Consider the following 115,343-nt stretch of genomic DNA (forward strand, 5'->3'; position numbering starts at 1 on the left):
GAAAGTAGTTTATGATATAAATGTTTTCAAATGTTTTGTCAGTTTCTTTTTAAATATTTTTAATAATTATTCATAATATTTTGTAATATATAGGATTTTTAAGTGCAAAAGTTATTTTATTTTTTTAATATTAAATTTTTAATATGAGTTTTTAGATTATAGTTATTTTTTAATAATTCATTATTACTACAATTATATTTTTGCTAATTTTTTATTAATAGACCATAATTCGTTTTTTTCACATTTTTTTAATCCCATTTTTCTTTCTTTGGCTATGAGTTTGTTTTTTTTATCTTCTAGTATTTTGTTATGGATATTAGATAATGAATCTAAAAATACTTGTTGTATTTTGTTTGTAGCGATCATATGATTCCATTTAGCTAACTCATTTAATTTTTCAAATATTTTTGTATTTCTGTATGTTTCTAATATTTGACCAGTATTGCAATTAGGAAATTCAATACATGTTTTTACTAGATTTACAAATACGGGTAATCCGGTTATATGACAATCATTAAAGTGTTTTGTTGATGGAATCACTAATGCTAATTTTGGATTTTGTATTAAAAGTCCAATAAGAATTCGTATAGTAGTTTGTGCTATTGTTTTTTTTTCTTTATTTTTTTTTAAAATTTTATGTGTATGTACAACAATTAATTGTTTTAATATTTCTTGATCTGGAACACCAATTCTATTTCCTAGTTCTTTGAGTAGATACATTTTCATGATTTTTCCAGGAATTTTGTTAATGAGATTAATAACGTTTAAACCCCAATAAGATCGTTCATTGATAGAATTTAAATCTATATTTTCAAGTAATTGGTTAAACAAAAAATCTGATAAATTTTCTGCATTGTTAATACGATGTTCAAACATTTTTTTTCCTTCCTTCCTAATTATGGTATCAGGATCTTCTCCATGAGGTAAAAATATAAATTTTATATGTTTTCCATCAAAAATATAAGGTAAAGTTATGTTTAAAGTGCGCCAAGCAGCTTTTTTTCCTGCAACGTCGCCATCATAACAATATATAATAGTATTAGTAATACGAAATAATAGCTGTATTTGATAAGTAGTTATGGATGTTCCTAATGAAGCAATGGAATAATGAATGTTAAATTGAAATAATGTTATAACGTCAAAATATCCTTCTACTACTAATAATTTTTCAGGTTTTGGATTATGTTTCAAAGATTCAAATAAACCATATAAGTTTCTACTTTTTTGAAATATATGTGTTTCAGGAGAATTAATATATTTAGGAACAGTATTATTGAGTGATCTTCCTCCAAATCCAACTATTTTTCCAATTTTATTATGAATGGGGAAAGTTATTCTTCCACGTAAACGGTCGTATTTACACCCTTTATCGTTTATAATTAACATTCCAACGTCGATTAGTTCTTTAAAATTGCTAGTTTGAATTTTTTTTCCTATATTATTCCAATTTGTGCAAGAAAAACCAATTTTAAAGTATTGAATCATGAGTTTATTTATTCCACGATCCATCAAATATTTATATGCATGTTTTATGTTAAATATGTTTTCATGATATATATGAGATAATTTTTCTGTTAATAAGTACAAATTATTGCGTTTTTCATAGTCAAATTTTTGACAAAGATATCTTTTTTGATATGGTATTTTAAAACCATTAATAGTTGCTAGTTCTTCTATACTTTCTATAAATGTTAGTTTTTCATAATTTATTAAAAAATCAATAACGTTACCATGTGAATTACATCCAAAACAATAATAAAATTGTTTTTCGTAACTTACCGTGAATGATGGTGTATTTTCTTGGTGGAATGGGCAATGTGCATTATAATTTTTTCCACTTTTTTTAAGTGGTATTCGTGTTTTAATTATATCAACGATATTAGTATGATTTAATAGTTCATTGATAAAGTTTTTTGGAATTATTCCTTTCATATTAGTGAATTGTTTTATATATATTGACCGAACTTAAAATACAGATCGGTCAGTTGATTGTTTTAATAGGTGATAAGATTAATACATTCTGATTCGTTTTGCATTCTCTCTAGAAAGTTTTTTAGCTAAACGTTTTGTTGCAGATGCTTTTGCACGTTTTCGTTCAGTAGTAGGTTTTTCGTAAAATTCTCTTCTTCGAATTTCTGCTAAAATTCCAGCTTTTTCGCAAGATCGTTTAAATCTTCTTAGAGCTACATCAAAAGGTTCGTTTTCACGAACTTTAATTATTGGCATATATTTCCTTAATGATATTAAAAATAAATTTTATATGTTTCAAATTGTTGAAGTATGGTAATAGTTTTTGTTTTCACAAATATTAGTCTTTTACGTAAGATACTTATAGGTATTAACTTGTAACATTTATATTATAGAAACAATTTTTTTATTTGATAGTTAACTAGTATATATGTTATGTTTAGTTTTTTTATATAATTATATTGCAATATAATATAAAGATATTAGATATATTTATAAATTGTTATTATAGTGATAAATATTTATGCGTATATTAGGTATTGAAACTTCTTGTGATGATACTGGTATTGCGATATATGATGATGCTATGGGTATTCTATCTGATAAATTATATAATCAATCACATTTCCATAATTTTTATGGTGGAGTTGTTCCGGAGTTAGCGTCTCGAAAGCATATTGAAGTATTAGCAACATTAATTGAAACTATGTTTCAAGAATTTAATATTGATAAAAGTTCTATCGATGCTATTGCTTATACTGCAGGGCCCGGATTAGTAGGATCTTTATTAGTTGGTGCAACTTTAGCTACTTCGTTGGCTTTTTCTTTAAATATACCTACTATTTTGGTAAATCACATGGAAGGTCATTTATTAACTCCTATGTTGGAGTGTACAAGGATAAAATTTCCATTTGTAGGGTTATTAGCATCTGGTGGTCATACTCAATTGATTAATGCATATGATATTGGGAAATACGAGTTATTAGGTGAATCATTAGATGATGCTGTTGGTGAAGCTTTTGATAAAATAGCTAAATTATTAGGCCTAAATTACCCTGGAGGACCAAGCTTATCTAAATTAGCGCAATCAGGTATACCTGGATATTTCAAATTTCCAAGGCCTATAATACATCGAAAAGATTTAAATTTTAGTTTTTCTGGATTAAAAACATTTGTTTCAAATGTTATAAGGAAAGAAAAACTGAATTTTCAAATGCGGGCAAATATTGCAAAAGAATTTGAAAATGCAGTCACAGATGTTTTAGTTACAAAAAGTAAACAAGCTTTGAAAAAATTGAACTATACTACTTTAGTCGTGTCTGGAGGAGTCAGCGCAAATATAATATTACGACAGAAATTAAATAGTATGACTAAGTTGTTTCATAAAAAAGTTTTTTTTTCAAAACCAGAGTGGTGTACTGATAATGGTGTGATGATAGCATATGTAGGTATGTTACGATTTAAGAAATTTAAAAATTTTGATTTAAACATTGCTGTTTTTCCTAAATGGTCTCTTACTGACTTAAGAGTGGTATAAATATTTAAAATAATAATAAGGCAGAATAGATGTTTTATTTAGTTTGACTTTTTTTTTGTTTCTTGTATTAGTTATTAAAATTTTTATATATATTGTTATTTAGTCTTTTTATTATACTTGAGTTGTAATATATTTTTTTAAATCTTGAATAGTTAATATTGGAATATTATGTAATTTCGAAAATTGGATAATTTCAGACAATTTTGACATAGATCCATCTTTATTAGTTAATTCGCATAGTATTCCAGCAGGTTTAAATCCTGCTAAGGTGACTAATTCTATAGAAGCTTCTGTGTGCCCGGATCGTCCAAATATGCCATTTTTGTGTGCTTGCAATGGAAATACGTGTCCAGGTCGATTCAGATCCTGTGGTTTAGCATAGTCATTAATTGCTGCTCGAATAGTTGTTATTCTGTCTTTAGCAGATACCCCAGTTGACACTCCTTGAGCAGCTTCTATAGTAATAGTAAAATTAGTACCAAACTTGCTAGTGTTGTTTTTAACCATAAAAGGTAATTCTAGTTGTTTTCGTTTGGATTCTGTAATGCACAAACACACAATTCCACTTCCATAGCGAATAGTTAATGCCATTTGTTCTATAGTCATTGTTTCTGCTGGAAAGACTAAATCTCCTTCGTTTTCACGGTCAATATCATCTAGAATAATTACTCCATGTCCTAATTTAAGGGATTGAATTGCGTTTTTAACACGTTTGTATGGAGTGATAGAAAATAAAGATCTGTATGTTTCCATTTTTAACCTTTTTATATTAAAAATATTAGTATGAGTTAAAGTTAATCTATATTAAAATTTAATTAAGAACTGTATTATCGTGTATAGTAATATACTATGATATTTATTTAAAATAAATATTTCTAATATTTTTTGTTACAGAATCATTATAAATGATGATTAAGGAAAATATGATATTTTATACTGATATAATTTGTTGATGCGTATAAGGAATATTTTTATGAAAATATATTTAGTTGGAGGAGCTATTCGAAATAAATTACTACGAATTCCTGTTAAAGATAGAGATTGGGTGGTAATTGGAGCTACACCTGAAACATTATTAAATTTAAATTTTAAAAAAGTAGGAAAAGATTTTCCAGTATTTTTACATCCAGATAGTAAAGAAGAATATTCTTTAGCAAGAATAGACAAAAAATTCGGTTTAGGATATACAGGATTTAAAAGTAATTATTCTCAAACAGTAACTTTAAAAGAAGATTTAATACGAAGAGATTTAACAATTAATGCTATAGCTCAAGATCAAAATGGTAATTATATCGATTTTTTTAGTGGTTTACAAGATTTAAAAAATAGGATATTACGGCATGTATCATCTTCTTTTTGTGAAGATCCTCTGAGAATTCTCAGAGTAGCAAGATTTTCTGCAGCACTTAATCATTTTGGTTTTTGTATTGCACAAGAAACTATGCAGTTAATGATCGATATGGTAAAAAATAAAGAGTTATTATATTTGACTAAAGACAGAATTTGGAAAGAAACAGAAAAAGCTCTGATGACAAAAAATCCTCATGTTTATTTTCAAATTTTATATAATTGTAATGCTTTATCTATTGTATTTCCTGAAATTAATTTAGCATGCCAGTATGAATTATACAGAATTAATACATGTGGTCGACAAATTTATTTTAAATCTGATTTTTTTTTAGAACTTGCAAAAATTTCGAATTTGAATCATAAGATAGAAATTCAATTTGCTTATTTATGTAATATTATCTGTCAACTTACAGTATTTAATGTTAATCTATTTTCTATTCAAATTTGTGATGAAATTTCTAAAAATTTTATAAAAATTTTGTGTCAACGCTTTCGTATTCCATCTCATATAAGAAACTTGTCTATCGTTTTCTCTGGTTTTTTTAAATTTTTAAGTACTATTCAATTTCAATCTTCGAAAAAAATTATTTTATTTTTTAATAAAATAGATGCATGGAGAAAACCTGATAGGATAAAACAATTGTCTATATTACTTAATTTATATATATATAACACACATAACGAAAGAATACATGCATATTCAAGTGATTTTTTAGAAAGCGTTTTTGGTATTTCTAAAAAAATTTCAATTAAACCTATTCTAAATTCAGGTTTTTTAGGTATCGCAATAAAAAATGAATTGGTTCGTTTAAGAGTGATTGCTGTTGATACATGGAGAAAAAGTTTAGGAAAAGATTTTAGTGGTAAAAAAATACATAAATTATAATAGATAACATGAACCGATAAATGATAAATGGTATAAAAGAACCAGTACTGACTATTTTTAAACATTTTCGTATACACAGTTTAGATGTAATAAAAGCAGATAAAAAACCTATTATTAAAAGACACATATTACAATGAGATATAGTTGAAACGTCATGAATTATGTCTAATATCATTGCTCCGAAAAAAATAGGAACAGATATAATAAAAGAAAAATATGTAGCTACGCGTTGATTAAGACCTATTAAAATTCCTATAGAAATAGTAGAACAAGATCTAGAAAATCCAGGAAATAATGCTAAACATTGAAAACATCCTATAGTAAATGATTTAATTAAGTTTATATGTGTGTTTTTATTTTTAATTCTGGTTTTGAGTATTTCGGATAACATTAACAATGTGGAACCACATATTATAGATAATAATATATTTTTAGGATTAAATATAAATTGCATATATTTATGAGAATATAGTCCTAGCAATGCAATTGGAAATATGCTAAGCAGTATATGGTAATATGATAGATGATTATTATAAGTATATTTTTTTTTAATTTTTAATAGAGAGTAGAGTAATGTAATAAATGTGTTTTTGAAATGTAATAATATAGATAATGATGTACCTAATTGCATAAACAAATTTAATGTTTTTGCTTCATTAGCTTCTATTTTAAATATTTTAGAAAAAATCATAATGTGACAAGTAGATGAAATAGGAAAGAATTCTGTAATACCTTCAATAATTCCTAATATTATAGTTATAATAATGTAATACATGTTAAACATATGTACATTCATGTTGTGATATAGAATAAAATTTTGATGAAAGTTAATTAATTAAAATAGGCAAAACGGATGGATGATATACCGTTTTACCTATAAAAATTATTTTTTTATAGAAAAAATTATGTCCTTACCTGCAATAACTTGACCTGATTTTTTGTTTATTTCGTTAAAATTTTCTATGTTAGATATAACTATAGGTGTTATTATAGATTTTGCTGTTTTTTTTAATAAAAATAAATCAAGACCAATAATTGGATCGCCTATTTTTACAGTTTGGTTTTCTTGAGCAAGTTTTTTGAATCCAACACCATTTAATTGAATTGTATCTATTCCGAAATGTACAAATAGTTCAACGTCGTTTTCATTTGATTTGATTGAAAAAGCATGTAATGTTTTGAATATTTTTCCAATAATTCCATTAATAGGGGATAATATAATGCTACTATTCGGTGCAATAGCTATTCCATCTCCTACTATTTTTTTTGAAAATACGACATCTGGAACTTTTTCAAGACTAACTATATCTCCTGATAATGGAGCAAAAATATTTATTTTATTATTTGATATAATATTTTTACTTTTAAAAAAATTGGAAAATAAATTCATATTTTGTCCTGTTAATAATTTTTATTAACTATTTTTAATAAATTCGTTAATAATATTTATTATTTCTTCTGACGTTGGTTTAGATAGAACGTTTTTTGCTAGATGTATAGCTTCTGAAAAATTTGTTGTTCGAATTATTTTTTTCACTCTTGGAATAGTTGGTGCACTCATGCTAAATTCATCTAAACCCATTCCGAGTAATAGTGCAGTAGCTTTCTCATCTCCAGCCAGTTCTCCACACATACCTGTCCATTTTCCAGCATCTCGGGAAGCATTGATAACTTTTTGAATTAAGTTTAATACAGAAGGACTCATTGGATTATATAGATTAGAAATCAAGTCATTACCTCTATCTACAGCTAGCGTATACTGCGTTAAATCGTTACTTCCAATACTAAAAAAATCTACTTCTTTTGCTAAGTGATGAGCTATTATAGCAGATGCTGGAGTTTCTATCATAATTCCTATTTCTATTTTTGAATTAAATTGTATTTTTTTATTTTTTAATATGATTTTTAATTTTTTTAGTTCTTCTTTTAAACTTCGTACTTCTTCTACAGAAATGATCATAGGAAACATTATTTTTAATTTTCCGAAAGCAGAAGCTCGTAATATTGCAGTTAACTGAGCGTGTAAGATTTCTTTTTTATCCATTGCTATTCGAATAGCTCTCCAACCTAAAAAAGGATTGTCTTCTTTAGGAACCTTCATATATGACAGATTTTTATCACCTCCTATATCCATTGTTCTAATTATTACGGATTTTCCTTTCATTTTTTCTGCTACTATTTTATATGCTCTGAATTGTTCTTCTTCGGTAGGGAAAGAATTGCGATTCATAAATAAAAATTCTGTTCGGTATAGCCCGATACATTCAGCACCGTATTTCTGGGCATTAACTACATCATTAATAGTTCCTATATTTGCTCCAATTTTTATTTTATGTCCATCTATTGTAGTTGCACATAAATATTTTAATTGTGTTAAATTATTTTTTTCTAGTTCGTATTTTTTTTTTAATTTTTTGATTTTTTGTATTTGAGATGGTTTTGGATTGATAAATATAGCATTATTTATGCCATCTAATATTAAGAAATCGTTATTATTTACTTTTTTGGTTATGTTTCCAGTTCCAACTATTGCAGGTATTTCTAGAGAACGAGCCATAATAGAAGTATGTGATGTTTGTCCACCTAAGTCTGTAATAAATCCTAATACTTTATTTAATTTTATTTGAGCAGTTTCTGAGGGAGTTAAATCTTTGGCTATTAAAATAACTGGATTTTTAATATGATCGAGATCGATAATATTTAAATTAAGTATATTTCTAATTAATCTGTTTCCGATATCTCTAATGTCGATTGCTCTATTTCGTAAATATTCATCGTTTAATTGCTCTAATATTTTAGCTTGTTTTTCTATAACAGTTTGAGTTGCATATTCTGCTGATAATCGTTTTTTTTGAATGAGAAATAATATGTTTTCTTCCAATTCTTCATCTTCTACCAACATAATATGTCCTTCAAAAATATCTTCTTTACCATTTTTAAAATTTTTAGCTACTTGTAGTTTTATAATTTGAAGTTGATCAATAGTTTTAGATTTACCATGGATGAATTTTTTAATTTCTTGTTTTACTTCATCATGTTGAATTGCATTTTGATTAATAATAATTTTTTCTTCTACGAGTAGTAATGCATTTCCAAAAGCAATACCTGGAGATACTAAAATACCTGAAATCATAATATTACCCTTAACATCACAATATGTTATATTTTTATGATAGTAATTTGTTGGTCTCAGGTAACATTATATTAATTAGTATATATTATCCGGAAGTAACGTTATACTTCCGGTAAAATTGTACTTTGAATAATATTTAATATTTTAAGACACAAATTTTTTTATTTAAGTGTTTTTATAAATTTTTCTAAATTTTCTACTGCTATTTTTTCATCCTTACCATTGGCAGAAATAGTTATTAAACTGTTTTTTACTAAACCGAGTGTTTGGAGTTTAAATAAACTTTTTGCATTTACAGATTTTCCATTAGAAATGATATTAATTTCTGAAACAAATTTTTTTGCTTCTTTTACTAAAAGTGCAGCAGGACGAGTATGTAATCCATGAGGATTAGTAATAACAATTTCTTTTTGAAACATTGTTGTTCTCCCTAATTTTATTTTAAATTACTTAAATAAAATTAGTATATAATATTCTAAAATATTTATGACTTTAATTTAATTAAAGTTAGTGTAATACATTATAAAAGTAGTATTATTTTTAAATTTATATTTAATATGTAATATTAAGTTTGTTGATAAGTCACTTATTATATGAATTTTAATTAATATGCAATAAGTATGTGTTTTTACAGTAATGTAGTTTTAAACAAAAAAATTATTTTTTGCAATGAAATTTTATTAATGTGATTTAGAGATTTGAAGATAGTGTCTTTTTTAATATTTTTCCCAAAAAAAAAGAGAATAAAAACTATGTATTTTTTGGAAGAATTTGTTTTTAGTAATTTTGATGCACAATAGTGCTATTTTAGATAATATTCTTACTTAACTTACTTTCTTTTTTGTCTTTTTGTGTAGTCAATATAGATTTTTAATTAAATATAGTAATTATTATATTAATTACGTTTAAATAAAAGTATTTGGATATAAATGTATATATTATTTTTTATATTTTATAAATTTTATAGTGATATTTTTAAGCATTGGATGGTTATTACAGTACGTTTATTTATAATAAGTGTTAATAAATGTAAATGTGTTTTTATTTTTTGTAAATTAAAAATTTTTTATAATAGTTGATATATTTAATATTTAATATATATATTTTAGTTTTTTTTAATCTTTATACTATTAGTTGTATGCATTTCAAATTTTTAGGATTATCAAATTATTTATCCAATATATACTTTTCAAGCATTTTACATTATATATTATTCCGATATATTGATTTTTTATTTCTTTGAATATCGTTTTTAATTTTATAGTAAATTCTACAATTTTAAGAGATATCTGATGTTTAATGGATTTCGATATTTAAGATTATTGATAATTTTATTTTTTTAATTATAGTGGTTAATGATAAAGAGATTTTTTATATTTTTTATTTTTTGTAATTTTAGTATTATTAATATTTTTATTTTAAGGATGATAGTTTGTATATTAATGTCATCGTTACATGATATGTAATTTTATTGTTAATGTGATTAAATTAGTTTTACATTAATAAAGTCAATATTAAATGTTTATTTTGAGTTAAATTATTTAGACATGTATGTAATGATATGTAAAAATTTCTTAAAAATAATCATTTTTTTGATTTAATGTATAAATTTTGCTTTTAAAAGTTATTTTGTGTAATAAAGTTAGTTTTAAATGGTTTTTTGATTCAATAAATTGGTATTGTATGATATTTATAAAAAATTATATATTAAAGTTGCAAGAAAAAATTCGTTATTATGAATACTTGTATCATTCTCTTGGTTCTCCAGAAATTTCTGATAATAGATATGATTTTTTAATCAAAAAATTGCATTATTTAGAAAATAAATATAAGCATCTTTTAACTGCAAATAGTTCTCCCACGCAGATGATAGGATCTCCTGGAATCATCGGATTTAAAAAACACAAACATATTACTCCTATGCTATCGTTAAATCATGTGTTTAACTATAGTGATTTTTTAAACTTTTATAAAAACATTAAAATTTCTTTAAAAGAAAAAAAAGTTTTTTTTTGTTGTGAACTAAAAATTGATGGTTTAGCTTTAAATTTAGTATATAGGAAAGGAATATTAATACAAGCTATGACTAGAGGTGATGGTATTGCAGGAGAAGATGTTACTGATAATGTTCGTGTAATTTCTTCTATTCCTAATAAGTTAAATGGAATAAACATACCTAAAAAATTAGAAGTTAGGGGAGAAATTTTTATGTTAAAAAATGATTTAATGCGATTAAATGGTAGTGTAATGAATAATTGCAAAAAAATATTTTCTAACACTAGGAATGCCGCTTCTGGGTTGTTACGTCAAAAAAATTTAAATAATGTTGCAATGCAAAATTTGATGTTCTGTTGTTATGGATATGGTTATTATCCTAGGTATACTAATCTTTTTAGTCATTATGATAGATTAAAACAATTGAATCTTTGGGGATTACCTATTAGTGGATATAATTCTATACTTCATTCTAGCTATGATATTTTATGTTTTTATAAAAAAATTAATAGTATGCGACAATTTTTAAATTTTAATATTGATGGAATAGTTATAAAAGTAAATTCTATTATTTTGCAAAATAAATTAGGTTGTACTAATAAAGCTCCTAGATGGGCTATGGCATTTAAGTTTGTTGATCAGGAGAAGTTGTCTAAAGTTATAGGAATCATGTATTGCGTAGGCAGAACGGGAGCTATCACTCCAGTTGCTAAGATTAATCCTATTTTTATTTCTGGTGTAACTATAAAGAAAGTTTCTTTATATAATTTTAATGAAATTAAAAAATTAGATTTACATATAGGTGATATTGTTACAATAAAACGTTCTGGAGATGTAATTCCTAAGATAATTAGTGTTGTTAAAGATTATCGTTCTAAAAATATAAAAAAAATAGTATTTCCACATTTATGTCCAGTATGCAAGTCTATTCTTAAATTAAATACAAAGTATACTAAAGTATATTGCACAGGAGGTTTAAAATGTAAAGGAAGACTTAAAAAATTATTATATTATTTTTGTTCTAAAAATGGATTAAATATTCATGGACTAGGTTATAAAATTATTAGTCAATTAGTGGATAGAAATTATATAAAAAATTTTTTTGATTTTTTTAACCTTGATTTTGATTTATTATCTAGTTTAGAAGATATTGGAAAAAAAACTACAATTAACATTATTAATTCTATTAATCAATCTAAGAATGTTATTCTATCTAAATTTTTATGTGCTTTAGGGATTAAAGAAATAGGATCAATTAAATCTAATATTATTGCTAAACATTTTTTATCCTTGGAAAATTTAATGAATACTACGTTACAAGAATTAGTTTTATTAAAAGGTATTGGATTTAGTTCTGCATGTAGTCTATTTGATTTTATCAATATAAAATATAATCAGGATATTATTTTTAACTTATCGAATAGTTTAAATATATCTTCAAATCATGTTCAATATAATAATACGGTAAAGAAATTAAATCCATTTTTTAAGAAAAAAATTGTTATTAGTGGTACATTGAATAAGTTCTCGCGTATTGAAATTAAAGGTATTATAAGTCAGTTAGAAGGACGTGTTATGTCTGACGTGTCAAAAAATACAGATTATATTGTAGTCGGAAAAAATCCAGGATACAAATTTGTTAAGTCTAAAATATTAAAAATAAAAGTTATATTAGAACAGGATTTCTTAAAAATAATTCAAGATTTTTTGTGAAGTTAAGTTATATTTTGGGTCGTGCAGGATTTGAACCTGCGACCAATTGATTAAAAGTCAACTGCTCTACCAACTGAGCTAACGACCCTGTATTTTAATAAATGGGTGATGACGGAATCGAACCGCCGACCTCCTCCGTGTAAAGGAGATGCTCTACCAACTGAGCTAATCACCCTTTATTTCTATTGTAAAGAATAGAAATATAGAGTCAATCTTTTTTTTATAAAAATTTGTTATTTATTTTTTTTGCTAAAATATTTGAATTAAAATTGAGGATAATATGTTAGTTACGACAAGATTTGCTCCAAGTCCTACAGGTTGTTTGCATATTGGAGGTGTTCGTACTGCATTATATGCATGGTTATTTGCTAAAAGTAAACAAGGTAAGTTTATATTACGAATTGAAGATACAGATTTTAAACGTTTTAAAAAAGATTCAATTTTAGAAATTATAAATAACTTGAAATGGTTAGGTTTGCATTGGGATGAAGGACCTTATTTTCAAAGTGATAAAATTGAATATTATAAAGATATTGTTAATTCTATGATTCAATTAGGATTAGCCTATAAATGTTATTGTACCAGTGATAGATTAATTGCTTTAAGAAAAAGTCAACTGTTAATTGGTAAAAAGCCTAAATACGATCGTAAATGTAGGAATCTTATTAATAATGGTAAGAATGGTGTTAGTTATGTAGTGCGATTTCGAAATCCTATACATGGTAAAGTATCGTTTATTGATGTAATTAGAGGGAATATATTGTTCGACAACAATGAACTAGATGATGTAATTATTCAAAGAACTAATGGTTTTCCTACATATAATTTTTGTTCAGTAATAGATGATCGTGATATGAATATTACTCATGTGATCAGAGGAGAGGATCATATTAATAACACTCCACGTCAGATTAACATCTTAAAAGCATTAGGTGCACGCATTCCTATCTATGCTCATACATCAATGATATTAGACGTGAATGGGAATAAGCTTTCAAAAAGAAATGAAGTAGCAAGTATATCGGAATATAGATTACAGGGCTATTTGCCGGAAGCGTTATTGAATTATATAGTACGATTAGGATGGTCGCATGGAAATCAAGAAATATTTAGTGTGAATGACATGATAAAATTATTTACCTTAAGCAGAATTAATAAATCTCCTAGTCGTGTTGATGTAAATAAATTATTGTGGTTAAATCGATTTTATATAAAAAATTTGCCTGGAAGTTCTATTGAAAAACATCTCCAATATCAATTTAAAAGAAAAAACATCAACTATTTAAATGGTCCAAATTTAATTACATTAATCGAATTAGTTGGTTCTCGTTATAATACTTTACAAGACATGGTTACTTTTTCTCATTATTTTTATAGTAATTATGTTATGTTTAATATTGATGCAGCTAAAAAGTATTTAGTAAAGACCTCTATTGTTATTTTAGAACATATATATAAAAAAATTTTAAATCTTAAAATGTGGAACTTAAAAGAATTATCAATTATTATGAATTCATCAGCGTTGGAATTAAAAATGACTTCTAAAATAGTTTCTATGCCTGTTCGTATCGCTATAACTGGTGATACTATTTCACCTAGTGTACACGTTGTTATATATGGAGTAGGAAAATTAAGATCATTATTAAGAATTAAAGCTGCGTTATCATATATTAGTAATAATTAGTATAGAGGAGTTGATTTTTTTTGAAAATGAATCTTATAAGATATTTTATATAATATAATTTAAGGTTTGTTATTATGTAATTTTAGAGTGAATTGTAACATGTTATTATTATTTTGAAGTAATAGTATGTTCTAAGTTATATGTTTGTTTGTATTGTATAAAGGGGTTATAGCTTAATTGGGAGAGCGTTTGCATGGCATGCAAAAAATAGCGGTTCGATTCCGCTTAACTCCACAATATAATGCATTTTTTATTTTTTAAATTTTTTTATTAATTAAATTTTATAAAATATTTTTTGAATTATTATTCAGTTTTAATAATTTATATAGTAATGAAAATTTTAAAGAGATAATTATTAGTAATGTTATAAAATAAAAAGTGTTTTTTTTGTTACAAAACTATACAATGCTTTTTGTTATAATATTATATAATTTTTTTTTTGAATAATATAGTTTTGAATTTTATACTATTTAAACAATTTATGATATGCGTATATATTACAATGGTGCTAAAGTGCTAATATTTATTATTGGAATTATTTACTGCTAATATATTAAATGTTAGGTTTTAAAACATTTAATATATTAGTGACATTTAATAATAATTAAATACTAAACTGGTAAATTCATGATGTCTTGATAACTAGATATTAGTTTATCTCGAACTTGAATTATTGTTTCTGTTGATATTAAATTTTTTTGAAAATTAATTAAAACATCGTTTAAAGTCATAGGTTGATCTTTATTTAGTTCGATATTTTTAGACTGATTATCTGTTTCTTTGTGATTAAAATTAAGTAAATCCCATGCATTTTTCATTTGGTCTGTAAATTGTTGAGATATTTTATCTTTAGCTTCATTTAAATCCATTAAAGTTCCAAGTGAATTTAATATATTAATACTGCTTTGTATAGTATCAGTAAACATGTTATTTTCTCAAAAAGTAATAAAAATATAATAAATATTACCACAAGTTTAGATAGGAGAAAATGTTTTACTGCGCTTTTTATTCATTTTTTTATAAAAGTAATATTATTAGCAATTATTTTGTGCAATAAGTATATGGTGTCAATACTATAACTATAAATTATATATAATTTTTTAAAGGAATAGTTTATGAATTTTGGTTTTAAAAATAATTCTCATTTAAAAGATAAAAATAAACGGTATTATTTTCCTTTTTTTTCATTAAATTTTCGTGTTACTTTCATATTATTATTAACATTATTAATAATAATATTTTTTACATTTTTTTTTAGATCTTCGAATTATCATGTACTTTATAATAATTTATCTAATGAAGATGAGCGATCAATTGTTTCTCAATTGATACATATGAATGTTCCATTTAAGTTTAATGATAATCATAGTGCATTATTAGTTCCAGAGAATAGTTTGCAAGAAGTTCGAATTAATTTGTCTGAACAAGGATTGCCTAAAAAAAACAATGTAGGATTTGAGTTACTAGATCAAGAAAAATTTGGTATTAGTCAATTCAATGAACAAATAAATTATCAAAGGGCGTTAGAAGGAGAGTTATCTAGAACTATACAACAACTGAATAATATTAAGACAGCTAGGGTACATATAGCTTTACCAAAACCTTCTTTGTTTATTCAAGATAAAAAATCCCCGTCTGCTTCCGTCATTTTAGAAATTAAGGAAGATTCAAATATTAGTTCCAATCAAATTAATGCAATTTTACATATGGTATCTGGAAGTATATCTGGACTGTCTATTGATAATATTACTATTATTGATCAAAAAGGAAGATTGTTAAACAATCATGATTTTTTTGATAATAATATTGATGATGTTAAATTAAAATATTCTGATGTAGTTGAGGAGCACTATAAGCAAAGAATAGAAAATATTTTAATTCCTTTGGTAGGTTTAAATAATGTGCATGCTCAAGTTACAGCTCAAATAAATTTTGACAAAAGGGATAGAACGGAAGAAAAATATAAACCAAATTATAACAATAATAGTAAATCTATTCGATCCCATCAAAACGATAGTAATGTAGAATTAAATGAAAAATACGTGAATGACTCTGTTTCTCCTAATTCTTCTTTAAATAAATCGTCTTCTAATTTTGATAGTACGCGTGGTTTTTCATCTAAAGAAACGTCATTGAATAATTTAGTTAACAAACGTATTAATAATTCGTCAGAATTACCAAAATCTAGTACTAATCAAAATTATGTTATTAATTATGAATTAGATCGTACTATCTTGCATAGTAAATTACAAATAGGTGATGTGACACGATTATCAGCTGCTGTTGTAATAAATTATATTCGTGATAAAAATGGAGATTTAGTGTCTTTAAGTCCTTATCAAATAAATAAAATTGAGAATTTAATTCGAGCAGCAATCGGTTTTTCTTCAGAAAGAGGAGATGCTATTTCTGTAGTAAGTTCTTTATTTATCAAACCTCCAGTTCATATATATCAAGATATTTCTTTTTGGAATAGGCCTTTATTTCTTAATGAGATATTTCAATATGGTATTATTGTAGTTTTATTGATAGTTTTATATTGTTTGTATAAAGTTTTTTTTACTAAAAAAATATTGCAAAAAAATAAATTCAAAGATGATTTTTCACAATCTACATCAAAAAATAGTGATGTGAAAAGACAAAATATGACTACAACACATTTACAAAATGTGTCTTCAGAAATAGGTTTCAGTAATTTATCTAAAAGTGATTCACATGTGGTAGCTATGATTATTCGAAAATGGATGAATAGTGGTGATGAAAATGACTAATTTAGATGGTGTTAAAAAAAGTGCTATTTTATTAATTACAATTGGTTTAGATCAAGCTACTAAGGTATTACAGGAGTTATCATTTTCAGAGATTCAGGATCTTATCAAATGTATGTTAAATTTAAAAAAAGTTCCTCGTACTATTGTTGATCAGGTAATATCTGATTTCAATAGTAATTTTTCCACAAATGATTTTTCTACGGTTAATACAAACTATATTATTGCTTTATCTAAAAAAGTGTTAGGTGATAAAGATGCAAAAATTTTATTAAGTGAAATTAAAGATAAAGAAAATATTATGTATAGTATTCAACAATTGAATATCATGCGTCCTTCAAATATTGCTAATTTAATAAAACGTGAACATCCGCAAATTATTACGACAATATTGGTTTATCTTAATCCAAATCAAGCAGCAGCTATTTTATCTTGTTTAGAAGAGAAATTAAGTTTAGACGTAATTTTAAGAATTTCTCAGTTTACTGGTTTAAAAAAATCAGGAGAAAATGAATTTATCAAAATTATTAATTATATATTAGAAGAAAACAAAAAAATTATATCTAATAAAGATGGAATTGCTACTATTATAGAATTATTGAGGTCTATGACGTATGATCAAGAACAGAAAATTATAAGTAAAATTGAAAAATCTAATCAAAAATTAGCAAATATTATTAAGTTAAAAATGTTTGTTTTTGAAGATATTATACATCTGGATGATCTTCAAATTCAACGTATGATTCAAGAAACTACACTAGATGAATTGTCAATTGCTATAGTGACGTCCAGTGAATTATTAAAAGAAAAAATTTTAAAAAATATGTCTAAAGATGATTCTGATTATTTAAGAACTTATTTTATTGAAAAACCCTCTGTGTCAATAGATATTATTAAAGAAAAGCAAACTAATTTGTTAAATATTGTAACAAAGTTCTTTAAATGATATTGAGTTAACTTTTAGTTATAATATAGGAATATTTATGTATCGATTTGTATCAAAAATGACTTGGAAAAAATGGTATCCAGAAGAAATAGAAAAAAACGATGGTAATAAATTAGACAGTGCACGTATAATGTCTGAAAAGCGCGATAAACTAACAAAAGAAATACATGATAAAAATAGTTATTCTGTTGTTAATAAAGACACAAACATTTGTATAAATGATGGAAACGAACATAACTATGAAACAGGATTTTGTAAAGGAGAAAAAGAAGGGTTTTCTGTAGGATTTGATAAAGCATTATTAGAATTTAATAAAAAAAGTGATTGTATATTAGTTCAAATGAATACATTTTTATCAAATTTTGAACAGTCATTAATAGCATTAGATGATGTTATATCTTCTCGTTTAGTATATTTAGTATTGAATATTTCCAAAAAAGTTATAGAAAATACTTTATTTTCAGATGATAAACAACTACTAAAAAAAATTAAGATGATACTTAAAAACGAACAAATGGTTTTTAAAAAACCGAAAATATTGATTAATCCTCAGGATAAAAAAATAGTTGAAAATCATTTTGGAGAAGTTTTTTTAAAGTATGGATGGACAGTGTTATTGGACAAAAAAATATCTAGAGGAGGATGCACAGTATTTTTAGGAGATACTATTTTGGATTCCACTGTTGTTGGACGTTGGAGTGAATTATGTAGATTAATTTTAAAAAAGGAAGGGTGATGATTTTACGAACAGAAAAATGGATTCAAAAATTATTAGTTCTTGAACAAGAAATAATTAATTTTCCAAGTATAATTAATTATGGACGTTTGGTAGGATTCAATGGATCAATTTTAGAAGTAAGTGGATTACAATTGTCTGTTGGATCTATTTGTTATATAGGAAAAACTCTAGAAGTTAACAGTATAGACGAAATAGAAGCTGAAGTAGTTGGATTTAAAAATGGGATACTATTTTTAATGCCATTAAGCAATATAGATAGTGTTGTTCCAGGTTCTCGAGTAAGACCAAAAATGTCGAATGGGATGTATTATGTTGTTAACAAATTACCGATTTGTGAAGAACTTTTAGGTCGAGTTCTAGATAGTACTGGAAAACCGTTGGATGATTTAAAAGAAATTAATAAAAAATATCAAAAAACATTATCTTATTCTGTTATTAATCCTTTACATCGACATCCTATTACAGATGTATTAGATACTGGAATTCGTACAATTAATGCATTATTAACGATTGGAAGAGGACAAAGAATTGGATTATTTTCTAGTTCTGGATTAGGAAAAAGTGTATTGTTGGGAATGATGACTAAATACACTGGAGCTGATGTAGTTATATTAGGATTAATAGGAGAACGTGGTCGAGAAGTAAAAGAATTCATTGAAACTATTTTGACTAAAGAAGCATTGAAAAAATCGGTAATTATTGCATCTCCTGCTGAGTTTTCTCCTTTATTACAGGTACAAGGAGCTAACTATGCCGTTCGTATTGCTGAATATTTTCGAGATAAAAATTATCATGTATTATTGATAATGGATTCTTTAACTCGTTATGCTATGGCTCATCGAGAAATAGCTTTGTCTATAGGAGAATTACCAGCTACAAAAGGTTACCCTCCATCTGTATTTTCTAAAATATCTTCTTTGATAGAGAGAGCAGGAAATGGAAGAAAAAAAAGTAGTTCTATTACAGCTTTTTACACAGTATTAACAGAAGAAGAAGATGCATACGATCCTATTTCAAATTCTGCTAGGTCTATTTTAGATGGACATATTATATTATCTCGAGAATATGCTGAATCTGGTCATTATCCTGCTATTGACATTGAAGCTTCTATTAGTAGAGTTATGTCGAATATTGTGGATACTATACATGATTCTAAAGCTCGTCATTTTAAAAAATTAATATCTTGTTATCAACGTAATCAAGATCTAATTAATGTAGGAGCGTACGTTGCAGGCACTAATTCAGAATTAGATATGGCATTGGATTTATTACCTAAATTAAAAAAATTTTTACAACAAGGTATGCATGAAAAAAGTACTTTTATTGAATCTAAAAAAGATTTGTATGCGCTTTTTAATTAAATGAAAATTGTGAGAATATATGTTTAAAAATAAAAAATCTATTAGTTTATTAGAAACACTTGATAAAAAAAAAATCAACAACTATCACTAATTTTAAAAACAATTATTTTAAATAAACATAAGATTCAAGAACAAATTGATTTATTGTTAAAATATCAAAATGAATATTTGGTGAAATTAAATAGCCAAATTACTTGTGGAATTTTTGGTTTTGAATTAAAAAATTATGATTTTTTTATTTCTTCTTTAATAAAAGGAGTTAGAAAACAAAAAAGAGCTATGATTCAATATGAACAACAATATCACAAATATTTTACTTTATGGGAAAAACATCAATATAAATTAAAAATGTGGAAAACTATTGTTTTAAAATTATTAAAGCATGATCTTCGAATGATGAAATTAGAAGAACAAATACAGACTGATGAATATGTTCAAAAATCCTTTTTAACAAAAAAGTAAACTATGTTTTGATTATTTAAAAAATTATATTTTTTGTGATGTTAGATTTATGATATAAAAATGAACATGATCTTCGATAATTAAATTTTAAACATATTTCGAGCTTTATTTCTAAAAATATTCAATGAAACTTTTTTTATGAAAATTATGTAAAAATATATCGTAAAGAATAAAAATACGACTAATATTTGTATTATCATATTAATAAGTAAAATTAAATATAGATTAAGCAGTTTTAGGTATTAATAATATATTTTTTAGTGATGTTTATTTTTAGTTTTTTTATTTTTATAAAGATAATTTATAATATTTTAAGCATATAGAATGATGCATTTCATTAGAAGAATTATTTACTAACTTATAAATTCTAAGCGGAAATATTAAAAGATATATTAATTATTTGTATAATAAGATAAGAAAATTGAGATATAATATATATTAACTATAATTAATTTTGTTGGTTTTATTATTTGTTTTAAAAATTTAAACGTTATGTATTTTAGTTATTTTTTGTATTTAAAAAATATGTTACAAAAAAGATATTAATATCATGATTAATTCTATTTAGAAAATCTATGCGTATAACTTTTTTTATAAATTTATATTGTATAAGTTATATTGCAATGAAAAAATTGTTTTTCTTTACGATCAAGATATGATCTGAATTTAAAAAATTGAACCAAATATATTTATAAAGAATTATTACTGTTTTTTAAGAACAAAAATGATAGTCTTTTTTAAATTTAAAATATTTTTAAGTTTTTTATATTTATATGATTAACGATTAGTAATGATAATATTACTACAGTTAAATTTAATTTCTAATAATAGTATTTTAAGAAAAATTTTGAAATTTGCAAGCTCTAATTTACGAAGTTCTGTCTGTAGATTTAAAATTAAATTTGAAGATATTATTATTCGAAATTTGAATTTAAAAAAAATTATTAATATTTATATTTAATAAATATAGTATTGTAAAATTTGTCTTTTGAACTAGCTTATTTTTAGTACTACATGTAATAGTCTTTTTTAGTTTAAGATCAAATTGATACTTTATAATGATAATATATTTTTTAAATTAGTATTTATTCCTTAGGGTATATTAATGATAAATAATGTTATTTTAAAAGTTAAAAAAGATGATATAAGTAATGAAATCCAAAAGATCAAAAAAATTTGTATTTACAATTCAAATATAGATTATTATACAATGCATCAAACTAAGAAATCATTAATAATCATTTTTGATCTTTTTTCTAAGCAAGTGTCTTCAGCTTTATTTGATGTTATTAATATTGAATGTAGTCTTGAGTTAGATAATATTCGATTAGAGAGATACAATGAATGTAAAAATAATTTTTTAAGTTCTAGGTTTTCAAGTTATTTTCAAATTTTTCCATCTTTGGAAACAGGAATGATTAGTTTATCTAATAACATCATACCATCAATTATAGATATTGTATTTGGAGGTCAAAATATAGATGAAACGTTTAGAAATGATACTGATCAATTAACTATGTCTGAAATAAACATTATGAATAAAATGTTACATATGATTGAAACTATATACAGTGTTTCCTGGAAAAATAAGTATAATATAGATCTTAAGTTCTCTAATTTTCAATTAATTAAAAAATCTAGTTTTAAACATATATGTGATAATAATGATATTTTTTTATTTACTATTTTTAAATTACATTTTGGTAGTATATTAGGATATTTAAATATTTGTTTTCCGTTTGCTATAATTAAGAAATATAAAGAAAAATTAGTAAATACATATAAAAAAAATCATGTAACAAAAAAAAAAATAGATCAGATATCATTGCCAATGTTATATGATATGGAAATACATTTAGATGTTAAATTAGTTAATTTTTCATTGTTATTATCTCATATTTTGAAACTTAAGATTGGTGATATTATTCCTATAAATACTCCAGAAGATATTATGGCGTGTTCTTATGATGTTCCTATATTAGTAGGAAAATATAAAATGTATAAAAAAAAACATGCTTTTTTTGTAAAAGATTTTTTAAATTTAAAATAAAATAATTAGGATATCATTAATGAATGACATAAAAAATGTAGTTGAAAATAAAAATAGTGATAGCATAGATAAATTTAAAACAAACTTAGATAAAAAAAAAATAAAAAAAGATGACAGGATAATTTCTTCCAAGCCATTCATACAAGAATCAAATAATATAAATTTTGTTATAGATATTCCAGTTAATGTTACAGTTGAATTAGGAAATATTAAACTAAAAGTTAGAGATATTTTGAACTTAAATAAAGATTCTATATTAACTCTAGATAAATATTCAGGTGAACCATTAAACATATTAGCAAATCAATTTGTTATTGCAAAAGGAGAATTAGTAATTGTAGAAGAAAAATATGGTATTAGAATTACTGATATAATTGATACTTCAAATAATTTAAATAATGTGAATTAATTATTAAAATTATGAAATAAAGTTTGTAGGTACTGTTTGTACTTGGTTTAATAGAAATAATATATTTAAAAATTGTAATGCCATTTTTCAAAGTGATTAGTATTTCTATTTCTAATTTGAATATTTAAAAAAATACTTATCATAAAAATAATGGTGAATAATTTATTAATAGATATTATAAGAAATATCAATTGTATTTCATGAAAGCACTATTGTTTTAGATTTAAAAGAAACTATATTGGATGGAAATTACCTCAAACAATATTTCTCTCTTTTTTTTTTTTTTTTTTTTTTTTTTCGTTTATTTTTAAGTATTTTATCTTTTTAACAAGATCAATAATTAAAAAAATAAATATTGTATTTAATTATGTAAATTATTGATATTTGATGAAAATATTTAATCATTGATATTAGTCAATTGAGGATTTCTATGTTCAAAAAATATTTTTTTTTTTTTTTTTTTTTTTTTTTTTTTTGGGAATTATTACCTATTTAAAAAGATAAACAACTATTATATAAAACCACTACTATTTGTTAATAATACAATAAAGAGGTTGACTAAACGTTTTTGGAATAAAAAATATGATGTATAAAACAATATCATTATTTTTACTGTTATTATTGTGTCCTATGGTATATTCAGAAACCTCTACTTTATCTAGTTATTCGTTGTTGCATGGAAAGGAAAATTGGTCTTTATCGTTGCAAACATTGGTATTTATTACATCTTTAACGTTTATTTCACCTGTGTTATTAATGATGACTAGTTTTTCTAGAATTATTATTGTATTTAGTTTATTACGCAATGCTTTAGGAACGCCTTATTCACCTCCAAATCAAATTTTATTAGGCTTATCTCTTTTTTTAACTTTTTTTATTATGGCTCCTGTATTTGATAAAATTTATCAAGATGCATATTTACCATTTAGTGAAGACAAAATTAATATAGATACAGCTATTACACAAGGTATGAAACCATTACATCAGTTCATGATTCAGCAAACTCGTGAAAATGATTTAATTTTTTTTTCAAAATTAGCTAATATTTCTCATTTTGCTACAAAAGAAGAAGTACCAATGCGAATTTTATTGCCATCGTTTGTTATTAGCGAATTAAAAACAGCTTTTCAAATTGGATTTACTATTTTTATACCATTTTTGATAATTGACTTAGTAGTGGCAAGTGTTCTTATGGCTTTAGGAATGATGATGGTTCCTCCTTCAACAATATCGTTACCTTTTAAGTTAATGTTATTTGTATTGGTTGATGGTTGGCAGTTATTAATTACTTCTTTAACTCATAGTTTTTTTATTAATTAATAATTTAATTGTGTTACTGATGTGTTTAGTATTTTTAAAATTTTAAAATTATTATATAAGTTAGGAATAAATATGACAGTAGAATCTGTAATGACGCTTTTTCATGAAGCAATGAAAGTTGCTTTAATGCTTGCTTCACCTTTGTTATTATCTGCATTATTTAGTGGTTTAGTTATCAGTATTATACAAGCTGCTACACAAATTAATGAGCAAACGTTATCATTTATTCCTAAAATTATTGCAGTATTATTATCAATTGTTATTTTTGGGCCGTGGATGTTAACTCTAATTTTAGATTATACTCGGTCTTTGTTCAGTAATTTATCTCTGATATCTAATTAATGATTACTTTTAATATAGATGATGTAATTTCAATGTTTTACAGTTTTTTATTTCTGGTATTTCGAATTTTATCATTTGTGATCACTGCTCCATTATTAGGAGATCAATCTATTCCAAAAAAAATAAAACTTTTTATTTCTTTGGTTATAAGTTGGTGTTTTATGTTACTGCTACCTCCAATGAAAATTGATTTTTTTTCTATTGATGAATTTTTGATATTAATTGAACAAATAGTAATTGGTATATCTTTAGGATTTTCTATGCAGTTAACGTTTTCTACTATTAAAATAGCTGGAGAAATTATAAGTTTTCAAATGGGATTATCATTTGCATCTTTATTAGATTGGAATACTCGTTCTAGTATTTCTATTTTGTCTCGATTTTTGTATATATTTTTATTATTGTTATTTTTAGAATTTAATGGTCATATTTGGATGATATCAGTATTATTTGATACTTTTCAACAAGTTCCTATAAAGAAAATTGGATTAGATGCGCATATATTTTTTAATATTGTTACATTTGCCAAGTTCATTTTTCTTGATGGTTTTATGTTGATGTTACCAATTATTATAATTCAATTAATGCTTAATATTTCTATAGGAGTGTTAAATAGAATAACTTCTCAAATTTCTATTTTTTCTGTAGGATTTACTTTAACGTTGATAGTAGGAATATATACTTTATATTTGTTTATTCCTAGAATCCCTTATTTTTATAGTAATATATTTGATCGTTTGATTTTTTTGTTATCTGTTTTTTCAAAAGAATAAATATTTATTTTTATTTTTTCATGGAATTAATGCAATTCTGTATCATGTTTATTATTAGTAGTTACTATGCCAAAATATAAATTTTTTTTTAAATATACTTTAAATTCTATAAAATGCTAATCTATACTACTTATAGTAGTATGTTTAGCATTTTTATATTTTTAAAGCAGGTTTATATTAATGATTTTAAAAAGAAACAATTATTTAATTTTTCCTTCTTTATATAATACATGTTTTCGAATAATTGGATCATATTTCTTTAGTTCTAATTTTTGATTTTTGTTCTTTTGATTTTTAGTTGTAGTATAGTAATGTTTGCTTCCTGAAGAAGAAATTAATTTTATTTTATTTCTAGCGCTTTTTGCCATATTTGAATTCTCTTTTTTTCAACAATAGTTGTTTTTCTAGAATTTGATTTAATCCAATTTTATCCATGCATCGCATTCCTTTTGCAGATACTTTTAATGATATAAATTTGTTTGTTTTTATATTCCAAAATTTGTGTAAATGTAAATTTGGAAGAAATCGCCTTTTAGTGGCATTCATAGCATGAGATCTATAATTTCCTGTAATGGGCTTTTTTTTAGTTATTTGGCATATTTTTGACATAATTAATGTTTACCTATTTTATTTTTAATACTAAATTTTTTTGAATTTTATTTTTGAACATATTTTAATGTTATGAGTAATTATTTGTTTAACTGAAAGTTTTTTTTTGTATTACGTTTTATACGTTGTTTAAATTTTTTAAAATTATAGATTAAATTTTATTGATAGGATGGATTCGAATGAATTTTTTTAGACAATTACTTATATCTATAATTTTATTGTGTGTATTTTGTATCTTTAGTTTAGTATTTTTGTTTTATAGTCATTTTGGACTAAATATGTTTTGTTGTTTAGTTCATCATTATATACCAGAACTAGAAATAAAAAAATCAATAGGTACATTAAATAATTGTATATTGCGCAACATTAAATATTACTCTCATAATAGAAAATTTTTTATTAAAGAATTGCATATAAAGATGCATGTGGAATTTATTAGGAATTTTTGTATTTTTGTGGATAAAATTTTATTTGAGAAATGTCATATATACATTAGTCATCCTAATGTAGTTCAAAATGGGAGCGAAAAAATCCCTTTAAATATAACATTAATGTCTTTTTTTAAAGTACCTATTTTTTTTAGCAACATACAATTTAATGATCTTTCTTTTTCTACGCAAAATGTATTATTTTCTATAGATCATTATTTTAGTAAGTGTTATTGGAAAGGTTTAACATTAAAGTGTTTATATAATAAAATTGAAACTATTTATATTAAATGTAAAAAAATAACAAAAAATAATAATAAAAGAAAAATAGTTAATATAAACAAAATTGTGGTGTTTAACAAACTATTAAATTATGTTTTAAATTATCTTAAAAAATGTAGTGTTAATGTTCCTATAGATTTAGATATAGGATCTTTTTATATTAAAGATATTTATTTTTGTAACGAAGAAAATTTTAATATCTCTCGATGTTTTTTTAGTTTAAAAATAGTTAATAATAAAATGAGTGTAAGAAAAATACATTTTTGTAATTATAATTTCATAATTAATATGTATGGAACTGTTGATTTTAATAGAAATTTTTTGACCAATATAATTATTAATTGCGTTAATTGTAATCGTTTCGCAGAAAATGAGAATGTTAATGTAATTATAATTGGATGTTTATTGCAAAATTTAGAAATACATTTTAATTGTTTTGGTTTGATAAACACGACTATGTACATAAAATTACAGTTTAAACAGCATAATTCAATGTTCAGTTTAAATTTATTTGTTCCGTTTCTTAGTTTTATCAAAAGTAATAAAAATTATTTTATTTTATATAAAACAAAAGTTGAAATTATAGGAAAATTATCTCATTATTCTTTTGTCTTCAATAGTATTATTAATACGCATATTTTTGGATCGATACAGTTATGTTTTTCTGGAATTGGCAATTATTCGATTATATTTTTTAAAAATACCTATTTGAATATTATTAATAAAAATACTACGTTTAACGTTTTTTTTAGCTTAAAAAATATTTTCAATCAATGAAATTAAATAAAAATGATAATAATAATTATGAAAAATATAATAAACAATGCAGTATATAAATGTATATGTTGTAAAAAATGTTAAAGTATATTATTAAATGTGAATATTTTACTTAGAAATTGTTATATTAAAAAATAATTTTTTAGGTTAAGTTCTTGTGTTTATTTTCGAATTTATAGAATATGCATAAAGTTCATTTAGTAAATAACATACTTAGAAATATCAATGTTTTTTATATGACTTTAAAAAAGACATTTATATTAATATTATTTTTTAAACTCAGTTAGCTACATGATTTATTTCCATATTGTATATAATTTTAAAAAATAAAATTGTATTTTTTTTATTTAATAGGTAGTAATAAGTTATTAATAAAATGTATGAAATATGATTTAAGGTGAAGATTTTTTTGAACGTATACGTTTAATGTTTTTGTAGTTTTTGAAAAGTACAATAAAAATTTAATTAAATAATATTATTATTTCAGTACATTGCTATTTTAATGTATATGTTTTTTATTTTTTTAAATTAAATTATTTTGAGTAAAATTATAACTTGTATTTAAATATATTAGATAAATTGTTTGTTTTTAATTGGAATTTTAATGAAAAATTAGGTATTTTTTAAAGATTTGAATTGAAGAAATAGATAAAAAATGTATTAATGACATAGCGTGATGCAAAATATTAAAAAATATTTATTATATTTAATGATTATAAGATAATAGATAATTTTTTAATAAATACGTTACTAATATTTTTTCATAATAAAATCAGTAGTATTATAGTAATATTGAAAATAATATTAGTTTGTTTGTTTTCTACATTAAAAATTTATATATTTTGGTGAATTATTAATATTTGGAATTAATGTCAGTTGTAATTACATTTTTTGACAATAAATTTGGATGTTAAAAATGGAATTATAAAAATTATAAAAAGTATGAACATTGAAAAGTGTTGTTAAGATCTATAAACGTTAGAGAAATAAATAAAATATTTTATTTTTTGGATATTATATATTTAAAAGAATGTATCAATATTTTATATTAGATTATTTAAAATTAAATATTAAAATTGCTATATAAAAATGAAACGTGATATTTTAAGAAAATATATAGTTTAAAATTACTAGAAAACGTTAATTAATAATTTTCATAAATAATTTTTATGTAGATAATTTTTATTGTAATAATATAAATTTATTTTTTAATTGTAATAATATTTTATTTATAAGTTGGATTGCAATGCAAACGTTTTTTAAAATTAAATTTAAACTAAATTTGTTTCATTGTACACATTAGCGTTTATTCTTAATACTTTAGCGGCATTATTGTATTTAATATTTTATGTAATTTATAATTATGTCAGTAAGTTTTTCATACTGACATAAATTAAAATGACCATTTTTATTGTAAAGAAGATAATATTGTTTTATAAGCAACATCTTTGTTTGCCCATTCAATGATTTTTACCCATTTATTTTTTTCTAAATCTTTATAATGTTGAAAAAAGTGTACAATTTGCGTTTTTAATGTATTTGAAAAATGATTGATATTTGTTATATTCGAGTATTCTTGACAAACGTCATCGTTAGGAACAGCTAAAATTTTATTATCTTCTCCAGATTCATCTAACATACGTAATATTCCTATTGGTCTACATGGTATTACTGAATTTGGGATAATAGGATATGGAGAATGTACTAATACATCCATAGGATCTCCATCACACGATAAAGTTTTATTAATAAATCCGTAATTACAAGGATAAAACATGGGAGTAGGTATAAATCTATCTACAAATAAAACTCCTAAATTTTTGTTCATTTCATATTTTACTGGATGAGAATATGATGAAATTTCAATAATTACATTTATGTTATATGGAACGTTTTTTCCTGGAGAAATATTTTTAAAGCTCATTTTTTTCCCTTACTTTTTTAACTAAGTTTTTGTTTTTTAATCTTTTTCTGTATAGATACAGTTTTATTTTAATTTTTTTCAGTGTACTATAACAATAATTTAATGTTTTGATAAGATGTAATATGAAAGTAGAAAATGATTTTATATTAAAAGAAAAAAAATTTAAAAATGTCATTGAATATATACTTGATGTAGTGAAAACTTTTTCAGCTACTTCTGAAGTCTTAATTTTGCATAATTCAGGAATTAATGTTGGAGTAAGAAATAGAAAAATTGATTACGTTAAATTTAATAATAATAATTTTTTAACAATGACTGTTTATAAAAATCAAAAAAAAAGTACAGTATTTTCTACTGATTTTAGCATTTCTTCAGTAAACAAAATAATAAATTTGGCAATGGATATTATAAATTATGTTTCTGAGGATATATCATCTAGTTTACCTGATGCAAATTTATTAGCTATTGGAAATTTAAAAAATCTTGATTTATATCATTATTGGAATTGGGACGTAAGACATGCTATTAATTTAGCATTAATAGCAGAGCAAGAAGCTTTTAAAATAGATAAAAGAATTGTTAATACAGAGGGATCTAATTTTGATGGTTGTATAAGTATGAAAGTTTTTGGAAATAGTCATGGTATGTTAGAAAGTTATTATACTACTCTATATTCTATGTCTAGTTGCATGATTGCTAAAGAAAATGGTGATATGCAAAGAGATGTGTCATATACCATTTCTAGAGATATAAATGATTTACTTTCTCCGCAATGTGTAGGTGCAGCTAGTTCTAGAAAAGCTTTATCTAGATTAGGTTCTAAAAAAATTTCTTCTAAAAAAAGTTCAGTGATCTTTTCCTCAGAATTATCTTTAGAATTTTTTTCTTATTTAGCTAAAGCTATAAATGGTAATAATGTGTATAAAAAGTCAACGTTTTTATTGAATAGTTTAGGAAAACAAATTTTTCCTAGTTGGCTTAGTATTCAAGAGAATCCTCATATAAATAAAGGTTTAGGATCAAAATGTTTCGATTTAGAAGGTGTTCGTACATCATCAAAGATGATAATAAAAAATGGTATATTACAAACATGGTTATTAGACAATCATTCGGCTAAGAAAATGAATTTAATAAGTACAGCTAATTGTGGTGGAATCCATAATTGGTTGATATTAGGTGCTTCAAATATGGATTTAAATGGATTATTAGTATTAATGAACAAAGGTATACTAATAACAGAATTATTAGGTAATGGCGTGAATTTAATTACAGGAGATTATTCATGTGGAGCTGTAGGACATTTGATAGAACATGGAGCAATTAAATGTTCTGTGAGTGAAATTACAATTTCTGGTAATTTAAAAGACATGTTTAAAAATATTATATCTATAGGCAATGATATTGATACGAGACATAAAATATTATCAGGATCAATTTTATTGTCTTCTATTCAAATTTCTGGTTTATAAAGTTTATTTTGTTAAATAAAATATTGAATGTAGATATTGCGTAATGTATAGAATATTGTTTTTAAATATTATTTTTTATAAATACGTTCTTAAAAGTTAATCTATAAGCCGGGTTCTGTATTAGACAGTCATTCATCTAGGATAATAATCATTTATTATCTCAAGCAACCTACCCGAGTATTATTTGTAAGGGCAAAATACATAAATACTCCTATTTGGTTTTGCTCCAGGTGGAGTTTACCTCAGCCATACTAGTTACCTAGTATGCGGTGAGCTTTTACCTCGCCTTTTCACCCTTTCCTTTGAATTATCAATTACAAAGGTGGTTTTTTTCTGTTGCACTAGTCGTAAGTTTGCACTTCCCAGATGTTATCTGGCACCTTTTACCCTTTGGAGCCCGGACTTTCCTCTTCTATTGTTTAAAAAATAGAAGCGACTGTCTGATTAACTTTTATAAAATTTTCTAAACAATATTCTATTTTATCAATGTATAATTATATAATAAATTTTTTGATATATTATATAATTTTGCTGTTATTTTTATAGCTTCTTTTAATGGTAAATGTAGTTTTAGTGTTTGTAAAGTTTTTAACGCGATTTTAGGTAAAAAAAGGGATTTTTTAATCTTAATACTTGATACGATTATTATCATTTCTCCTTTTATTTTAAAGCTATTGTTTTTCAATCGCGATAATATATTTGATGACGTATCTCTATATATTGATTCCCATGTTTTAGTTAGTTCTTTTGCTAGCATTATATATCGATTAGGTCCTAGTTCCTTTACTATGTCATTTATGCTTGAAATTATTCGGTGAGGAGTTTCATAAAATATAATGGTTCGTGTTTCTTCTTTTAAATCATGTAATAATTTACGTCTTGTTATGCTTTTAGATGGAAGAAAACCCTCATAACAAAATTTTTTAGTTTGAAATCCTGAAACGCTTAGAGCTGTAATAGCTGCACATGGACCTGGAAGAGGAATTATTTTTATTTTAAATTGATAACAATAATTGATTAAAAAATATCCGGGATCATTAATTGTTGGTGTTCCAGCATTGGATACTAACGCAATATTTTTCCCATTTTTCAGTTCTATAATAAGTTTTTTGCTTTTATTTTTTTCATTGTGTTTATTAATAGAGGTAATTTTTGTGAGAATTTTGTAAGTTTTGGTTAATATTTTAGTATGGTTTATATTTTCTGCTGCAATTATGTCTACCGTTTTTAATATTGATAATGCTCGATAAGTAATGTCGGTTAAATTTCCAATAGGAGTAGGTACAATGTATAACGTACCTTTTTTTGTAATCGATATATTTTTTGTATTCATTTTTGATTTTTTAGAAAATAATTTTTTAAAAATATTATTATAATAGAATATATTTATATATTTTTATTATGAACATATGTGTGTGATTAATATCAGAATTAAATTTTTTAATTTTCTTATTAGATAAACAATAGATTAACAGCAATAGTATTTATTCATAGTTTATATTATTTGCATGTAAGTATAATATTTTAAGAAAGATATATAATGCTTTATAAATATATTATTTAATTTCTATGTTTTCGTATCAAAACTATTATATGCTTATTTGTTTTGAATTTATAGAGAGGTAATGTTAGTGAAAAGGGTAGTAATTACTGGATTAGGGATTATTTCTAGTATTGGAAACAATAAACAAGAAGTATTAAATTCGTTATTGTATACTAAATCAGGTATTTCTTTTTCAGAAGAAATGAAACAGTTTGGAATGAGAAGTCATGTATGTGGTAACGTTAAGTTAGATATGTCACAATGTATCGGTCGTAAGACTATGAGATTTATGAATAATGCATCTATTTATTCGTACTTATCTATGGAAGAAGCTATTAAAGATGCTAATTTAACTACTGAAGTGTATCAAAATAATTCTAGAGTAGGAGTAATTGTTGGTTCTAGTTCTGGATCACCAAAATGTCAGGTAAACGGTGTAAATGCTATAAAAAAAAGAGGATTAAAATCTGTTAGTCCTTATGTAGTAATACAATCTATGACTTCTAATATATCTGCTTGTTTAGGTACTGCATTTAAAATATATGGGATTAATTATTCTATTAGTTCAGCATGTTCTAGTTCGGCGCATTGTATAGGAAATGCAATAGAACTAATACAATTAGGTAAACAAGATATTATATTTGCTGGTGGAGGTGAAGAAATTAGTCAAGAATTAGCTTGTACATTTGATGCAATGGGAGCATTGTCAACTAATTATAATTCGGATCCTACTGCATCGTCTAGAGTATTTGATTTCTATCGTGATGGGTTTGTTATTTCAGGAGGAGCAGGAATAGTAGTTATAGAAGAATTAAATTATGCATTATCTAGATCAGCTCGTATATACGCTGAAATTATTGGATATGGTACATCCTCTGATGGTTTTAATATGGTTATTCCGTCTGGAGATGGAGCTATTAGGTGTATGAATTTAGCTACTAAAACAATAGATAAAAGTTCTATTGATTATTTAAACGCTCATGGTACATCTACTAAAATAGGTGATGTAGTGGAATTAAATGCTATTCGAAAAGTATTTAGTAGTACTAATATTCCAATTATTTCATCAACTAAATCTATTACTGGACATGCATTAGGTGCATCAGGAGTACAAGAAATAATTTATAGTTTATTAATGTTAGAATATAGTTTCCTTGTTCCTAGCATTAATATTATTCGATTAGATCCTGTAGCAAAAAATTGTAATATTTTAACTGTAATTTTAAAAAAACAAGTGTCTGTTATTATGTCAAATAGTTTCGGATTTGGAGGAACTAATGTTTCTTTAGTTATAAAAAAATTTTATTAATGTATATAAATTAATATTGTTGTAGTTCATAGTTTATATTGAACAATGGTTTAAACATATATATTTAATATTTCGATAGTACATTTGCATATAATATTTTTAGCATAACATATTTGTTACATGATAATTACTGGATGTGATATATATTTTGTAATAGTTTAAGATTGTTGTCTGATGTTTTTGAATTATTTATGAGTGTAAATTTTTAGAAAAATAAATTTTAGTGAGATTTAGATATTTCGTGAGTTTTATTTTTTTTATAGACTAATTTTGTATGATGAAAATAAATGTTTTATTAAAAATTAGTTAGTTAATTTATATAAATTAATTATTTATAAAATTTTTTATGAAAATATATTTTTATATTTCTAATACTTCCTAATTATTATTATTTTTAAGAAATGTGTAATTAATTGTTTACATTAAAAAAAGTTTTATGATGAAATTATAATATTTTTATAACATTGTATTTCATGTAGTTTTTAAATATATATAGACTGACATTAATTCAAATAATTGTTTTCTTAATTTTGAATGAGTATATTTTAATGAAGTTGTTATATTTCAAAAGTTATTTTGTAAATAATATAGTTTATGTATGCAAGTAAATAATTTAAATTTAAATTGTAAAAGAATAGTGTATAACACACTTTATTTTAAAATGAAATATTAACATTTTATTATATGTTAGCATAATGTAATGTTTGTAATCTATTGAAGAGTATTAGGATTTAAATATATAAATTTGTATAAACTAGTAATTCAAGGATTTTATAGGATTTATATTTGTTTGTAATAATTAATATTAACATTTATTTTATTTTAATTAGTTTTTTAATTTTCCCCATATGATTTTGTTATTATAAAATTGAAATAATAAGTAATTTTATAAACTATCTTTTTTAAAGCTTATGCAACGTACATTTTATGTGTAATAAACTTAATTTAGTTTTTTTTAGAATATTAATATGTGTTATTGCATAAATTATTATTTAACAAAAAAGTATTAGAAAATTAATAAAAATACAATAAAAGTAAATATATATATTGGATAACATTAAAACAAATTTAATGAAAAATTAAAAATAAAAATGTATTAATTTTAGTTTTTTAAAAATGTTATATTTTATATTTGATTTCTTATGTATAATATATATATAAATATTTATTTATAAAAAACAAGTAAGTATTGTTATTTGAATTTGTTTTATAGTGTTTTACATGTATCATATTTTTGAATTATTGAAAGGAATATAATCCATTGAATCAATTAGAATCATTAAAGCAGCATAGTAAAATTGTAGTAGATAGTGGAGATATGAAATTGATAAAAAAATATCTTCCTGAAGATACTACTACTAATCCTTCTCTTATTTTAAAAGTAATTACCTTGCCTGAATATGAATATATTATTGTTCATTCTATTAATTATGCTAAGAAAAAAGGAGGTACGTATCAATATCAGTTACTTAATGCTGTTGACAAAGTATCAGTGATGTTAGGTCAAGAAATTTTAGGAGTGATTTCTGGAAAAGTATCTATTGAAATTGATGCGCGATTATCATTTAATACTGATTTGTGTATTGAGCAATCAAAAAAGATAATTTCTATGTATGAAGAAGAAGGAATTGATAGATCTAGAATATTGATTAAATTAGCAGCTACCTGGGAATGTATTAAAGCTGCAGAAGAATTAAACAATCTTAATATTAATTGCAATTTAACATTACTATTTTCTTTTGCGCAAGCAAGAGCTTGTGCTGAAGCAAAAGTTTTTTTGATTTCTCCATTTGTTGGTCGAATTTATGATTGGTATCAATCTAAATCATTGATACAAGAGTATTCAGGTCATAAAGATCCTGGAGTTATTTCAGTTCGAAAAATATATAATTATTATAAAAGTTATGGATATAGAACGATTATTATGGGAGCAAGTTTTAGAAATGTTCAGCAAATTTTAGCATTGTCTGGATGTGACTATTTAACAATTTCTCCTGTTTTATTACGACATTTGCAATTACAAAGTGGTAATGTTGTAAGACAACTAAATGTTCCAAATATTATAAATAAATCTATTAGTTTTCTATCTAAGAGCGATTTTTTATGGATGCATAATCAAGATGCTATGGCTGTAGAAAAGTTATCTGAAGGAATACGCCAATTCGGAAGAGATCAAATAGAATTAGAAAGAATAATTAAAAATAAGATGTAAATAGTATTTTATACTTTTAGTTTTTTTTTATTTACAAAATTTATTTCGAGAAATTTTATAGGAATTTTATTGGTTTTAATTGTGTGCGAAGGAATAATTTTATGTGTTCGAGAAAAAAATTAGCTGATGCTATTAGAGTATTAAGCATGGATGCAGTACAAAAGGCACGATCTGGACATCCAGGTATGCCGATGGGAATGGCCGATATTGCTGAAGTATTGTGGAGAGATTTTTTAAAACATAATCCATGTAATCCATTGTGGAGTAATCGAGATCGTTTTATTCTTTCTAATGGACATGGTTCTATGCTTTTATATAGCTTATTACATCTTACAGGATATGATTTATCATTAGAAGAACTAAAATCTTTTAGACAACTAAACTCAAAAACTCCCGGTCATCCTGAAATAGGGCATACTCCTGGAGTAGAAATTACTACAGGCCCCCTAGGACAAGGTTTAGCTACTGCGGTGGGAATGGCAATTGCTGAACGTACATTAGGCGTAGTTTTTAATCGACCTGATTATAATATAGTAGATCATTATACTTGGGTGTTTGTTGGTGATGGTTGTTTAATGGAAGGAATTTCGCATGAAGCATGTTCCTTAGCTGGTACTCTGAAGTTAGGGAAATTAATTGTATTTTATGATGATAATGGTATATCTATTGATGGGAACGTAAGTAATTGGTTTACAGATAATACAGGAAAACGATTTGAATCTTATCATTGGCATGTAATATATGATGTTGATGGACATAATTCTAATTCTATTTCTGATGCTATACAAAAAGCTATATTAATAAAAGATCGACCTTCTTTAATCATGTGTAAAACTATTATTGGTTTTGGATCACCTAACCGAGCAGGTACAAAAGATTCCCATGGATCGCCATTGGGTGAATTAGAAGTGGATTTAACTAGAAAAAATTTAAAATGGAATTTTCCTCCATTTTTTATACCACAGGAAATTTATGAGAGTTGGAATTTTGTAGTACAAGGAAAATTATTAGAAGATGAATGGAATAAAAAGTTCTTAAAATATAAAAAATTATATCCTAGTTTAGCAAATGAATATATTCGCCGTATAAATCACATTATTCCAAATTCATGGGAAGAAAATTGTAATCAATTTATTCATAAGTTATGTCATAACATTAATGATATAGCGACTAGAGTGGCTTCTCAAAATGCTTTAGAGTTTTTTAACAAGTTATTACCAGAGATGATTGGTGGATCGGCTGATTTAGCACCGAGTAATCTCAGTATGTGGTCTGGTTCTAAATCTATCTCGAATGATGTTTCTGGAAATTATATTCATTATGGAGTGCGTGAATTTGGAATGACGGCTATTGCAAATGGATTGTTTCATCATGGAGGCTTCATTCCTTATACTTCTACTTTTTTAGTGTTTTCTGATTATGCTCGTAATGCAATACGTATGGCTGCATTAATGAAAACACAACATATTTTTATTTATACTCATGATTCTATAGGATTAGGGGAAGATGGTCCTACACATCAACCTGTAGAACAATTATCTACTCTTCGTTTAATTCCTAATGTAAGTGTATGGAGACCTTGTGATCAGGTAGAAACTGCGATAGCGTGGAAGTTAGCCTTAGAACATAAGTCCGGTCCGACAGCTTTGGTGTTATCTCGTCAAAACTTATTGCATGTTTCTAGAAGTTTGATAGAAACAAACAATATTTCATGTGGAGGATATATTTTAAGAGATAATAATTTCGACGATAATATTGATGCGATTATTATTGCTACTGGATCAGAAGTTAGTATTGCTCTTTCTGTGTATGATAAATTAGTTAACAAAGGTTATCGTATTAGGGTAGTTTCTATGCCATCAACGAATGTTTTTGATCAACAAGATTATAGTTATAAAGAATTAGTGTTACCTAAGTCAGTTACTAAACGTATTTCTATTGAGGCAGGAGTATCTGATTATTGGTATAAATATGTAGGATTACGTGGAATAGCTATTGGAGTTAATTCTTTTGGATATTCAGCTTCTTCCGATGAATTATTTAAAAAGTTTGGATTTAGCATTAACAATATAGTAGAAAAAATAGTAAAACTATTAAGTTCATAAATTATTTATGGGGGTCTCAATAACCCCTATTTTTATATTATAACTAAATACTTTTAATATATTGTAATTATTTTGGAACGGGACTATATGTAATATATTATATAATATAGTAGGAAAATACTTAAAATAAAATTAAGATTTTGTATATAAGGAATATTTATGATTTGTCCTATAGTTAGTTTAGCTAAACAACTGATTTCAATTCCTTCTATTAGTCCCATGGATTTAGGTTGTCAAAAAATAATATCTTATCGATTAATTAATGCAGGATTTTCTGTCGAACACATGAATTACAATGGTACAGATAATATTTGGGCTTATAGAGGACAAGGTATTACGTTAGCTTTCTCTGGACATACAGACGTTGTTCCTAGTGGAAATAATAAAAATTGGAAATTTCCTCCTTTTGTTCCTACTATTTATAATGGATGTTTATTTGGTCGTGGTGCTGCTGATATGAAAGGAGCATTGGCAGCTATGATTGTTGCTGTCGAAACGTTTGTTCAACAATATCCTAATCATACTGGAAGATTAGCTTTTTTAATTACTTCCGATGAAGAATCGAAAGCAATATATGGTACTAAAAAAATAGTTGAGAACTTACTTTCTAGACGAGAAAAAATAGAATATTGCTTGATAGGAGAGCCATCTAGTGTTGCATTATTGGGAGATGTGATTAAAAATGGCCGACGTGGTTCTTTAACTGCATATTTACATATTTATGGAAAGCAAGGACATATTGCGTATCCTCATTTAGCAAATAACCCTATTCATAATGTTTTATCTTTTTTGAATAATTTAGTATCTATTAAATGGGATTCTGGAAATAATTTTTTTCCCCCGAGTAGTTTACAAATTTATGAAATTAAGTCTAGTTCTAATGGCGATAATGTAATACCAGAAAAATTATCACTAAAATTTAATTTGCGATTTGGTAATGCGATTACTATAAATGATTTTAAAAATAAAGTTGAAAAATTATTGTTTGAAGCTAATTTAAAATATAGTATACAATGGAAGTTGTCTGGGGAACCTTTTATTACTAAATCAGGATTATTAATAGATGCAACAACCAATGTAATTCAACATTTATGTAGCATTACTCCAAAATTATTAACTACTGGTGGTACATCGGATGGACGTTTTATTTCTAAAATGGGATCTCAAATATTAGAGTTAGGACTGATTAATGAAACTATACATCAATTAAATGAACATATCAAAATTTCAGATTTACAATTATTAAGTGATATATATATAAACATTATTAAAAGATTATTGTTAGGAATTTGACGATTTTTATATATTTAGTAAGAAACAAACCTTTTGATATGTAAAATAAACAGAGTATCAAATATTTTTAACACCCTGTTTTTAAAAATTAGTATCAATTTTAAAAGTTGAATCTATATTTTAATTATTTATAAATTTTATTCGACATTGTAAAATTAGTAGTGATATATTTTTTAAATATTAATATTAAAAATCTTTGTTTTCTTTCATAAATACTTTTAAACTTTAATGTTTATATAACTTTAGTTTTTTAAATTCATAAAAAATTTTTTATATGTACTAATATTAGAAAATTTTAAAGCTTCTTCAAGAATTAGGCTGGTTTTTTTTGAAATAGGAGTTAGCGGTAAACGCAAAGTATTTGTTTTAATTAAACCTATTTTTTTTGCTAGCCATTTCACTGGAATAGGATTTGGTTCTTTGAATAAACTATGATGTAGTAACATTAAATGGTTGTTTAGTAACCTAGCTGATGTAAAATCTTTTTTTAAAGCAAAATTATATATTTTAGTCATTTCTTTTGCTGCTATATTAGCAGTAACTGATATAACTCCGTGACCTCCTAGCTGTACAAAATCTAATGCTGTAGCATCATCGCCACTAATAAGTAGAAATTTTTTATTTACTAAATTTTTTATTTTTTGTACTCTGGATAAATCGCCCGTAGCTTCTTTTATTCCTATAATATTATGTAACTGAGATAATTTAATGACTGTTTCTGGAATTAAATCACATCCAGTTCGTATAGGAACATTATACAAAATTTGAGGTAAGTTCGTGTTGTTTGCAATAGCTTTAAAATGTTCGTAAAGTCCTTCCTGTGTAGGACGATTATAATAAGGAGTTACAGTTAAACATGCTGATACTCCTGATGATTCAAATTTTTTTGTTAATGAAATAGCTTCTGATGTTGCATTTGATCCTGTTCCAGCTATAATTGGAATGCGATGATTAGATATTTTTAATGTAAGCATTATTACTTCAATGTGCTCTTCTTGACTTAAAGTTGCTGATTCTCCAGTTGTTCCAACAGAAACAATTGCTGTTGTTCCATTTTCAACATGGTAATTAATGAGTTTTTTTAAACTAGTTTGACAAATATTACCGTTTTCATCCATTGGTGTTATAAGTGCAACAATACTTCCTTTAAACATTTTTTGTTTCTCTTATAAATAAATTCTTTATAGTATGTTTGATAGATTTTTAGTATCTTTCAAATGAAATAGTTTATGTGTTTTAATATTATAAAATTGCATTGTTTAAAAAAAATGCTAAAAAACATTATTTATTTTTTAGTTTTGTTAGCTATGGAGAAATTTTATTTAGTTTAATTAACATTTAGTTGTAATAACAATTATAGATATTATATTCTAATTTTTTATCATTCGAAGATGATCATCATGAATAATGTTTACTATTTATTTTTTTGTTTTATATTGTGTGAAAATTTATGGTTAAATATATAGTAGAATTAGCTATTTTTATACTTAAATTATTGATTTCATTATTATATAAAATCTTTTTAAATTTTTTGCACATATATAGGATGGTTTTTTATATATAAATTAATTGAATTTAATAAAATATTTTAATATATGATTTTAAACTTTGTTATTTAAAGTATATTTTCAAATTACATTTTTTAAAAATTAATTTAATTTTTTTAATAATATGTATTTTACATGCATGTTAAGTGATGTTTTCCAAGAGTACAATAGAATTTTTTAAAAGTTAATGCATATTACTATATTATTTTTTAATAGAGTTAGAATTTATATAATTATGTTAGTGTTAGTATACTATTTTTTCATGCATTGCGCGCGATATCTTAGTACATGATCCATAATTGTGATAGCCATCATAGACTCTGCTATTGGAACAGCTCTTAACCCAACGCAGGGATCATGTCTTCCTATAGTTATAATTGTGTTTTCTTTTCCGTTATGATCAATAGTTTGACCTTTTTTTCTTATACTGGAGGTTGGTTTGAGTGCTATTTTTGCAATGATTTTTTCTCCATTGCTAATTCCACCTAATATTCCACCCGAATGATTGCTCATAAATCCGCTTTTATTCATTTCATCTCGATGTTGGCTTCCTTTTTGATTAATTACTGAAAATCCATCTCCAATTTCTACTCCTTTAACGGCATTGATGCTCATTAGTCCATGTGCTAAATCGGCATCTAAGCGATCAAATACAGGTTCTCCTAATCCTACAGGAACGTTTTCAGCTATTATTACAATTTTAGCTCCGATAGAATCACCTTCTTTTTTAAGACTTCTTATCAGTTTATCTATTTCTTGAAATTTTGTTATGTCTGGACAAAAAAAGGGATTTTTTTCAACTTCTTCCCATGATTTAAGTTTACAAATGATATTACCTATTTGTTCTAGGTATCCATGAATTAAAATTCCATAATTCAAATGAAGATATTTTTTAGCTATAGCACCTGCAGCAACTCGCATAGTTGTTTCTCTAGCAGATGATCTTCCTCCCCCGCGAGGATCTCGAATTCCATATTTTTTTTGATAGGTATAATCTGCATGTCCTGGTCTAAATAAAGTTTGTATATTTTTGTAATCTCTTGGTCTTTGGTCTGTATTTTGTATTATTAATCCAATACTAGTTCCCGTTGTAATTCCTTTAAAAGTTCCGGATAATATCTTAATATGATCTAGTTCGCATCTCTGAGTAGTATATTTAGATTGTCCTGGTCTTCTTCTGTTTAGTTCTTTTTGTAAATCTGATTCTATAATTTCAATTCCTGGTGGCATTCCATCAATAATACATCCTAATGATAATCCATGAGATTCACCAAATGTTGTAACTCTAAATAGTTTTCCGATAGTATTTCCGGCCATTTTTTATCCTTTATTTTTTTTATAGTTAGTATAATTATTTCATTATATAATTGAGATATTAAGTGAACTATATTTATATGTACCATTTTATTTTAAATATTTATATATAATACATCAATTTTAAGAAAAATATTTATTTTGTAGAATTTAATAGTTGGTTAATGTATTAATAAACAATTTTATATGTTTTTGATATTTAAAATTATATATTTTATATGCTGAAAAATAGTATAAATTATTTTTTAGGTAATATAAAATATTATGAAAATTGGTATAATTATATATTGTATAATGAATAGTTCATTTTTTTAAAAAATACGAAATAGATGATATCAAAAAATTTTATTTGTTAATTTTTATTAAAATGTAATATTTAGAACTATTATAGAAACTGTCTATCATCAATGGTAATTGATCAAAATGGGTAAAAATAAGTCATTGTTTTCTGAAGATCTGTTTTTGTTTTATCAACAGTTTAACGGAATTCAAAAAATAAAACAGGATACTGTATTTCATTCAAAATGCTATAAATTTAAGAGGAATATAACATTTAAAAAACGTATTTTTGAACAAGATGCTCATTGTCACTATTTTTCTTGTGATAATTCAAACATGTTAGTTAATTTTGATCCAGTCTATTATATTCGAGATAGTAGTTATTCCGATGAATTAAGAAAATTAAAAATAGGGGTATATACTCCAGATATTGTTTTAGATTTACATGGTTTAACTCAGTATCAGGCTAAAAGAAAGTTAGGTGAATTGATATGTATCTGTTATAAAGAAAATTTCTTTTGCGCTAATATTATTCATGGACATGGAAAAAATGTTTTGAAACAGCAAATACCATTATGGTTGTCCAAACATCCTAATATAATAGCTTTTCATCAAGCACCTAAAATTTTTGGTCATCATGCTGCTATTCTTATTTTAGTCGATCTTAAAGTTAGTTAATATTAATTATTTATTTGTTTATTGTCATATTTTAAATATTACTTAAGTATAAAGTTGTTGGTATATTTAATGGTAAACAATGATACAAAAGAGTGATTTAGTTTAATTTTTAAAGTAAAAAATAAAATATATTTTTTTATTCTGACGCACTAAAATAGTGTTTTCAATTTATATTAGTGATGTTGATATTTATATTTTATAGTAAAATTTTATTGTGTAACAACGCGTAGTATTAAATTTTTTTATTTATAAGTCGATTAAATTACAAACAATTTAATTATTAATTTTAATTAAAATTAATATTTTCGTACTTCTAATGTTAAAAACATTATTATTTTAAAATAAAACTTTAATAATATATGTGTTATTTTATTATAATATTTATATTTTGCATTTAAGATAATTCGGAGAAATTATAAAAAATGAATTATAGAAATAAATTTATGTTTTAAAATATAATAATTATATTATAAATTTATAAGAAGGATTATATATGATTCATAATAATAGATTGCGAATGGTGATGCAAAAAACTGGAAGATTAAGCAATGATTCTAATGATTTACTTTCCCGTTGTGGTATTAAAATTAATTTTCATAAACAGAAATTAATTGCTTTTTCTGAAAATATGCCCATAGATGTCATGTGCGTACGTGATGACGATATTCCTGGACTAATTATGGATGGTGTTGTAGATATAGGAATTATTGGAGAAAATGTTTTAGAAGAGGAAGTTCTAAGTCGCAAACTACGATCAGATAATACAGATTACATAAAATTAAAACGTTTAGATTTTGGAATTTGTAGATTATCTTTAGCTGTACCAATTAATAAAGAATATATTGATATTTGTTGTTTGAATAATTCGAGAATAGCTACTTCTTATCCACATTTATTAAAGAAATATTTTGATAAAAATAATTTGGTGTTTAAATCATGTATGTTAAATGGATCAGTAGAAGTAGCGCCACGAGCAGGATTATCTGATGCTATTTGTGATTTAGTATCTACTGGAGCTACTCTAGAGGCTAATGGATTACGTGAGGTTCAAGTAATATTGCATTCTAAAGCTTGTTTAATTTGTAAAACTGGTAATATTTCTATTGAAAAACAGCGTGTTATTGATACGTTAATGACTAGAATTCAAGGTGTAATCAAAGCAAGAGAGTCAAAGTATATTATGTTGCATGCACCTATAAAGAAGTTAAAAGAAGTAATTAATTTATTACATGGTGCTGAACGTCCTACAATACTAAAATTAGCTGGAGATGATACTCGAGTGGCTATGCATATGGTTAGTAGCGAGACGGTATTTTGGGAGACCATGGAAAAATTAAAATTATTAGGAGCTAGTTCTATTTTAGTTCTTCCAATTGAAAAAATGATGGAATAGTTGGTATGAAAAGCTTTTTAAAGATTATTTATTGGAATAGTTGTAGTATTGAAAAAAGAAATCAAATATTATATCGACCTATTTCAAGTGATTCTACTATTATTAAAAATGAAGTAAATACAATTATTACTGATGTTAAAAATTTAGGAGATCAAGCATTATATAATTATACACGTATATTTGATCATATAAAGTTGAATACTATTCAAGTAAGTGCAAAAGATATTGAAGATTCTGAGTTGTATGTTACAGAAGAAATAAAAAATGCACTTAAAATAGCTATTAGCAATATTAAAAAATTTCATATTATGCAAAAAACACCAAAAATAAATTTAAACATAAATCAAGACATGTATTGTCAACAAATAGTGCGTCCAATTGAATCAGTAGGATTGTATATTCCGAGTGGTTCAGCTCCTCTTGTATCTACAGTATTAATGTTAGCCATTCCAGCTAATATTGCCGGATGTAAAAAAATAATTATGTGCTCCCCTCCTCCTATTGCTAACGAAGTATTATACGCTGGTAAATTATGTGGTATAAAAGAGGTATTTCAAGTTGGTGGTGCTCAAGCGATAGCTGCTTTGGGTTTCGGAACTAAAACAGTACCGCAAGTCGATAAAATTTTTGGTCCAGGAAATGCTTATGTAACAGAAGCTAAATTACAAATTAGTAATACTTTATATAACGTAGGCATTGATATGCCAGCTGGACCATCTGAGGTATTAATTATTGCAGATTCTAATGCTAATGCTAGTTTTATTGCTTCTGATTTGTTATCTCAGGCAGAACATGATAGTCGTTCTCAAGTATTATTAATAACTTATGACGTAAATTTAGCTAAAAAAGTATTAATAGAAATTCAAAAGCAAATAAAAACTTTATTAAGATATAGTATTATTGCTAAAGTGCTCAAACATAGTAAAGTCATTGTAGCAAAAGATTTATTAGAATGCTTTACGATATCTAATTTGTATGCTCCTGAACATTTAATGATTCAATGTTGTCATTCACATAATTTAGTAAAATACGTAGTAAATGCTGGTTCTATTTTTTTGGGAGGATGGTCTCCAGTAGCTGGAGGAGATTATGTTGTTGGTACTAATCATGTTTTACCTACTTATGGCAGTGCTAATGTATATTCTGGACTTAGTCTCGTTGATTTTCAAAAAAGAATGACGGTTCAAAAATTAAGTAAAATAGGATTGAAAAATATTTCCAATACTATTATATCTTTGTCGACATTAGAAAAATTAGATGCTCATAGGAATTCAGTTATGATTAGGTTATCTTCATTATCGGATATAGCATAATTATGAATATTGAAAAATTAGTTAGAAAAAATATATTAAAATTAATACCTTATCAATCTTCTCGAAAAATAGGTGGAAAGGGTAATATATGGTTAAATGCAAATGAATATCCTACTCCAAATTATTATCAACTAAATAATATGATTTTAAATCGTTACCCTGAATGTCAACCAGAAGAATTGTTATCATGCTACTCTTCATATGTTGGTATTAGCAAAAAAAATATATTAATAACACGTGGTTCTGATGAAGCCATTGAATTATTAATTAAAACTTTTTGTGAACCAAAACGTGATAAAATTGTTTTTTGTCCTCCAACTTATGATATGTATAATGTTAGTGCGAATATTATGAATATTGAGAGTTACCCAGTACCGTTATTAAATGGGAGTTGGCAATTAGATGTTGACAGTATTGTTGAAGGTTATAACAACGTTAAATTAATTTATATATGTAATCCAAATAATCCTACTGGTAATTTAATTAATATTAGGGATATTGTCACTTTATTAAAAGTCACTTTAGAGAAAGCATTGGTGATAGTGGATGAAGCATATATTGAATTCTCTCCAACAAACAGTTTAATACATTTAATAAATATATATCCTAATTTAGTTATAATGAGAACGTTATCTAAAGCTTTTTCTTTGGCTGGATTGCGATGTGGTTTTATATTAGCAAACGATAACATAGTAAATTTTTTGTTAAAAGTCATTAATCCTTATCCTATTTCTGTTCCTACTTCTAATATAGCTATTCAATGTTTAAGTAAAAAAAATATTAGTTTAATGAGAATCAGAGTTTTTCGTTTAAATTTAAATCGTTATTGGCTTGTAACTCAATTAAAACTCATGAGTCATTGTGTAGATCATATTTTTTATAGTGTAGCTAATTATATTTTAGTGCGTTTTTTTCATTCTAAACTAATATTTAATGAGTTATCGAAAGTAGGAATAATTGTTAGAGATCAAAGTGATAAATTAAATTTAAATAATTGTATAAGAATTTCCATAGGAACTAGCGAGGAATGTTCAGAGGTTATTCATACTATCCGAAAAATAAATAATTCATATATTACTTTATTAGGGAAATAACATGCATAAAAATGTTTTATTTATTGATCGTGATGGAACATTAATTACAGAACCAATTCAAGATCGTCAAGTAGATAATATAAATAAATTGACTTTTGAAAAACATGTTATTTCAACTTTAGTTGAACTAAAAAATTTTGGTTATACTTTTGTTATGATTACGAATCAAGATGGATTAGGTTCTAAAAAATTTCCTTTTTCTGATTTTTTTATACCTCATAAATTTATGATAAACGTTTTTCTATCTCAAGGCATAGTATTTGAAGATATTTTGATTTGTCCACATGAAGAAAAATATAATTGTCATTGTCGTAAACCTCAATTAGGAATGGTAGAAAAATGGTTATATGATGGTAAGTTGAATAAAAAAAATAGTTATGTTATTGGAGATCGTTATTCAGATATGAAATTAGCACAAAATATGGGATTGTCCGGGTTACATTACGGAAAAAATGGATGTACGTGGAATACTATTAAGATTCAATTGACAAAAAAAAATAGATATGCATATATTAAACGCCGTACAAAAGAAACGAACATTGAAATAGAAGTTTGGTTAGATAGAGAAGGAAATAATGTAATTGATACTCGGTTGCATTTTTTTAATCATATGTTAGATCAAATAGCTATTCATAGTAAAATTAAAATGAAAATTATTGCAGATGGTGATATTAGTGTTGATGATCATCATACGGTAGAAGATGTTGGAATTGCTTTGGGAGAAGTTTTAGATCAAGCATTAGGAAGTAAAGTAGGTTTAGATAGATTTGGTTTTGTTTTGCCTATGGATGAAAGTGTTGGGTATTGTTTACTGGATATTTCTGGTCGTCCTTTTTTGAAATTTGAATCGTCTTTTAAATTTCAATATTTGGGAGATATGAGTACAGAAATGGTACAGCATTTTTTTAGATCATTAGCTTTTTCTATGAAAGTTACTTTACATTTAAAAAGCATAGGTGAAAATGATCATCACAGTATTGAAAGTTTATTTAAGGCATTTGGAAGAACTTTGAGACAAGCTATTAATATTAGTGGAACAATTTTACCTAGTTCTAAAGGAATACTATAATGCGAATTGTTATTGTTAATACTGGTTGTTCTAATTTATCTTCTATAAGATATGCTATTTGTAGATTAGGATATAATCCCATTATCAGTTCTTCTAGAGATGAAATATTACATGCTAGTAAAATAGTATTACCTGGTGTAGGAACGGCGTATGCTGCTATGCATGCGTTAAAAAAATTTGAATTGTTGGATCTTATTAAAACATGTCAACAACCACTATTAGGGATTTGTTTAGGAATGCAGTTATTAGCTTCTTTTAGTCATGAATCAAGTGGAATTAATATGTTAAATATTGTAAATTCACCTGTTTGTCTTTTAGAGTCCAATTTATTACCACGTCCTCATAACGGGTGGAATAATGTAGAAATATGTAAACAAAATACGTTATTTCAAGGTATTGATAATAATTCTAAATTTTATTTTTTGCATAGTTATGTTCTTTATATCAATCAATATACTATAGCACAGACATTATATAATGTTGCTTTTAGTTCTGCCATACAAAAAAACAATTTTTTTGGAGTGCAATTTCATCCTGAAAAATCCGGGGATTTAGGTTTAAAAGTATTAAAAAATTTTTTGGAGATATAATATTGATTATACCGTCTATAGACTTAATTAATGGAAAAATTGTTAGGTTATATCAAGGAAAATATAATCTTAAAACTTTTTATGAAGATCACATATATGATATTTTATCTGATTATTTTTTGCAAGGTGCTTCTATTGTACATTTAGTAGATCTTGATGGAGCATCAAATCCTCAAAACAAGCAAACTCATGTTATTAAATCCTTGCTCAATCATTCTAATTTTAATTTGCAAGTAGGAGGAGGGATAAGAAATCATAAAGATATAGAGTTATTACTTTCGTTAGGTGTTAAAAGGGTAGTTATTGGATCTTCTGTAATATATACTCCAAAAAAAATACATGTTTGGTTGCAAGAATATGGAAATGATTCTATTGTATTAGCTTTGGATTTAAAAATTTCACGCGATAATTTTAAGGAAGTAGTAGTAAACGCATGGAAGAGTCCTTCTGGAATAAGTTTAGAAGAACTAATACATCAATTTTCTCCTTTAGGATTAAAACATGTTTTGTGTACTGATGTATCTAAGGATGGTACGTTATTAGGTCCTAATATAGATTTGTATAAATACCTTTCCGATTCTTTTAATCATATTCATTTTCAATCGTCTGGTGGAATAGGGTCTTTAAATGACATTATATCTATTCGACGGTCTGGAGTAAAAAATATAATTATTGGTCGAGCTTTATTAGAGAAAAAATTTAGTTTAATAGAGGCTATTAAATGTTGGCAAAACGGATAATTCCTTGTTTGGATGTAATATCGGGATCAGTAGTAAAAGGTGTTCAATTTAAAAATCATGAGATAGTAGGTAATATTATTCCATTAGTGAAACATTATATTGATCAAGGAGCTGATGAGTTAGTTTTTTATGATATAGCTGCTTCTCCAAGCAACGTATTACTAGAAAAAAAATGGATTGTAAAAATAGCAGAAATCATAAATATTCCATTTTGTGTAGCGGGAGGAATTAGAAATATCCATGATGTTAGAAATATTTTATCTTTTGGAGCAGATAAAATTTCCATTAATTCCCCAGCATTATCTGATCCGGATCTAATTAGTCGTATTGCCGATAACTTTGGTACGCAATGTGTAGTGGTAGGAATAGATTCATGGTTTGATAAGATGAGTAATAGCTATCAAGTGTATCAGTATACTGGTAGCGCAAAAAAAATTTTAAAAACACAATGGAATACTCTTAATTGGATAAAACGAGTACAAGAACTTGGAGCAGGAGAGATAGTATTAAACGTTATGAATGAGGATGGCATGCTCAATGGATATGATTTAAAACAATTAAAACAAGCTAGAAAGGTATGTCGTGTACCTTTAATTGCTTCTGGTGGTGCTGGACAATTACAACATTTTTATGATGTATTTCGTATAGCTAAAGTAGATGGCGCATTAGCTGCTTCTGTATTTCATAAAAATATAATTAATATAAAAAAACTTAAAAATTTCTTATTGAAAAAAGGTTTAGAAATCAGAGAATGTTAAAAACAATTAATGTGTGTGATATCAATTGGAAAAAAGTTAACAATATGGTTCCTGTTATTGTTCAACACAATGTTTCCGGTGAAGTTTTAATGCATGGATTTATGAATCAACAAGCTTTTTTAGCAACGCAAAATGAAAATTATGTTATTTTTTATTCACGTACTAAGAAAAGATTGTGGAAAAAGGGGGAAATTTCTAAAAATTATTTAAGAGTAGTGAATATGATTCTCGATTGCGATCAAGATACATTATTGATTTTAGCAATCCCTAAAGGTAATACATGTCATTTAAATAACGTTAGTTGTTTTAAGTCTTCTGTTTCAGATCTAACTTTTTTTTATTATTTAGAAAATTTTTTAAAATCTAAAAAGTTATATAGCTCTAAGGATTCGTATACTTCTAGTTTGCATAATATAGGTGTTAATAGAATATCTCAAAAAGTAGCCGAAGAAGCTATGGAAACAGTTATTGCAGCTGTAACAAAAAATAAAGTGGAGTTTGTTAACGAAGCTACTGATTTAATTTATCATTTGTTAGTACTATTACATCATTATGATTTAGATTTTTCTACGATTATTGCTAATTTACGAAAAAGAAGAAATCATAAAAGTAATGTAGCATAATATAATAATAATATTGATATAATATTTATAAGTGAGGAAATTTAGAATATGAAAAAAAACCAAATTGGTATTATTGGAATGGCAGTAATGGGTCGAAATTTAACATTGAATATAGCGCGTAATAAATATACTGTTTCGATATTTAATCGTTCATCTCATATCACTAAAGAATTTATTGAAAGTCATATAAATAAAAATATATTTCCTTTCTTTTCAATTAAAGAATTTGTTCAATCTTTGGAAACACCTCGATGTATTATTTTAATGATTAAATCTGGAACAGCTATCGATACGGTAATTGCATCGATGAAAGAATATCTTAATAAAGGAGATATTATTATTGATGGAGGAAATACTTTTTATAAAGATACTATGCGCCGTAATTATGAGTTGTTAAAAGATGAATTATATTTAATTGGAGCAGGTATTTCAGGAGGTGAAGAAGGTGCGTTATATGGTCCTGCTATTATGCCTGGTGGTCCAAAAAAATCTTATGATCGTGTTGCCCCAATTTTAGAAAAAATTTCTGCAAAATTTGAAGGAAAACCATGTGTTAGTTATATTGGTTCTGATGGATCAGGACATTATGTTAAAATGGTTCATAATGGAATTGAATACAGTAATATGCAATTAATAGCAGAATCTTATTTTATTATGAAAAATGTATTGAAGATAGATAATCAAGAATTGTCTGATATTTTTTGTAATTGGGATAAAGGTGAGTTAAGTAGTTATTTAATGTCTATTACTCGAGATATATTAATTGCGAAAGATGACAACGATAACTATATATTAGATTATATCTTAGATGAAGCTAGCAATAAGGGCACAGGAACATGGGCTACTAAAAGCGCATTAGATCTTAATGAACCCTTGACTTTAATTACTGAATCAGTTTTTTTTCGTTATATATCGTCTTTAAAATCGCAACGTTTGTTAGCATCAAAACTATTATTAGGACCTAAATATCATCATATATTGCATGATAAGTTAGATTTTATTGAAAAAGTTCGACAAGCATTGTATTTAGGAAAGATTATATCTTATTCTCAAGGATTTTCGCAGTTAAATAGTGCATCTAAAAAATATAACTGGAATTTAAAATATGCAGAAATAGCTCGTATCTTCCAATCTGGATGTATTATTCGTGCGAAAATTTTAAAATATATTCATCAGGAGTATTTAAAAAATACTAATATAGTGAATTTATTATTAACTTCCTATTTTAAAAATATTGTTAATAAATATCAAGATTCGTTGCGATATATTGTATCTATTTCTATTCAATGTGGAATTCCAATACCTGTATTATCATCTGCTATTACGTATTTTGATTGTTATCGTTCTGATGTTTTACCTGCAAATTTAATTCAGGCGCAAAGAGATTATTTTGGAGCTCATACATACAAAAGGATTGACAATTCTCATTATTTTCATACTAATTGGAAAAAAGTATAACTTGTTAATAATAAAAAATGATTTATATTTTTATTATAAATTATGATGTAAATATATACATTTTTAAATATATTATATTAGTTTTGTACTTCATAGTTATAGGTTTATCTTAATGAGATTAAGTGATAGAGATATTGAATTATGGTTGAAAAAGAAAAAGTTAGTTATTTTACCTACTCCATGTAAAAAATCAATTAATGGAGTAACTATTGATATTCGTTTAGGTAACGAATTTTATACGTTTTGTAATAATAAAAAAAAATGTGTTGATTTAAGTAAATCGAAACGTGAAATAGCTTTAGTAGTAAAGAAAATTATGAATAAGAAGATATTCATACCTAATGGTAAAAAATTTTTTTTAAAACCTGGAGCTTTGGTTTTAGCGGTTACTTTTGAAAAAGTTATTATTCCCAATGATTTAGTAGGTTGGATTGATGGCAGATCTTCTTTAGCACGTCTCGGATTAATGATTCATGCTACCTCGCATCGTATAGATCCAGGTTGGAGTGGAAACATTGTGTTAGAATGTTTTAATTCTGGCAACATTATATTGTCATTATGTCCAGGTATGTTAATTGCAGCTCTTAGTTTTGAAATATTGTCCAGTCCATCAATTAGACCATATAATATGAGAAAAAATGCTAAATATTTTAATCAAAATCAAGTAATGTTAAGTAAAATATATGAAGATTAAATATGTATATTATGATTTTTAATCATATTTAAAAACATTCTATGATACTATGGTGATAAACATTTGAGTTAATTAAACCATAACAATGGTACGCGGCAAGTATTTATTAAATCTTTTTAAAAAATATACGTTATAGTAATTATTTCGTATAAATATTTTTTCATTTAAATGATTTTTTATATTTTAATGGTTATTATTTATAATTATCGTAAGATATTTTAAGTAAAACTAAATATTATTCAATATTAAACTACAATTAAGAATTGTCTTATTATGATAAAAAAAAAATTTTAGTTACTTGTGCTCTTCCATATGCTAACGGTCCCATCCACATTGGACATATTTTAGAACATATTCAAGCTGATATTTGGGTTCGTTATAAGAAAATGAGAGGTCATGAAGTTTGGTTTATTTGTGCCGATGATGCTCATGGTACGCCAATTTTATTAAAATCTAAGCAACTTGGAATAGATCCTGAACAATTAATTACTACTATTAGACAAGAACACATTAGAGATTTTTCACGATTTAATATAAACTATGATAATTATTATTCTACACATAGTTCTGAAAATTTATTTTTTTTAAAAGATATATATAGTCGTTTAGAAGAGAGAGGATTAATCAAAAAAAAAATTATATCTCAATTGTTTGATTACAAAAGTAACATGTTTTTACCGGATCGTTTTGTAAAAGGTTTGTGTCCTGTTTGTTCTGCTCGAGAACAATATGGTGATCATTGTGAAAAATGTGGAAAAATATATGCTGCTACTGAATTAATTAATCCTAAGTCAGTAATATCAGGAACTAAACCTATATTAAAAGATTCTTTGCATTTTTTCTTTAATTTGCCTTATTTTAGTTCTATGTTAAGATCTTGGGTTTCTTCTGGAGTATTAGAGCAATCTGTAGTGAATAAAATTATGGAATGGTTTGAAACAGGATTACAAGAGTGGGATATTTCAAGAGATGGACCTTATTTTGGATATAACATTCCTGGTTTTTCAAATAAATATTTTTATGTTTGGTTGGATGCTCCTATTGGATATATTAGTACATTTAAAAATTTATGTAATAAAAATACTAATTTAGTTTTTGATGAATTTTGGAGAAAAGATTCAGAAACTGAATTATATCATTTCATTGGAAAAGATATTATATATTTTCATAGTTTATTTTGGCCGGCAATTTTAGAAGGTAGTAATTTTCGTAAGCCTACTAAAATTTTTGTGCATGGTCATGTAACTATTAATGGATTAAAAATTTCTAAGTCTAAAGGATCTATAATATCAGTAGATACTTGGCTAAAGGATTTAGATTCAGATAGTCTGAGATATTATTATGCTACTAAAATTTCGTCTAAAGCTCAAGATATAGAAATTAATGGAGACAATTTTATAGGTAAATTTAATTCTGACATTGTCAATAAAATTATTAATTTAGCTTCAAGAACCGTATATTTTGTATCTAATTATTTTAATGGTTATTTGTCAAGAAGTATTGATAATAAAGATTTATATAGTTCATTTGTCAATGGTACTAAAACAATAGAATGTTTATTAGAGAATAGTGAATTAAATTTAGCTATGATAATCATTGTAAAATTTGCAGATACAGCTAATAGTTATGTTGATGATAAAAAGCCGTGGATAATGCTTAAAAATGTTAAAGAACGTAATAGTCTCCATAACGTATGTACAACAGCAATTAATTTATTTAGAATATTAATGACTTGGTTGAAACCTATTATGCCTGATTTAGCAAAAAAAGCTGAAAAATTTTTAAATATAAAATTAATATGGAATGAAATTTGTAATCCGATTTTAAATCATAAAGTTTCTAATTTTCAACCATTATGTAAAAGAATTAGAAAATCTCAATTGAATTGTTTTTTTACATAATATTTTTATGATTTAAAATTATTTTTTTGTTGATTTTTTCAATAATAAAAATTAGTTTTCTATATTGTTAATCCATGATATGTTCCATGTGCAATTGCGTATATTACGTTCTTTTTGAGAAACAGTAAAAACTCCTAATGCGCTTATTAAGTTATTATTATAAAACAACAAAGGAATGTTATTTCTATTCCACGGAGCAATTCTATGTTCTTTCCATATTTTTGAAATGGATTTTTTTTTAGAGCAATTTTGAATTAAGAAGTGTCCTGAAACTTGAAAACGAATATTTATTAGTTCATTTTTTTTAGGATAAGGGAGTATAGTTCCAAATTTATTTTTAGTAATATATCCTAAGTTATTAGGTAATTTTAAAGCATTCCAAGGTTTATTCCATATTAGAATTAAATGTTTTATGCAAGGTAATATTTTTATTAAATATAGATTTTGTCTATATCTTCTTATTTCATAATTTTTAATTATTATTTTTGCCTTAGAATCTGGTTTAGACAAAATTATTTCATAATATATATTATGTATAATTCTATAAGAAGGAATAGTACAATTATTGATTTTAAACCACATTCTGAGTAAAGAGTTTCTCATTTCCAATTCAAGATTTTTAAAACTTGCAATACATAGAATAGAATTAGATATAAGATATTTTTCAAGTTGTTTTTTTAACGTAGAATATAATATTTTTTTTTCTTGTGCTAAAATAAATGCACTTTTTGCACATTTTTTTATAAAACTAGGCCATCTTTTTGTAAGTAAGGGTAATATTTTATGTCGAAGAAAATTTCTATCATATATTGTATCATAATTACTGATATCTTTTATCCAACTAATTTTCTTTTTAATTATCCATGATTTTATTTCAGATCTAGTTATATTTAATAATGGTCGGATTATGATGTTATTTTTAAAAAATGTACGTTGATATGATATTCCGCTTAAACCTGTTATTCCACTACCTCGTTTTAAAGCTAATAAAAAAGTTTCGCATTGATCATTTAAATTATGTGCTGTTAAAATGATTTCTTGTGGAGATATTTCTTCTTGTATTGCTTTGTAACGTTGGAATCTAGCAGCAGCTTCTATTCCTATTTTTTTTTTATTTATTACAATTTTTTTTATTATTAAAGAGATATTATTTTTTTCGCATGTTTTTTTGCAGTGTTCACTCCATTGATATGACTGTTCGTGCAATTGATGATTAATGTGAATGGCTCGAAATGTCAATTGAGGTCTAATTTTTTTAATTTTTAATAATTGATATAATAAAAAGGTAGAATCCAAACCTCCACTATATGCTAATAGAAAAGGAAAATTTATTTTTTTTTCTATGTATTTTATGATCATATGTAAGTAATGTTTTGTGAGGCGATAACATGAATATGTTTATAAAAATATGTTTGTGTCCGAGTGGATTCGAACCACTGACTTCTACCTTGTCATGGTAGTACTCTAACCAACTGAGCTACGGACACAATAAATAATATATTTTTATAATATTATATGGAGTTGTTTTTATTTGCAATAAAAATAGTTTTTAAATAATAAACTATTTTTTCAAACAGTACGTAATGATAATATTCTATATAAAGTCATTAAAGATGATGTTACTAGTGCTATTAAAATTCCAATCCAAAATCCAATCGCCCCCATTTTTGGAATAATGATATCTGTTAATGCTAACAGATATCCGATAGGAAATCCAAGTATCCAATACGATATGCATGTAATTAAAAAAATCATGTGAGTGTCTCGGTAACTTCTTAGAATTCCATTTCCTATTATTTGAAAAAAATCAAAAATTTGGTACATTGCAGCAATTAATATAATTTTTTCTGTTAATACGATAACATTGTTATCGATGGTATATAGAGTTATTATTTTGTGATAAAACAATGTAATAAGTATTGTTATTGTAGTAGACAAAATAAATCCCATTGTTTGCGCAGATATAATAATAGTAGAAATTTTTTTTAAGTTTTTTTTACCTAAATAAAATCCTATTCGAATACTAGTTGCAGTTCCTATGGATAGCGGAATAATAAAAATTAACGAACTAATGTTTAAAACAATTTGGTTAGCGATAATTTGAGTTATATTTAATGATGCTATTAGTAAGGTTATAAGAGTAAATAATGCAACTTCAAAAAATAACGATAAAGCAATAGGGAGTCCTATTTTACATAAATTCCAAATAATTTTAAAATTGGGAAAATATTTATAATTATTTAAATAGGATGTATTGTGAATTAACGAATCATTTTTTATCATTATTTTCATAAATAAAAACATAAACCAATACACAATGATAACTGAAAGAGCACATCCTGTACTACTTAAATGGAATAATTTTGGTTTTTTGTATACTAATAAATAATTTATAATTATGTTTAATATAAGTCCCATTAATCCAACTATCATAGCTGGTTTAGGTTTTAAATATCCTTCGCATTGATTTTGTATAACTTGAAAATATAAATATCCAGGAGTGCTCCATAACAACATCCTAACATAATTAATACTCTTTTGTTCTATAATAGGATCCATTTTATTAGTGATATTAATAAAATAGTGGACATTCCATAAAATAATCATGATAATTATTGACATAAATGTGGCTAGCCAATAAGCATTTATGATTTGATTTGGAATCATATTTTTTTTCTCTGATCCATTCATATATGATACAACAGGGACTAAAGATAATAGTAATCCATGTCCAAATAAAATAATTGGATACCAAATTGATATTCCGATTGATATAGCAGCTATATCGGTATTATTTAAAGATCCAATCATAATGTTATTAATAAATCCCATACTAATTTGTGAAATTTGTGCTAACATAATGGGAATAGTAATTTTTAATAATATTTTTATTTCTTTTAAATATTTTTTCATCCCTAACCCTGTATAGTATAAATTGTATTTTTAAAAAATTTAAATATCAAATATGCAGTTTTTGTATTTATCTGTGTTTTTGTATTTTAAAAATATTGTTTTATTGCATTTTGAGTATGTTTTTATTTTTTGATTTTTATTATAAATGGGTGTTTCATTATTTTATAATATTTTCATTGATATGTGGTTACGTTAGGAATTTTATGTTTACTGGTATTATTCAAGATATTGGAATAATAGTGTCGATAAAAAAATATAATAATTTTTTGCAGTGGATTGTACAATTGTATAATATCGACGCAACAAAATTATTGCTGGGGTCGTCTATATCTTGCAACGGATGTTGTTTGACTATTAAATCTATTACAAATAATACTGTTTGTGTTGATCTCATAAAGGAAACTCTAAAAATTACTAATTTAAGATTTTTACATATAGGACAACAAATTAACATTGAAAGATCAGTAAAGTTTGGAGAAGAAATTGGAGGACATTTGGTTTCTGGACATATCATGACTACCGCTACAATATATAAAAATATAACGTACAATTATAATAAAACGTTATGGATAAAATTAAATCAAGTATCTTTTATGAAGTATATTTTTTGTAAAGGATTTATATGTATTGATGGTGTCAGTTTGACTATTGGTCATGTTAAAAAAAATATGTTTTGTGTATTTTTAATTCCAGAAACTATGTTAAATACTACTATTGGAAATAAAATGGTTGGAGATCTAGTAAACTTAGAAATAGATTTTCTTACTAAGGTTATTGTTGATAGTGTAGATAGATTTATGTCAAAAATTTAACGAAAAAATTATATTTTTGTGTATGAGATATTATTGCATTTAATATCATCATGTATATGATAATTCTTAAAAAATTTATATAAATTCGAATATAGTATGTATACAATTTTAAACTAATAATGATTAAATTTTTCGTAGTTCTGAAAATAGTTTTATTGCAAATTGTATTATATTTTTTACTATCAATTTAATATGTATAATTTTAATTTTTACTTATGTTTTACAAATTATATTTCATAAATTTTATTTTTTCTATTGCTAATAGTTTTTCAAATATTTATAATAGTTAGATTTTTTTAAAAAAAAGATATATTTAAAATTTTTTTATTTCTATTAGTAAAATATAGGTATTATGGTGAGTTACGTTTTATTTTTTTTAAATAATATGTTAGTAAACAATTTAGTTTTAGTACAGTTTTTAGGATTATGTCCTTTTATGGGAACTTCTAAAACAGTTAATGCAGCGATTGGATTAGGATGTGCTACTATTGGAGTGATAACGTGTATCTCTATTATATCGTGGATAATTAATTACGTTGTATTAGTCCCATTAGATTTGTTGTGTCTTAGAATTATGACCTATATGTTAGTTATTTCAGTTAGTGTACAAATTGTTGAAACGATAATAAAAAAAGTTAGCCCCGTCTTATATAGATCATTAGGTATATATTTACCATTAATTACTAGTAATTGTTCAGTTTTAGCTATTCCTTTATCAAATATACGTTTAAATTTTAATTTTTTACAATCATTTTTATATGGTCTTAGTGCTTCTATAGGTTTTTTACTAGTGTTAACAATGTTTTCTAAAATAAGAGAACGTTTATTTTTATCTGATGTTCCTTATCCTTTTAAAGGAAATCCTATTGCATTGATTACTGCTAGTTTGATGTCTGTTTCGTTTATGGGGTTTAATGGATTATTAAACGTATGATTTTTTTTATGTTGTATGCAATTTTTTTTTTGGTTTGTTAAGTATTTTTTTAGGATTGTTAATAAATTATGTTTCACATAAATTTAACATTGATTGTGATCCTATCGTGGACAAAATCGATGCATTGTTACCTCAAACGCAATGTGCACAATGTAACTATCCTGGGTGTTATGCTTATGCTAGTGCAATTGGAAATGATGGCGAAAGTATAGATAAATGTATTCCTGGTGGTAATGAAATTGTTTTTAAAATTGCAAATTTGCTAAATTATGATGAACTAAAATATAAAAATTTATATTCTTCTACAAATGTACTCCAAAAAATAGTAATTATTGATGAAAATAATTGTGTTGGTTGTTCAAAATGCAGATTAGTATGTCCTGTTGACGCTATAGTAGGATCATACAATTTTATGCATACAGTTTTACCAAGTATGTGTACTGGTTGCGGTTTATGTATACCTTTGTGTCCTACGAATTGTATTAAAGAAAAAAAAATATTATATGATAATCTTGATTGATTGTTTTAAAAGAAATATATGTAAATATATTGATTACATGATAAATATTGTTAAAATTTTTCTTTCGTGTATTGAAAATATACTTGTATTTCGAAAATCACATGATTTTGATGGAGGAATAGATTTTATTTCTATGAAATCTAATCAAACATCGTCTGAATTAAATATTCTCGATACTCCAAAAATACTCACTATTTTAGTAAATGACGTAGTGGTTGCAAAAAATAAAGTAGTAGTTAATGTTGGACAAATAGTATTACGTGGTCAAGTATTAGTATTGGGATATAAAAACATTGCTCCAATTCATTCTCCTGTATCCGGTTTAATTATTCAGATTACAAATGAAGAATTTAAATTTTTTTCTAATAAACGTTATAATGTTATTAATATACAGTCTGATGGAAAAGATCGATGGATTAATCGTATTCCAATTCACAACTATAAAGATTTAAGTGTTAATAAAATTATTCAATTTATTTATAATGCTGGAATCGTAGGATTAGGCGGAGCTGGATTTTTATCTTCTAAAAAATTAAAATATTCTATTAAAAAAGTACATACTTTAGTAGTAAATGCTGCTGAAAGTGAACCGTATGTTACATCTGATGATTGTTTGATGCAAAATTTTTCTACAGAAATTGTACAAGGATGTCAAATTGTGATGTGGATTTTGAAAATTAAATATGTTGTAATTGCTATAGAAGATGATAAAAATTTAGCATATATTAAAGTTAATAATGCAATAAATAATCTTTCTGGTTTTGAAATACGAAAAATAAAAAAAAAATATCCATCTGGTAGCAGCAAACAATTAATAAAAACATTATTTAATAAAGAAATTCCTTCAGGAAAACATTCCATACATTTGGGAATAATTCTATTTAATGTTTCTACTGTTTTTTCTATCAAACGAGCTATATTGAATGGAGAGCCTATAACTGAAAGAATTGTTACTCTTTCAGATGAAGATGCATTATATCAGAAAAATTTTTTAGTTCGAATAGGTACTCCTATTAAACATATATTACTGGAAAACAATATTAATTTTAAGAGCAATAGCATTATTTTAGGAGGTCCAATAACTGGATCTATAGTTGACAATGTTAATTTTCCAATTTTGAAAACTAGTAATAGTGTTTTATTCTTAAAATCCTCACTTTCGAAATATGAGTTAGAACGACCTTGTATACGTTGTACCATGTGCTCTAGTGCATGTCCAATGAATTTATTGCCAGAACAATTGTATTTTTATAGTAAATCGTGTGATCATGATAAATCTAAAGAATATTTTATCCAAGAATGCATTGAATGCGGTATTTGCGAGCAAATATGTCCTAGCAATATTCCTTTATTAACTTATTTTAGAAAAGAAAAATCAAAAATAAACCAAATAATTTTAAAAGAAAATTTATCTACTAAATTTAAAAAATTGTTTTTGTCTCGTCAATCTAGATTACGTTCTTTAGAATCTATTAATGAAAATATTATATTGTCTAATAGTATTTTAGATAAAAAGTTTGAAGAAAATACCATTATGGATAAAAAAATTAAGAGTGTAATTTCGAAAAAGTCTAAAAATGTAAGGCAAGTAGAGTTAGAATCTGCTATCAATCGAGCTAAACATAGGAAAAAATTGAATAGATGTTTAATAGATAGATGATAATATTATTATATGTTTTTTTGAGATTAATTTTGCAAGATTAAATTATGGATTATCAATATACTAAAGTTAGTAGTATCTTTTTCTTCAGAAGTACTAATGATATTATGTTATTAGTAATATTAGCTATAATTCCTGGAATAATAATAGAATGTTATTATTTTAAAATAGCAATATTAATTCAAATATTACTTGCTAGTCTTGCATCAGTAATGTTTGAATTATTTGTTTTGAAGTTGAGGAAAAAAGAAATTTATACATATTATTTTGATTTTTCTCCAGTGTTAACTGGAATTTTATTGGGATTAAGTTTGCCTGCTTATTCGCCGTGGTGGATATCTATTATAGGGTCATTTTTTTCTATTGTGATAACAAAACAATTATATGGAGGCTTGGGATATAACATATTTAATCCTGCAATGGCAGGATATGCAATATTACTAGTTTCGTTTCCTGTTTTAATGACTAATTGGTCTTTTCAGAATAATTTAGCATTACTTGATACGTTGAGTTTTAAAGACGTAATGTCAATTATTTTTTTTACTAATTTGGAAGATTATTATAAAATGATATCTCAATTTTGTGAGATGCCTACTTTTATAACCCAAGTTACGCCTTTAGAACAAATTAGAATACACAACAAAAATATTTTAGTTAACGTTACTTCTTTTATGTCCTTTTTAGATAATGTAGCAATGTATCGTCATTGGATATTAATTAATTGTGGTTTTTTTATAGGAGGTATTTTTTTATTGATTAAAAAAATTATTTGCTGGAGAATTTCTTTTAGTATTTTATTATCTCTTTTGTCTTGTTATTTATTTGATTTTTTTTATTTGAAGCACGATGATGTTTCTCCATTAATTCAATTATTTTTAGGAAGCACTATGATAAGTGTTTTTTTTATTGCAACAGATCCTGTTACGACATCAATAACTAAGATAGGACGTATAATATTTGGAGGTTTTATTGGAGTTTTAATATGGATTATCAGAACTTTTGGAGGATATCCTGATGCTATATCGTTTTCAATATTGCTTGCTAATTCTCTTGTTCCGTTAATAGATCATTATACTCAACCACGTATTTATGGGAAAATAAAATAATTATTATGTTAAAAAAAAATCGTTCAATTTCAATAACGTTATTTATTTTTTCTATTGTTACGGCAAGTAGTGTAATTATAGTATATTTATTAACTAAACCTATAATAATGTTTCAAAAAGAATATCATCAAAAAATTGTTTTAGATACTATTTTACCTAAAAATCTTTTACATAATACGATTACTTCGTGTTTTATTATGAATCATAAACTTTTAGGGGATGATAAAAACCATCGGTTTTGGATAGTTAGAAAAAATGATAAAATAAAAGCTATAATTTTTGAAACAATAGCACCAGATGGATATTCAGGAAATATAAAAATGATTGTATCTTCTGATTTAAATAATAAAATTTTAGGTGTACGTATATTGGATCATCATGAAACTCCTGGATTGGGAGATAAAATTGATATTAAGATTTCAGACTGGATCACTAGATTTTCAGGTGTTGTTATCTCAGGTTTGAATGATTCTAACTTTTCTTTAAAAAAATATGGAGGTAACATTGATCAATTTACAGGAGCTACTATTACTCCATTAGCTGTAGTTAACGCTATCAAGAGAACTGTTAGTTTAGTAAATAATGTAGCATTTAAAAATAAAAAGTTTGATAATTGTAGTTCTTATTATGAATAGTTTTTTTAAAATTTTAAATTATGGAATATGGACGAATAATTCTTCTTTGGTGCAATTGCTTGGATTATGTCCTATGTTGGCAGTGACTATTAATGCTACTAATGCATTAGGATTAGGCTTGATAACAACATTAGTTTTAATTTGTACGAACGTCATTATATCGGTCTGTAGATTTTGGATTCCTAAAAATGTTCGTATTCCTATTTATATAATGATTATTAGTGCTGTCGTAAGTTGTTTTGATTGTTTAATTAATGCGTATGCATTGAATTTATATCAATCTTTGGGTATGTTTATTCCTTTAATTATTACTAATTGCGTTATATGTAGTCGAGCTGATTTTATTGCTATGAAGAGTTCTGTATTTATTTCGTTTATGGATGGATTATTTATAGGATTAGGATCTACTTTAGCGATTTTTATAATTGGATCTATTAGAGAAATTATTGGAAGTGGAACACTTTTTTTTGGTATTGAAAATTTATTTGGGTCTTGGTCGAAGTTGCTTTATGTAAAAATAATTAATTCTAATCATACAATGTTGTTTTTTTTATATCCTTCGGGTGCATTTATGGTTTTAGGATTTGTTTTAGCTGGAAAAAATTTTATAGATAAAAAAATTAGTTCGAACAATTGTTCGTTATGTTTGAACAAGTGTTTATCGCATCAAGGAAAAAAATAGTTGCATTTTGATTTACTTAATGAAATTTTGCTTATTTTTTCTAAAACTAATCCTGAACCGAAAATAGAATTAAATTTTTCTTCAAGTTTTGAATTATTAATTGCAGTAATATTATCAGCGCGATCTACTGATCGTATGGTAAATAAAGTGACTAAACGTTTGTATAGCGTTGCTAATACACCTTCATCTATTTTGTCAATAGGTACACAAGGTTTAAAGAATTATATAAAAACATTAGGTTTATTTAATAAAAAATCTTCTAATATTATTAGAACTTGTGATATTTTATTAAATAGATATAATGGAAAAGTTCCTAATAGTTTTATTGATTTACGATCTTTGCCAGGAGTAGGAAGGAAAACTGCCAATGTAGTTTTAAATTGTATATTTCAAAAAAAAACTATTGCAGTAGATACACATGTATTTAGAGTTTGTAATAGAATGGGGTTTATACAAGAAACAACAAAAATAAAAACAGAAAAAAAGTTATTGAACATAATTCCTGAAGCATTTAAGTTACATTTTCATAATTGGTTGGTTCTTCATGGCCGTTATGTATGTACGTCTAAACGTCCGAAATGTTCTATATGTTTGATTAAACATTTATGTCAATTCGAGTATAAAAATATTTAGTATAGTAATGTTGTAGTATTAATTAAATTTTTTTATATTATGATTTTTATTTTATATAGATGTAGTATCCATGGACAGTAAAATTAAAATTATATTTTTATATAGCATATATTATTGCATCGTATTGTAAGGTTTTTATTTAATTTTGCGTTATATATTTCATTTATTTTAATTATTTCATATATATGTTTTATTTATTTTTTTAAACATTTTATAATATATTTTTCTAGCATTGTTGACTATATTAGATAAAATTTTTAGTTAGGGATCGATTATAGTAAATAATTATGTTGGAGACTTAGTTTAATATAATTAATAATTGTACTATATTAAAAATTAATTTATGTTGTATTTTAGTATTAGGAAATTTTATGCATCAAGGTAATTTAATTCATGAATTTCAGCAAAGAAATTTAATAGCCCAAATAACTAATGAAAAAAAATTAATGCGTTTAGTTCAAAATAACAATATTTCTTTGTATTGCGGTTTTGATATAACTGCGGAAAGTTTGCATATAGGCCATATTTTACCATTATTATGCTTAAAAAAATTTCAAAAATTTGGTCATAAACCTGTTGTCTTATTAGGAGGCGCAACAAGTTTAATTGGCGATCCAAGTTTTAAAAATGCTGAAAGACAGTTAAATTCAATAGAACTGATTAATGTTTGGAAAAAAGCAATTACTGATCAAGTTTCTTTATTTTTAGATTTTAATTTAAGTTTTAGTAGTGCAATGATTGTAAATAATTATGAATGGTTTGAAAATTTATCTTTATTAACATTTTTGCGTGTTGTAGGAAAAAAGTTTTCTATTAAAAAGATGATTACTAGAGATGCGGTAAAAAAACGCATCAATCGCGAAGGAACAGGAATTTCATTTACAGAATTTTCTTATAATTTATTACAAGCGTATGATTTTTCTTTTTTACATCATAAGTATAATGTAATATTACAAATTGGCGGATCTGATCAATGGGGAAATATTGTATCTGGAATTGAATTAATTCGAAAATTATATAAAAATGAGACCTTTGGTTTAACGTTGCCCTTACTAACACAAAAAAATGGAATGAAATTTGGAAAAACGGAAAATAATACAGTATGGTTAGATTCAAATAAAACTAGTCCTTATAAATTTTATCAATATTGGATTAATATATCTGATAGTGATGTATATAAATTTTTAAAGTTTTTTACTATTTTAAACATATCTGAAATAGATGCTATGGAAGATTTTACTTCTAGTATTAAGTTAAATGAAGCTAAATTGTTTTTGGCAAAGTACCTTACTGAAATAGTGCATGGTCCACATGGAGTTCAAGCAGCCCAGCGTATTTCTTCGTGTTTATTTTATGGAAATTTTTTTAATATGAAAGAATCTGATTTTTTTCAATTAGAACAAGATGGCGTTCCTTTAATTAACATATCAGGTATTCGAGATTTGCAACAAGTATTAGTTGACTCTTGTTTGGCTCCATCTCGTACTCAAGCTAGAAATATGATTCTATCTAATTCTATTTCTATCAATAATGTTGTACAGAATGATGCAATGTATGTTTTTTCAAATAATGATATCTTATTTAGAAGATATACGTTATTGTCTCGAGGAAAAAAACATTTTTATTTGATATGTTGGAGTAAATGATTATAACATTTATATGTATTGTTGATAAAACTTTTTTTTAAATACAGAAACTTATATATCGAAACTTTCTCCACAACCGCAGAAATTTCTTATTTTGTTATTTTTGAATTGAAATATATAATTTATACCTTTCTTAACGAAATCTATTTTTGTTCCGTCTAATATTAATATGTGTTGAAAATTTATTAAGATTAATATTTTTTGAGAAATAAAACTAATATCAGTATCGTGTATTGTTTTTATTGGTTCCATATAATATTTCATTCCAGCACATCCTGATTTTTTTATTCCTAGTTTAATTCCCTTTTTGTTTTCTTTTTGTATTAATTTATAGATTTGTTTTTCTGCATGGTAGCTTATTTTTATTCCTTTAACATTTTTAGCGTATTTTTTTGTAGAAAATAAGGTTATATAAGTGTTTTCATTCATTTTATATTCTCGTATTGATATTTGTATGATGTTATTTTTTATTTAATTAAGAACAAAATATAATACGTTTTTAAATATTAAAATACAAATAAAATTTATGTATGTAAATATATAGCATTAAGTAGTATAATTGATTTTTTATCTATTGCTTTAATAGAAATAAGATATTTTAATTTTTTATTATCCATAAATATAGACTTATTGTATTGTATCGACTAAAAAAATTCAATGGATTTATTTAGTAATATCAATGTATCATAAATATGTTATATAAAATATACGACGTTCTTTTTATATTTTAGGCTCTATAACTGTTTACAACTTCAAGTACTAAAAAATAGATCATTATTCAACTTTAGTATTAAAATTTTTTTAAATTTATTTTTTTATAATTTTTGTACGTATAATGCTTAAGGAAATATAAAGGTATAATATTTATATGCAAAATAAGCGAGAAAGTATGGATTTACCGCAAGCTATTTTTTCTCTAATATTTATTATTATTATGATTTTTTCTAGTCTATGGATTATGCGTCCATTTTTTTTAGGATTTTCTTGGGCTAGTATGGTAGTAATAGCAACATGGCCAGTGTTTTTAAAATTGCAATCTTTATTATGGGGTAATCGAGCATGTGCTGTTATAACAATGATTATCATTTTATTATTAATTTTCATCATTCCAATTTTTTGTTTAGTGAATAGTTTAATTGACAACAGTACTTCAGTAATTCGTTGGTTAAGTTCAGAAAATTTAAGATTTCCTGATCTTTATTGGTTACAAGATATTCCCATTATTGGAGTAAAATTATTTTCTAGTTATCAAAAATTATTAGACGAAGGTGGTGCTGAATTAATTACTAAAGTACAACCATATATGGGTAAAACTACTGAATTTTTTGTCGCTCAAGTAGGTCATGTTAGTCGATTTATTATTCATTTAATTTTAATGTTAATTTTTAGTTCTCTTTTATATTGGAATGGCGAGAGAATGAGAAATATCATTAGACATTTTGCAGTTCGTTTGGGTTCGCATTCTGGAGATTCAGTCGTTTCTTTAGCTGGACAAGCAGTTAGAGCAGTGGCTTTAGGAGTTGTTGTTACTGCATTAGTTCAAGGAATTTTAGGGGGGATAGGATTAGCTATTTCTGGTATTCCATATTCTTCTTTGTTAATGATGTTGATAATTCTTTTATGTTTAGTTCAATTAGGACCATTGCCTGTATTAATTCCTGCCATTATATGGTTATACTGGCATGGTAATACTACTTGGGGGACGGTTCTATTAATTTGGAGTTTTATCGTATGTGTATTAGATCACGTATTGCGTCTTATTCTTATACGAATAGGTGCTGATTTTCCAACTGTATTAATTTTATCAGGAGTAATAGGTGGTTTGATTGCGTTTGGTATGATTGGTTTATTTATTGGTCCAGTAGTACTAGTAATATCATATCGTCTTATTTCTTCTTGGATGGATGAAATACCCGCTCCTAATTCTTTATCAAAAGAATCGATAAAACATTTTTTATTAAAAAATAAAATTAAAAACAAAGATTAATAATATTAATTAAATAATTCATATTTATTTCTTTTGATAATAATAATTTATAAAAAATAGACGAGTTATTTTGAATGTTTTAATGATTATATTTTTAATATATTATTTTCAATTTGCATAATATTATTAAAGTAATTTTGTAATATAATCATTAGTGACATTAATTGTGTGAATTATTAGTGTAAGTATTTTATTAGTTATTTTTAAAATAAAATTTATTGCATTAATTATTAATATATTTTTTGAATTATATTATTCTTGAATAAAATTTTTTTTGTAATTACTTTAATATTGTTGTTTAAAATTTTGAATACCGTAAATAAAAATATATTTAATTATTTTTAAAGATATTTTAAATAAATTATTAGTCATATTTATCTTTTATATAATAACTTAATGATTATTTTTTAGAACATTGGTATTTTTTATTTAAGATATTTTTAATGTTAAAGCATTTAAAAATAATATTTATTTTAAATAATTTTTTATATAACGCATTTTCCTTATTGTAAATTTTATAATTGATGCTTCATTATACTGATTATAATTTTATTATATTATAATATAGTACATATTTAGAGAAAAACATGAAAAAAACAGACGAATTAAGAACAATACGAATTGATCCATTAATTACCCCATTTGAATTAGCAAAACGTTATCCTATCACCTCTTCTATTATGGATACTGTTATTCAAGCTAGAAAAAATATAGCCAATATTATGACAGGAACTGATTTACGTTTATTGGTTGTCATAGGGCCTTGTTCAGTTCATGATCCTTTAGCTGCAGTAGAATATGCAAGAAAATTGAATGATCTGCGTAAAAAATATTCTTCTCGCCTAGAAATTGTAATGCGTACTTATTTTGAAAAACCACGTACTGTAGTAGGATGGAAAGGACTAATTTCTGATCCTGATTTAAATGGTAGTTTTCGAGTAAATCATGGTTTATCAATTGCTAGAAAACTATTGTTAGATATTAATGAATTAGGATTACCTGCTGCAACTGAATTTTTAGATATAGTAATCGGACAATTTATAGCAGATTTAATAAGTTGGGGTGCAATAGGAGCAAGGACTACTGAAAGTCAAATTCATCGTGAAATGGCATCAGCATTATCTTGTCCAGTAGGATTTAAGAATGGAACTGATGGGAATATACGAATTGCAATAGATGCTATTCGCGCTGCAAGTGTTAAGCATTTATTTTTAGCGCCTGATAAACATGGACAAATGACCATAAATCATACTAGTGGAAATCCATTTGGACATGTTATTATGAGAGGAGGAAAATCTCCTAATTATCATGCTAAAGATATAGATTTAACTGTGAGATATTTGCAAGAGTTTAATCTTTTAGAATATTTAATGATAGATTTTAGTCATGGAAATTGTTTAAAGCAGCATAGACGTCAGTGTGATGTAGGAGAATCTATATCAAAACAAATTAGAGATGGTTCTACAGCTATCTTTGGTGTTATGATTGAAAGTTTCATAGAAGAAGGATCTCAAAAAGTTATACATAATAAACCATTAATATATGGAAAATCAATAACTGATCCTTGTTTGGGTTGGAATGATAGTGTGTATCTTATTCAAAAATTAGCTAATGCTGTAAATAGTAGATTTTAACTTTTTTAATGTTAACCTTAATTTTTTTTACTAGTATTTTTATATAAAATTATATATTTAATTAATTATTTTTAAAAATCAGTTTTTTTTGATATGGATGTTAATATATGTATATTGAGTTTTTTTGTTTTTTATATCAACATATTATGTTTTATATTTAAATGTTTATGAATACAGTACATAGAGCAATGTTGAAGTTAAGGATTGGAAATGCCTGTTATTACGTTGTTAGACGGAAGTAAACTAATATATAAAAATGCTATTTCAATTTTAGATATTGTAAAAAACATTTCTCCTAGTTTAGTAAAAAATTGTTGTTTTGGATATGTCAATGGCATAAGCGTAAGTAAGTACACTATGATAGATTATGATGCTGATATTAGAATAATTTATGATCACGATAAAATTTATTTAGATATTATTCGTAATGCTCTTACTTGTGTTTTAGGGTATGCTGTAAAAGAGCTATGGCCTAATTCTAAAATTGGTAAGAAGTTTGTTACAGAAAATGGATTTTATTGCGATATAGATGTAAACTTCACGTTTAGAAATACAGATTTAACTTTATTAGAAAGTCGTATGTTAGACATAATTCAAAGAAAATATAATGTTTACGTGAAAAAAGTAACATGGAAAAAAGCGTATGAAATTTTTGACAAATGTTCTGAAACATATAAATTACTTATTTTAAAAAATGATTTTGATATTAATCATATTATTTCTTTATGTTTTCATCAAACGTATGTTGATTTTCAATGTGGTATTTCAATTCCCAATGTTTCTTTTTGTCGTTATTTCAAATTACAAAAATTTTCTGGTGTATATTGGAATGGAAAAACAGAAAATAAAATCTTACAAAGAATTTATGGAACGGCATGGAATACATTGAATGAATTAAAAATACATTTGGAATATGTACATCAGTCTGAAAAAAGAGATCATAGGAAAATATCTAAGAAATTGAACTTGTATCATATTCAAGAAGAATCACCAGGTATGATTTTTTGGCATCATAATGGTTTAGTTGTTTTCCGAGAATTAAAAAAATTTATGCGTGAGAAACTATGCAAATATCGATATCAGGAAGTTCAAACACCATTGATTATGAATCAAAAAATTTGGAAAGATAGTGGACATTTAGACAATTATCGAGAATTCATGTTTATGACATATTCGGAAAATAATGTTTATGGAATAAAACCTATGAATTGCCCTGGTCATGTTCAAATTTTCAATCGTATTTTACATTCTTATCGAGATCTTCCTATTCGTATGTCAGAATTTGGCAGTTGTCATAGAAATGAACCATCAGGTTCTTTACATGGATTAATGAGGATTAGAAATTTTACGCAAGATGACGCTCATATTTTTTGTAGAAACGATCAAATTCGTAGTGAAATTAGTAATTGCATAAAGATGATATACGATGTTTATGCGGTCTTCGGTTTTAAAAAAATTTTAGTGAGGTTATCTACTCGACCTAGTAATAGAATTGGAAGTGATGAGGTATGGGATAGAGCTGAAAATGATTTAGCAATGTCATTGAAAGAAAATGGTGTATTATTTGAATATCAACAAGGAGAAGGAGCATTTTATGGTCCCAAGATTGAATTGTCTTTACGTGATTGTTTGGGAAGAATTTGGCAATGCGCAACTATACAATTAGATTTTTATTTGCCTAAGAATTTAGGTGCTTTTTATATTGACAAAAATAATGAAAAAAAAGAACCTATAATAATTCATAGAGCAGTATTAGGATCAATTGAACGATTTATAGGAATTTTAACAGAAGAATATTCTGGTAATTTTCCAGTTTGGTTAGCTCCTGTACAGGTAGTTTTGATCAGTGTAAACAAGCAACATGTAAAATATATCACGATGTTGTTTAATAGCTGGCTTGATTTGGGCATACGAGTTGAAATAGATACAAGAAATGAAAAAATTAGTTTTAAGATTAGAGAGCAAATTTTAAAAAAAATTCCATATATTGTTATTTGTGGTGACAAAGAAGTAGTTAGTAATAAAATTACTTTTAGAATGCGTTCTGGAAAAAATGTTGCATTAGTAGATATACAATATTTTATTGAAAAACTAAATACAGAAATTATAAATCGAAGTTTATATTTTTCGGAGGAATAAAGTATTAAAGGTGGAAAAAGAACACAAATCATAAAATCCAATCGAATCAATCACGAAATTCGTGCTTTTAAAGTGCGTCTTTCTGGTTTTAATGGAGAACAGATTGGTATTGTTACTTTAAAAGACGCTTTAAATAAAGCAAAAGAAATAGGAGCAGATTTAGTTGAGATTAGTCCAAATGCTGAACCTCCAGTATGTCGTATTATGAATTATGGAAAATTTTTATATAAAAAAAGTAAATCTATTAAGGAACAGCGAAAGAAACAAAAAATAATTCATGTTAAGGAGGTTAAGTTTCGTCCTGGTACTGACGAAGGTGATTATCAAGTTAAATTACGTAGTTTGATTCGTTTTTTAAAAGATGGGCATAAAGTAAAAATTACTTTGCGTTTTCGTGGACGTGAAATGGTTCATCAACAAATTGGTATACAAGTATTGACTCGCATTAAAAATGATTTAATAGAATTAGCTTTAATAGAAACTTTTCCATCTAAAATTGAAGGTCGTCAAATGATCATGATTTTAGCACCTAAAAAAAAGTAACAACATGGTTACAATACCATTTACAATTACAATTAATAGTATTTTGTTGTTTTCATTACATTCCTATGTTAATTTTAGATTGGAATATTATAATGCCTAGAATTAAAACTTTACGTAGTGCAGCTAAGCGTTTTAAAAAAACTGCATCTGGCAGATTTAAGAGAAAACAAGCCAATTTAAGACATATTTTAACGAAAAAATCTACTGATCGTAAAAGAAATTTGCGTTCAAAAATAATGGTATCTCAGAAAGATAACAATAGGGTTCGTTTATTTTTACCTTATTTATGAATTACTTGAAATTTATTTTAAGAAAAGGAGAAAAACACCATGACTCGTGTAAAACGTGGGGTAATTTCTCATGCTCGTCATAAAAAAGTTTTGAAAAAAGCCAAAGGTTATTATGGTGCACGATCAAGAACTTATAGATCAGCTTGTCAAGCTGTTGTTAAGTCGGGGCAATATTCTTATCGTGATCGTCGTCAAAAAAAACGTCAATTTAGAAAATTATGGATTTCTCGTATCAATTCTGCTGCACGTGTTAATCAGATGTCTTATAGTCAATTTATGTATGGTTTAAAAAAATCATTAATACATATTGATCGAAAAATATTATCTGAAATTGCACTTTTTGACAGCAATGCTTTTAATTTATTAGTACAACATTCAAAAAGTTCATTATAATAAGAATGAATATTTAGGAGGGAGTAACTAATCTCTCCTAATGTAAAAAAATGGTTTTGTAATGATTAAATTATGTAAAATATATAATATAGTTTAAATTATAATTCGTATTATTTAAAGACTGAGATAATTTTAAAAAGCTTCCAAATAGGAAGCTTTTTGATATGGTTGGTATTTTATCATTTTATGGTATGTAATAGAGCACTAAGGAAAAATCGTGTTTGATTCTTTAAAATTAATGCAATTAGTAAATATAGAGATAAAAAATGTTACGACTATACAAGAATTAAATGTATTAAAAGTAAAGTATTTAGGAAAAAAAGGATATGTTTCTTCTAAAATATTACAATTACGTCATGTTTCAAAAAGTGAAAAAAAAAGATTTGGTGCAATGCTAAACAAAGTTAAAACTGATTTAAAAATTTTATTTTTTAGATATCAGCAACAGTTAGAAAAATCTTCTTACGATAAATCATTACAGGAAGATGCTATTGATATATCATTGCCTGGACGTCGTAATAACATTGGTACATTACATCCAATAACTCAAATAATTAATGATATAGAAAATTTTTTTTTAAAATTAGGATTTGAAATTGTTAGAGGACAAGAAATAGATGATGATTATCATAATTTTGATGCGTTAAATATTTCAAAAAATCATCCGTCTAGAACTGATCATGATACCTTTTGGTTTGATTCTCATCGTTTATTACGAACTCAAACTTCTAATATGCAAATTAGATCTATGAAAAAAATGCAATTACCAATTACAATTATTGTTCCGGGAAAGGTATATAGAAATGATTGTGACAGTACTCATACACCTATGTTTCATCAAATTGAAGGGTTAGTAATTGACAAAAACGTAAATTTTTCTAATTTAAAATGGATAATCGAATTATTTTTGAATTATTTTTTTAAAAATAGTATTAAAATTCGATTTAGACCGTCTTATTTTCCTTTTACTTTTATATCAACTGAAGTAGATATTTTAGGAAATAATAAAAAATGGTTAGAAATATTAGGTTGTGGAATGGTTCATCCAAATGTATTAAAAAACGTTAATATTAATTCAAAGGAATATTCTGGTTATGCTTTTGGTTTAGGAGTAGAAAGAATTGCTATGTTGCGTTATGGAATTACAGATATTCGTACATTTTTTGAAAATGATTTAAAATTTCTTAAACAATTTAAATAAAAGTGAGTATGCAGTAATGGAATTTAGCGAAAGATGGTTACGAGAATGGATAAATCCAGATGTAAATATTCGATTGTTGTGCAATCAAATGACGGAATTAGGATTAGAAGTAGAAAAAGTTACAAAAATTTCAAGTATGTGTACTAATTTGATTGTTGGTGAGATAATTGAATGTTTAATACATTACAGTATTACTCAATTGTTATTAGTAAAAATTAATATTGGAAATGGTATATTTATTCAAGTGATATCAAGACAGTGTGTTAATTTTATAAAAGGTGATAAAGTAGTTATAGCTACCAAAAATTCTAGATTATTTGATAACACGTTTGTTAAGTTAGTTGAATCGCAAGCAATACAAAATGATGGAATTATTTGTTTTTATGAAGATTTAGGTATAATAAATATCGATGGTAGTATTATTATATTACCATTTGATGCTGTAGTAGGTTCGAATGCATGTGAATATTTGTCTTTAGATGATCACATTATTAAAATTAGTAGTACTCCTAATCGTTCAGATGCATTAAGTATATTGGGTATAGCACGAGACCTTGCAGCATGGAACAATTTGTCTCTTCCGCATTTACAAAAATATTTTAATTTAGTCAAGAGTGTAGAAAAGTTAGAAATAGTAATTGATATTCCAGATATTTGTTTTCGTTTTTTTGGAAGAATTATAACTAATATTGATGCGACAGTCAATACTCCGTTTTGGATGTTAGAAAGACTTAAACGTTCTTCCATAAAATCTTCTAATGTTATTGTAAATATTATAAATTATGTATTAATAGAATTAGGGCAGCCGTTATATGCTATTAATTTAAGTAGTATTTTTAACAAAATTATTATAAGAAAATCTTATAAGAATGAAATTTTTGTTAGTGACAATGATCAAAGAATATTGATGGATGATGATACGCTAGTAGTATCAGATGAAGAAAAAATATTAGTTTTAGGTGGACATGTTAATTCTTGTATTTCACAAATAGACTTTGATTCCAAAAGTTTATTTTTAGGATGTGGATTTTATGTTAATCAAGATATTTCTAAAATATCGTTTAAATATGGATGTAAAAATGCTTTTACAAATTGTTATGCAAGAGGAATTGATGCAACTATACAACATGAAGTATTGGAATATGCTACTTATTTAATTTTAAAATTATGTTGCGGAGAAGCTAGTGTTGTTACATCAAAAATTAGCAGTACAAAGATATTTAACCAAATAAAAATTAAGTTGTATCGAGAGAAATTATATAAAATTATTGGATATATTATTAGTGATGAATTAATTGTTTATAATTTAAAAAAACTAGGTTTTAAAGTAATTGTTAATGATCAATATTTATTGATATTTCCTCCTAGTTGGAGATTAGATATTAATATAGAAGAAGATGTCATTAGTGAATTATTACGTATTATTGGATATAAAAACATTTTTTCAGTTCCTATATCTATGCGTTCTTACGTTATATGTGATGATCAAGTGCATACTTTGTTAAATAGAGCTAAATTATTTTTAGTAGATCAAGGATATCATGAAATAATCACATATGGATTTGTTGATCCCAAATTACAACAATTATTATTTCCTGATATAGTTCCTTTGCATTTGTCTAATCCTATTTCGAAAGATATGTCATCTATGCGAGTTTCTTTGTGGCCTGGATTATTATCAAGTGTTATTTATAATCAAAATCGTCAAGAAAATAGGTTACGTTTTTTTGAAAGTGGGTTATGTTTTTTACAGAATTCTAAAAAAAATTTAGGAGTTGAACAAATTTTGTATTTTTCTGGAATATTAAGTGGATATAGAAATGAATTTCATTGGGACATATTGGATAAAAAAAGCGATTTTTACGATTTAAAAGGTGATGTAGAATCTATATTAGATATATTACAGAAATTACATTTAGTGACGTTTAAAAAATTTTGTATTCCAGGATTGCATCTTAATCAAAGTGTTGCTATTTATCTTAAAAATAAAATGATTGGTGTTATGGGTAGTATTAGTCCAAATTTGGAAAAAAAATTGGGATTAAAATATAGAACGGTTGTATTTGAATTCATGTGGAATAAAATGGCTTCTTTAAATTACAGTAAAATGACAACTATTTCTGAATATCCAAGAAGTATTAGAGATATTTCTATAATCGTAGATGAAATTGTTCCAGTTAGGGATATTATTGTAGAATGTAAAAAATCTTCTTTTGAAACAATTATTGAAATCAATTTATTTGATATTTTTCGTGGAAGTCAAATAGGAATAGGAAAAAAAAGCTTGGCGTTGCGTTTAACGTTTGAAAATAAAAGCAAAACTTTTACAGAACAAGAAGTTTCAAACATTTTAAAAAAATGTATTGAAAAATTGAAACTAAAATTTAATGCACAATTAAGATAAAATATGTATTTTAAATTTAAAAAATATAATAGTTATTACTATAACTAAGGAAACTAATATATATTATGAATTTATTATTTAATAAAAATTTTAAAATGTTCTTAATGTAATTTTTAAAATTAGATTTACTTGAAAGTGGTCTAGAACTAATTTATAATTGTTTTTAAAATGTTTTAATATGTAATAAAGTAATAATTTCTAAGAAATTTATATATTTGAAATTTAGTGGTTGTGGTAATATTTTTATTATACGACAGTATTTGATATTAATTAATATTTTAAAGATTTTTTTAGTTTTTTAACTTTAATTCAATATGTATGTTTTATTTTAATAGTTTTAAAATTCTTAGATAAATAGTTGAAGCAGTAATTTTTATAGATATTTATCTATATCAAATAAGTATATTAATACTTTTTATTGTTTATTTTATAATAAAAGGAATATTTCGTGAATTTATTAATTTCTGAAGCATTTGCTTCAAGCAGTAGTGTGCATCAAAATAATCCATATTCTTTTGTATTTATGTTATTGTTTTTTGTGTTGATTTTTTATTTTATAATTTTTCGTCCTCAAAAAAATAAAATTAAAGCACATAGAGCGCTTATTGATTCTCTTTCTAAAGATGACGAAGTTCTTACTACTAGTGGTTTTATAGGGAAAATAAAAAATGTTACTAAAAAAGGGTATGTTCTATTATTGTTAAACGATAATGTAGAGGTGTTAATAAAAAATGATTATATATTGTTAGTGTTACCGAAAAATACTATCAAAAAACTTGATTATTGAAATTACGTAAAATATAAAGGTTTCTGTTAACGTATGTTTACTAGAATTTTTGTTTTAAAGTTATGTACTGTAGTAATAGTATTATTATTAGGATTTATTTATGCATGCCCAAATTTTTATCCAAATACTCTATCAATAGAACTCAATTGCGTCAATAATAACAATGGTTCTTTTGATAATTTCGTACTAGAATTATTGAATATTTTAAGAAATGAGAAAATTCATTACATTAAATTTCAGGTAAAATATAAAAGTGTATTTTTATATTTTAATACCACGAACGAACAGTTTAGTGCTTTTAATAAGTTAAACAAAATATTTTTAGGTAAGAAAGTTATTATATCACTTTCTTCCAATACAAATTATCCTAAATTATTGAAGTTTTTTGGTGCTAAACCCATGCGTTTAGGATTGGATTTAAGAGGTGGAACTCATTTTTTATTAAAAATGGATACTAATTATATACTTCATGAATGTCAATCTAATATAAAAAAATATTTTTTAGATTATATTTCTCAAAATAATTATACGGATATAAATATAAAAGAAATACCACGTTACGGTATACAACTTGTTTCTAAACATTTTTTTGTATTAGATAAAATACAGAATGAACTTACTTCAAAAAATCCTGATTTTTTGTTTATTCGTAATGCTAAAAATATATTATTAGTAAATTATAATAGCTCATACATAAAATCTATGATTCGATCTGCTATTGAAAGAAATATATATATATTAAAGAATCGTATATATCAATTGGGTATTGCAGAACCTATTGTACAACAGACTAATAATAATTGTATTATTGTAGAATTACCTGATTTTAAAAATAGTATTCAAGTAAAAGAAATTCTTAGCTCAAATTTTAAGATAGAATTTCATTTAGTTAATACTAGTAAAGATATAGAATTGCGAAAAAATGGTGATCATATTGTTCACGGTTCTACATTATATCAAGTAAATGGTTTTGATTCCGTGTTACTTTATAATGATGCATTTATTTCAGGGAAACATATTTTAGATTCGAATTATATGATAAATAATCTCGATCAAATTGAAGTAAATGTACAATTAAATCACTTTGGTGGTGATGTTATGACTAACATTACAAAAAATCACATTGGAGAATATATAGCTATACTTTGGATAGAATATTTTAATAAGAATATTAATGTTCATAGCAAAAATTCATTGTTTAAAAAGCGTGAGACTGTTATTAATATAGCTAAAATTAATTCAATGTTAGGTAGTTCATTCAGAATTGTTGGGATACGCGATGTTTCTGATGCTAAAAAATTATCTATTTTACTTAAAACAGGATCTTTTATCGCTCCTATAACGATTATAGAAGAAAATGTTATTGGTCCTTCAATTGGAAAAGAAAATGTAAAAAATGGCATATTAAGTTGTATAATAAGCGTTTTATTATGCATATTAATTATGATAACGCGTTATAAAAAATCCGGATTAATTGTTTCTATATCTCTAGTTTCGAATTTACTATTAATAATAGCAATCATGTCTATATTACCAGGTATAGTTTTAACCATGCCTGGAATAGCCAGTATATTATTAATGTTAGCATTTTCTATTGATGCTAATGTATTAATCAATGAGCGCATACGAGAAGAAATAAAAAATAATTTATATATTCTTGAAGCGGTTCGTAAAGGCTATTTTCGAGCATATTTTAGTATATTTGATGCTAATGTGTCTATGTTAATTATATCCATAGTTTTGTACATTTTTGGAACGGATATTATAAGAAATTTTGCTGTAACTACTATAGTAGGTATTTTTACTTCATTATTTAGTTCTCTATTTTTCACGCGCACTATAATTCAACTTTTTTATCATAAACATAGAATTAATAAGTTGTCTATATGAGGATTGATTGGTGTCTTATTCATATTATATAAATATATCAAAAAAAAAAAGTTAATTTATAATTTTATGTATTGGAAGAATATATCTTTTTTTATATCAATAATGTGTGTATTATTTTCAGTAATTAGTATTATAATGTTTGGTTTTAACTGGAGCATTGACTTTACAGGTGGAATTTTAATTAATATTCATTGCGATACATTAATAAATATAGATAAAGTAATTTTTGCATTAAAAAGTATAGGATTGCAGAATGTTCAAGTGAACTATTTAGGGGGAATAAATGATGTTATTGTACGTTCGTCCTATTTTTATAATGCATCTATAATATTTTTTTCTAAAAAAGTTCTTTTAGCTTTAGATCAATATTCAGGAGCTAAATGTAATATTACTTCTATTCAGTATGTTGGACCTAATTCAGATAATAATTTATTACAAATGTTTTTTATTGCTTTATTTTTAGCACTGTTTTTCATTTTTTTTTATATTACTATCCGATTTTCTTGGAATTTATCTGTTGGAATTATATTATCGTTACTTCATGATTTATTTTTGACTTTGGGTTGTATTTCTATTTTTAACATAGAAGTTAGTCCTATCATTATAGTTTCTTTGTTATCTATTATAGGATATTCCTTAAATGATAGTATTGTAGTATCAGATCGTATTCGAGAAAATAATAAAAAATTTAAAAATTTTTTATTTCTGGATATTTTAAACTTGTCGTTAACTCAAGTATATAGTAGAACATTAATGACTTCAGCTACTACATTTTCAGTAGCAGCAATATTATATTATTTTGGTAATGAAATAATAAAAAATTTTTCACTAACTATGATGATTGGTATATTTATTGGAACATTATCTTCTATTTACATTTCTTCGTCTTTTTCATTTCAATTTTATAAGATAACAGGCATTAAAATAAAATTATAAAAATCACATTATTTTTAGTATAAAAGTGAAAAGTCGGCTGTTGTAAAAAATAGTATATGTATTTTTTTTAATATAACTAATCTATTTTTTTTAATAGAAATGTTTTTGTCGTGTATTTTTATTTTTTCAAAGAAAACACAAACGGGTTCATATAAATTATATAGTTCTACTAGTATAGAGTTATAATCTTTTTTTAAAAGATAGTGTTGTATTTTTGCATATATACATTTATATAGTGATATTATAATTTTTTCTTCAGTTTCTTGTGCAAGCTCGTAATCTATATTTTTATGCAATTTTTCTTGAGATAGTATTAAGATTTTTGAAATTCTTTTGTGCATTAAGATTAATGATTTGAGAGTATTTGAATTGTATATATTGGTAATAGCTTTTATTCGTAAATCTATGTCTATAAGATGTGTAATATTACATTTTAATACTGATTTTATTATGGCAGGAGCGTAGTTTTTTTTAACGTATATAAAATAAATTCTTTCTACAATGAATTGTATTATTTTGTTCAATATAACTTTTTCGTTTTCAATATTACTATATGTTTTTAATGATTCTTTAAGTAATAAAGTTAGGTCTATAGATATTTTTTTTTCTAAGATAATACGAATAATTGCAATAGTTAGCCGTCTTAAAGAAAATGGATCTTTATCTTTAGAAGTAGAATTTTTTCCAATAATAAAAAGACCTACTAACGTATCGGTTTTATCTGATAAGGCTAAAGAATAAGAAGTAGAATCTGACGGAATGATGTCATTGGAGAATCGAGGTAAATAGTGTTCTTTTATGGCTATTGCTATATTTTCTAATTCATTATTATATAGCGCATAATACATTCCTATTATCCCCTGCATTTCAGGAAATTCAAATACCATATCGGTTACTAAATCGCATTTACATAAGTTAGCTGCTTGAATGCAATTATTGATGTTGGCTTGAGTAAATTGTATTATCCAAGTAATTAGTTTTTTTATTCTATTAATTTTATCGTGTAAAGTTCCTAAGGAATGTTGAAAAATAATATTTTTTAATAATGGTTGATATTCATGAAATGGTATCTTTTGATCTTTATGAAAAAAAAATTCTGCATCAGAAAATCGAGCATTTAACACTTTTTCATTACCTAAAATAATATTTTGAGGATTTTTTGTTTCGATGTTAGAGATAATAATAAATTTGTTTGTGAGTTTATTACTATTTATATCATATATAGGAAAATATTTTTGCTGATTTTCCATAATGTATATTAGTATTTCATTTGGAATGTTAAGAAATTTTTCTTCAAAGCTAGCAATAAGGACAGTTGGCCATTCTACTAATGAAGTTATTTCTTCTAGTAAGAAATCGTTTATTTTTAAATATTTTCCAGTAAGATTGACTATTTTTTGGGATTCATTTTTTATTTTTGTTTTTCTTATGTTATAATCAGCAATAATTTTTCCAGATTTTAATAATATTTCAGGATATTCTTTTGCGTGAAAAATTTTAATTTTATTGTTTTTCATGAACATGTGTCCAGAAAGCAATCTATTAGTTTGTATTCCTAACAATTTTTGTTTTACTATTTTGTTATTTAATAACATAACTATATTTCGAATTGGTCGAGAAAATTGTACATTATTTTTGTTCCATTTCATAAAATTAGGAATAGTAATATTCTTAATAGAAGAAATAGATATTTCTACTAGTTTTTCTTCAATTTGAAAATTGTTAATAAAATGTTCGTAAAAAAGCCATTCTCTTTGTTTTTCTTTTAAACGAGATACTTGATTTATTTTAATTCCTAGTTTTTTTATCCAGCATTTAGTGGAATAAGTTGGATATCCTAATGAATCGAATGCATTAGAAATAGAAGGTCCTTTATATTTTTTTTTGCGTTGTGTTATATTTAATTTTTCTATTTTAATAGCTATTCTTCTTGGCGTAGCGTACCATGATATTTCGTCATATTTTATATGATTTTTAGTTAATAAAACAATCATGTTATTTTGAAAAGATTCGGCCATAGTTCGTAATGATTTTGGAGGTAATTCTTCAGTTCCAATTTCTATTAAAAATGTTGTGTTCATTTCTGTTTTATCACCTTTTCTTAATTTTTATTATAAAAGAGGAAGTTCCGATTGTTGTCTTAAATGATAATATTGTTTAGCAATAGTTTTGATAATTGTTCGAATATGCAAAATATGTTGCTGACGTTCGGTAGTAGAAAAAGATTTCTTTGCATCTAATAAATTAAAGTAATGTATCCCGTATAGTGCGTGCTCGTATGCTGGGAGTAGCAATGGATGAGATAAACATATTATTTTTTGTGCTTCTTTCATATGTATGTTAAATAAGTTTAAACAAATATCAACATTAGAATATTCAAAATTGTATATAGAATTTTCGAATTCGTTTTGTAAAAATAGATCACCATAAGTAATACATTTTTTATTATTTTCCCAGATAATTTGATATATACTATCTTTATTTTGTATATGCATAGCTATTCGCTCTAAACCGTATGTTATTTCTATGGAAATCGGATCGCAATTTATCCCACCCATTTGTTGAAAATAAGTAAATTGTGTAATTTCCATGCCATTAATCCATACTTCCCATCCTTGTCCACATGCTCCTAATGTTGGATTTTCCCAATTGTCTTCTATAAAACGTATATCATTATTTTTAAAATTTATATTTAAAGATTTTAATGATTTTAAATATAAATTTTGAATGTTATTTGGTGCAGGTTTGATAATTACTTGAAATTGATAATAATGTTGTAATCGATTGGGATTTTTTCCATATCTTCCATCAGACGGTCTTCTTGATGCTTGTACATATGCAATAGAAGTTGGTTCAGGTCCAATTGTTCCAAAAAAAGTTTTGTGATGAAAAGTTCCCGCTCCTACAGGTATATCTAGTGGTTGAATAATCGTACAATTTTGATTTTTCCAATAGTTTTTTAATTTAAAAATTATTTGATTGAATGTTGTTATATTGTTCATTTTATTTTTCCAATATTCTTGCTTGATATTAAATTATTTCATAAAAATGTATTTATTAATTTATAATTAAGTTATTTTATTAATAGTGGTGAACTTTAAAAATTTTTGTGGTAATTTAAGATCATACTAATTATTTAAAAAGTAAGCTATAAATAAGTTGCTAAAAAGAATAAGATTTTTAATATTCTAAATATTATTATTAATTTAAGTTAAGAACTTTTTTTGATTTAATTTTATTGAATATATTTTATAAATAATGTAATGAGTTTTTATGCGTATTCTTAAATATTTTAGTTTGGAATATTTGGAATAATATTAATAAAAATATTGTAATTTTAATTATAATTTAGATGATATGAAATTTATATATAAAAATTAGATAACATTTTTGTATCATAAATTTGAAACATTATTATATTCTAATGATATTGGAAATAAATTTTTTTATTTATTTTTTTTGTTTAAAATAAATTAAAGAAATATAGTATAGGAATAAAAATGAGATATATAGGAGCTCATGTTAGTATTGCAGGAGGTTTAGATCAAGCAGTGATTAGAGCTAAAAAATTAAAAGCTACTGCTTTTGCATTATTTACTAACAATCCTTTGAGATGGACTACAACGATGTTAAAAGATACACATATTGAAAAATTTAAAGTTGCATGTAAAACTTTAAATTATAGTTCAGATCAAATTTTACCTCATAGTGGTTATTTGATTAATTTAGGAAATCCGTTTGACGACTGTTTAAATAAATCTAGAATGGCATTTATTGATGAAATAACAAGATGTCAGAAATTAGAGTTAAAATTATTAAATTTTCATCCAGGAAGTCATTTAAATAAAATTAGCGAAAAAAAATGTTTAGAACGCATTTCTGATTCAATTAATTTAGCATTAGAAAAAACTTCTTTAGTTAAATTAGTAATAGAAAATACAGCTGGACAAGGAACAAATGTTGGTTATTCTTTTGAGCATTTAACATCAATTATTAATAGAATAGAAGATAAAACTCGTATTGGAGTTTGTTTAGATACATGTCATTTGTTTTCTTCTGGATATGATTTACGTACAAGATATTCGTGCGAGGAAACTTTCAAACATTTTGATGATGTTGTAGGATTCAGTTATTTATGTGGAATGCATTTTAATGATTCTAAATCAATCTTTAATAGTAACATTGATAGACATTATAGTTTAGGTAAAGGAAGTATTGGAACATTAGCTTTTACTTGGATTATGAAGAACATAAACTGTAATAATTTTCCAATTATATTAGAAACTACAGATTCAAGTTTATGGAAACAGGAAATTCAGTGGCTCAATTCATTATAAAGAACATATTTTTAAACTTGTATAAGTAAAGATCATGTGACGAGAGAAAACATAGTTTTTGCACTTTTTATAATAATACATTTTTTATTTGTTTAACTAAATAAATGGAATAACATATGATAACTATTAATGTGAATAAACGTAAAAAAGAAGGTAAAAGTTCTAGTCGTAGATTACGTTTAAATAATAAATTTCCGGCTGTAATATATTGTTATTCTAAATCTAATATTTGCATAGAATTGGATCATAATATTATCTCAAATATTATCTTTAAATTTGATATTTATAAAGAACAATTTTTTTTAATAATGGATAGTATCACATATAAAGTTCGGGTAAAATCGATACAACATCATGTTTTTAAACCTAGAATTATGCACATGGATTTTTTTCAAATACAGTAATTTTAGAGTATCGGCACGAAAAAGTGATGAAATATATAAGTGCAATACAATTAGTAATTTAAAGGTTACAAAAATATCGTGCCGATAAGGATTAATATTAGTAATTTATTGTATTATATAAGTTATGTTTATTACATTATTTAGTATGATTAAATTATTTTATTTTAGATTAATTATATGCTTTTTAAAAGTATATTTTATAATAATTTAAGTATGATAACTATTTTTGGATATAAGTATAAAATAAATATATTAATCAGTCCTAATATTAAACTTAATTTAAATAGGAAAACTAAGAGTTTTATATTAAAAAAGTTATTTTTTGAAATTGTGTTATTTTTTTTTGATTTAAACATTGTCCAAATTAACCATAAACTTAACCAAATTAATGAAATAGAAGCAAAGAGCAAGAGTTTAAAATTTGTATTTTCTTTTATTTGTGTGGTATTGATGGCTAATCCAGTAATAATTCCTGGAAGAAAGTATATTGGTGGCCATAATATACATCCGAATATTGTAGAAGAAAAGAATTTTTTTAGAGATAAGTTTAGCATTCCGCATGTCATAGGGATTAATGGTCGAGTAGGGCCGATAAATTTTCCTATTAATATTGTAATAGCAGTATAATTATTTAAAGTAGTTGTTATTTTTTTCAAAATTGTTTTATTTTTTTTTAATAAATGAAGATTGTTTAGGTATTTTTTAAATTTCCATCCAAGATAATATGAAATTGCATCTCCGAATATACAACCAATAAATCCTGCTATCCAAGCAGGATAAAAATTCAATGTTCCATTACCAATTAATGTACCTAAAGCTGCCATAAGTATCATTCCGGGAAGAAATAAACCTACTAAAGCTAAAGATTCTAAAAATGCTACTAATGTTATTATAGGTAATGAATAAAAAATAGATTGTGTTATTAAATATAAAAACCAGTCTTCCATACTTTCTCGTTTGCTATTTATAAAAAATTAAATAATATAAGAATTTTTAGATTATAAATAATTCTTGGAAATTTATAAAAGTATTATATTAATGTTTAATACTAAATAGTTATCATGTTATTTTCAGTGATTTTTAGTATACCAATACGTTTTGTTTATTTTTTTAACACTATAATTTTTTAAAAAAATTAGTTCTTTTTTTGAATAAATAATTCAAGTTATGTGTAATATTTATTTTATTTATAGTATATAAAACTATTTGTGATCTCGAGTAGTTATTATATATGATTTTTTATTATCTTTAGTTAAATTTTTCAAATAAATTATATTAGTTAAAATAAAAGAGTTGGACGTGTAAAATTTATAATATCCTATTATAATGTAACATGTTAATATTGTTGCATCAACTAAACATAGAATTTTCGATTATATATATAATTTTTAAAATTTAATGTGAAGATATCATGATTCAGTTTAAATACAATAAACACATTGTAAAAAAGCAGTTAGGTCAAAATTTTTTAATAGATACTCATATTATTAATAATATTATTAATAGTATAAGTCCTAAAAAAACAGATATAATGATAGAAATTGGACCTGGATTAGGTGCATTAACTCTTGGTTTTAGTAACTTATTACATAAGTTATTTGTAATAGAACGCGATAAAGATTTAGTCACTCGATTACATGTATCTTTATGTGGAATAAAAAATTTAAAAATTTTTTCTAAAGATGTTTTAACATTTGATTTTTCATGCATAGAAAATAATTTTTATAATTCTATACGTATTTTTGGAAACTTACCATATAATATTTCCGTTACTTTGTTATTTTATCTTTTTAGATATGATAACATTTTTGATATGCATTTTATGTTTCAAAAAGAAGTGGCAAATCGATTGTTAGCTTTGCCAGGTACTAAAGATTATGGTAAATTAAGCATTATTTCTCAGTATTTTTGTAAAATAACACGTTTATTTGATGTTTCCCCTCGATCTTTTAGACCAGTTCCAAAAGTTTGTTCTACTTTCTTGAAATTAGTTCCTTATAAAAAAAAGCGATACTATATTAAAAATATGACTAATTTTAAAAAAGTTATTACATTAGCTTTTAGCAAAAGACGAAAAGTTATAAGAAATAGTTTATCTGAATTATTTAGTGAAGATATTTTAAAAAATCTTTCAATTGATCCTATGTTGCGTGCTGAAAACATATCAATTATGCAGTACTGTGTATTATCAAATTATATAAGTTAATCATAATTACAGGTTATGACGTAATATAACAATTTTTACAATAAAATATTTATGGGAAAAATATATGAGTACATATTTCATTGGTGATATCCATGGTTGTTATAATGAATTCATGAAGTTATTAGAACAAGTTTCTTTTAATGAAAAATTAGATCATTTATGGTTAACTGGGGATTTGGTTAATAGAGGTTCTAAATCTATTGAAGTTATGCGTTTTGTTTCTTCTTTAGGGTCTAATTTACATTTAGTGTTAGGGAATCATGACCTTAATTTGATTGCTATTCATGCAAACATTAAAAACAAAAAATCTAAAAATGATATTATTTCAAATATATTAAAATCTAAAGATATCGATTATTTAATGAATTGGTTGCGTAAACAATCATTGTTAAAAATTGATGAAACTAGAAAAATTATTATGGTTCATGCTGGAATTCATCCTTTTTGGAACATTAACATAGCTAAAAATTATGCTAAGAAGTTAGAATCAATTTTATGTCACAAAAATTATGATACTTTATTTAAAAGTATATTTAATAGTTCTATAGTAAAATATGTTGATAATTCATCTCGAGATTTGGATAGTTTGAGATTTAGTTTGAATGTTTTTACGAGAATGAGATATTGTTATTGCGATGGAACGTTAGACATGATAAATAAACAATCTCCTTCTATGGATACATTTCCTATGTTGCCTTGGTTTTCAATGAGAAATAATAATTTACAAGATTATTGCATATTTTTTGGTCATTGGGCTTCTTTAGATAGTAGTATTACTCCGAAAAGATTTATTTCTTTGGATACTGGATGTTGTTGGGGTGGATCACTTAGTATGTTTCGACTTGAAGATAAAAAATGGTTTCGTCAAAAATCTGAAATGCATATTTGATAAAAAATTCCTGTTTCATTTTAATGTACGTTCTAAAATTCGAAATTGAAAATTGTATTTATTATAATGGTTGATTTTGTGATCTTCTTTAAACACTGTATTCCAATTCATATGCTTATATTTTGGAAAATAAGCATCTCCTAGGATGTTGATTTTTATTTTTGTTAAATAAATTTTGTTAGTAATAGGTAGTATTTGAGAATATAATTGGCTACCTCCAATAATCATGATTTCATCTTTATGAATTGCTAATTGAATTGCTTTTTGGATAGAATTTACAAAGTATACATTATTATCGTAATTTGTTATATTTTTATGAGTTAATACTATATTTTGTCTCATTGGTAATGCAAATTTAATAGAATTCCAAGTAATTCTACCCATTATTATGCTTTTGTTAATTGTGTTTTTTTTAAACCAAATTAAGTCTAATGGTAAATACCAAGGTATAGAATTTTTATATCCAATTACGTAATTTTCTGACATAGCTACTATAATACTAATATTCATATGCTAGTCTAATGTTCGACATTTTTGTTGAGTAAACTTAAAATAGTTTTATGTCTGTCTTGTAGAGATATTACATTTTTTATAGGACATTCGTTAATAGCCATGATTGTAGCTAAAGCACCATTTAATGTAGTATCATAATGTACTTGATATTGTAAAGCATTTTGGCAAATTGATTTAGAGTCTATGATAGCTTGATTGCAGTCACTAGTATTTATAATATATATATATTCGCCGTTTTTTAGTCTGTCTTTTATGTGTGGTCTTCTTTCATGAACTTTACTTACTATTCTAACTTTTATTCCATTTTTTTGCAGAACTTTTGCAGTTCCTGTTGTTGCATCTAATTGGAATCCGAGATTGTTAAGTATATTAGCTAAATTAGAAATTTTATTTTTATCACTGTTTTTTACAGAAATTAGAATTCTTCCTGATTTTTTTATATTTATTTGTGCACCTAACATGGCTTTTGAAAAAGCTTCAGAAAAATTTTTTCCTATTCCCATAACTTCTCCGGTAGATTTCATTTCTGGTCCAAGAATAGGGATGGACCCTTGAAATTTGTTAAAAGGAAGTACAACTTCTTTTACTGAATAATAAGGTGGAATAATTTCTTTTATATAACCTTGTTGTAACAAAGTAGCTCCAATCATGACTTTTGCAGCAATTTTTGCTAATGCTATTCCAGTAGATTTTGAAACAAAAGGAATAGTTCTAGCTGCTCTGGGATTTACTTCTAATACGTATACTTTTTTATTTTTTACGGCAAATTGTACATTCATCAATCCTTTTATAGATAATGCAAATGCTAGCTGTTTTACTTGAGATCTAATAACGTTTTGAATTGTTATATCTAAGGTATATGCAGGCAAAGAACATGCAGAATCACCAGAATGTACGCCAGCTTGTTCAATATGTTCCATGATTCCGCCAATTAAAACATTTTTTCCATCACAAATAGCGTCTACATCAATTTCAACAGCACTTTCTAAATAATGGTCTAATAAAACTGGTTCTTGAGTTTTAGAAGTGATAGAGTTTTTAAAGTAAGTTTTTAAGGATTTTTCGTCGTAAACTACTTCCATGGCGCGTCCACCTAATACATATGATGGTCTAATCATAATTGGGTATTGTATAATTTTAGATTGTAAAATAGCATCTTTTAGATTCGTAACAGTAGCATTAGCTGTTTGTAATAGTCCTAAATTAGATATGATTTTTTGAAATTTTTTACGATTTTCTGCTTTATCAATTGAATTGGGATTAGTTCCTACAATAGGAATACCTTCTTTTTCGAGTTCTTTGGCTAATTTTAAAGGTGTTTGACCTCCATATTGTATGATTATACCATCAGGTTTTTCTATTTTTGCAATTTCAAGAATTGTTTCTAATGATATTGGTTCAAAATATAATCTGTCTGATATGTCATAATCAGTTGATACTGTTTCTGGATTACAATTAATAATAATAGTTTTAAATCCGTTTTCTCTTAATGCTAGTGACGCATGTACACAACAGTAATCGAATTCAATACCTTGTCCAATTCTATTAGGTCCTCCTCCTAAAATTATGATTTTTTTGTCATGATGAATAGGTTTTGATTCGCATTCATCTTCCCATGTAGAATACATATATGCTGTTTCACTTTCAAATTCTGCGGCGCAAGTATCAATTCTTTTGTATATTGGATGTAAATTCAATTTGTGTCTAATGTTTCTAATTTCTTTTTCAGATTTTTTAGTTAAAATAGATATTCTTAAATCAGAAAATCCTTGTCTTTTGAGTTCTCTTAAGGAAATATAATCAATATCTTCTATATTCATTTTTTCTATTTTTGTTTCTGTTTCTATTATGTTTTTTATTTGAGTCAAAAACCATTTGTCAATTAATGTTAAGTTGAAAACTTCGTTGATAGACATTCCTATACGAAATGCATCTCCGATATACCATAATCTATCAGATCCTGCTTCTCGTAATTCGTGACGAATTTTTTGTATGTTTTTTGTTGTATTTTTTTTTATTTTTTTATCAAAACCACTTGCTCCAATTTCTAGTCCTATTATAGCTTTCTGTATAGATTCTTGAAAAGTTCTTCCAATAGCCATTACTTCTCCTACAGATTTCATTTGTGTTGTTAGTCGATCATTACAACCTATAAACTTCTCAAAATTAAATCTGGGTATTTTAGTAACTATATAGTCCATAGTAGGTTCGAAAGAAGCTGTTGTATTTGATCCTATTAAATCATTATTTAATTCATCTAATGTATATCCCACAGCTAATTTTGCTGCAATTTTAGCGATTGGAAAACCAGTTGCTTTAGATGCTAGTGCAGATGATCTAGATACTCTTGGATTCATTTCAATAACAATCATTTGTCCATTTTTTGGATTAACAGCAAATTGGACGTTAGCTCCACCTGTTTCTACTCCAATTTCTCTTAAAATTAATATTGATGCATTGCGCATTATTTGATATTCTTTATCAGTTAGAGTTTGAGCTGGAGAAACAGTTATAGAATCACCGGTGTGTATTCCCATAGGATCTATATTTTCGATAGAACAAACAATTATACAATTATCGTTTTTATCTCGTATTACTTCCATTTCATATTCTTTCCATCCGATTAAAGATTCATCAATTATCAATTGTTTTGATGGAGATAAATTTAATCCTTGTTCACAAATTGTTTTAAATTCTTCGTAATTATACGCTATTCCGCCTCCACTACCCCCCATAGTGAAAGATGGACGAATTATTGCTGGAAATCCTATTTTTTTTATAGCTTGTAATGCTGTTTGTATATTGTATATAATTTCTGATTTTGCAGTATGTAGTCCTATTTTTCTTATAGATTTTTCAAATAATTTTCTATTTTCCGCTTTTTGAATAGCTTCAATAGTAGCTCCTATTATTTTTACTTTAAACTCATTGAGTATTCCATTGTTTTCTAGATCTAACACGCAGTTTAAAGCAGTTTGTCCTCCCATAGTAGGTAAAATAGCATCTGGTTTTTCTTTTTGAATGATTTTTTTAATTATTTTCCAGTGGATAGGCTCAATGTATGTAGAGTCAGCTATGTCAGGATCAGTCATAATAGTTGCTGGATTAGAATTAATTAAAATGATTTTGTATCCTAGTTCTCTTAGGGATTTACATGCTTGAGTTCCGGAGTAATCAAATTCACATGCTTGTCCAATTACAATTGGTCCAGATCCAAGTATTAAAATAGATTTTATATCAGTACGTTTTGGCATTTTTTCCTTCAAGTATAATGTTATATTTGTGGTTTTTTACAAGGGTTATGAATTGATCGAATAGTGTTATGGCATCATGAGGTCCTGGACTTGCTTCGGGATGCCCTTGAAAACTAAAAGCATTTTTGTTTATTACTCGCAATCCTTGTATACTTCCATCGAATAGAGAAGTGTGTGTTATTTGGATATTTTCTGGGAGATTATTAGGATTAACTGTAAAATTGTGATTTTGTGAAGTAATCATAACGATATTAGAGTGTAGTTCTTTAACAGGATGATTTCCTCCATGGTGTCCAAACTTCATTTTTATTATTTGTGCTCCATTAGCTAATGCTAATAATTGATGTCCTAGGCAAATTCCGAATATTGGAATGTTAATTTTCAAGAATTTTTTAATCGAATTAATAGCATAATGACATGGCCTTGGGTCTCCTGGTCCATTAGATAAAAAAATTCCATCTGGTGATAGTTTAAAAACTTCTTGAGCAGAAGTGTTTGCAGGTACAACTGTTAGATAGCATTGTCGGTTTACTAACATCCGCAATATATTTCTTTTTACTCCAAAATCATATACTATAATATGAAATATTGCTTTTTTTTTAAGAGATAATTTTTTAGAATGGTATGTGGTGGCGATTTCTCCTTTATTCCATGTATAAGAAGATTTAGTACTTACTATTTTTGCTAGGTCTTGATTTTTAGAGTTTTTTAAGCTACAAATTTTATTTAATGTTTCAGAAAGGTTAAATGTTTTTTTGGTAATAATACAACCATATTGAGATCCAGAAATTCTAAGTATTCTGGTTAATTTTCTTGTATCAATATCAGAAATCGCTATAACTTTATTTTGTATTAAATATTTGGATAAACTTATTTCACTTCTATAGTTACTAAATCTAATCGAGAGATTGCGAATAATTAATCCATTTGCATGAATAGTATCAGATTCGCAATCATTTTTATTAATTCCAATATTACCTATATGTGGATAAGTAAAGGTAATAATTTGATTAAAATAGGAAGGATCTGTTAAAATTTCTTGGTATCCCGTCATGGATGTATTGAATACCACTTCACCTAGTGCTTCTCCTGGTATTCCTATTGATTTACCATAAAAAGTGGTTCCATCACTTAGAATTAATACTGCTTCTGACGATGACATTGTTGTCATGTTTTGAAAATTCTCCAATGGTATTATATAATTACCTTGTTTTTTAGTAGATATTTGTTTTTAATGCAGGATATGTTACATATTATATAAAGTTATATATTTAACACATTTGACATGTTAAATAATCCTGCTTTTTTTTGCAACATTAACCATATTGCAGCTTTTATTGCTCCTCTTGAAAAAGTTAATCTATTAGTTGCTTTATGAGTAATTTCTACACGTTCACCAGGATTGGCAAAAATTACCGTGTGATCTCCTACTATATCACCAGCTCGGATAGTTGAGAAACCAATTTCGTTATTTTTTCGTTTTCCTGTTAAACCTTTTCTTATATATACAGCTTTTTTTTGCAAGTTCCAATTCATTTCGTTAGATATTGTTTTTCCCATTTCTATAGCTGTTCCAGAAGGAGCATCTTTTTTTGCGCGATGATGTGCTTCTACAATTTCAATATCAGAGTATTTTCCAAGAACTTTAGTAGTTGTTCGTAATAAATTGAGTATTAAGTTAATTCCTATGCTGTAATTTGGTGAAAGAATAATACCAATATTTTTAGATGATATTTTGATTTTTTTTATGTCGATATCAGATAATCCAGTTGTCCCGATTACAATGTTTTTATTATTTATAGAACAAATATTGAGATTTTTCATTGTATTTTGTGGATTGGTAAAATCTATTAAAATATCGAAATTATTAATTTCTTTTTTTAAAGAATCAGAAATAAAAATACCAGTTTTTTTTGTGCCTATAACGTTTCCTATATCGTGTTTAATTGAGGTGTGTCCTGGTTTTACTATGGCAGCGCCGAGAGATATGTTTTCGTAATTCCCAGTACATATTTCTTTTATTAAACTTACTCCCATCTTTCCAAGTGCACCTGATATAGCAATTCTAAATAATTTATGTTGCATTTTTTACGTTTCTTTTAATCAAAGGTTAGTAATATTTTTTATTTTTTTTAGTTCTTTAGGCATATGAAATATGATATTTTCTTTTATTCCAGATATTTCTGTGACAGTGGAATGTTTTATTTTTTTTAGTTTTTTTATTACTTTTTCTATAACAACATTTGGAGTGGAAGCTCCGGCTGCTATTCCAATAGATTTTATATTATTATCCCAATGATTTATATTAATATCATTTTTAGAATCTATTAAAATGGAATTTTTTTTTGTTTTTTTTGCTAATTTAAAAAGCTGATTAGAATTAGAAGAATGTTTTGATCCTATGATTATAATAGCGTCAGATATTTTTGATAGTTCTTTTACTGCTATTTGACGATTAATAGTAGCATAACAAATATCTGGATTTTTAGGATTAGTAATATTAGGGTATTTTCTTCGTAATTCTGAAATAATAGGATTAATAACTTCTAAAGATAGTGTAGTTTGAGTCATAAACGTTAAGTTGTTTGGTTGTTTAACTTTTAATTGCGAAACGTCTTTGATTGATTCTATAAGATAAATATTACCATTGGCATTATTATATTGTCCCATTGTACCTTTTATTTCTGGATGTTCAGAAGTTCCTATAAGTATTACTTCAAACCCTAAATCACTGGCTTGTGATACCTCTTTGTGTACTTTTTTAACGAGTGGACAAGTTGCATCAATTATTTTTAATCTTCTTTTTATAGCTCGATGCTTAAAATTTTTAGATACTCCATGTGCTGAAATAATTAGTATTGATCCAACTGGAATAAGATCGATATCTGGACTAAAAATTACTCCTTGAGATTTTAAACAGCTAGTTACATAAGTATTATGTACTATTTCGTGATTTACGTAAATAGGTTTTCCCCAGATTTTTAATGCAGCATTAACAATGTTAATAGCTCGTTTTACACCTGCGCAAAAACCCCTTGGATTTGCTAAAAAAATATTCATATGTATGTAAGGATGTAATATAATGTTTATATATGATTATTAGAATGTATATATGTGATATACATATATGTTATTTTTTTTCTTTTTTTAAAAAGTAAATATATATTACTAAAATACTACCTAAGAAAATACTAATATCTGCTACATTAAATGTAGCAAAATGCCAATTATTAATATGAATGTCAATAAAGTCTATTACAAATCCAAAGTATAGTCGATCTATCATATTGCCTATTGCTCCACTAATTATTAGAGTATAAGCAAAGCTATAATATTTTTTATTTATTTGTATGAGATAGATTATTTTCAATATTGCAGCTATAGTAACGATATCTACTAAGAGTAAAAAATATTTATATTTTTGACTTATTTCAGAAAAAAAGCCAAATGCTAATCCATAGTTGTGTATATGAAAAATATTTAATATTGGGTTGAGTTTTTGTATTTCAAATAATAGTAAATTATTGATTATCCATCTTTTGCTTGAAATATCTAGTGATATTACTAGAAGAAAGATGCTGAATAAAAATATTTTATTTAAAGTTAGTAATTTTTTCATTATAGAAATTTACGTATTTCCCCTAATCCAGTAATATTTGAAATACATCTTTTACATATTTTTGATTCAGTATTAATGTCATTAGAGTTAGAAATAATATGCCAGCATCGCATACATTTTTCTCCATGCATTTTAGAAATGTGTATTTTAAGGTTTTTTACTAATTTGCTTTTTATAGCATAATTAGGGGCAGAAGAATAATTGTTTATTTGAATTTTTGATGTTAAGAACAAAAATTGTAATTCGTGGTTTAATAACTTTAGTTTTTCTTGAATATTATCGTCAACGTATAGTTGAATAAATGATTCCAAAGAATTTCCTATTATTTGATTTTTTCTTACATGATCTAAAACTTTGTTTACTTCACTTTTGATAGTGAATAATTCATTCCAGTATGTGTTGTTCATAACATTGTTATTATTTAAAGGAAACAGTTTTTTTAGCCATTCTTCAGTAAATACAGATTTGTTCTTTTTTCCTGGTAAATAGTCCCATAATTCATCTGCAGTAAAAGATAAAATAGGTGCTATCCATCTTATAAGTGAATTTAAAATTAAATATATAGCACTTTGGCAACTTTTTCTTGAAATGTGGTTAGATTTTATTAAATATTGTCTATCTTTTATTATGTCTAAATAGAAAGCACTCATTTCTATAGAGCAAAAGTATACTATATTTTTTATTACGTCGTGGAATTTATAATTATCATAACTATTAATTATTTTATTCTGTGTGTCAAGAGTTTTTCCTATTGCCCATTGATCTAACATGATCATGTTTTTAGGGGCAATTAGTTCTTTTTCAGGATTGAAATCATATAAATTTGAAAGAAGAAATTTTGCTGTATTTCGAATTTTTCTATAAATTTCTGACGTTTTTTTAAGTATATTTTCAGAAATAGAAATTTCTTTGGAATAGTCAATAGAAGCTGTCCATAATCTTAATATATCAGATCCAAATGTCTGGATTATAGTGTTAGGATGAACAGTATTTCCAATAGATTTAGACATTTTTTTTCCTTTTTCGTCTACAATAAATCCATGTGTAATTACCATATGATACGGGGGTATATTGTTGATGGCTGTGGATATTATTAGAGAAGACATAAACCAACCTCTATGTTGATCTGATCCTTCTATATATAGATCGGAAATATTTTCATGATGAAATTTATTTTTGTATATGTCAGATAGTGTTATAGATCCAGATTCAAACCAAATATCTAAAATGTCTGTTACCTTAATATAGTTTTTTGATTCATCACCTAATAATATTTTTGGATCTACTTCGAACCACGCTTTAATACCTACTTCTTTTACCTTTTCAATAATGTCCTTGATAATTAGAAATAGTTTTGGATGTATTTTTCCTGTTTTTTTGTGAAAAAAAATAGGAATAGGAACTCCCCAAGTTCTTTGTCTAGATATGCACCAATCTGGTCGATTAGATATTAAACTAATCATTTTTTCCTTACCCCAGTTAGGAATCCATTTTACTTTTTGTATTTGTTTTATGCAATTTTCTTTCAAATTTTTATGGTTCATATTAATAAACCATTGTTGGGTAGCTCGAAAAATGATTGGAGTTTTATGTCTCCAACAATGTGGATAGTTATGATTAAAAAGTTCGGTTTTTAGTAAAGAATTGTTTTGTTTTAATAGTTCGAGAATAATTTTTATGGATTTTACAATATTTATTCCGTTTAATTTAGGATGAATATCGTTTTTAAAATTTCCATTATCATCAATTGTTTTGGTTATGTTAATGTTGTATTTTTTGCTTACATTATAATCATCATTGCCGAACTCTGAAGCTGTATGTACCGCTCCTGTTCCTAATTCTAGAGTTACATGTTCTGATAAAATTATGGGAATAACAATATTTAAGAAAGGGTGAATAAATTTTATGTTTTCAAGAAGTTTTCCGGATACTGTGTTTAAAATTTTCCAGTTTTTAATTTTACATTTTTCCATAGTTTTTTGAACTAGGGTTTTTTCTAATATTAATATATCATTAGGTGTTTGAATAAGTTGATAGTAAAAATTGGGATTAAGTGTAATGGCTCTACTTGCTGGTAAACTCCAAGGTGTAGTAGTCCAAATAACTATATGTGTTATATTATCAAGGGTAGTAACGTTAAATACATTTTTTATTATATTATTATCAATAATTTTAAATTTTACAAAAGTAGAAAGAGATGATTTGAAATGATATTCAATTTCTGCTTCTGCTAATGCTGAGCGACAATTAATACACCAATTAACTGGCTTAAAATCTTGGTATATATACCCTAATTCAATCATTTTAGCAAAAGTTTGCATTATGCGTGCTTCATTTGCAAAACTCATGGTTAAATATGAATTATCCCAATCTCCTAAAACTCCTAATCTAGTAAATTCTTGTTTTTGGTTTTTTACTTGATTATGCGCATATTCTCTACATTGATTTTGAAAATCATTTGTAGTATTATTTTTTTTCTTTTTCTTATTTTTTTTTTCAATTTTGTGCTCGATGGGTAATCCATGACAATCCCAAGATGGAGTATAAGGGGCATCAAATCCTGACATATTTTTTGATTTAACTATAATGTCTTTTAATATTTTATTGACTGCATGTCCAATATGAATTTTTCCATTAGCATATGGAGGTCCGTCATGTAAGAAAAATTTTTTTTTGTTTTTTTTTATTTTTCTAATAACTTCATAAATTTTGTTTTTATTCCATTTTTTAAGAATGTCTGGTTCTTTTTTAGACAGATTTCCTTTCATGGAAAAGTTAGTCCGGGGTAGGTTTAAAGTTGATTTATAATCAGTCATTGTGTTCTCTTATTTTTTATAATATTTATGATATGTTTTGAGGATGACTATCAAAATACAAATTTGCTGTTTTAATATCATGTTGAATTTGCATTTTTAATTCTTCTACAGAAGAAAAACAAAATTCGTTACGAATTTTTTTAATAAATATAACTTCTATGTATGTTTTGTATAGATTCATTGATACATTTATTAAATGTACTTCGAGTTTTTTTTTAGTTCCAGACATAGTTGGTTGAGTTCCAATATTTGCTACTCCTAGGAATGTTTTTTTTGATGAGGGTATGAATATTTTTACTATAAAAACACCATTAATTGGAGCTACGTTTTTATTTAGTATAATGTTAGCTGTTGGAAATCCTATTAAAGATCCATTTTTTTTTCCATTAATAACTCTTCCTGAAATGCTAAAAGAACGTCCTAATAGCATTTTGGCTAATTTTAAATTATTATTTTTTAGTGCTGATCTGATAGCTGTGCTACTGATTTCCATACCATGTGTTGTAAGAATTTTAGTCGTATAAACTTCAAAGTTGTAGTGTTTTCCCATATTTTTTAAAAAAGTAGTATTTCCTTTTCTTTGAGCTCCAAAACAAAAATTTTTTCCAATTGCTAAAAAACATACATTTAGTTTTTTTATTATTATGTTAGTAACAAAATTCATAGGACTAATACGAGAAAAGACACGATTAAAATAAATACATAATATTGTGTCAATGTTCCATTGAGATAAGTATTGTATTTTTTCTCGAAACTGCATAAGACGAATAGGAGGATTTTCAGGATAAAAAAATTCTTGCGGTTGAGGTTCAAAAATAGCAATAGTAATTGGTTTTTTATATTCTTTTTTTTTCTTACAAAGTAAGTTTAATAGTTTTTGGTGACCTAAATGTATTCCATCAAAGTTTCCTATTGTTAATATACAAGGATTAGTTTGAAATTTGATGTTATTTATGTTACGTATTAGTTTCATAGTAATGGTTCTTAATAATACAATTTTATGTTAATTTTTTTTAAGATTAAAAAATAATGTTTTATGTTATTAATCATTGATTTTAGACTATTTAGAATCATCAGTGATTGTGTTAAAATGATATATGAATATTATATATTTTACTTTATTTTACAATATCATATAATGTTTATGAATTTATTTTAAACTATTTTATAAAAATTTATATGGGAGTTATTTTGGCAAATTTGAAAGCATCCAAAAAAAGTGCAGTAACATCTGAACAAAAGAGATGTTTTAATTCTAGTAAAAAATCTAGAATAAAAACTTTTATAAAGAAAGTAAATGTTGAAATATTATTGAAAAATAAAGAAAAAGCTAAGTTAGAATTTAAAAAAGCTCAATCTATTTTAGATAGATATGCTACTAAAGGTATAATTCACAAAAACAAAGCAGCGCGACATAAATCAAATTTAGAGCGTAGAATAAAGTTGATAGTTTAATATTATTCAGGATTATAATAATATTTATTTTTTAAAATTTGCTTCCATACGGTTAGTTATATAGAAGCAAATTTTTTAAAGTTTATTTAGTAAGATCATCAAAGAACCTTTTTACTCCTTCGAAAAATCGTTTTGATCGAGGACTATTTTTTTCTCCTTTAAAACCTCCGAAACTTTCTCCTAGTTGGTATAAAAGATATTTTTGTTTTTCGCTTAGATTTACTGGCGTTTCTACAACTACTCTACATAATAAATCTCCTTGTTTCTTGTTTCTTATAGATTTTACTCCTTTTGCTTTTATTCTAAATAATTTTCCTGATTGTGTTTCTGATGGTACTTTTAATTTAACTTTTCCATCTAATGTTGGAACTTCGATTTCACCACCTAAAGCAGCCATAGAAAAATTTATTGGTACTTCGCAATATAAATTATTGTCTTCACGTTCGAATATAGGATGTTTTTTTACTGTTATTTGAACGTATAAATCCCCAGAAGCAGCTCCATTTTCTCCTGCTTCGCCTTCGTTATTTAAGCGAATGCGATCATCTGTATTTACTCCAGGAGGGATTTTAACTGATAGAATTTTGGATTTTTCTGTTCTTCCATGTCCATTACAGGCATGACAAGGAAATTGTATTACGTTTCCTTTACCTTGACATTGTGGACATGTTTGTTGAACAGTAAAAAATCCTTTTCTTGTTTGTATTTGTCCACTTCCATAACATTTTTGGCAATTTGTAGGTTTGGATCCAGATTGAGTTCCATATCCATAACATGATTGGCAAGTTTGTAAAACTGGAATATGAATTTCTTTTATTACTCCTCGAACAGCTTCTTCTAAAGTTAGCAGCATATTGTAACGTAAATCAGATCCTTTAGAAGCTCGTTGTGTTTTATTTCCACTAAATATGTCACCAAACACGTCACCAAATATATCACTAAAGTCCGCGTTAGTACTAAAACTGTGAGTAAACGTATTGTTGTTTGCATTTCCTTGTTCAAATGCAGTATGTCCATATTGATCATATGCGGCTCTTTTTTTTGAATCGTTCAGAACTTCATACGCTTCTTTAATTTTTTTAAACTTTTCTTCAGCTGTTTTATTACCTGGATTTCTATCAGGATGATATTTCATAGCTAATTTTTTGTATGCTTTTTTTATTTCTCTTTCTTCGGATGATTGATTAACTCCTAAAATTTGGTAATAATCTTGTTTTGGCATTCGTTCTTTTCCCAATTTTACATATGTGTTAACGAGCATAACAAGTATTTTATGCTCGTTTTTTGTCATTTTGTGTAGTTTTTTAGAAAGTATTATTTTTTTGGTTCTTTTATTTCTTCGAATTCTGCGTCTACAACGTTATCTTCAGGTTTTGAGGAGTTTTCGTTATTATTAGAGGCATTAGATTGTGTGTTTTGTCTAGTATTTTCTATTAATTTTGAAGAAAACTTTAATACATTTTGTATTTTTTCTTCTATATCGGTTTTGTCTTCTCCTTTTAAAGCTCTGTCTAATTCTTCTAAGGATTTTGTAATATCGTCTTTGTCTTTTTTATTTATGTTTTTTTCTGCATTTTTTAGTTGCTTTTTGGTGCTATGAGAAATTTGATCTCCTTGATTTCTGATTTTGACTAATTCTTCAAATTGTTTGTCTGATTCAGAATTAGCTTCTGCATCAGAAACCATTTTTTTTATTTCATCTTCGTTTAATCCGGACGATGATTTAATTGTGATCTTTTGTTCTTTTCCTGTGTTTTTATCTTTTGCTGATACGTGTAGAATACCATCTGCATCTATATCAAATGTTACTTCAATTTGTGCCATTCCTCTTGGTGCAGGCTGAATTCCATCTAAGTTGAATTGACCTAATGATTTATTATCTATGGATCTTTTTCGTTCTCCTTGGAGTACATGTATTGTCACAGCTGATTGATTATCTTCTGCAGTAGAAAATATTTGACTGTGCTTAGTTGGAATAGTAGTATTTTTATTAATTAATGAAGTCATTATGCCACCCATAGTTTCAATACCTAATGATAGCGGTGTAACATCTAATAATAATACGTCTTTTACTTCTCCAGATAATACTCCTCCTTGTACTGCTGCACCTACAGCTACTGCTTCATCTGGATTAACATCTTTTCTTGGTTCTTTCTGGAAAAAATCGGCTACTTTTTTTTGAACCATAGGCATTCTTGTTTGTCCGCCGACTAGAATCACATCATTGATATCTGAAATAGATAATTTGGCATCTTTTAATGCTGTTTTTAATGGCTCTATAGATTGATTAATTAAATCTTCTACTAAGGATTCTAATTTGGATCTAGTTACTTTAATATTTAAGTGTTTAGGTCCATGCAAATCTGCTGTTATATAAGGTAAATTTACGTCAGTTTGTTTAGACGAAGATAATTCTATTTTTGCTTTTTCTGCAGCTTCTTTGAGACGTTGCATAGCTAATGGATCATTTCTTAGGTCAGTTCCTTGGTCTTTTTTAAATTCTTCAGATAAATAATTTATTAGTCTGCTGTCAAAATCTTCTCCTCCAAGATGGGTATCTCCGTTAGTTGCTAGTACTTCAAATGTTTTTTCTTTGTCAACATTGTCTATTTCTATTATTGAAATATCAAATGTTCCTCCACCTAGATCATATACAGCTATAATTTTGTTACCTTTGTCTTTATCTAAGCCGTAAGCTAATGCTGCAGCTGTCGGTTCATTAATTATTCTTTTTACGTCTAGTCCAGCAATTCTTCCTGCATCTTTTGTTGCTTGTCGTTGAGCATCATTAAAATAAGCAGGAACAGTAATGACTGCTTCTGTTATTGATTCTCCTAAGTAATCTTCTGCGGTTTTTTTCATTTTTTTTAATACTTCTGCAGAAATTTGAGGAGGTGCTAACTTTTTGTTTTTTACATTAATCCATGCATCTCCATTATCAGATTTAATGATTTTATATGGCATTATTTTAATATCGCGTTGTACTTCTTCATCAGTAAATTTTCTTCCGATTAAACGTTTGATGGCAAATAGCGTATTACTTGGATTTGTTATTGCTTGACGTTTAGCGGGTTTTCCTACTAATATTTCTCCGTCGTTAGTATATGCAATGATTGATGGTGTTGTACGATCACCTTCTGTATTTTCTAATACGCGAGTTTTATTTCCATCCATAATTGCAATGCAGGAATTAGTAGTTCCTAAGTCAATACCGATTATTTTACTCATTATAATTTCCTTTTTAAAAATAAATGTACTTTAAATGATTTAGTTATTTTATTGTTTGAATTGTTTTAAAATTTGCCTGAAATCAATTATTTAGTTTAATAATAAATAGATGGGGTCAATTTTTCAATCATCAAGGTTAAAAACAAAACTAGTTTAAAAATATTAAAAATATTTTGTTTTGAATAGAAAGTTTTTATTTTTTAGCTTAGTATATTTATACTTTAATTGATATACTAAAATTATAAATTTATGAGCTTTGAAAATATATTTCATTCTGACCAATATTGGGCTTTTTTCATGTTTTGTATAACAGCTATTGGAATTAGCTTACTAATGCTATTATTGAGCTCAATGTTAGGTGGAAGGTCTCAAGCGCGACATAAACATACTCCATTTGAATCAGGAATAGATCCTGTTGATAATTTGTATTTAAATATATGTATTAAATTCTATTTAGTAGCAATATATTTTGTTTTATTTGATGTTGAATCATTGTATTTATATTTGTGGTCGATCAATGTTATTGAATTAGGTTGGAGCGGTTTTATAGAGGTTGTATTTTTTGTTTTATTTTTATTGTCTGGATTAATTTATTTAATTCGTTTGAACTCATTAAATTGGAGTTCCAAAGAGTTTTGTAAGAAATGTTAATTTAAATATTAGAACGATTTTAGAGTGAGTTACTTTATGAAATATACGTTAACTAAAGTGAATATTTCAGAAAAAGATAAAAATTATCCTTCTCAAAAAGAATATGTTGTATCTGATCCCATTGAAGATTATGTGCATAAAAATATTTATATGGGAAATATAAATAAATATATTCATAACTTAGTAAATTGGGGAAGAAAGAACTCTTTATGGCCTTACAATTTTGGTTTGTCTTGTTGTTATGTAGAAATGGTAACTGCATTTACTTCTATACATGATATTTCAAGATTTGGATCTGAAGTATTACGCGCATCCCCGAGGCAGGCTGATTTCATGGTTATAGCGGGAACACCATTTATTAAAATGGTTCCTGTTATTCAACGTTTATACGATCAAATGTTAGAGCCAAAGTGGGTGATTTCTATGGGCTCTTGTGCTAATTCGGGAGGAATGTATGATGTTTATTCTGTTGTTCAAGGAGTAGACAAATTTTTGCCTGTAGATGTTTATATTCCTGGTTGTCCACCTAGACCAGAAGCATACATAGAAGGATTAATGTTGTTACAAAAATCTATTTCTAAAGAGCGTCGTCCATTGTCTTGGATGATAGGAGAACAAGGAGTATATCGTGCCAATATGCCTGCAGAAAAAAATAAACGTAGAGAGAAATATATTTCTATTAAACATCTTCGTTCACCAGATAAAGTTTAGAATACTATTGCATATTGGTATGTAATTCTTTATTTGTTAGTAATTTCTTTATATTTGTTAATGAGATGATATGAGATCATTATGTAATTTATGAAAATAAACATTTCAAAAAAAGCTAGTAATACAATCCAAAATGTTCCTTACGATTATATTCATAGCGATATTGTGAAAGAATTGTTTAAATTTTTTGGACGAAATCAATTTGTACTTCAATCTACTTTAATAGGGATACCTGTATTGTGGATTAGTAGTAAAATATTATTAAAAATTGGTAAGTTTTTACTAAGCATAAAAAATCCATATACAACTTTATTTGATTTACACGGTGTAGATGAAAGATGTCGTTCTCATCGTCAAACGTTACCATTAGCTGATTTTTCAGTGTTTTACCATTTTATATCTTTTTCTCGAAATGATGATGTAATGTTTAAAATTGCATTATTTAACGATAAACTTAATCTTTCTACGTTAACTGAATTGTATCCAAATGCTAATTGGTATGAGCGTGAAACATGGGATATGTTTGGAATAGTTTTTGATAATCATCCAAATTTAACTAGAATTATTATGCCAAGAAATTGGAAGGGTCATCCATTGCGTAAAGATCATCCATGTAGAGCTACTGAATTGGATTTTTTTACTTTAAATCAATATAAAGAAGATAGAGAAATGGATGCATTGCGATTTCGTCCAGAAGAGTGGGGAATGAAAAAAGAAGGCAAAAATAGTAATTATATGTTTTTAAATTTAGGTCCAAATCATCCTTCTGCGCATGGAGTTTTTCGTATTGTTTTACAGTTAGATGGAGAAAAGATTATAAATTGTGTACCAGACATTGGATATCACCATCGCGGAGCTGAAAAAATAGGAGAACGCCAAACTTGGCATAGTTATATTCCATATACTGATCGTATTGAATATTTAGGTGGATGTGTTAACGAGATGCCCTATGTGTTAGCGGTAGAAAAATTAGCAGGTATTATAGTACCAAAGAAAGTAGAAGTTATTCGTGTTATGTTATCAGAATTATTTAGAATTAATAGTCATTTATTGTATATTTCTACCTTTATTCAAGACGTTGGAGCTATGACTCCTGTTTTTTTAGCTTTTACTGATCGTCAAAAGATTTACGATATTATTGAAGCTATTACTGGTTTTCGTATGCATCCAGCTTGGTTTAGAATTGGAGGAGTAGCTCATGATTTACCTAAAGGATGGAATAAATTATTAAAGCAGTTTCTTGATTGGATTCCAAAGAGATTAATTAAATATACTAATTCTGCATTGAAAAATAGTATTTTAATTAGCCGATCGAAGGGTGTAGCGCAATATAATCAATGTGAAGCTTTAAAATGGGGTATTACAGGGTCTGGATTACGTGCCACTGGTTTAGACTTTGACGTGCGAAAAAAACGACCTTATTCAGGTTATTATAATTTTGAATTTGAAATACCAATAGGAAATGGAATTAGTGATTGTTATTCTCGAGTAATGTTAAAGATGGAAGAAATCTGGCAAAGTCTTAATATTTTAAAGCAATGTTTAAATAATATGCCAGAAGGTTCTTTTAAAGCTGATCATCCATTAACTACTCCTCCGCCTAAAGAACACATGTTGCAACACATTGAAACTATGATCACTCATTTTTTACAAGTTTCTTGGGGTCCGATACTTCCTCCTAATGAAAGTTTTCAAATGATTGAAGCAACTAAAGGAATTAATAGTTACTATTTGATTAGCGATGGTAATACTATAAGTTATAGAACTAGAATACGAACACCTAGTTTTCCTCATTTACAACAGATACCGTCAGTTATTCGTGGGAGTTTAATATCAGATTTAATAGTTTATTTAGGTAGTATTGATTTTGTTATGTCTGATGTTGATCGTTAAAGAAATGTTAAAAAATACATTGAGTAATGTCTTTATGTTAAGCAAGGAAGAAGAAATAGATATTTTAAAAAGTAAGAATAATTATGAAGATGCTCAATCTAGTTCTATAGAAGCATTAAAAATTGTTCAAAAAAACAGAGGTTGGGTTTCGAAACAGGCTATTTGTGAAATTTCAAAAATACTTAAAATACCTGAAAGCAATTTAGAAGAAGTTGCTACATTTTATAGCCAGATTTTCAGAAAACCAATTGGAAGAAATATAATACGTTATTGCGATAGTGTAGTTTGTTATATGTATGGTTGTGAAGATATTAAATCATGTTTAGAAGATGCATTAAATATTGCTATTGGTGAAACTACACAAGATCTTCGTTTTACTTTATTACCGATATGTTGTTTAGGAAATTGTGATAACGCTCCTACTATAATGATTAATGATAACATTTATTCTCGTTTAAATGTAAAACGAGTAGTAGAATTATTGGAATTATATAAGTGAAAAAAATATTACGTACTTCAGAGACTCATCCATTAACTTGGTGGTTAAATGAAAAAAAAGATGTAGTTTGGATTCAAGAATATAAAAAAAACGGTGGTTATCTCGCTTTTGAAAAGGCACTTAAAACTATTAAACCTGTAGATATTATAAGTATAGTAAAAGAGTCAGGATTAAAAGGACGTGGTGGAGCAGGTTTTCCTACAGGAATAAAGTGGAGTTTAATGCCTCAAAAAAGCAATTTTGATGTTCGTTATTTATTATGTAATGCAGATGAAATGGAACCAGGAACGTATAAAGATAAATTTTTAATGGAAAAAATTCCTCATCAACTAATAGAAGGCATTTTGATTAGTTCTTTAGCTCTTAATGTTAGTAAAAGTTACATATTTTTGAGATGCGAATATATTCAAGCTGAACACATTTTAAAAAAAGCTATTTTTGAAGCAACCAAGTTTGGATACATAGGAAATAATGTATTGAAATCTGGTCTAAATTTTGAAATTGTTTTACATAGTGGTGCTGGTCGTTATATTTGTGGAGAAGAAACTGCGTTAATTAGTTCTTTAGAAGGTAATCGTGCTAATCCGAAATATAAACCACCATTTCCTGCTCATGTTGGAGCTTGGGGAAAACCTACTTGTATAAATAATGTAGAAACGTTATCTAATATACCATCTATTATTTTGCATGGAACAAAGTGGTATAAAAATTTGTCGAAAAGTATCGATTCTGGTACTAAAATGATGGGATTTTCAGGAAAAGTTAAAAATCCTGGATTATGGGAGTTACCTTTTGGAATTACAGCACGTGAAATACTAGAAGACTATGCTGGTGGGATGAATAGTGGACTTAATTTAAAAGCTTGGCAACCAGGAGGAGCAAGTACAGAATTATTAACGTTTAAACATATTGATTTGCCTATGAATTTTTCTACTATTCAACACGCAGGTAGTCGATTAGGAACTGCTTTAGCTATGGCAATCGATGATACTGTGAACATAGTTTCTTTGGTAAGAAACATTGAAGAATTTTTTTCCCGAGAATCGTGTGGATGGTGTACTCCATGTCGTGATGGTTTGCCTTGGATTGTTTCTATTTTAAAATCTTTAGAAATGCATCAAGGACATGAGAACGACATAGATCTTTTAGAAGAGTTATGCTGTCAATTAGGGCCGGGAAGAACGTTTTGTGCGCATGCACCAGGAGCTGTTTCACCATTAAAAAGTGCCATTAAATATTTTCGATCAGAATTTGAATGTGGTATTCGAACAACATCAATCATTAATATTTAATCTATTTAATGAAGTTTAATTTAACGATATATGTATGATTAGTTTAATAAAATACGTTAAGAATTATTGTTTTAGACAAATATTAATAAGTTTTATTACTTGCAATATTACGTTGTTTCATGAAGTTTTTACCGAATGGAAATAAAGATTAGTTTATGGCTATAATTTTCATAGATAATAAAGAATATAATGTCAGTGATTCAGAGAATTTATTACACACTTGTTTATCTCTTGGGTTTGATATACCGTATTTTTGTTGGCATCCCGTATTAGGAAGTTTTGGTGCATGTCGTCAGTGTATGGTTAAACAATATCATAGTTTTGAAGATAAAATTGGTAGATTAGTAGTATCTTGTATGACCCCTATTACAAATGGATTGATTGTTTCTGTTAATGATAGTGAAGTAGCAAATTTTAGAAAAGGTATTACTGAACTTTTAATGACTAATCATCCACATGATTGTCCCGTTTGCGAAGAAGGTGGAAGTTGTCATCTTCAGGATATGACTGTTATGAATAAACATTATGTTCGTCGATATAGGTTTTTAAAAAGAACTCATAAAAACCAATATTTAGGTCATTTTATTAAACATGAAATGAATCGATGCATTGCTTGTTATAGATGTATTCATTATTATAAAGGTTATGCTGATGGTACTGATTTTGGAGTATATGGAATTAGTAATAATGTTTATTTCGGGCGATTTGAAGAAGGATCATTAGATAGTGAATTTTCTGGAAATTTAATTGATGTTTGTCCTACTGGAGTTTTTACTGATAAAATTCAATCAAAAACATATGTAAGAAAGTGGGATTTGCAATATGCTCCGAGTATTTGTCAACATTGTTGTATTGGATGTAATATCAGTGTGGGTGAAAAATATGGAGAGATATGTAAAGTAGAAAATCGATATCATGGGAACATCAATCGTTATTTTTTATGTGATTTGGGTCGATTTAGTTATGGTTATTCTAATTTAAAAGATAGACCTAAATATTCCATTCATCGAATCGAAAATCAAGAACGTGTTTTGTATAATTTAGATGATTCTGTAAAATTAATAACAAAGTATTTAACATCTTCGTCTAGAATAATAGGAATTGGTTCTAGCCGTGCTAGTTTGGAAAGTAATTATGCTCTTCAAAAGCTGGTTGGATCGGAGAATTTTTCGGCAGGACTGTTACAAAAAGAATTAGATTGTATACAATTGATCACAAAAATTGTTACAAATAGTGGAATTTGTATACCTACATTAAAAGAAATAGAGGATTATGATGTAATTCTTATTTTGGGAGAGGATGTTACGCAAACGTCTCCTATGATGGCGTTATCTATTCGACAGGCAGTAAAAGGAAAATCTAGAGAGGTAGCAAAAGTTAATAACATTCCCAAATGGCATACGTTAGCTATTAAAAATATTTCACAAAATTTGAGATATAAGCTATTTATTACCAACGTTTATAAAACTAAATTAGATGATATTTCTGAAGAAACTTATTTTTCTACAATAGATGATCAAGTTCAATTAGGTTTTGAGATTGCTCATAAAATTGATGAGCATTCTCCTCATGTTCGAAATTTAAGTAAAAAGATGATTTTATTAATAAATAAAATTGTTTTTGCATTATTGTCTTCTAATAATGCTCTTATTATTTCAGGCACTCATTCTAATAGTATTGAACTAATTCAAGCTGCGCATAACATAGCCAAAGCGTTAAAAAACCAAAAGAAAAAAGTAGGATTAATTTTATTAACATCTAATTCTAATAGTTTAGGTATTGGATTATTAGGAGGTATGTCTTTAGAAAGTGTTATTAATAATACTTTAAAAAAGCAATGTGATTCTTTAATAATTTTAGAAAATGATTTATATCGTTATTTGTCTAATATTCAAATTATAGAATTACTTAGTGCTGTAAAAACTACTATAGTAATTGATCATCTCAAAACTAGGACTGTTACAAAAGGAACCATAGTGTTGCCAGCAACTAATTGTTTTGAAAGTTCAGGAACTGTTGTAAATTATGAAGGAAGGGCTCAACGTTTTTTTCAAGTATATGATCCAAAATTTTATAATGATGACATTCATGTTTTAGATAGTTGGAAGTGGTTACATGATATAGAGTGTAAATTATACAATAAGAATCGAATATGGAATAAATTAGATGATGTTGTTTATAGTATGTCTTCTGAACATGATCTTTTTAAACAGTTAAAATTTGTAGCCCCTGATTCATCGTTTAAAATTTTTGGGCAAAAATTAGCTAGGTCTCCACATCGGTTTAGTGGTAGAACGTCAGTTAGATCTAATATTAATGTTCATGAAATTAGTCAACCTAAAGATGAAAATTCTATGTTTTCTTTTTCTATGGAAGGTTGTCAGCAGTTTTATAAGTATTCTTCTTATATACCTTTTGCTTGGAGTCCCGGTTGGAATTCTTTACAAGCATGGAATAAATTTCAAAAAGAAATCAATGGAGAATTATATTGTGGAAATTCTGGTAAACATCTATTAACATATGATTGTGATAAGTCTATGCCGTGGTTTGAATATCATCCAGTTTGTATTAATCATGATGGTTATTATATTAGTCCATATTATCTTTTATTTGGTAGTGAACAATTATCGCAATTCTCTCCAGATATTAAAAATATCGTATGTAACGACGTTGTAGGAATTATGAATAGATGTGATGCCGATTCTTTATTTATTAAATCTGGATCTAAAATACAATTTAGTTGTATTGGTATGAAGTTTATGGTTGTGATTCATGTTTCTTCTAAAATTCCATCTGGTCAATTGGGTTTGCCTCTAGGTTTTTTTAATTTTCCTATTTCTTTATCGAGGAAAAAAGTTGTAGATTTACAAAAGATAACTGTATGATTGTATTTTTTATAAGTTTTTGTGGAAACTAAAGTGTTAATAATAGAATCTATTTTAGTGTTATTTTTAACTTTAATATGCGCAACAATAATGAGCATTGTAGAGCGTAGAGTATTAGGTTTATTACAAAATCGTTATGGACCTAATAGAGTAGGTTGGCAAGGAACATTACAAATAGTAGCAGATATGATTAAAATATTATTTAAGGAAGACTGGATTCCTATGTTTAGTAGGAAGGCGATATTTGTATTTGCTCCAATATTATCATTTTTGTCTTTGTTTCTGGTTATAGCTATTGTACCTATTAGTTCTAATTTTGTTATTATTGATTTAGATATAGGTATTTTATTTTTTTTAATGATGGCATCATTATCTGTATATCCTGTTCTATTTGCAGGTTGGTCTAGTAACAACAAATATGCATTATTAGGAGCTATTAGAGCTACAGCACAAACTTTAACATATGAAGTTTTTTTAGGTTTATCCTTGATGGGAGTAGTAGCTCGTGCACAATCTTTTAATATGATTGATATTGTTAATAGTCAGATACTATTGTGGAATTGCATTCCTCAATTTTTTGGTTTTGTAACTTTTTTTATAGCAGGTTTAGCTTTGTGTCATAGACATCCTTTCGATCAGCCTGAATCAGAACAAGAATTATCGGATGGTTATCATATTGAATATTCAGGCATGAAATTTGGTTTATTTTTTATTGGAGAATATATTTCCATTATAATAGTGTCTAGTTTAATTACTACTATGTTTTTTGGAGGTTGGTTTGGATTTGGTTTATCTGCAATTTTCTGGTTCATTTTTAAGACTATGTTTTTTGCATTTTTGTTTATCTTGATTCGAGCTTCGTTACCTCGACCTCGTTATGATAAAATTATGTTATTTGGGTGGAAATTTTGTTTTCCGTTAACGTTAATAAATTTAGTATTTACTGCATTTTTTATGTTATGCAAGGCATAGTAAGAGATCAATTAATATGAGTATTATAAAAATTTTAGTTAGCCAAATACGCAGTATTTGGCTAACTTTTATTAATATATTTTCCAAACGCGAAACTATAATGTATCCAGAAAAATCTGTTTATCTTGCTCCAAGGTATAGAGGGCGTGTGATATTGTCTCGTAATTTAAATGGTGAAGAACGTTGTGTTGCCTGTAACTTATGTGCTGTTGCATGTCCTGTCGGTTGTATTTCTTTAAAGAAATCTATTTCAAAAACTAATCGTTGGTATCCCAAGTTTTTTCGTATTAATTTTTCTCGATGTATATTTTGTGGGTTATGTGAAGAAGCTTGTCCAACAGCTGCTATTCAACTTATTCCTGATTTTGAGTTGTCGGAATACAAAAGACAAGATTTAGTATATGAAAAAGAGGACTTATTAATTTCAGGGCCAGGAAAATATTCTGATTATGATTTTTATCACTTTTCAGGTGTAGAAATAGAAGGAAAAAAGAAAGGTAATTTAGATTATGAATCGAATCCTATTGATGTAAAAACATTGTTACCTTGAGGATAATAACGTGGAAGTTGCTTTTTATTTTTTTGGACTTATGTCGGTTGTATTCACCATATTAACTATTTTTAGCAGAAATCCAATGCATTCGTTGATATATTTGATAACATCATTTTTATCTATATCAGGTGTACTATTTTCATTGGGTGCATTTTTTGTGGCTGCATTAGAAGTAATAATTTATTCTGGTGCTATTATGGTTCTATTTGTGTTTATTGTTATGATGTTTAATTTTGACGATTTTGTTAATTATTCAATAACATCTGATAAATCTATAATTAAGTTAATAATATTTTTTATTTTGTTTTTAATTTTAACATTTTTTATGATTTTTATATTGTCTAATTTAAATCATAAATATTTATTTAATGTTGTTATTGATATGCATGAAGTGGGTAGAAAATTATTTAATGACTATGTTTTAATTGTTGAATTAGCATCGATATTATTGTTAAGTTCTTTGGTAGTTGTTTTTCACATTGGAAAAGATAAAAAAAGATATAATAAATTTGATTAATTATTTAGGAAAATTGTTTATGATTCCTTTATCTCACGGTTTAATGTTGTCTTCAGTTTTATTGATTTTAGGCTTGATGTCTTTAATAATGCATAAAAATGTATTATTTATGTTGATTAGTTTAGAAATTATGATTAATGCAGTAGCTTTAGCATTAGTAGTAGTAGGTAGTTATTGGAATCAAGTAGATGGACAGATAATGTATATATTGATTTTGACTTTAGGAGCTTCAGAATCAGGAATAGGATTAGTTCTTTTGGTACAGTGCTATCGACGGTTTAAAACTTTGAATGTTGATAAGTTAAGTGAGATGCATGGATGAACATTATTCATATAATTATTTTATTTCCGTTAATAAGTTGTCTTGCACTACTTTTTTTTAAAGATGTATTATCTTATAGTCAAATTATAATAATTTCGATTGGATCTATTTTTATATCAATGTTATTTTCAATTTTTTTAGGTATAACGTTTTTATATCAAAATGAAAATATATTAATTGAAAAACTATGGACGTTTATTTTTGTAGATGATTTTAAAATTAATTTTGGATTTTTATTAGATGGTTTATCACTTACTATGTTAATAATGGTAGTGTGTATAGGGTTTCTAGTTCATTTATTTTCTGTTTGGTATATGCATCATAAAAATGAATTATCAAATTTTTTTGCGTATATGAATTTATTTATTTTTAATATGATTTTATTAGTTTTATCTGATAATTTAGTATTTATGTTTTTAGGTTGGGAAGGTGTTGGGCTTTGTTCTTATTTGTTAGTAGGATTTTATTTTAAAAATGTTAATTTTGGTTATGCTGCTTTAAAAGGGTTTATTATTACTCGCGTGGGAGATATTTTTTTATTATTGTCTATATTTTTTATTTATAGAGAGTTTGGAACTACAAATTTTGAAGAATTAAAATTAATTTTAAAAACAGTTACAGTAAAAGAACATTTAGACTTTATGCAATGGATTACTCTTTTCGTGTTAATTGGGGCTATTGGAAAATCTGCTCAGATTCCGTTGCACACGTGGTTAGCAGATGCAATGGTAGGACCTACTCCAGTGTCTGCGTTAATACATGCAGCTACCATGGTAACTGCTGGAGTGTATTTAATAACACGAACTTTTTTTTTCTTTTCATTGTGTCCAAATATACTGTTTCTTTTAGGAATAATAGGTAGTGCTACTTTGATTGTTTCTAGTTTTTCAGCATTAGTTCAAATTGATATAAAGCGTATATTAGCGTATTCTACTATGAGTCAGATTGGTTACATGTTTATTGCATTAAGTATGCAAAATTGGACTCTAACTATTAGACATTTAATTGTTCACGCTATTTTTAAGGCATTACTTTTTCTTGCTGCTGGATCTATTATTCTTTTGTTAAAAAACGAAAAAGATATTTTTAAGATGGGTGGGTTAAAAAATCAATTACCATTTTTATATATGTCTTTCTTGATTGGTGGAGCTTCTTTATCGTCATTTCCAATTATTACTTCTGGTTTTTATAGTAAAGAAGACATTTTAATTTTTGCTTGGGAAAATGATTATATAGCATTTTTTGTATCAGGTTTATTAGGTTTGTTGTTAACTACATTGTATACGTTTAGAATGATTTTTGTAGTTTTTCATGGAGAAGAGAAGAGAAAATTTCAATCTCCTAAAGAATTTAGTCATAATTTTCCATTAATAATATTAATGATATTTTCTACTTTTATCGAATCTTACATAATTTTACCATTATCTTTTGTATTTCCTAAAGAAATGTTATTTCATTCTAACTTGTTTTTGGAAATCGTATTTAGTTCTGTATCTTTATTGGGTATAGTTTTATCTTATTACTTTTGGGTTGTAAATAAAAACATTGTTAATAACATACTATGCACTAGTATCGGAAGTTTTATGCATTCTTTGTTGTTTAATGCATTTAGGTTTGATTTTTTATATAATTTTTTGTTCGTAAAACCTTATTTTTATGTTTCTAAAATTTTTATGCCTGATCCTATTGATATCATTTTTCGTTATCCAAAAAATTTATTACCTATTTTATATCGCTGGTTTGT

At 25.6% G+C, this 115,343-nt stretch carries 98 protein-coding genes, 4 tRNA genes and 1 other RNA gene (1 of these 103 only partly in view); 69 read left to right on the forward strand and 34 right to left on the reverse strand.

Translation table 11 applies throughout. From position 1 onward, the window contains the following. Nucleotides 1-192 precede the first annotated feature (192 nt). Entirely contained in the window at nt 193-1,932 is a 1,740-nt protein-coding gene (gene dnaG / locus U0T59_00245) for a DNA primase (protein XBC43368.1), read from the reverse strand. Nucleotides 1,933-2,010: 78 nt separating this feature from the next. Next, nucleotides 2,011-2,226, reverse strand: coding sequence for a 30S ribosomal protein S21 (gene rpsU / locus U0T59_00250; GenBank protein XBC43369.1), 216 nt, complete (start codon nt 2,224-2,226; stop codon nt 2,011-2,013). 265 nt (nt 2,227-2,491) lie between these two features. On the opposite strand from rpsU, the gene tsaD reads away from it, so the two are divergent. Next, nucleotides 2,492-3,505 (forward strand): tRNA (adenosine(37)-N6)-threonylcarbamoyltransferase complex transferase subunit TsaD, encoded by a 1,014-nt coding sequence (tsaD, locus tag U0T59_00255; protein ID XBC43370.1) that lies wholly within the window; start codon nt 2,492-2,494, stop codon nt 3,503-3,505. A gap of 111 nt (nt 3,506-3,616) precedes the next feature. Here tsaD and ribB read toward each other — a convergent pair whose 3' ends face one another. Then, nucleotides 3,617-4,258, reverse strand: a complete 642-nt coding sequence (gene ribB, locus U0T59_00260) for a 3,4-dihydroxy-2-butanone-4-phosphate synthase (protein XBC43371.1) — start codon at nt 4,256-4,258, stop codon at nt 3,617-3,619. Between the two features lie 220 nt (nt 4,259-4,478). On the opposite strand from ribB, the gene U0T59_00265 reads away from it, so the two are divergent. Then, nucleotides 4,479-5,741: a tRNA CCA-pyrophosphorylase gene (locus U0T59_00265; protein ID XBC43372.1), complete on the forward strand. Its 1,263-nt coding sequence runs from the start codon at nt 4,479-4,481 to the stop codon at nt 5,739-5,741. Here the strand turns inward: U0T59_00265 and U0T59_00270 are convergent. The 4 genes from U0T59_00270 to U0T59_00285 all read right to left on the reverse strand — a co-directional run bounded on the left by U0T59_00270 (nt 5,713) and on the right by U0T59_00285 (nt 9,293). Then, nucleotides 5,713-6,516, reverse strand: coding sequence for an undecaprenyl-diphosphate phosphatase (locus U0T59_00270; protein ID XBC43373.1), 804 nt, complete (start codon nt 6,514-6,516; stop codon nt 5,713-5,715). The genes U0T59_00265 and U0T59_00270 overlap by 29 nt on opposite strands. 108 nt (nt 6,517-6,624) lie before the next feature. Continuing rightward, complete coding sequence (gene crr, locus U0T59_00275; protein ID XBC43374.1) at nt 6,625-7,131, reverse strand: PTS glucose transporter subunit IIA; 507 nt, start codon at nt 7,129-7,131, stop codon at nt 6,625-6,627. A 24-nt stretch (nt 7,132-7,155) separates the two neighbouring features. Beyond that, complete coding sequence (ptsI, locus tag U0T59_00280; GenBank protein ID XBC43375.1) at nt 7,156-8,874, reverse strand: phosphoenolpyruvate-protein phosphotransferase PtsI; 1,719 nt, start codon at nt 8,872-8,874, stop codon at nt 7,156-7,158. A 161-nt stretch (nt 8,875-9,035) separates the two neighbouring features. Further along, a complete protein-coding gene (locus U0T59_00285; GenBank protein ID XBC43376.1) occupies nt 9,036-9,293 on the reverse strand; it encodes an HPr family phosphocarrier protein in 258 nt (85 codons plus the stop codon). Nucleotides 9,294-10,557: 1,264 nt separating this feature from the next. Here U0T59_00285 and ligA point away from each other — a divergent pair. Further along, the gene (gene ligA / locus U0T59_00290) at nt 10,558-12,582 is read left to right on the forward strand and encodes an NAD-dependent DNA ligase LigA (GenBank protein ID XBC43377.1); all 2,025 of its coding nucleotides are present in this window, start codon (nt 10,558-10,560) and stop codon (nt 12,580-12,582) included. Nucleotides 12,583-12,597: 15 nt separating this feature from the next. Here ligA and U0T59_00295 read toward each other — a convergent pair. Together U0T59_00295 and U0T59_00300 are read right to left on the reverse strand one after the other, a co-directional pair. Further along, nucleotides 12,598-12,670, reverse strand: a tRNA-Lys gene (locus tag U0T59_00295). A 14-nt stretch (nt 12,671-12,684) separates the two neighbouring features. After that, nucleotides 12,685-12,757, reverse strand: a tRNA-Val gene (locus U0T59_00300). A gap of 105 nt (nt 12,758-12,862) precedes the next feature. On the opposite strand from U0T59_00300, the gene gltX reads away from it, so the two are divergent. Together gltX and U0T59_00310 are read left to right on the forward strand one after the other, a co-directional pair. Next, complete coding sequence (gltX, locus tag U0T59_00305; protein XBC43378.1) at nt 12,863-14,266, forward strand: glutamate--tRNA ligase; 1,404 nt, start codon at nt 12,863-12,865, stop codon at nt 14,264-14,266. A gap of 162 nt (nt 14,267-14,428) precedes the next feature. Further along, nucleotides 14,429-14,500, forward strand: a tRNA-Ala gene (locus tag U0T59_00310). A gap of 377 nt (nt 14,501-14,877) precedes the next feature. Here U0T59_00310 and U0T59_00315 read toward each other — a convergent pair. Further along, nucleotides 14,878-15,192: a flagellar hook-basal body complex protein FliE gene (locus tag U0T59_00315; GenBank protein ID XBC43379.1), complete on the reverse strand. Its 315-nt coding sequence runs from the start codon at nt 15,190-15,192 to the stop codon at nt 14,878-14,880. 189 nt (nt 15,193-15,381) lie between these two features. On the opposite strand from U0T59_00315, the gene fliF reads away from it, so the two are divergent. The 10 genes from fliF to fliR all read left to right on the forward strand — a co-directional run bounded on the left by fliF (nt 15,382) and on the right by fliR (nt 25,436). Continuing rightward, complete coding sequence (gene fliF, locus U0T59_00320; GenBank protein ID XBC43380.1) at nt 15,382-17,037, forward strand: flagellar basal-body MS-ring/collar protein FliF; 1,656 nt, start codon at nt 15,382-15,384, stop codon at nt 17,035-17,037. Beyond that, on the forward strand, nt 17,030-17,980 hold the full coding sequence (locus tag U0T59_00325; GenBank protein ID XBC43381.1) for a FliG C-terminal domain-containing protein: 951 nt from the start codon (nt 17,030-17,032) through the stop codon (nt 17,978-17,980). The genes fliF and U0T59_00325 overlap by 8 nt, the downstream gene beginning before the upstream one ends. A 37-nt stretch (nt 17,981-18,017) precedes the next feature. Then, nucleotides 18,018-18,716: a FliH/SctL family protein gene (locus tag U0T59_00330; GenBank protein ID XBC43382.1), complete on the forward strand. Its 699-nt coding sequence runs from the start codon at nt 18,018-18,020 to the stop codon at nt 18,714-18,716. Next, nucleotides 18,716-20,080 (forward strand): FliI/YscN family ATPase, encoded by a 1,365-nt coding sequence (locus tag U0T59_00335; GenBank protein ID XBC43383.1) that lies wholly within the window; start codon nt 18,716-18,718, stop codon nt 20,078-20,080. The genes U0T59_00330 and U0T59_00335 overlap by 1 nt, the downstream gene beginning before the upstream one ends. A gap of 105 nt (nt 20,081-20,185) precedes the next feature. Continuing rightward, nucleotides 20,186-20,542 (forward strand): flagellar FliJ family protein, encoded by a 357-nt coding sequence (locus U0T59_00340; protein XBC43600.1) that lies wholly within the window; start codon nt 20,186-20,188, stop codon nt 20,540-20,542. A gap of 1,105 nt (nt 20,543-21,647) precedes the next feature. After that, a complete protein-coding gene (locus U0T59_00345; GenBank protein XBC43384.1) occupies nt 21,648-22,592 on the forward strand; it encodes a FliM/FliN family flagellar motor switch protein in 945 nt (314 codons plus the stop codon). A 19-nt stretch (nt 22,593-22,611) separates the two neighbouring features. Continuing rightward, nucleotides 22,612-23,001 (forward strand): flagellar motor switch protein FliN, encoded by a 390-nt coding sequence (gene fliN, locus U0T59_00350; protein ID XBC43385.1) that lies wholly within the window; start codon nt 22,612-22,614, stop codon nt 22,999-23,001. Nucleotides 23,002-23,631: 630 nt separating this feature from the next. Continuing rightward, nucleotides 23,632-24,321 (forward strand): flagellar type III secretion system pore protein FliP, encoded by a 690-nt coding sequence (gene fliP / locus U0T59_00355; protein ID XBC43601.1) that lies wholly within the window; start codon nt 23,632-23,634, stop codon nt 24,319-24,321. A gap of 72 nt (nt 24,322-24,393) precedes the next feature. After that, nucleotides 24,394-24,663 (forward strand): flagellar biosynthesis protein FliQ, encoded by a 270-nt coding sequence (fliQ, locus tag U0T59_00360; GenBank protein ID XBC43386.1) that lies wholly within the window; start codon nt 24,394-24,396, stop codon nt 24,661-24,663. After that, nucleotides 24,663-25,436, forward strand: a complete 774-nt coding sequence (gene fliR / locus U0T59_00365; GenBank protein ID XBC43387.1) for a flagellar biosynthetic protein FliR — start codon at nt 24,663-24,665, stop codon at nt 25,434-25,436. The genes fliQ and fliR overlap by 1 nt, the downstream gene beginning before the upstream one ends. 200 nt (nt 25,437-25,636) lie before the next feature. On the opposite strand, the gene rpmG is transcribed toward fliR, so the two are convergent. Next, on the reverse strand, nt 25,637-25,804 hold the full coding sequence (rpmG, locus tag U0T59_00370) for a 50S ribosomal protein L33 (protein XBC43388.1): 168 nt from the start codon (nt 25,802-25,804) through the stop codon (nt 25,637-25,639). Next, nucleotides 25,788-26,045 carry a 50S ribosomal protein L28 gene (rpmB, locus tag U0T59_00375; GenBank protein XBC43389.1) on the reverse strand — a complete coding sequence of 86 codons (258 nt, stop codon included), beginning with the start codon at nt 26,043-26,045 and terminating at the stop codon, nt 25,788-25,790. The genes rpmG and rpmB overlap by 17 nt, the downstream gene beginning before the upstream one ends. Before the next feature lie 278 nt (nt 26,046-26,323). Between rpmB and U0T59_00380 the strand changes: the two genes are divergently transcribed. Beyond that, nucleotides 26,324-27,532: a hypothetical protein gene (locus U0T59_00380; GenBank protein ID XBC43390.1), complete on the forward strand. Its 1,209-nt coding sequence runs from the start codon at nt 26,324-26,326 to the stop codon at nt 27,530-27,532. A 1,408-nt stretch (nt 27,533-28,940) separates the two neighbouring features. Here U0T59_00380 and ppa read toward each other — a convergent pair. Continuing rightward, nucleotides 28,941-29,456, reverse strand: a complete 516-nt coding sequence (gene ppa / locus U0T59_00385) for an inorganic diphosphatase (protein XBC43391.1) — start codon at nt 29,454-29,456, stop codon at nt 28,941-28,943. A 122-nt stretch (nt 29,457-29,578) separates the two neighbouring features. On the opposite strand from ppa, the gene pmbA reads away from it, so the two are divergent. Continuing rightward, nucleotides 29,579-30,925, forward strand: coding sequence for a metalloprotease PmbA (pmbA, locus tag U0T59_00390; GenBank protein XBC43392.1), 1,347 nt, complete (start codon nt 29,579-29,581; stop codon nt 30,923-30,925). An 88-nt stretch (nt 30,926-31,013) separates the two neighbouring features. Here pmbA and rnpB read toward each other — a convergent pair. Together rnpB and rsmI are read right to left on the reverse strand one after the other, a co-directional pair. Continuing rightward, an RNA gene (gene rnpB, locus U0T59_00395) (RNase P RNA component class A) lies at nt 31,014-31,377 on the reverse strand. Between the two features lie 23 nt (nt 31,378-31,400). Beyond that, nucleotides 31,401-32,258, reverse strand: a complete 858-nt coding sequence (gene rsmI / locus U0T59_00400) for a 16S rRNA (cytidine(1402)-2'-O)-methyltransferase (GenBank protein ID XBC43393.1) — start codon at nt 32,256-32,258, stop codon at nt 31,401-31,403. 298 nt (nt 32,259-32,556) lie between these two features. Between rsmI and U0T59_00405 the strand changes: the two genes are divergently transcribed. From U0T59_00405 to dapE, 4 genes are all read left to right on the forward strand, one after another. After that, on the forward strand, nt 32,557-33,777 hold the full coding sequence (locus U0T59_00405; protein ID XBC43564.1) for a beta-ketoacyl synthase N-terminal-like domain-containing protein: 1,221 nt from the start codon (nt 32,557-32,559) through the stop codon (nt 33,775-33,777). Between the two features lie 1,261 nt (nt 33,778-35,038). Then, nucleotides 35,039-35,989 carry a transaldolase gene (tal, locus tag U0T59_00410; GenBank protein XBC43394.1) on the forward strand — a complete coding sequence of 317 codons (951 nt, stop codon included), beginning with the start codon at nt 35,039-35,041 and terminating at the stop codon, nt 35,987-35,989. A gap of 101 nt (nt 35,990-36,090) precedes the next feature. After that, a complete protein-coding gene (gene tkt / locus U0T59_00415; protein ID XBC43395.1) occupies nt 36,091-38,094 on the forward strand; it encodes a transketolase in 2,004 nt (667 codons plus the stop codon). 159 nt (nt 38,095-38,253) lie between these two features. Continuing rightward, nucleotides 38,254-39,387, forward strand: a complete 1,134-nt coding sequence (gene dapE / locus U0T59_00420; GenBank protein ID XBC43396.1) for a succinyl-diaminopimelate desuccinylase — start codon at nt 38,254-38,256, stop codon at nt 39,385-39,387. Between the two features lie 242 nt (nt 39,388-39,629). Here dapE and dapA read toward each other — a convergent pair whose 3' ends face one another. Beyond that, the gene (dapA, locus tag U0T59_00425; protein ID XBC43397.1) at nt 39,630-40,541 is read right to left on the reverse strand and encodes a 4-hydroxy-tetrahydrodipicolinate synthase; all 912 of its coding nucleotides are present in this window, start codon (nt 40,539-40,541) and stop codon (nt 39,630-39,632) included. A gap of 645 nt (nt 40,542-41,186) precedes the next feature. Further along, a complete protein-coding gene (gene aroC, locus U0T59_00430) occupies nt 41,187-42,251 on the reverse strand; it encodes a chorismate synthase (protein ID XBC43398.1) in 1,065 nt (354 codons plus the stop codon). Nucleotides 42,252-42,671: 420 nt separating this feature from the next. Between aroC and smrB the strand changes: the two genes are divergently transcribed. The 12 genes from smrB (at nt 42,672) to metG (ending at nt 54,838) form a co-directional block, all read left to right on the forward strand. Further along, nucleotides 42,672-43,205 carry an endonuclease SmrB gene (gene smrB / locus U0T59_00435; protein ID XBC43399.1) on the forward strand — a complete coding sequence of 178 codons (534 nt, stop codon included), beginning with the start codon at nt 42,672-42,674 and terminating at the stop codon, nt 43,203-43,205. 493 nt (nt 43,206-43,698) lie between these two features. Next, nucleotides 43,699-44,598 carry an ATP phosphoribosyltransferase gene (gene hisG / locus U0T59_00440; GenBank protein XBC43400.1) on the forward strand — a complete coding sequence of 300 codons (900 nt, stop codon included), beginning with the start codon at nt 43,699-43,701 and terminating at the stop codon, nt 44,596-44,598. Nucleotides 44,599-44,603: 5 nt separating this feature from the next. Next, nucleotides 44,604-45,911 carry a histidinol dehydrogenase gene (gene hisD, locus U0T59_00445; GenBank protein ID XBC43401.1) on the forward strand — a complete coding sequence of 436 codons (1,308 nt, stop codon included), beginning with the start codon at nt 44,604-44,606 and terminating at the stop codon, nt 45,909-45,911. 2 nt (nt 45,912-45,913) lie between these two features. Continuing rightward, nucleotides 45,914-47,005, forward strand: coding sequence for a histidinol-phosphate transaminase (gene hisC, locus U0T59_00450; GenBank protein ID XBC43402.1), 1,092 nt, complete (start codon nt 45,914-45,916; stop codon nt 47,003-47,005). Between the two features lies 1 nt (nt 47,006). Next, the gene (gene hisB, locus U0T59_00455) at nt 47,007-48,074 is read left to right on the forward strand and encodes a bifunctional histidinol-phosphatase/imidazoleglycerol-phosphate dehydratase HisB (protein ID XBC43403.1); all 1,068 of its coding nucleotides are present in this window, start codon (nt 47,007-47,009) and stop codon (nt 48,072-48,074) included. Then, a complete protein-coding gene (gene hisH, locus U0T59_00460; GenBank protein ID XBC43404.1) occupies nt 48,074-48,664 on the forward strand; it encodes an imidazole glycerol phosphate synthase subunit HisH in 591 nt (196 codons plus the stop codon). The genes hisB and hisH overlap by 1 nt, the downstream gene beginning before the upstream one ends. 2 nt (nt 48,665-48,666) lie before the next feature. After that, on the forward strand, nt 48,667-49,404 hold the full coding sequence (hisA, locus tag U0T59_00465; GenBank protein ID XBC43405.1) for a 1-(5-phosphoribosyl)-5-[(5-phosphoribosylamino)methylideneamino]imidazole-4-carboxamide isomerase: 738 nt from the start codon (nt 48,667-48,669) through the stop codon (nt 49,402-49,404). Next, complete coding sequence (gene hisF, locus U0T59_00470; GenBank protein ID XBC43406.1) at nt 49,386-50,162, forward strand: imidazole glycerol phosphate synthase subunit HisF; 777 nt, start codon at nt 49,386-49,388, stop codon at nt 50,160-50,162. The genes hisA and hisF overlap by 19 nt, the downstream gene beginning before the upstream one ends. Beyond that, the gene (hisIE, locus tag U0T59_00475) at nt 50,156-50,785 is read left to right on the forward strand and encodes a bifunctional phosphoribosyl-AMP cyclohydrolase/phosphoribosyl-ATP diphosphatase HisIE (GenBank protein ID XBC43407.1); all 630 of its coding nucleotides are present in this window, start codon (nt 50,156-50,158) and stop codon (nt 50,783-50,785) included. Before hisF ends, hisIE begins: the two co-directional genes overlap by 7 nt. Before the next feature lie 48 nt (nt 50,786-50,833). Continuing rightward, nucleotides 50,834-52,243, forward strand: a complete 1,410-nt coding sequence (gndA, locus tag U0T59_00480; protein ID XBC43408.1) for an NADP-dependent phosphogluconate dehydrogenase — start codon at nt 50,834-50,836, stop codon at nt 52,241-52,243. Nucleotides 52,244-52,355: 112 nt separating this feature from the next. Then, a complete protein-coding gene (gene dcd / locus U0T59_00485; GenBank protein XBC43409.1) occupies nt 52,356-52,937 on the forward strand; it encodes a dCTP deaminase in 582 nt (193 codons plus the stop codon). Between the two features lie 263 nt (nt 52,938-53,200). Beyond that, the gene (gene metG, locus U0T59_00490) at nt 53,201-54,838 is read left to right on the forward strand and encodes a methionine--tRNA ligase (protein ID XBC43410.1); all 1,638 of its coding nucleotides are present in this window, start codon (nt 53,201-53,203) and stop codon (nt 54,836-54,838) included. A 51-nt stretch (nt 54,839-54,889) separates the two neighbouring features. Here the strand turns inward: metG and tilS are convergent, their stop codons facing one another. From tilS to U0T59_00505, 3 genes are all read right to left on the reverse strand, one after another. After that, nucleotides 54,890-56,197 carry a tRNA lysidine(34) synthetase TilS gene (gene tilS, locus U0T59_00495; GenBank protein XBC43411.1) on the reverse strand — a complete coding sequence of 436 codons (1,308 nt, stop codon included), beginning with the start codon at nt 56,195-56,197 and terminating at the stop codon, nt 54,890-54,892. Nucleotides 56,198-56,251: 54 nt separating this feature from the next. Then, nucleotides 56,252-56,325: transfer RNA gene (locus tag U0T59_00500), tRNA-Val, on the reverse strand. Nucleotides 56,326-56,407: 82 nt separating this feature from the next. Next, complete coding sequence (locus U0T59_00505; protein ID XBC43412.1) at nt 56,408-57,751, reverse strand: MATE family efflux transporter; 1,344 nt, start codon at nt 57,749-57,751, stop codon at nt 56,408-56,410. Nucleotides 57,752-57,954: 203 nt separating this feature from the next. Between U0T59_00505 and U0T59_00510 the strand changes: the two genes are divergently transcribed. The 9 genes from U0T59_00510 to tyrS all read left to right on the forward strand — a co-directional run bounded on the left by U0T59_00510 (nt 57,955) and on the right by tyrS (nt 66,379). Continuing rightward, a complete protein-coding gene (locus U0T59_00510; protein XBC43413.1) occupies nt 57,955-58,563 on the forward strand; it encodes a riboflavin synthase subunit alpha in 609 nt (202 codons plus the stop codon). Between the two features lie 352 nt (nt 58,564-58,915). Beyond that, nucleotides 58,916-59,497: an electron transport complex subunit RsxA gene (rsxA, locus tag U0T59_00515; GenBank protein ID XBC43414.1), complete on the forward strand. Its 582-nt coding sequence runs from the start codon at nt 58,916-58,918 to the stop codon at nt 59,495-59,497. A gap of 34 nt (nt 59,498-59,531) precedes the next feature. Further along, on the forward strand, nt 59,532-60,017 hold the full coding sequence (locus U0T59_00520; protein ID XBC43415.1) for an RnfABCDGE type electron transport complex subunit B: 486 nt from the start codon (nt 59,532-59,534) through the stop codon (nt 60,015-60,017). Nucleotides 60,018-60,054: 37 nt separating this feature from the next. Further along, nucleotides 60,055-61,677: an electron transport complex subunit RsxC gene (rsxC, locus tag U0T59_00525; protein ID XBC43416.1), complete on the forward strand. Its 1,623-nt coding sequence runs from the start codon at nt 60,055-60,057 to the stop codon at nt 61,675-61,677. 47 nt (nt 61,678-61,724) lie between these two features. Continuing rightward, on the forward strand, nt 61,725-62,783 hold the full coding sequence (locus U0T59_00530; GenBank protein XBC43417.1) for an RnfABCDGE type electron transport complex subunit D: 1,059 nt from the start codon (nt 61,725-61,727) through the stop codon (nt 62,781-62,783). Nucleotides 62,784-62,788: 5 nt separating this feature from the next. Beyond that, the gene (gene rsxG, locus U0T59_00535; protein ID XBC43418.1) at nt 62,789-63,418 is read left to right on the forward strand and encodes an electron transport complex subunit RsxG; all 630 of its coding nucleotides are present in this window, start codon (nt 62,789-62,791) and stop codon (nt 63,416-63,418) included. Continuing rightward, on the forward strand, nt 63,411-64,100 hold the full coding sequence (locus tag U0T59_00540) for an electron transport complex subunit E (protein XBC43419.1): 690 nt from the start codon (nt 63,411-63,413) through the stop codon (nt 64,098-64,100). The genes rsxG and U0T59_00540 overlap by 8 nt, the downstream gene beginning before the upstream one ends. Continuing rightward, entirely contained in the window at nt 64,101-64,733 is a 633-nt protein-coding gene (gene nth / locus U0T59_00545) for an endonuclease III (protein XBC43420.1), read from the forward strand. 371 nt (nt 64,734-65,104) lie between these two features. After that, nucleotides 65,105-66,379: a tyrosine--tRNA ligase gene (gene tyrS / locus U0T59_00550; GenBank protein XBC43421.1), complete on the forward strand. Its 1,275-nt coding sequence runs from the start codon at nt 65,105-65,107 to the stop codon at nt 66,377-66,379. A 51-nt stretch (nt 66,380-66,430) separates the two neighbouring features. Here tyrS and U0T59_00555 read toward each other — a convergent pair whose 3' ends face one another. Continuing rightward, complete coding sequence (locus tag U0T59_00555; GenBank protein ID XBC43422.1) at nt 66,431-66,808, reverse strand: iron-sulfur cluster assembly accessory protein; 378 nt, start codon at nt 66,806-66,808, stop codon at nt 66,431-66,433. A gap of 439 nt (nt 66,809-67,247) precedes the next feature. Here U0T59_00555 and ydiK point away from each other — a divergent pair, with 439 nt between their 5' ends. From ydiK to secF, 11 genes are all read left to right on the forward strand, one after another. Next, on the forward strand, nt 67,248-68,366 hold the full coding sequence (ydiK, locus tag U0T59_00560) for an AI-2E family transporter YdiK (GenBank protein XBC43423.1): 1,119 nt from the start codon (nt 67,248-67,250) through the stop codon (nt 68,364-68,366). A gap of 587 nt (nt 68,367-68,953) precedes the next feature. Beyond that, nucleotides 68,954-70,000, forward strand: coding sequence for a 3-deoxy-7-phosphoheptulonate synthase (locus tag U0T59_00565; protein ID XBC43424.1), 1,047 nt, complete (start codon nt 68,954-68,956; stop codon nt 69,998-70,000). A 210-nt stretch (nt 70,001-70,210) separates the two neighbouring features. Continuing rightward, nucleotides 70,211-72,139, forward strand: coding sequence for a threonine--tRNA ligase (gene thrS, locus U0T59_00570; protein XBC43425.1), 1,929 nt, complete (start codon nt 70,211-70,213; stop codon nt 72,137-72,139). A 3-nt stretch (nt 72,140-72,142) separates the two neighbouring features. Beyond that, a complete protein-coding gene (gene infC / locus U0T59_00575) occupies nt 72,143-72,682 on the forward strand; it encodes a translation initiation factor IF-3 (protein ID XBC43565.1) in 540 nt (179 codons plus the stop codon). A gap of 92 nt (nt 72,683-72,774) precedes the next feature. Continuing rightward, nucleotides 72,775-72,972 carry a 50S ribosomal protein L35 gene (rpmI, locus tag U0T59_00580; protein XBC43426.1) on the forward strand — a complete coding sequence of 66 codons (198 nt, stop codon included), beginning with the start codon at nt 72,775-72,777 and terminating at the stop codon, nt 72,970-72,972. Nucleotides 72,973-73,011: 39 nt separating this feature from the next. Next, nucleotides 73,012-73,365 carry a 50S ribosomal protein L20 gene (gene rplT, locus U0T59_00585; protein XBC43427.1) on the forward strand — a complete coding sequence of 118 codons (354 nt, stop codon included), beginning with the start codon at nt 73,012-73,014 and terminating at the stop codon, nt 73,363-73,365. A gap of 217 nt (nt 73,366-73,582) precedes the next feature. Next, the gene (gene pheS / locus U0T59_00590) at nt 73,583-74,566 is read left to right on the forward strand and encodes a phenylalanine--tRNA ligase subunit alpha (protein XBC43428.1); all 984 of its coding nucleotides are present in this window, start codon (nt 73,583-73,585) and stop codon (nt 74,564-74,566) included. 16 nt (nt 74,567-74,582) lie between these two features. Continuing rightward, nucleotides 74,583-76,970, forward strand: coding sequence for a phenylalanine--tRNA ligase subunit beta (gene pheT, locus U0T59_00595; GenBank protein XBC43429.1), 2,388 nt, complete (start codon nt 74,583-74,585; stop codon nt 76,968-76,970). A gap of 448 nt (nt 76,971-77,418) precedes the next feature. Further along, on the forward strand, nt 77,419-77,757 hold the full coding sequence (gene yajC, locus U0T59_00600) for a preprotein translocase subunit YajC (GenBank protein XBC43430.1): 339 nt from the start codon (nt 77,419-77,421) through the stop codon (nt 77,755-77,757). Between the two features lie 33 nt (nt 77,758-77,790). Beyond that, nucleotides 77,791-79,647, forward strand: coding sequence for a protein translocase subunit SecD (gene secD / locus U0T59_00605; GenBank protein XBC43431.1), 1,857 nt, complete (start codon nt 77,791-77,793; stop codon nt 79,645-79,647). A gap of 66 nt (nt 79,648-79,713) precedes the next feature. Next, nucleotides 79,714-80,583, forward strand: a complete 870-nt coding sequence (gene secF / locus U0T59_00610; protein XBC43432.1) for a protein translocase subunit SecF — start codon at nt 79,714-79,716, stop codon at nt 80,581-80,583. Nucleotides 80,584-80,597: 14 nt separating this feature from the next. Here the strand turns inward: secF and glyS are convergent, their stop codons facing one another. Together glyS and glyQ are read right to left on the reverse strand one after the other, a co-directional pair. After that, nucleotides 80,598-82,664: a glycine--tRNA ligase subunit beta gene (gene glyS, locus U0T59_00615; GenBank protein XBC43433.1), complete on the reverse strand. Its 2,067-nt coding sequence runs from the start codon at nt 82,662-82,664 to the stop codon at nt 80,598-80,600. 30 nt (nt 82,665-82,694) lie between these two features. Continuing rightward, nucleotides 82,695-83,585, reverse strand: a complete 891-nt coding sequence (glyQ, locus tag U0T59_00620; protein XBC43434.1) for a glycine--tRNA ligase subunit alpha — start codon at nt 83,583-83,585, stop codon at nt 82,695-82,697. Between the two features lie 498 nt (nt 83,586-84,083). Here glyQ and nfo point away from each other — a divergent pair, with 498 nt between their 5' ends. Together nfo and rplY are read left to right on the forward strand one after the other, a co-directional pair. After that, on the forward strand, nt 84,084-84,920 hold the full coding sequence (nfo, locus tag U0T59_00625) for a deoxyribonuclease IV (GenBank protein XBC43435.1): 837 nt from the start codon (nt 84,084-84,086) through the stop codon (nt 84,918-84,920). A gap of 116 nt (nt 84,921-85,036) precedes the next feature. Beyond that, complete coding sequence (rplY, locus tag U0T59_00630; protein ID XBC43436.1) at nt 85,037-85,324, forward strand: 50S ribosomal protein L25; 288 nt, start codon at nt 85,037-85,039, stop codon at nt 85,322-85,324. Nucleotides 85,325-85,521: 197 nt separating this feature from the next. Here the strand turns inward: rplY and U0T59_00635 are convergent, their stop codons facing one another. Then, nucleotides 85,522-86,271: a DedA family protein gene (locus U0T59_00635; protein ID XBC43437.1), complete on the reverse strand. Its 750-nt coding sequence runs from the start codon at nt 86,269-86,271 to the stop codon at nt 85,522-85,524. Between the two features lie 464 nt (nt 86,272-86,735). Here U0T59_00635 and rsmA point away from each other — a divergent pair, with 464 nt between their 5' ends. After that, nucleotides 86,736-87,530 (forward strand): 16S rRNA (adenine(1518)-N(6)/adenine(1519)-N(6))-dimethyltransferase RsmA, encoded by a 795-nt coding sequence (gene rsmA / locus U0T59_00640; GenBank protein ID XBC43438.1) that lies wholly within the window; start codon nt 86,736-86,738, stop codon nt 87,528-87,530. Nucleotides 87,531-87,594: 64 nt separating this feature from the next. Then, nucleotides 87,595-88,419, forward strand: a complete 825-nt coding sequence (locus U0T59_00645; protein ID XBC43439.1) for a symmetrical bis(5'-nucleosyl)-tetraphosphatase — start codon at nt 87,595-87,597, stop codon at nt 88,417-88,419. Between the two features lie 15 nt (nt 88,420-88,434). Here U0T59_00645 and folA read toward each other — a convergent pair whose 3' ends face one another. The 8 genes from folA to ribF form a co-directional block, all read right to left on the reverse strand. Beyond that, nucleotides 88,435-88,929: a type 3 dihydrofolate reductase gene (gene folA / locus U0T59_00650; protein XBC43440.1), complete on the reverse strand. Its 495-nt coding sequence runs from the start codon at nt 88,927-88,929 to the stop codon at nt 88,435-88,437. Nucleotides 88,930-88,937: 8 nt separating this feature from the next. Further along, nucleotides 88,938-92,186 (reverse strand): carbamoyl-phosphate synthase large subunit, encoded by a 3,249-nt coding sequence (gene carB, locus U0T59_00655; protein XBC43441.1) that lies wholly within the window; start codon nt 92,184-92,186, stop codon nt 88,938-88,940. After that, nucleotides 92,170-93,357: a glutamine-hydrolyzing carbamoyl-phosphate synthase small subunit gene (carA, locus tag U0T59_00660; protein XBC43442.1), complete on the reverse strand. Its 1,188-nt coding sequence runs from the start codon at nt 93,355-93,357 to the stop codon at nt 92,170-92,172. The genes carB and carA overlap by 17 nt, the downstream gene beginning before the upstream one ends. A gap of 92 nt (nt 93,358-93,449) precedes the next feature. Next, complete coding sequence (gene dapB, locus U0T59_00665) at nt 93,450-94,271, reverse strand: 4-hydroxy-tetrahydrodipicolinate reductase (GenBank protein XBC43443.1); 822 nt, start codon at nt 94,269-94,271, stop codon at nt 93,450-93,452. 18 nt (nt 94,272-94,289) lie between these two features. Further along, nucleotides 94,290-95,246, reverse strand: a complete 957-nt coding sequence (gene ispH / locus U0T59_00670; protein ID XBC43444.1) for a 4-hydroxy-3-methylbut-2-enyl diphosphate reductase — start codon at nt 95,244-95,246, stop codon at nt 94,290-94,292. 70 nt (nt 95,247-95,316) lie between these two features. After that, on the reverse strand, nt 95,317-95,805 hold the full coding sequence (gene lspA / locus U0T59_00675; GenBank protein XBC43445.1) for a signal peptidase II: 489 nt from the start codon (nt 95,803-95,805) through the stop codon (nt 95,317-95,319). Continuing rightward, complete coding sequence (gene ileS, locus U0T59_00680) at nt 95,805-98,621, reverse strand: isoleucine--tRNA ligase (protein XBC43446.1); 2,817 nt, start codon at nt 98,619-98,621, stop codon at nt 95,805-95,807. The genes lspA and ileS overlap by 1 nt, the downstream gene beginning before the upstream one ends. 25 nt (nt 98,622-98,646) lie before the next feature. After that, nucleotides 98,647-99,594, reverse strand: a complete 948-nt coding sequence (ribF, locus tag U0T59_00685; protein ID XBC43447.1) for a bifunctional riboflavin kinase/FAD synthetase — start codon at nt 99,592-99,594, stop codon at nt 98,647-98,649. 218 nt (nt 99,595-99,812) lie between these two features. Between ribF and rpsT the strand changes: the two genes are divergently transcribed. Next, complete coding sequence (gene rpsT / locus U0T59_00690; GenBank protein ID XBC43448.1) at nt 99,813-100,076, forward strand: 30S ribosomal protein S20; 264 nt, start codon at nt 99,813-99,815, stop codon at nt 100,074-100,076. 82 nt (nt 100,077-100,158) lie between these two features. On the opposite strand, the gene dnaJ is transcribed toward rpsT, so the two are convergent. Further along, nucleotides 100,159-101,298, reverse strand: coding sequence for a molecular chaperone DnaJ (gene dnaJ / locus U0T59_00695; protein ID XBC43449.1), 1,140 nt, complete (start codon nt 101,296-101,298; stop codon nt 100,159-100,161). Between the two features lie 92 nt (nt 101,299-101,390). Then, entirely contained in the window at nt 101,391-103,304 is a 1,914-nt protein-coding gene (gene dnaK, locus U0T59_00700; protein XBC43450.1) for a molecular chaperone DnaK, read from the reverse strand. Nucleotides 103,305-103,553: 249 nt separating this feature from the next. Here dnaK and ndhC point away from each other — a divergent pair, with 249 nt between their 5' ends. The 11 genes from ndhC to nuoL all read left to right on the forward strand — a co-directional run. Beyond that, a complete protein-coding gene (gene ndhC / locus U0T59_00705; protein XBC43451.1) occupies nt 103,554-103,955 on the forward strand; it encodes an NADH-quinone oxidoreductase subunit A in 402 nt (133 codons plus the stop codon). Between the two features lie 36 nt (nt 103,956-103,991). Further along, entirely contained in the window at nt 103,992-104,666 is a 675-nt protein-coding gene (locus U0T59_00710) for an NADH-quinone oxidoreductase subunit B family protein (GenBank protein XBC43452.1), read from the forward strand. 90 nt (nt 104,667-104,756) lie between these two features. After that, the gene (gene nuoC, locus U0T59_00715; protein ID XBC43453.1) at nt 104,757-106,559 is read left to right on the forward strand and encodes an NADH-quinone oxidoreductase subunit C/D; all 1,803 of its coding nucleotides are present in this window, start codon (nt 104,757-104,759) and stop codon (nt 106,557-106,559) included. 34 nt (nt 106,560-106,593) lie between these two features. Continuing rightward, nucleotides 106,594-107,058 (forward strand): NADH-quinone oxidoreductase subunit NuoE, encoded by a 465-nt coding sequence (nuoE, locus tag U0T59_00720; GenBank protein XBC43566.1) that lies wholly within the window; start codon nt 106,594-106,596, stop codon nt 107,056-107,058. After that, on the forward strand, nt 107,055-108,350 hold the full coding sequence (gene nuoF, locus U0T59_00725; protein XBC43454.1) for an NADH-quinone oxidoreductase subunit NuoF: 1,296 nt from the start codon (nt 107,055-107,057) through the stop codon (nt 108,348-108,350). The genes nuoE and nuoF overlap by 4 nt, the downstream gene beginning before the upstream one ends. A gap of 155 nt (nt 108,351-108,505) precedes the next feature. After that, entirely contained in the window at nt 108,506-111,235 is a 2,730-nt protein-coding gene (gene nuoG, locus U0T59_00730) for an NADH-quinone oxidoreductase subunit NuoG (protein XBC43455.1), read from the forward strand. A 21-nt stretch (nt 111,236-111,256) separates the two neighbouring features. Continuing rightward, nucleotides 111,257-112,207: an NADH-quinone oxidoreductase subunit NuoH gene (gene nuoH, locus U0T59_00735; GenBank protein XBC43456.1), complete on the forward strand. Its 951-nt coding sequence runs from the start codon at nt 111,257-111,259 to the stop codon at nt 112,205-112,207. Between the two features lie 16 nt (nt 112,208-112,223). After that, a complete protein-coding gene (nuoI, locus tag U0T59_00740) occupies nt 112,224-112,757 on the forward strand; it encodes an NADH-quinone oxidoreductase subunit NuoI (protein XBC43457.1) in 534 nt (177 codons plus the stop codon). Between the two features lie 10 nt (nt 112,758-112,767). Further along, nucleotides 112,768-113,277 (forward strand): NADH-quinone oxidoreductase subunit J, encoded by a 510-nt coding sequence (locus U0T59_00745; GenBank protein ID XBC43458.1) that lies wholly within the window; start codon nt 112,768-112,770, stop codon nt 113,275-113,277. A gap of 19 nt (nt 113,278-113,296) precedes the next feature. Beyond that, nucleotides 113,297-113,599 carry an NADH-quinone oxidoreductase subunit NuoK gene (nuoK, locus tag U0T59_00750; protein ID XBC43459.1) on the forward strand — a complete coding sequence of 101 codons (303 nt, stop codon included), beginning with the start codon at nt 113,297-113,299 and terminating at the stop codon, nt 113,597-113,599. Beyond that, on the forward strand, nt 113,596-115,343 hold the 5' portion of the coding sequence (gene nuoL, locus U0T59_00755; GenBank protein XBC43460.1) for an NADH-quinone oxidoreductase subunit L. The gene runs 91 nt beyond the window's last position; 1,748 of the gene's 1,839 nt are visible here — the first part of the coding sequence; the start codon lies at nt 113,596-113,598; the stop codon falls past the right edge of the window. The genes nuoK and nuoL overlap by 4 nt, the downstream gene beginning before the upstream one ends.

This window comes from Buchnera aphidicola (Meitanaphis flavogallis) (assembly GCA_039830035.1).
Lineage (GTDB): Bacteria > Pseudomonadota > Gammaproteobacteria > Enterobacterales > Enterobacteriaceae > Buchnera_B > Buchnera_B aphidicola_AZ.

What these genes read in the sequence shown, in the direction of transcription:
- fliF (XBC43380.1), top strand. Translation starts at nt 15,382, where the DNA reads ATGAATTTTGGTTTTAAAAATAATTCTCATTTAAAAGATAAAAATAAA.
- rpsU (XBC43369.1), bottom strand. Translation starts at nt 2,226, where the DNA reads ATGCCAATAATTAAAGTTCGTGAAAACGAACCTTTTGATGTAGCTCTA.
- rpmB (XBC43389.1), bottom strand. Translation starts at nt 26,045, where the DNA reads ATGTCAAAAATATGCCAAATAACTAAAAAAAAGCCCATTACAGGAAAT.
- U0T59_00330 (XBC43382.1), top strand. Translation starts at nt 18,018, where the DNA reads ATGTATCGATTTGTATCAAAAATGACTTGGAAAAAATGGTATCCAGAA.
- crr (XBC43374.1), bottom strand. Translation starts at nt 7,131, where the DNA reads ATGAATTTATTTTCCAATTTTTTTAAAAGTAAAAATATTATATCAAAT.
- ribF (XBC43447.1), bottom strand. Translation starts at nt 99,594, where the DNA reads ATGAAACTAATACGTAACATAAATAACATCAAATTTCAAACTAATCCT.
- carA (XBC43442.1), bottom strand. Translation starts at nt 93,357, where the DNA reads ATGACAACAATGTCATCGTCAGAAGCAGTATTAATTCTAAGTGATGGA.
- aroC (XBC43398.1), bottom strand. Translation starts at nt 42,251, where the DNA reads ATGGCCGGAAATACTATCGGAAAACTATTTAGAGTTACAACATTTGGT.
- nfo (XBC43435.1), top strand. Translation starts at nt 84,084, where the DNA reads ATGAGATATATAGGAGCTCATGTTAGTATTGCAGGAGGTTTAGATCAA.
- dcd (XBC43409.1), top strand. Translation starts at nt 52,356, where the DNA reads ATGAGATTAAGTGATAGAGATATTGAATTATGGTTGAAAAAGAAAAAG.
- hisG (XBC43400.1), top strand. Translation starts at nt 43,699, where the DNA reads ATGATTCATAATAATAGATTGCGAATGGTGATGCAAAAAACTGGAAGA.
- ptsI (XBC43375.1), bottom strand. Translation starts at nt 8,874, where the DNA reads ATGATTTCAGGTATTTTAGTATCTCCAGGTATTGCTTTTGGAAATGCA.
- U0T59_00315 (XBC43379.1), bottom strand. Translation starts at nt 15,192, where the DNA reads ATGTTTACTGATACTATACAAAGCAGTATTAATATATTAAATTCACTT.
- fliN (XBC43385.1), top strand. Translation starts at nt 22,612, where the DNA reads ATGAATGACATAAAAAATGTAGTTGAAAATAAAAATAGTGATAGCATA.
- ppa (XBC43391.1), bottom strand. Translation starts at nt 29,456, where the DNA reads ATGAGCTTTAAAAATATTTCTCCAGGAAAAAACGTTCCATATAACATA.
- U0T59_00645 (XBC43439.1), top strand. Translation starts at nt 87,595, where the DNA reads ATGAGTACATATTTCATTGGTGATATCCATGGTTGTTATAATGAATTC.
- fliR (XBC43387.1), top strand. Translation starts at nt 24,663, where the DNA reads ATGATTACTTTTAATATAGATGATGTAATTTCAATGTTTTACAGTTTT.
- ndhC (XBC43451.1), top strand. Translation starts at nt 103,554, where the DNA reads ATGAGCTTTGAAAATATATTTCATTCTGACCAATATTGGGCTTTTTTC.
- hisIE (XBC43407.1), top strand. Translation starts at nt 50,156, where the DNA reads ATGTTAAAAACAATTAATGTGTGTGATATCAATTGGAAAAAAGTTAAC.
- rpmG (XBC43388.1), bottom strand. Translation starts at nt 25,804, where the DNA reads ATGGCAAAAAGCGCTAGAAATAAAATAAAATTAATTTCTTCTTCAGGA.
- dnaJ (XBC43449.1), bottom strand. Translation starts at nt 101,298, where the DNA reads ATGCCAAAACAAGATTATTACCAAATTTTAGGAGTTAATCAATCATCC.
- dapA (XBC43397.1), bottom strand. Translation starts at nt 40,541, where the DNA reads ATGTTTAAAGGAAGTATTGTTGCACTTATAACACCAATGGATGAAAAC.
- ispH (XBC43444.1), bottom strand. Translation starts at nt 95,246, where the DNA reads ATGAATATTTTTTTAGCAAATCCAAGGGGTTTTTGCGCAGGTGTAAAA.
- nuoI (XBC43457.1), top strand. Translation starts at nt 112,224, where the DNA reads ATGAGTATTATAAAAATTTTAGTTAGCCAAATACGCAGTATTTGGCTA.
- hisH (XBC43404.1), top strand. Translation starts at nt 48,074, where the DNA reads ATGCGAATTGTTATTGTTAATACTGGTTGTTCTAATTTATCTTCTATA.
- pheT (XBC43429.1), top strand. Translation starts at nt 74,583, where the DNA reads ATGGAATTTAGCGAAAGATGGTTACGAGAATGGATAAATCCAGATGTA.
- U0T59_00565 (XBC43424.1), top strand. Translation starts at nt 68,954, where the DNA reads ATGAAAAAAACAGACGAATTAAGAACAATACGAATTGATCCATTAATT.
- dapB (XBC43443.1), bottom strand. Translation starts at nt 94,271, where the DNA reads ATGCAACATAAATTATTTAGAATTGCTATATCAGGTGCACTTGGAAAG.
- ileS (XBC43446.1), bottom strand. Translation starts at nt 98,621, where the DNA reads ATGACTGATTATAAATCAACTTTAAACCTACCCCGGACTAACTTTTCC.
- smrB (XBC43399.1), top strand. Translation starts at nt 42,672, where the DNA reads ATGGGTAAAAATAAGTCATTGTTTTCTGAAGATCTGTTTTTGTTTTAT.
- glyS (XBC43433.1), bottom strand. Translation starts at nt 82,664, where the DNA reads ATGAACACAACATTTTTAATAGAAATTGGAACTGAAGAATTACCTCCA.
- U0T59_00270 (XBC43373.1), bottom strand. Translation starts at nt 6,516, where the DNA reads ATGTATTACATTATTATAACTATAATATTAGGAATTATTGAAGGTATT.
- U0T59_00635 (XBC43437.1), bottom strand. Translation starts at nt 86,271, where the DNA reads ATGGAAGACTGGTTTTTATATTTAATAACACAATCTATTTTTTATTCA.
- dnaG (XBC43368.1), bottom strand. Translation starts at nt 1,932, where the DNA reads ATGAAAGGAATAATTCCAAAAAACTTTATCAATGAACTATTAAATCAT.
- U0T59_00380 (XBC43390.1), top strand. Translation starts at nt 26,324, where the DNA reads ATGTTTTGTTGTTTAGTTCATCATTATATACCAGAACTAGAAATAAAA.
- hisB (XBC43403.1), top strand. Translation starts at nt 47,007, where the DNA reads ATGCATAAAAATGTTTTATTTATTGATCGTGATGGAACATTAATTACA.
- nuoG (XBC43455.1), top strand. Translation starts at nt 108,506, where the DNA reads ATGGCTATAATTTTCATAGATAATAAAGAATATAATGTCAGTGATTCA.
- U0T59_00265 (XBC43372.1), top strand. Translation starts at nt 4,479, where the DNA reads ATGAAAATATATTTAGTTGGAGGAGCTATTCGAAATAAATTACTACGA.
- hisD (XBC43401.1), top strand. Translation starts at nt 44,604, where the DNA reads ATGAAAAGCTTTTTAAAGATTATTTATTGGAATAGTTGTAGTATTGAA.
- U0T59_00540 (XBC43419.1), top strand. Translation starts at nt 63,411, where the DNA reads ATGAATAGTTTTTTTAAAATTTTAAATTATGGAATATGGACGAATAAT.
- U0T59_00555 (XBC43422.1), bottom strand. Translation starts at nt 66,808, where the DNA reads ATGAATGAAAACACTTATATAACCTTATTTTCTACAAAAAAATACGCT.
- U0T59_00505 (XBC43412.1), bottom strand. Translation starts at nt 57,751, where the DNA reads ATGAAAAAATATTTAAAAGAAATAAAAATATTATTAAAAATTACTATT.
- lspA (XBC43445.1), bottom strand. Translation starts at nt 95,805, where the DNA reads ATGAAAAAATTACTAACTTTAAATAAAATATTTTTATTCAGCATCTTT.
- carB (XBC43441.1), bottom strand. Translation starts at nt 92,186, where the DNA reads ATGCCAAAACGTACTGATATAAAATCTATTTTAATACTTGGATCTGGA.
- pmbA (XBC43392.1), top strand. Translation starts at nt 29,579, where the DNA reads ATGAAAGTAGAAAATGATTTTATATTAAAAGAAAAAAAATTTAAAAAT.
- nuoC (XBC43453.1), top strand. Translation starts at nt 104,757, where the DNA reads ATGAAAATAAACATTTCAAAAAAAGCTAGTAATACAATCCAAAATGTT.
- ydiK (XBC43423.1), top strand. Translation starts at nt 67,248, where the DNA reads ATGCAAAATAAGCGAGAAAGTATGGATTTACCGCAAGCTATTTTTTCT.
- gltX (XBC43378.1), top strand. Translation starts at nt 12,863, where the DNA reads ATGTTAGTTACGACAAGATTTGCTCCAAGTCCTACAGGTTGTTTGCAT.
- U0T59_00345 (XBC43384.1), top strand. Translation starts at nt 21,648, where the DNA reads ATGATAAATAATGTTATTTTAAAAGTTAAAAAAGATGATATAAGTAAT.
- thrS (XBC43425.1), top strand. Translation starts at nt 70,211, where the DNA reads ATGCCTGTTATTACGTTGTTAGACGGAAGTAAACTAATATATAAAAAT.
- U0T59_00285 (XBC43376.1), bottom strand. Translation starts at nt 9,293, where the DNA reads ATGTTTCAAAAAGAAATTGTTATTACTAATCCTCATGGATTACATACT.
- U0T59_00710 (XBC43452.1), top strand. Translation starts at nt 103,992, where the DNA reads ATGAAATATACGTTAACTAAAGTGAATATTTCAGAAAAAGATAAAAAT.
- tsaD (XBC43370.1), top strand. Translation starts at nt 2,492, where the DNA reads ATGCGTATATTAGGTATTGAAACTTCTTGTGATGATACTGGTATTGCG.
- ribB (XBC43371.1), bottom strand. Translation starts at nt 4,258, where the DNA reads ATGGAAACATACAGATCTTTATTTTCTATCACTCCATACAAACGTGTT.
- dnaK (XBC43450.1), bottom strand. Translation starts at nt 103,304, where the DNA reads ATGAGTAAAATAATCGGTATTGACTTAGGAACTACTAATTCCTGCATT.
- rplT (XBC43427.1), top strand. Translation starts at nt 73,012, where the DNA reads ATGACTCGTGTAAAACGTGGGGTAATTTCTCATGCTCGTCATAAAAAA.
- rsxA (XBC43414.1), top strand. Translation starts at nt 58,916, where the DNA reads ATGGTGAGTTACGTTTTATTTTTTTTAAATAATATGTTAGTAAACAAT.
- dapE (XBC43396.1), top strand. Translation starts at nt 38,254, where the DNA reads ATGATTTGTCCTATAGTTAGTTTAGCTAAACAACTGATTTCAATTCCT.
- tilS (XBC43411.1), bottom strand. Translation starts at nt 56,197, where the DNA reads ATGATCATAAAATACATAGAAAAAAAAATAAATTTTCCTTTTCTATTA.
- tyrS (XBC43421.1), top strand. Translation starts at nt 65,105, where the DNA reads ATGCATCAAGGTAATTTAATTCATGAATTTCAGCAAAGAAATTTAATA.
- rsxG (XBC43418.1), top strand. Translation starts at nt 62,789, where the DNA reads ATGTTAAAAAAAAATCGTTCAATTTCAATAACGTTATTTATTTTTTCT.
- secF (XBC43432.1), top strand. Translation starts at nt 79,714, where the DNA reads ATGTATTGGAAGAATATATCTTTTTTTATATCAATAATGTGTGTATTA.
- nuoK (XBC43459.1), top strand. Translation starts at nt 113,297, where the DNA reads ATGATTCCTTTATCTCACGGTTTAATGTTGTCTTCAGTTTTATTGATT.
- fliQ (XBC43386.1), top strand. Translation starts at nt 24,394, where the DNA reads ATGACAGTAGAATCTGTAATGACGCTTTTTCATGAAGCAATGAAAGTT.
- nuoE (XBC43566.1), top strand. Translation starts at nt 106,594, where the DNA reads ATGTTAAGCAAGGAAGAAGAAATAGATATTTTAAAAAGTAAGAATAAT.
- U0T59_00335 (XBC43383.1), top strand. Translation starts at nt 18,716, where the DNA reads ATGATTTTACGAACAGAAAAATGGATTCAAAAATTATTAGTTCTTGAA.
- rplY (XBC43436.1), top strand. Translation starts at nt 85,037, where the DNA reads ATGATAACTATTAATGTGAATAAACGTAAAAAAGAAGGTAAAAGTTCT.
- ligA (XBC43377.1), top strand. Translation starts at nt 10,558, where the DNA reads ATGATATTTATAAAAAATTATATATTAAAGTTGCAAGAAAAAATTCGT.
- U0T59_00510 (XBC43413.1), top strand. Translation starts at nt 57,955, where the DNA reads ATGTTTACTGGTATTATTCAAGATATTGGAATAATAGTGTCGATAAAA.
- hisF (XBC43406.1), top strand. Translation starts at nt 49,386, where the DNA reads ATGTTGGCAAAACGGATAATTCCTTGTTTGGATGTAATATCGGGATCA.
- fliP (XBC43601.1), top strand. Translation starts at nt 23,632, where the DNA reads ATGGTATATTCAGAAACCTCTACTTTATCTAGTTATTCGTTGTTGCAT.
- folA (XBC43440.1), bottom strand. Translation starts at nt 88,929, where the DNA reads ATGAATATTAGTATTATAGTAGCTATGTCAGAAAATTACGTAATTGGA.
- rpmI (XBC43426.1), top strand. Translation starts at nt 72,775, where the DNA reads ATGCCTAGAATTAAAACTTTACGTAGTGCAGCTAAGCGTTTTAAAAAA.
- tkt (XBC43395.1), top strand. Translation starts at nt 36,091, where the DNA reads ATGTGTTCGAGAAAAAAATTAGCTGATGCTATTAGAGTATTAAGCATG.
- rsmA (XBC43438.1), top strand. Translation starts at nt 86,736, where the DNA reads ATGATTCAGTTTAAATACAATAAACACATTGTAAAAAAGCAGTTAGGT.
- gndA (XBC43408.1), top strand. Translation starts at nt 50,834, where the DNA reads ATGAAAAAAAACCAAATTGGTATTATTGGAATGGCAGTAATGGGTCGA.
- secD (XBC43431.1), top strand. Translation starts at nt 77,791, where the DNA reads ATGTTTACTAGAATTTTTGTTTTAAAGTTATGTACTGTAGTAATAGTA.
- hisC (XBC43402.1), top strand. Translation starts at nt 45,914, where the DNA reads ATGAATATTGAAAAATTAGTTAGAAAAAATATATTAAAATTAATACCT.
- U0T59_00325 (XBC43381.1), top strand. Translation starts at nt 17,030, where the DNA reads ATGACTAATTTAGATGGTGTTAAAAAAAGTGCTATTTTATTAATTACA.
- U0T59_00530 (XBC43417.1), top strand. Translation starts at nt 61,725, where the DNA reads ATGGATTATCAATATACTAAAGTTAGTAGTATCTTTTTCTTCAGAAGT.
- rsmI (XBC43393.1), bottom strand. Translation starts at nt 32,258, where the DNA reads ATGAATACAAAAAATATATCGATTACAAAAAAAGGTACGTTATACATT.
- rsxC (XBC43416.1), top strand. Translation starts at nt 60,055, where the DNA reads ATGATAAATATTGTTAAAATTTTTCTTTCGTGTATTGAAAATATACTT.
- glyQ (XBC43434.1), bottom strand. Translation starts at nt 83,585, where the DNA reads ATGAACAATATAACAACATTCAATCAAATAATTTTTAAATTAAAAAAC.